Source organism: Citrobacter sp. C348 (assembly GCF_047467975.1).
In the GTDB taxonomy this organism is placed as follows: domain Bacteria; phylum Pseudomonadota; class Gammaproteobacteria; order Enterobacterales; family Enterobacteriaceae; genus Citrobacter; species Citrobacter gillenii.
This window is the reverse complement of the sequence record NZ_JASJUJ010000010.1, coordinates 1-115,343: the sequence shown is the minus strand read 5'-3', so window position 1 is coordinate 115,343 and position 115,343 is coordinate 1. Positions and strand designations below refer to the sequence as shown.

The following is a 115,343-nucleotide window of genomic DNA, read 5'->3' as shown; positions in this document are numbered from 1 at the left end:
GCAGAAAAAAAAGCACAAGCTGGAAGCGAAGGCGGCCAAAGCCAAAGCAAAATTGGGAGAGAATACATCATCGGGTAAACCGCGTGTCTGGGTGCTTGATTTTAAAGGCAGTATGGATGCCCATGAAGTCAGCGCGCTGCGTGAAGAGGTGACGGCGGTACTGGCGGTAGTAAAACCACAAGATCAGGTGGTTATTCGCCTGGAAAGCCCCGGTGGTGTGGTGCATGGCTATGGGCTGGCGGCATCACAATTGCAGCGTCTGCGCGATAAGCAGATCCCATTAACGGTGACGGTCGATAAAGTTGCCGCCAGCGGCGGATACATGATGGCCTGCGTGGCAGATAAAATTGTTTCGGCACCGTTTGCTATTGTGGGCTCAATTGGCGTGGTGGCGCAGATCCCTAACTTTAACCGTTTCCTGAAAGGCAAAGACATTGATATTGAGTTGCACACTGCCGGGCAATACAAACGGACGTTGACGCTGCTTGGTGAGAATACGGAAGAGGGGCGGCAGAAATTCCGCGAGGATCTGAACGAAACGCACCATCTGTTTAAAGATTTTGTGCACCGCATGCGTCCGACTCTGGACATTGAACAGGTTGCCACCGGGGAACACTGGTTTGGTCAACAGGCGCTGGAAAACGGGCTGGTGGATGAGATCAATACCAGCGATGAGGTGATCCTGAGTTTGATGGATGGCCGCGAAGTGCTTAACGTGCGCTATCTGCAGCGTAAAAAATTGATGGACCGCTTCACCGGCAGCGCGGCTGAAAGCGCCGACCGCTTACTGTTGCGCTGGTGGCAGCGTGGGCAAAAACCCCTGATGTAACATTGTCATTGCCGGATGGCGATGCTAAAGCATCTTACCCGGCCTACAGGATCGTAGCATCGTAGGCCGGATAAGGCGGAGCCGCCATCCGGCAAATCATTTCTTGAATTAATCGATCAGGTGATACTTTTCAGAAAGGACATGCGCCAGGTGTTTAAACATATTAAACACCGCGGTGCTTTTGGGCGTAGGAAGCCCTTGCTCATCTAAAAAGTAATCTCCGCTGAAAACCAGCACGCCATTACGCTGTGTGACGCCGGTGGCGACAATCCCCGCCAGCGTGTCCTCATGCTCACGAATGATTTTGTTGGCTTCAATCAGCAGAGTTTCGCGATCGATGGGTTGAGTGTCTTTATGCATTATTTACTCCTTAAACAAGGACATTAGTCTACGCCGAGCCCGCCTTATGGGCAAATATTCCCTGATAAAAGAGCGGGTCTTACGATAGTGTGCCTACTGGCGAGATTTGTTTTTGCATGCTAATAAAGTTGCGTAACGCATTTTATCAGGTACAGTGTGACGCTTTCGTCAATCTGGCAACAGATTTGCTTGACATTCGACCAATATTCCGTCGTGCTTTAGCGAATTCGTGAAAAAAATCCTGTTAACTCAGTTAGATGGGAGTTACATTACGAACCCGTGACCGGTACCAGGGTTGATATCCGCCGACGCAGAGACCATATCGATGTCTCGTCGCCAGTGGAAGGTGAATCAACGCGCGACGCATTCCTGGAAGAATCAAATTAGGTAAAGGTGAATATGGGTAAAGCTCTTGTCATCGTTGAGTCCCCGGCAAAAGCCAAAACGATCAACAAATATCTGGGTAATGACTACGTGGTGAAATCCAGCGTCGGTCATATCCGTGATTTGCCGACCAGTGGCTCAGCAACTAAAAAGAGCGCCGACTCAACCGCCACCAAAACGGCTAAAAAGCCCAAAAAGGATGAACGTGGCGCTCTCGTCAACCGTATGGGGGTTGACCCGTGGCACAACTGGGATGCGCGCTATGAAGTGCTGCCCGGTAAAGAGAAGGTCGTCTCTGAACTGAAACAACTGGCTGAAAAAGCCGACCACATCTATCTCGCAACCGACCTTGACCGCGAAGGGGAAGCCATTGCATGGCACCTGCGGGAAGTGATCGGGGGCGATGACACCCGCTACAGTCGCGTGGTGTTTAATGAAATTACCAAAAATGCCATTCAGCAGGCGTTTGAAAAGCCGGGCGAACTGAACATCGACCGTGTCAATGCGCAACAGGCGCGCCGCTTTATGGACCGCGTTGTGGGCTATATGGTGTCGCCGCTGCTGTGGAAAAAGATTGCTCGTGGCCTGTCTGCCGGTCGCGTACAGTCGGTCGCCGTGCGCCTGGTTGTAGAGCGTGAACGTGAGATCAAGGCATTCGTTCCGGAAGAATTCTGGGAAATAGATGCCAGCACCACGACGCCTTCCGGTGACGCGCTGCCACTGGAAGTCACGCACCACAACGAGAAGCCGTTCCGTCCGGTTAACCGCGAACAGACACTTGCTGCGGTAAGCCTGCTGGAAAAAGCACGTTACAGCGTGCTGGAGCGTGAAGATAAGCCGACCAGCAGCAAACCTGGCGCGCCGTTCATCACCTCTACGTTGCAACAGGCTGCCAGCACCCGTTTGGGCTTTGGCGTGAAGAAAACCATGATGATGGCACAACGCTTGTATGAAGCGGGCTACATCACCTATATGCGTACTGACTCAACCAACCTGAGCCAGGATGCGGTTTCTATGGTCCGCGATTACATCGGCGAAAACTTTGGTAAAAAGTATTTGCCGGAGAGCGCAAACCAGTACGCCAGTAAAGAAAACTCGCAGGAAGCGCACGAAGCCATCCGTCCTTCAGACGTCGCCGTACTGGCTGAATCGCTGAAAGATATGGAAGCGGACGCGCAAAAACTGTATCAGCTGATCTGGCGTCAGTTTGTCGCCTGTCAGATGACGCCAGCTAAATATGACTCCACCACGCTGACCGTTGGCGCAGGTGATTACCGCCTGAAGGCGCGCGGTCGTATTCTGCGGTTTGATGGCTGGACTAAGGTCATGCCAGCCCTGCGTAAAGGCGATGAAGATCGTATCTTACCGGCGGTGGATAAAGGCGATGTGCTGACATTGGTTGAACTGACCCCCGCGCAGCACTTTACCAAACCGCCTGCGCGCTTCAGCGAAGCGTCACTGGTTAAAGAGCTTGAAAAGCGCGGTATCGGTCGTCCATCTACCTATGCGTCGATCATCTCTACGATTCAGGATCGCGGCTATGTCCGTGTTGAGAACCGTCGTTTCTACGCAGAAAAAATGGGTGAAATCGTCACCGACCGCCTGGAAGAAAACTTCCGCGAATTGATGAACTACGATTTCACCGCGCAGATGGAAAACAGTCTCGACCAGGTGGCGAAGCACGAAGCCGAATGGAAGGGCGTGCTCGACAACTTCTTCAGTGATTTTACTCAGCAACTCGATAAAGCTGAGAAAGACCCTGAAGAGGGCGGTATGCGTCCAAACCAGATGGTTCTGACCAGCATCGACTGTCCAACCTGTAGTCGTCAGATGGGTATCCGTACCGCCAGTACCGGTGTCTTCCTCGGTTGTTCCGGTTACGCGCTGCCACCAAAAGAGCGCTGCAAAACCACCATTAACCTGGTGCCGGAAAACGAAGTGCTGAACGTGCTGGAAGGCGATGACGCGGAAACTAACGCGTTACGCGCGAAGCGCCGTTGCCAGAAGTGCGGCACGGCGATGGACAGCTATCTCATCGATCCAAAACGTAAGCTGCATGTGTGTGGTAACAACCCAACCTGCGACGGTTACGAAATCGAAGAAGGTGAGTTCCGCATCAAGGGCTACGACGGTCCGATCGTCGAGTGCGAGAAATGTGGTTCTGAAATGCACCTGAAAATGGGGCGTTTCGGTAAATACATGGCGTGTACTAACGACGAGTGTAAAAACACCCGTAAGATCTTGCGTAATGGCGAAGTTGCGCCACCGAAGGAAGATCCGGTTCCGCTGCCGGAATTGCCGTGTGAAAAATCGGACGCGTATTTCGTGTTACGTGATGGCGCAGCAGGTATCTTCCTGGCGGCGAATACCTTCCCGAAATCGCGTGAGACGCGTGCGCCGTTAGTGGAAGAGCTGTACCGCTTCCGCGATCGTCTGCCGGAAAAACTGCGCTACCTTGCCGATGCGCCGCAGACCGATCCGGATGGCAACAAAGCGATGGTGCGTTTTAGCCGTAAAACCAAGCAGCAGTATGTGTCTGCCGAGAAAGACGGTAAGGCGACCGGCTGGTCTGCATTCTTTGTTGACGGTAAATGGGTAGAAGGCAAGAAGTAACAGCCCGACAGTTTGACATCGCCTTAAAGGGTCGCGTAAGCGGCCCTTTTTTATAGGTGACGGTATCTATACAGCTCTGATTAAAATGATATAGTGGTTATAGTTAACAAACTTTTTATTATTAAATCGTATTAGCAGCGCGATTCAGCCTGCTCATAAACGATGGTCTGATGCCGCTAATCTGGATGGTCTAACATGAAATTACAGCAACTTCGCTATATTGTTGAGGTGGTTAACCACAACCTTAATGTCTCCTCAACGGCCGAAGGGCTCTATACCTCTCAACCGGGTATCAGTAAGCAAGTTCGTATGCTGGAAGACGAACTGGGTATCCAGATTTTTGCCCGTAGCGGTAAACACCTTACGCAGGTTACCCCGGCAGGGCAGGAAGTCATTCGTATTGCGCGCGAAGTTCTGTCTAAGGTAGATGCCATTAAGTCGGTTGCCGGTGAACATACCTGGCCGGACAAAGGCTCGCTGTATATTGCGACCACCCACACCCAGGCGCGCTATGCGCTGCCTAACGTGATTAAAGGCTTTATTGAGCGTTATCCTCGCGTCTCTTTGCATATGCATCAGGGCTCGCCGACCCAAATTGCGGAAGCCGTGTCGAAAGGCAACGCAGATTTTGCCATTGCAACCGAAGCGCTGCACCTGTACGACGATCTGGTGATGCTGCCGTGCTACCACTGGAATCGTTCGATTGTTGTCACGCCGGACCATCCGCTGGCGGGTAAATCCTCCGTGTCGATTGAAGAACTGGCGCAATACCCGCTGGTGACGTACACCTTTGGCTTTACCGGACGTTCAGAACTCGACACCGCGTTTAACCGCGCGGGTCTGGAGCCGCGTATTGTCTTTACTGCGACCGACGCGGATGTTATTAAAACCTATGTGCGACTCGGACTGGGTGTGGGCGTGATTGCCAGCATGGCGGTCGATCCGATTTCCGATCCGGATTTGGTACGGGTTGATGCGCATGATGTCTTTAGTCATAGCACCACCAAAATCGGTTTTCGTCGTAGTACGTTCCTGCGCAGTTACATGTATGATTTTATTCAGCGTTTTGCGCCGCATCTGACGCGCGATGTAGTGGATACGGCGGTCGCGTTACGTTCTAACGATGACATTGAAGCGATGTTTAAAGATATTAAATTGCCGGAAAAATAATAACGGGCCAGCGCTCGTCGGTATCTCAGTATGAAAAACGCTACCGACGGGCAAGTCTGAATTAGTTATATTAACCGCATATTATTTAAGGGGAATGTTCGCCAAAGTAGTTTTAAATTAGAAAATCTGCTCAAAACCCTGTCAAATATTTATATCGGATCAAACAATTGATTTATTCACGGCTGAGGATTCGAAAATTAACTGGCTTTTTCACGCCTTTTTCTTTAGGATTTCTCTTATCTGATGATTAATTGTACCAATTGTTTGGTGCCAGTATGATAAGTGATTTCGATAGTATGAGGTTAGCGATGCCTTCTGGAAACCAGCCAGCACGCCGGGATCCCGCGCTGAAACGTAAAGCATGGTTCACGGTCTTTCTCGGTTCAGTCCTGTTCTGGATTGTTGTTGCGCTCGTGGTTTGGAATGTGTGGAGTTAGTCATGTCCGTGCAACAGCAGCAACCCACGTCTACACCTTCTCAGCAAGACAATGAGCCAGCGCAGGATGCGACTACTGAATGTAGAAAGACTATTCCTGACGCGTGGCAACTTTCCCCGGCACAGCAGGCTTTTATTGATCTATTTGATGAAGACGAAGAACAGAAACAATAATTAACCCGCGTTTTATAGCCGTCATACTTAAAGCAGCATGTGCGTTATTTCCGTTCGTTCACCCCAGTCACATAGTTATCTATGCTCCTGGCGATTCACTCACTTGCCGCCTTCATGCCGCTCTAATTATTTTGGCTATATCTTCATTAGAATTAGTTCACCGTATTGAAGAGTGAATGACGTAATTCCACCTTCACGCCGTAATCCCCTTGTATCGCCATTTATGCTTCTCCGCTTTTATCAATTTGAGTTGTTATCAAAGCGTTACATTTTGTTTGTGTTATCTTTAATACTAACCCTGAGAAAAGTCAGGGGATGCCACCCTGTCATTTAAGGAGGAGCTATGTCGTCGACCCTACGCGAAGCCAGTAAGGACACATTGCAGGTTAAAGATAAAACCTACCGCTACTACAGTTTGCCGCTGGCTGCCAAATCATTGGGTGATATCACCCGTCTACCCAAATCGCTAAAAGTCTTGCTGGAAAACCTGCTGCGCTGGCAGGACGGTGATTCAGTTACTGAAGAAGATATTCATTCTCTGGCTCGATGGCTGGACAATGCCCATGCCGATCGCGAGATTGCCTATCGACCCGCCCGTGTACTGATGCAGGATTTTACCGGCGTTCCGGCGGTGGTCGATCTGGCGGCCATGCGCGAAGCGGTTAAACGCCTCGGCGGTGATACGGCGAAAGTGAACCCGCTTTCACCTGTTGATCTGGTGATTGACCACTCGGTGACGGTAGACCACTTCGGTGATGATGATGCGTTCGAAGAGAACGTTCGCCTGGAAATGGAGCGTAACCACGAGCGCTATGTGTTTCTGAAATGGGGGCAGCAGGCATTCAGCCGCTTCAGCGTTGTACCGCCGGGGACGGGGATCTGCCACCAGGTTAACCTCGAATACCTGGGAAAAGCGGTGTGGAGTGAATTGCAGGATGGCGAGTGGGTGGCTTACCCGGACACGCTGGTTGGTACCGACTCCCACACTACGATGATTAACGGCCTTGGTGTACTGGGGTGGGGCGTGGGCGGAATTGAAGCAGAAGCCGCGATGCTGGGGCAACCGGTCTCGATGCTGATCCCGGATGTCGTGGGCTTCAAGCTGGATGGAAAACTGCGAGAAGGGATCACCGCCACCGATCTGGTCCTGACCGTGACCCAGATGCTGCGTAAGCACGGTGTGGTCGGTAAATTTGTTGAATTCTATGGTGATGGCCTCGACACGCTGCCGCTGGCAGACCGTGCCACCATTGCCAATATGGCGCCGGAATATGGCGCGACCTGCGGTTTCTTCCCTATTGATGGCGTCACACTCGAATATATGCGCCTGAGTGGCCGCAGCGAAGAGCAAGTTGAACTGGTCGAGTCCTACGCCAAAGCGCAGGGGATGTGGCGTAATACGGGCGATGCGCCGGTGTTTACCAGTTCACTGGAACTGGACATGGCTGATGTGGAAGCCAGCCTGGCCGGACCGAAGCGTCCGCAGGATCGCGTCGCGCTGGGGGATGTCCCGAAAGCATTTGCGGCAAGCAATGAGCTTGAGCTGAACAGTTCGCAGAAAGATCGCCAGCCGGTGGACTATATTCTGAACGGTCATCAATACCAGCTACCGGACGGTGCGGTAGTCATCGCGGCTATTACCTCCTGTACCAACACTTCAAACCCGAGCGTGTTGATGGCTGCGGGTTTACTGGCGAAAAAAGCGGTCACCCTTGGCCTGAAACGTCAGCCGTGGGTTAAAGCCTCGCTGGCTCCGGGATCAAAAGTGGTGTCTGACTATCTGGCGCAGGCCAGACTGACACCGTATCTCGATGAGTTGGGGTTCAATCTGGTTGGCTATGGCTGTACCACCTGTATTGGTAACTCCGGCCCGTTACCCGATCCGATTGAAACGGCGATTAAAAAAGGCGACCTGACGGTGGGGGCGGTGCTTTCCGGTAATCGCAACTTTGAAGGACGCATTCATCCGTTAGTGAAAACGAACTGGCTGGCCTCACCGCCGCTGGTGGTCGCTTATGCGCTGGCGGGCAATATGAACATTAACCTGACCAAAGATCCGCTCGGACACGATAAAAAAGGTGACCCCGTATATCTGAAAGATATCTGGCCTTCTGCACGGGAAATTGCCCGCGCCGTCGAGCAGGTATCCACGGAGATGTTCCACAAAGAGTATGCGGAAGTGTTTGAAGGCACGCCGGAATGGAAATCGATCAATGTTGATCGTGTCGACACCTACGGCTGGCAGTCTGACTCGACCTATATTCGCCTGTCACCGTTCTTCGAGGGCATGAAGGCTACGCCGGCTCCGGTAAACGATATTCATGGGGCACGTATATTGGCGATGCTGGGTGACTCGGTGACCACAGATCATATTTCCCCCGCTGGCAGTATTAAGGCGGACAGCCCGGCAGGACGCTATTTGCAGAGCCACGGCGTTGAGCGACGGGATTTTAACTCCTATGGTTCACGACGTGGAAATCATGAAGTGATGATGCGCGGTACTTTTGCCAACATTCGTATCCGCAATGAAATGGTGCCGGGGATTGAAGGCGGGATGACTCGCCATTTACCGGGGACGGAAGTGGTGGCCATTTACGATGCGGCCATGCGTTATCAGCAGGAGAGCGTGCCGCTGGCGGTGATTGCCGGTAAGGAATACGGATCAGGCTCCAGTCGCGACTGGGCAGCGAAAGGCCCACGTTTGCTGGGTATTCGCGTGGTCATCGCAGAATCGTTTGAGCGAATTCACCGTTCCAACCTGATTGGTATGGGGATCCTGCCGCTGGAGTTCCCGCAAGGGGTGACGCGTAAAACGTTGGGACTCACTGGTGATGAAGTGATTGATATTACGGATTTACAAACAATTCAACCGGGCGCCACAATTGCGGTGAATATGGTGCGCGCAGATGGCAGCAAAGAGGTGATTATGTGCCGCTGTCGTATCGATACCGCGACGGAGTTAACCTACTACCAGAACGACGGTATTTTGCACTATGTGATTCGTAATATGCTGAAGTAAAAAGTGAAAAAGCCTGCGTAAGCAGGCTTTTCATGGGGCAGGCGCATGTGCAATTACAGGGCGATTATTCGCTCAATAAATGGCCCATTTTGGCGGCTTTGGTATCCAGATAATGCGCATTTTTCGGGTTCCGGCCCACTATCAGCGGCACGCGTTCGACAATATTGATCCCAGCTTCGGTCAGAATCTCAACTTTCTTCGGATTATTGGTCAGCAGTCGTACAGCATCTACGCCCAGCAGCTTAAACATATCTGCGCACAGGGTGAAGTCGCGCTCATCGGCAGCAAAACCTAACTGGTGGTTGGCTTCAACGGTATCGTAGCCTTGATCTTGCAACGCGTAGGCGCGGATCTTATTCAGCAGGCCGATGTTGCGACCTTCCTGGCGATGGTAAAGCAGGATACCGCGTCCCTCTTCAGCAATGTGCGTGAGCGCTGCTTCCAGTTGGAAACCGCAATCGCAACGCAGGCTGAAAAGCGCATCGCCAGTCAGACATTCGGAATGGACGCGTGCCAGGACCGGTGTTTGACCCGAAATATCGCCAAATACCAGCGCGACATGATCGTGCCCGGTTGCCAGTTCTTCAAATCCCACCATCAGGAAATCACCCCAGGGGGTCGGCAGTTTGGCTTCTGCCACACGTTTAAGCTGCATGTATTTCTCCAGATTACGCTGGCACTCGCCGTGCCGTCGCCTATTGGCTTCTGTATGGCGCTATTTTGCCATAAGGCGACGGCGTTCGCCTAATGGCGACAGCGCATTCGTATTTGCAATGGCACAAAATTGTCAATTTTCCCAGCGCGCAATTTTTTCAGTTATGATTGTGAGACTTATCGACGAAAGGAGAGGCAATGCTTTCCATTGCAAAGCGAACCGCCGTAGGTGCGGCACTGCTGTTGATTATGCCGGTGTCCGTGTGGGTATCTGGCTGGAGCTGGCATCCAGGAAATAATGTCTGGTGGTTAAAATCCTTATACTGGATAACAGAAACGGTGACGCAACCCAGGGGGATCATTACTCATGTGTCCCTGTGTGTGTGGTTTTTGTGGTGTCTGAGATTTCGACTGAAAGCTGCGATGATGCTGTTCGCCATCTTTGCCGCGGCAATTTTGATCGGCCAGGGGGTCAAGTCATGGGTAAAAGAAAGGGTGCAGGAGCCACGACCTTTTGTGGTTTGGCTGGAAAAAACGCACCATGTCCCTGTTGATGAGTTCTACACTTTAAAGCGTAAAGAGCGCGGACACTTAGTCAAAGAGCAATTATCAGGACAGCAGGATATCCCGACCTTTTTACGTAAACACTGGCAAAAAGAGACGGGTTTCGCATTTCCCTCTGGTCATACGATGTTTGCCGCCAGTTGGGCGTTACTGGCCGTGGGGCTACTATGGCCGCGTAGACGTACGCTGACGATTGTTTTCTTGCTGGTCTGGGCGACGGGTGTAATGGGCAGTCGTTTGTTACTGGGCATGCACTGGCCGCGAGATTTAGTCGTGGCGACGTTGATATCATGGCTGCTGGTTACGTTGGCGACATGGCTTGCTCAACGGGTCTGTGGGCCATTAACACCGCCGGTTCAGGAGCAACAAGAAATCGCACAGCGTGAACAAGAAAGCTGACCGTGATTGATTTTTCGCGTTTTGCCCTTAAATCATAAAGACTAAAGCGCTTTTCCATTTCGCACTCGTCGTGAAAATGGTAATTTAAAGGGCTCAACGCGGTAAGTTGTACACGATTTATTCGCTCAAACCACATAACGGGAAGTAATGTGAAATATTTACTCATTTTCTTACTGGTGTTGGCGATTTTTGTTATTTCGGTGACATTAGGTGCGCAAAACGATCAACAGGTAACGTTTAACTACCTGCTGGCCCAAGGTGAATATCGTATTTCTACGCTGCTTGCCGTGTTGTTTGCTGCAGGATTTGCGATTGGTTGGTTAATTTGTGGCCTTTTCTGGCTGAGGGTTCGCGTGTCTCTTGTGCGTGCCGAACGTAAAATCAAACGACTGGAAAACCAGCTTGCGCCTGCGACCGACGTTGCGGTTTCTGCCGATTCGTCGGTTGTGAAGGAATAATTATTTATGCTGGAGTTGTTGTTTCTGCTGTTACCTGTAGCCGCTGCCTATGGGTGGTATATGGGTCGCAGAAGTGCGCAACAAACAAAACAGGACGAAGCTAACCGTCTGTCGCGTGACTATGTCGCCGGGGTTAACTTCCTTCTGAGCAACCAACAAGATAAAGCGGTGGATCTGTTCCTCGATATGTTGAAAGAGGATACCGGCACCGTTGAGGCTCATCTCACCCTCGGAAACCTGTTCCGCTCGCGCGGTGAAGTCGATCGCGCTATCCGCATCCATCAAACTTTGATGGAAAGTGCGTCATTGACCTACGAACAGCGTTTGCTGGCGGTTCAACAACTCGGTCGCGATTACATGGCCGCAGGTCTGTATGACCGCGCTGAAGACATGTTCAATCAGCTTACCGATGAAACCGATTTCCGCGTGGGTGCGTTGCAACAGCTGTTGCAGATCTATCAGGCAACCAGTGAGTGGCAAAAAGCCATTGACGTTGCGGAACGTCTGGTGAAGCTCGGTAAAGATAAGCAGCGAATTGAGATCGCACACTTTTACTGCGAACTGGCCCTTCAGCAACTGGGCAGCGACGACATGGATCGCGCCATGACGTTGTTAAAAAAAGGGGCTGCCGCCGACAAAAACAGTGCGCGGGTTTCCATCATGATGGGGCGCGTGTACATGATGAAAGGGGACTATGCGAAGGCTGTCGAAAGCCTGCAGCGCGTAATTTCCCAGGACAAAGAGCTGGTCAGCGAAACGCTGGACATGCTACAGAGTTGCTACCAGCAACTTGGTAAGAACGATGAATGGGCGGAGTTCTTACGCCGCGCCGTAGAGGAGAATACCGGTGCCGCCGCTGAGCTGATGTTGGCGGATATCCTTGAAGCGCGTGAGGGCAGCGATACCGCGCAGGTTTATATCACCCGTCAGTTGCAGCGTCATCCGACGATGCGCGTCTTCCACAAACTAATGGACTATCACCTCAATGAGGCCGAGGAAGGGCGTGCTAAAGAGAGTCTGATGGTGTTACGGGATATGGTCGGCGAACAGGTTCGCAGTAAGCCCCGCTACCGCTGCCAGAAATGCGGATTTACCGCCTACACGCTGTACTGGCATTGCCCATCGTGTCGTTCATGGTCAACCATTAAGCCAATTCGCGGTCTTGACGGTCTGTAATTAAAAAAATACCAGTTTTAGTTACAACATCCTTATTATTCCATCGCATCTTCCACATTTAACCTCCGCGCCACATCGCCTGGCAGAAATGTAATCGAATCTGTTCATTTTCTATGACCACAGGTAGAATGCACGCCGTTTACCCATTTTGTGCCGCAAGGTGCCCATCTTCAGGAAGGTCTGGTTATGACGTTTACTGCTTCATCTTCTCCCCGTGCTGTTACTGATTCTCCTGTCGTTGTCGCTCTGGACTACAATAATCGCGATAAAGCATTGGCATTTGTCGACAGAATTGATCCCCGTGATTGCCGTTTGAAAGTGGGCAAAGAGATGTTCACGCTTTTTGGGCCTCAATTGGTGCGCGACCTGCAACAGCGTGGATTTGATGTATTTCTGGACCTGAAATTCCACGACATCCCCAATACCACGGCACATGCCGTAGCGGCTGCGGCAGACCTTGGCGTGTGGATGGTTAACGTTCATGCCTCGGGTGGGGCACGGATGATGACGGCGGCTCGTGAAGCCTTGGTACCCTTTGGTAACGATGCGCCGTTGTTAATTGCCGTGACGGTGCTGACCAGCATGGAAGCCAGCGACCTTGCCGATCTTGGCGTGACGTTGTCACCTGCGGAGCATGCAGAAAGGCTGGCGCGATTAACACAAAACTGCGGGCTGGACGGCGTTGTCTGTTCTGCGCAGGAAGCGGTACGATTCAAACAAGAGTTTGGTCAGGCGTTTAAGCTGGTAACGCCTGGTATTCGTCCTGAAGGCAGTGAAGCGGGCGATCAGCGCCGCATTATGACGCCACAGCAGGCGCTGTCAGCGGGTGTGGATTTTATGGTGATTGGTCGTCCGGTTACGCAGTCGGCGGACCCGGCCCAGACGTTGAAGACGATCAACACTTCACTGAAACGAGGAGCGTAAATGAGCGACGCTAACTCTCGTCTGGTCTACTCGACTGAGTCCGGACGAATTGACGAACCTAAAGTGGTGACTGAACGTCCAAAAGGCGATGGTATTGTGCGAATTCAACGCCAGACTAGCGGTCGAAAAGGAAAGGGCGTTTGCCTGATTACCGGTATTGATCTGGACGACTCAGAGCTAACCAAATTAGCAGCCGAGTTGAAGAAAAAATGTGGCTGCGGTGGGGCTGTGAAAGAGGGCGTCATTGAAATACAAGGTGACAAACGCGACTTGATTAAATCCTTGCTGGAAGCTAAAGGCTTGAAAGTTAAACTGGCTGGCGGCTAATAAAAAAAGCCACGAGAACATTCGTGGCTTTATTATAAATAATGTAAATAGTACGGTCGCGAAAAAGTAAACGTATTATTATATCGAGCCGGTCAACCGTAGATTATTTACCCACCTGGTGGCCGATAATACCACCTACTGCAGCACCACCCAGCGTCCCCAGCGTACTGCCGTCCGTCAGGACTGCACCACCAATGGCACCTGCACCCGCACCAATTGCGGTGTTACGGTCTTGTTTAGACCAGTTAGAGCAGGCACTCAAAGACATAGCCAGAGTAATCGCCAAAATGGCAGCGGTCATTTTTTTGCTCGTTACTAACATAATACTTTCTCCTGAATGATTGATTCACGGGATCCAGTCTCTTTAATGATAGCGTTAAATTAAGGTCATTAAAGGTATTTCCGTGAAACCGTTTAGCGCAGGGCATTACCATCAATCATCTGTTGATGAGAGTGTGTTCCTGTTATATCGCTAACATTAATTTTACGACATTACCCTGTTAACAACAGGTAAAAAGTCTTAATTGGACGGTCGGATAAATCTCAGAGAGAAGATGATTTGCCGACAGGCAAATCATCAGGTGACGTATTATGCGTGGGTATCGATAATGTTAACGGTTAATCCTGAATGCTCCAGCTGCATTTGCACGCTGGCGCTGAGTTTTGCATCAGTGACGACGCGATTGAATCGCTCCAGCGGACCTAGCGTGTACGGATGAATGGCGTCAAACTTCGAGCTATCGGTAAGCACAATCACCTCTGCGCCTTTTTCCAGCACCGCATTGACCACGTCTGAACGCATCATGTCACGGCCGGTGAAGCCGGTTTCAGGCTGCCAGCCATCGATTCCAATAAAAGCCTTACTAAAGTGAACCTGCTGGATAAACTGACGCGTTAACGGCCCAACCATACTTTCGCTTTTTTTCTGATAGATCCCGCCGAGGAGGATTACTTCGCAGGGTGTTTCTTTCAGCAGGTGAGCGATATAGCTGCTGACCGTAATGATAGTGACGTCTTTTTGTTCCGCCAGCGTTCTGGCCAGCAGTGCGTTACTGCTACCGTTTTCAATAAATACGGATTCACCGGGATTGACTAGCGAGGCGGCAAATTCAGCCAGTTCACGTTTCAGGGTGAAGTTGGTCATCATGCGCGTTTCAACATCGTCGCTATTCAGTGACACTGCGAAACCGTGTGCACGACGTAAATAGCTCTGTTTTTCCAGCGTGTTCAGATCCTGTCGAATCGTCACTTCTGAGACACCGGTGATTTTGGCAAGCTCAGCTACGCTCATCTGGCCTTTATCGGTCACCATCTGCAAAATAGATTGTTGTCGGGAATTCATAGTATTAATTTTTATAGCGATATCGTATCGGACATTAAACGGAGGTTACGTTATCAACAGTCTGATATCAGCAACCACATAACAAGAACAAAGCCGTCAGATCTCCCACGGGGCTTTGTGCTTTTTTGACAAAGACGCAGTTTCTTCGCTGACCGCGTTTAACAGCTCGGCTTTGAGGATTTCGAGGTTGTGGATGGCTGAGTGAGTGTCGCCTGCAACAAGGATATCCAGTACGGTATCAATGCGTTCGGCCAGTCGTTTGGCGTCGATATCAGACATGGTCATCATCCTGGTGTCAAAAGAGTTTGAATTTCATGATGCAGAAATTCATGACAAAAGAGAAGGGAAAAATAGTATTAACCTTCGTGATAGGAGAATATTATATATTCCGTGATTACAGACAGATACGATAGTCACGGAATGTCTATTTTTCGCTATTTCACGACGGTTATTTCTGCACCTTTAGCGCATTTTTTTATTCAGATGCCGCTTATACCAACGTTCAAACGCGGCAGCTGGCATTGGCTTAGCGAACAAAAATCCCTGGCGCTCGTTGACACCGTTCTTGGTCAGAAAGGCATCCTCTTTCGCACTTTCCACGCCTTCAGCAATCACCTGGAGATTTAGCGCTTGCGCCACCGCAACAATGGCGCGTACCAGTGACTGTGAAATTGATTGTTTGTGGATGTCCCTGACGAAGGTCTGGTCCAGTTTAATCGCATCGAGCGGGAAGCGGGCAAGTTGGGAAAGTGAAGAGTATCCGGTGCCAAAATCATCCAAATGGATCTGGGCACCAAGCTGACTAAACTGCTGAATAACGGACAGTGCCAGTTGTTCATTCTCAATCAAACTGCTTTCCGTTAACTCGACGTCGATAGGGCAATATTCGAAATTCAGATCGTGGAGAACCTGCTTCAGATCGGTGAACAGTGTTTGATCGGCCAGTTGACGCGCTGAGACGTTTACCGCCACGCGTAAATTGATCCCCTTATCACGCCACTTGGCCACCTGGCGTACAACATCGAGAATCACCCAACGTCCGAGTGGAACGATAAGCCCCGACTCCTCGGCGTAAGAGATAAATTCCAGCGGCGGAATTAACCCACGCTCCGGCGACTGCCAGCGGACCAGCGCCTCCACGCTGCGGACTTCACCCCGCCAGGTTATTTTGGGTTGGTAGTGGATCAGTAACTGATCGTTTTCCAGCGCCTTACGCAAGTTGGTATCGAGCCACAGATACTCGAACACCCGCTGATTCATTTCAGGGGAGAACACGCAAAACTGCCCGCGACCGCCTTCTTTGGCGGTATACATGGCGGTATCCGCGTTGCGAATGACGTTTTCACTGTCATTACCATGCTGGGGCGCCAGGGAAATACCGATAGAACAGCCGGTATATATTTCAATCAGGCCGATACGGAATGGCAGCCGCAGACGGGTCAAAATACGCGAGGCCGTGGCCTCCAGCGCCCCCTGGGAGGTTCCCGTCGCGAGGACAATAAACTCATCACCGCCGAAGCGCGCCAGTAACTGGTTATCTTCGAGGCAACTTAGGATAGCCAGCGAGACACTTTGTAATAGCTGGTCGCCAAACATATGCCCGTAGGCATCGTTGACCTTTTTGAAGTTATCGAGGTCGAGATAAATAATGCCAACCTGCGTGTCACCCGCGTTCTCAATCGCCTCGCTAATCAACTCATGAATGGCGTTACGGTTGGGTAACCCGGTGATGGAGTCAGTGTTCGCCAGCACGCGCAGTCGCTCCTGGGCGCGCCGTTCTTCGGTAATATCGGTCCCGGAACAGATCAGAAAGATTTCGTTCTTACCGCTGCCGTTATGCACAAATTTATTACGAAACAAGAACAGGCGCTGACCCTTACAGGTGTTTACCCAGCGTTCGACTTCATACGAATTGCCTTCGCGAAAAAAAATGTCAATATTGCGTCTTGATGCCGCAGCTTCACGACGGCTCATAAACAACGTGAAAACGCTTTGTCCGATCACTTCACGTTCTCTTAGCCCAGTGTACTCTTCGCATAACCGATTGAAACGTTGAATGTTACCCTGTCGGTCAAGGATCACGATAACGGAATTGGCTTCCGATACGACCTGTTCGGCGAAAGATAATCCTTGAGCCAGATCGCGTGCCACGGAAGGGGTGTCGTCCCAGGCGGATGCGCTGCCAGCCCATTCACGTTTATTAATTTTTCGCCCGACGAGGTGCACGGGAATGTCATCCTTATCAATCGGAAGGGTCATCAGCAGGCTTGACGTAATCACCGTCATTTCGCGAATGCGATCGGCTTGTTCCGGTGATAATTCGATGGTTTGTTCTGTTGCGGCCGCTTCGTCAATAGAGAAATGCAGGATGTTACACTCCTCTGACAAACGCCAGTAGGGGCTGTGAGAACCCACGTAGCTATACAACGTAACCAACTCCCGAACGTCTTTCATGATGTGTACTATCCCGTTTAAAGCGCATAGAGCCTCAAAAGTAAGGGTAGCCATGATTCATACAGGGTAATTATGGCTGAACATATTGTTTTATTTATATATTTATGTGTAATCCAGATTCAGAAAAAAGCAAAGATGCAGAACTGAAAATAGTAAAAATAATTTGGACTGGATGAAGGAAGTGTAGTGCGTGGCGGCGTTTCAGGGGGGAAAAGAAAACGGCCTTTCACAAAAAGAGAAAGGCCGTTGAAATTATTTGTGCTACGCGGCTGGACGTGCGATAACGCTGCGGGTTTCCATTCGCACTTCGGCGATGGTCACGTCGATCACGTCAGTGACCTTGTAAACCACGTCACCTTTGATCTGCACTGTACCGTTTTCCTGGCTGCAGACCAGTTCATCACGGACCGCGTGCAGGAAGGGGGCCGGGATAAACGCGACGGCGCCATTGTCGACTAAACGCACGCGCATACCGCCGCGGCTGACATCGATAATTTCAGCCGCAAAACGGGTGTCGGTACCGGCTTTGTCACTCAGGAAGCGGGCGTATAACCAGTCACCGACGTCACGTTCGGCCATCCGGTTCAGGCGACGGCGTTCTGTCATCTGTACCGTGATGTCGTCCTGCGGACGAGCAATGGTTTCGCCTTTAATTACCGCTTTTAACAGGCGATGGTTGATCATGTCACCATACTTACGGATAGGTGAGGTCCAGGTGGCGTATGCCTCCAGACCCAGCCCAAAGTGTGGGCCTGGCTCGACGCTGATTTCAGCGTAGGACTGGAAGCGGCGAATACGGCTATCGAGGAAACCAGATGGTTGGGCATCCAGTTCACGACGCAGTTTGCAGAAGCCTTCCAGCGTCAACACCTCTTCGGCATCCACGTGCATACCATGGGTTTTCAGCAGGGCGGCCAACGCTTCAGCATTCGCCGGATCGAATCCCATGTGTACGTTATAAATTCCGAAGCCTAGTTTGTCGCGAAGAACGCGCGCGGCGCAAATGTTTGCCGCAATCATCGACTCTTCCACGATACGATTAGCAATGCGACGCGGTTCGGCCACGATATCCAGCACTTCACCTTTTTCGCCCAGTACAAAGCGGTAATCCGGGCGATCTTTAAACACCAGGGCGTGGTTATGACGCCACTCGCCACGGCTCATGCAGATACGCTGCAGCAGACGGATCTGCTCGGCAATCTCGCCGTTTTCAGGCTGCCAGCCATTATTCCCTTCCAGCCAGTCAGACACGTTGTCATAGGCCAGTTTCGCTTTGGATTCGATGGTCGCCGTGAAGAAGGTGATGTCGTCTTCAATAGTGCCGTCCGCCGCAATGGTCATGCGGCAAGCGAGCACCGGACGGACTTCGTTAGCCCGCAGCGAGCACAGGTCGTCTGACAGTTCACGCGGTAACATCGGGATATTGAAGCCCGGGAGATAGTTGGTGAACGCGCGAATTTTTGCCGTGTTATCCAGCTTGCTGCCTTCGGCAATCCAGGCGGTAGGATCGGCAATGGCGACGGTTAATTGCAGTTTGCCATCAGCCAGTTCCTCGGCGTACAGCGCATCGTCCATATCTTCGGTGCTGGCACTGTCAATGGTGACGAAGTTCAGTGCGGTAAGATCCTGACGTTCCAGACCTTCATCCAGCATTTCGGTGGCTACGCCGTTCGGTGCTTCTTTTTCAAGATTATGGCGCGCCAGCGTGACCCACCAGGGGACGAAATGATCGTCAGCAAAGGTGATGAACTGGGTTAATTCAGCGTAGAAGGTGCGGTCGCCTTTCAGCGGATGGCGACGCATTTCTGCGACGGCCCAGTCACCTTCCTTAAATTCATGATCCACACCGCGAGCAGCGCGGCAGGGGATAGCGTCTTTCAGTAACGGATGATCTGGCACAATGGACAGACGATCGTTCTTACCCTGAACTTTACCCACGAAACGCGTCAGGAACGGTTCAACCAGTTCTTCCGGCTCGGCAGATTCGCGATCTTTTTCGCTATGGATCACCGCGATAATGCGGTCACCATGCATCACTTTTTTCATCTGCGGCGGTGGAATGAAATAGCTTTTTTGAGCATCGACTTCCAGGAAGCCAAAGCCTTTTTCCGTGGCTTTTACCACCCCTTCAGCACGCGGCGTCTGGGAATGTAGTTGCTGTTTAAGCTGCGCTAGCAGCGGGTTGTCCTGAAGCATAATTGTCTATTTTCGTGGCCAAAAGAGCGGCTGACAGTTTTACGCGAAACTGCCAGTCGCAGCAAGCGCTCTTTCAATGAGCGGAGTGGTTAGTGAGTCTCGCCCAGCGCGATTTTCAAGCGATTCAACCATCCGCACAATCCACTCCAGGCCAGTAAGTTAATAGCCTGTTCCGATGAGGTACCCTGTTCAAATAACGGGGTTAACAGTGCGGCGCTAAAACGGTCGGGCGCCCGGGTTAACCATTGTACCGCTTGCAGGGTAGCGCGCTCAACCGGATGTCGTTGTTCCCAGCGCTGCAATTCGCGTTCATCCAGACGCAGTATCGTGATGAAGTCCACCAGTTGATGAACTGTGCGGGCCTGTTCATTAAAGCATGCCACGCTGCCGTTAATGCGTGATGTCAGCAGTGTGGCGAGAGAAAACGCCCTCGACGGTGTATCTGTACATAGCGTACTGGTCAGCAATGATCTGAGTAAAGCCAGGATCGTCGGTGAATGTGCCAGCAGCGGCGCGAGCGTTTGTAAATCCGGGATGCGCCCGTTTTGGTCAACGCTGCCTGGTGAAGCCTCGCGAGGCGGGATGACGTCTATCGGGAATGCGGCCATATGCCATTGTGCATCGGCGTTGTTAAAAATAGCGGCCTGCGCGTATTGCTGAACATCAAGGCCCGGTATGCGACGCAAGGGATGGCCAAAATAAGCCTGAAGGACCGCCACGACACGGGCCTGAAAACCGACAAAGCCGATGACCTGATTAATCAAGATGATATCGCAGGTTGTTAATCCAACGTCATCAAGATGCTGGCGATCGCGTGCGCCAATCACGGCGGGAGAACTGGCAAGTTGGCGAGCATACTGGGTAATTTGTGCCAGCCGGTGATTACTCTCACGGGAGGAGTCCGGGCCTGGTAGCGGGGTCAAACGCGCTGCATAGTGGTTACACAATCGTTGGATGCCGTAAACCTGAGCGACAGTTAAGGCGGTACTCATTCGTTCATAGGCGCTGAACGTATGTAACGGATTTAGGGCAACATCAGCAGGGAAGAGAAGGTGAGCAAGTTCACGGGCAGGTTCTAACCAGGACTGAAAGGGTAACAGCGCGACTTCCGGTATCGCCAGGTCCAGCAAAAAACTGTCTTCGACGTTTGCTGCTTCTGGCACCAGCGGGAGAACATCTTGCGGATAGGTGCTGGACTGCGTTTCATGATACCAGTGGCTTTTGCCTTCAATTCGGCGTTGTTCCATGGGCGTTCCTTGGTCAAAAAAGTGGCGACCCGGATACGTCGTTATGTTCGTCCACCGGATCGTTTGCGCTGCAATATCCTGGCGTAAGCCGATAAGGGGATGAAAGATTGTTACGTGATAATAAATATCAGAAAAGTATATATGACAGGGAGTAGCTGACGGGAGGGGGAAAAATCATGGGCGACATCGCGCCGCCCACAGAGGAGGTCTGAAAGATTATTTCAGTTCCAGCTCGTTCATTGCCGCGATGCTGAAGCCACCGTCAACGTGAACGACTTCACCAGAGATACCGGCAGACAGGTCAGAGCACAGGAATGCTGCTGAGTTGCCCACATCTTCAATGGTCACGGTACGACGAATCGGGGTCACCGCTTCGCAATGAGCCAGCATTTTACGGAAATCTTTGATACCGGAAGCCGCCAGAGTACGGATTGGACCCGCGGAGATCGCGTTAACACGCACACCTTCCGGACCCATCGCGTTAGCCATATAGCGGACGTTTGCTTCCAGAGACGCTTTCGCCAGACCCATCACGTTGTAGTTCGGGATAGCGCGCTCTGCGCCCAGGTAGGACAGTGTCAGCAGTGCAGAGCCTGGATTCAGCATCGTGCGGCAGGCTTTTGCCATCGCTACAAAGCTGTAGGCGCTGATGTCATGAGCGATTTTAAAGCCTTCGCGGGTTACCGCATTCACATAGTCGCCATCCAGCTGGTCTGCTGGTGCGAAACCGATGGAGTGTACGAAACCGTCGAATTTTTCCCAGGTTTTGCCCAGTTCAGCGAACATGGTGTCGATGCTGGCGTCTTCAGCCACATCGCACTGCAGGACGATGTTGGAACCCAGTTGAGCTGCAAATTCTTCCACGCGGCCTTTCAGTTTGTCGTTCTGGTAGGTGAACGCCAGTTCAGCTCCCTCGCGGTGCATCGCTTGAGCGATACCGTAGGCGATGGACAATTTACTGGCAAGACCGGTCACCAGAATGCGCTTACCGGAAAGAAAACCCATAGCTTTAATCCTTATAGTCATTACTTATTTTTTTAGCAATCAATACGTTATGATTGCAATTTCAAGGTCACTCGAAATTGGTCTGAAATTATATCCCACTCTCTGCCCCTTGTGTCACGATCTTTCTCTGCGAGTCACCATACGGTTAACGACAGTAAAAGGGATTTCGGGAACCGTGGCATCGTTGTCAGTATCAGTGGCCTGTCACTATCGTTGCACGTGAGGAGTATATCACTCCCCCCAGGTTCTGCCTCATCCAACCAGACCGGAGCAAGGGCGAGGGCAGAAAACACGAGGACTCAACGGCGTAAAATGGTATGATTTGCCTTTAGTCTATATCCGCAAACATATCAAGGTAGGAAGATTCTTAAAACAAAAAAGTCGACAATATTCATCTTGTTAATATATATTGTTTTTATCGATCAATAATCAATCATTGATCGATATTATTGATTGATTATAATTAGAAGCGCATTATCAGTATGTTATGATCAATTGGAGTGGTCTTATGCGCTATCATTTCATCGCGGAACCGATGAGAGACACAACGGAAAAGTTGCTGGGTGTTGAGATGATCGCCCGGTTTACCTCAGAGACGGTTCACCCGTTACATTCAGATTTCATCATTGCCGCGTGGAATAGTGCACAAAAACGCCATTTCATGCTTGAACAAATCGCGTTAATCACCCGAAAGCGCGCCTGGTTTGAGAGCAATAACCTTTTTTGTACACTTAATCTGATTGATGAAATGGCGCTTCTCGCGATAGGCGACCCTGCCATAACCTCAGCCTTACACGCTATGCCGTGTATTGCCCTTCAACTCTCAGAACGTTTCCTGTCGAATACCGCTTGCCTGAATAACCTGCTGATTAATTCTCTGCGTGACGGGCCTAATGCCTTGTGGTTGAGCAATCTTGGCTCAGGTAGCGTGGGGGCGAGCCCGCTGGTTAACGGTCATTTTGACGTGGTGAAAATAGATCGCGCCTTCTTTTTGTCGCAGGTCGAAAAGCCGATGTTTCCGGTTCTGATTAAGAACATCAGGGAATATTGTGACCGTGTGGTCGTCGAGGGGCTGGAGAACGCGCGGCTTATTGATGAGCTAAGCCATGCGGGTATCTGGGCCGTTCAGGGGGATATTTTCCCGCCGGTTGCATTTAGCGACATTGAAGCATTGCTACCTGCAGATATTGTTCACTGAGGATATAAAAGGCCCTCCATCAGAGGAGGGCGTCAATGTCAGTTAGCGATCTTTGCGCCAGGCATCGGCGGTCAGCGCCTCACCGAAATGCCCGGAAATCAGGCGGCGGGTCAGTTCATGCAGCGGCGAGGCCAGCACATCCGCCGTACTGCCGCGCTCGACGACCTCGCCCTGGTGCATCACCAACACCTGATCGCTGATGTGTTTCATCATCCCAATATGCTGCGTCACATAGATATATGAAATACCCTGTTTTTCCTGTAGCTCGAGCATCAGGTTAATCAGCTGCGAACGCATCGACATATCCAGCGAGGCCAACGCTTCGTCCGCGATAATCACTTTGGGACGTAAAATCAGGGCGCGGGCCAACCCCAAACGCTGTTTTTGTCCGGGTGCCAGCATATGCGGGTAGTAGCTAACGTGATCGGGCAGCAGGCCGACCATGCGCATGGTCTCGACGATCTGCTTGCGGCGTTGCTCCGGCTCAAGGTCGGTATTCAGACGCAGCGGGAAATCGAGGATCTGCGAAATTCGTTGGCGCGGATTCAACGACGTCGACGGATCCTGGAAAATCATACGAATGCGCTGGCTGCGAAAAGAATAATCACCGTATTTTAGCGGATGATCGTCAATCAGCAGCTCACCGCTGGTCGGCTCAACCATTCCGGCCAGCATTTTCGCCAGCGTCGATTTACCGGAACCGTTCTCGCCAATGACGGCAAGCGTCTGGCGCTCACGCAGCGTAAAGCTCAGTGGTTTGACGGCTTCCACCGTCTGGCGACGAAACAAGCCCGTCCGGTAGCGAAAGGTTTTGCTCAGGTTACGTACTTCGAGCAGGGTTTCTACCATCTCACTCTCTCTCCATGTTCAGCGGGAAATGACAGGCATAGAGATGATTCTTTGCTCCGGTCAGTCGTGGGGTTTCAATGCACTCACGTTGTGCGTAAGGGCAGCGTGGTCCCAGGCGGCAACCCATAGGTAACTGTTCCAACAACGGGATCGCACCAGGCATTGTATTCAGGCGGCTTTTATGCGGCATTGGGCTACCAAAATCAGGAATGGCACGGATCAACGCCTGTGTATAAGGATGGTGCGGAATTGTCACCAGATCTTTACTTGGTGCGGTTTCCACCGTTTGTCCGCAGTACATGACGTTGATTTTATCCGCCCACTGGCTGAGCATTTGCAGATCATGGCTGATCAGCAAAATAGTGGTATTGCTGTTTTGATTGAGTCGGGTCAGCAGACGGAAAATCTGCGCCTGGGTCGTCGGCTCCATCGCATTGGTCGGCTCATCGGCAATCAGCAAACGTGGCTGATTCGCCAGGGCGATGGCAATCATGACTTTCTGGCACTCGCCGTCCGTCAACTCATACGGGAAGCTGCGCATCGCATCTTTATGGTCTTTTATCCCGACGCGGTGCAGCAGTTCAATCGCGCGGCGTTTGCGCCAGCCAATGCGTTGCCACCAGCGCCCTTTATAGGTCCAGGCGGGAATATTTTGCATCAGCTGCCGTCCGACGCGCTCAGACGGATCGAGACAGGACTGCGGTTCCTGAAAGATCATGGACACATTATGCCCGACCAGTTTACGCCGCTCGCGGGCAGACAGTCGTAGCAGATCGATATCATCAAAGCGCATGCGGTCAGCGGTCACGCGCCAGTTGTCTTTTGCCACGCCGCAAATAGCCTTGGCGATTAAACTTTTACCGGAGCCAGATTCACCGACCAGCCCACGGATCTCGCCTTCATTGAGGGTCATACTGACGCGGTCAACGGCCTTTACCCAATCGTCACCGGTCCTGAACTCGATGGTCAGGTTACGAATATCCAGTAATGGCATTATTCCACCCCCGCGATAATTGCGCGGCGTACACCGTCACCTAACAAGTTTACCAGCAGCACGCTAATCATGATCGCCCCACCGGGCAACATCACCGTCCATGGGGCAACGTAAATCAACTCCAGCGCGTCGCCCAGCATGGCACCCCATTCCGGCGACGGAAGCTGCGCGCCGAGGTCGAGAAAGCCCAGTGCGGCAATATCCAGAATCGCCATCGACAACGCGCGGGTGATTTCAGTGATAAGCCCGGCGGTAATATTGGGCAAAATCGCAAACCACAGAATGTTGAGCGTGGAGGCACCATCCAGACGGGCTGCAATGACATACTCTTTTTCAAGTTCGTCATGCACCATGCTATAGACAGAGCGCACCATGCGTGGCAACAGCGCCAGCCAGACGGCAAACATTGCGTGCGTCAGATGGGGGCCAGCAAACGCCACCACAATGATCGCCAGCAGCAGCGACGGGATCGAGAGCAGGGTATCGAGAATATGGTTCAACACTGCCGAGCGTAAACCGTGGGTTGCCCCGGCTACAACCCCCAATACCAGACCGCATATCGTGGCGGCGAGCGTGACAACAAATGCGCCACCGACGGTGGGAGCTGCACCGTTCAGCAGACGGCTTAATACGTCACGTCCCAGATCGTCGGTCCCAAGGAAGAATGACACCTCGCCATAGCGCGACCAGGAAGGCGGGAGCAGCTGGTAGCCCAGAAACTGCTGATCGATACCGTAGGGGGCAAACCAGCCACCAAAAACGCACAGTATAGCCAGTCCTGCGCAGCCATACAGGCCAACCATTGCAGACGCATCGCCATAAAAATTGCGCCACGCGGTACGCAGCGTGCCAGGCGGGCGCTTTTCGCTGTATACGCTATCGTAAGGCATACCATTCCTTATGTTTCAGAGGGTTAGCCATGGCACCCAAAATATCAGAGATCACGTTTACGATAATGACCAGTGAGCCAATCACCATCACGCCGGCTGAAATTGCGGCGTAATCCTGCTGGCGAATGGCGTTGATCAGCCAGCGGCCAAGGCCTGGCCAGCTAAAGACCATTTCGGTGATCATCGCCAGCGTCAGCATGGTGGAAAACTGGAGACCAAGCCGCGGGATCACCGGCGGCAGGGCATTATGCAGTACGTGGCGACGCAAAATGGTCAGCCGTGACAGGCCGCGAGTGGCCGCCGCTTTTACGTAATTTTGATCGAACACCTCGATGGTGCTGATACGCATCAGGCGAATGACTTCGGTCGTTGGCGCAACGGAGAGTGTTAATACCGGCAGCACCATGTGGCGTATTGCGCTGACCAGCATTTCATCACGCCACGGCGAATCGGAAAGCCACGCGTCGACGATGGCAAGACCGGTGACGGGTTTGACTTCATAAAGCAGATCAAAGCGGCCAGACACCGGCAGCCACCCGAGCGTTAACGAGAAAAACAATGTCAGTAATAGTGCCAGCCAAAAAACGGGGATAGAAAAGCCCATCAGGGCAATGGCGCTAATGCAACGATCCGGCCATTTATTGCGCGTAATTCCCGCCAGCATGCCAATCGGGATACCGACCATTAGCGCAAAACCGAAGGCGAGAACGCACAATTCCATTGTGGCAGGGAACACTTCTTTCAACTGTTCCGAGATCAGCTGTCCGTTGATGCTGGATACACCGAAATCCCAGTGGATGAGGCCATTGAACCAGAATACCCACGCATTCCACAGCGACGCACCCTGCAGAGGAGCATGGGGGGTAAAATAACTCAGGCTGAACCCGATAAACGTCAGGAAGAACAGGGTGACCAGGAGCAATAGAAAGCGACGCAGGGTAAAGATAATCATGGTTTTTTTACCTCGTCTTTCTTTTCCCTGGATACGCCGGCAAAGGAGGCATTACCGAACGGGCTGAGTACCAGACCTTTGATGTCATAGCGATAGGCCTGCAAACGCAGTGAAGAGGCCAGCGGCAGGATGGGTAACTCTTGCGCAAGGATCGTTTGCGCTTCGTCATATGCATCAATGCGTGACGAGAGCTGCTGCGACGACAACGCTTTGCGCAGAATGCTGTCAAACTCAGGATTGCACCAATGGGCAAAGTTGGTCTGCGAATTGATGGCGGCACAGCTAAGCAGCGGACGGAAAAAACTGTCAGGATCGTTACTGTCTGTCGCCCAACCGGACAACGTCAGATCATGGTTCATATCCATTAATCTCGCCTCCTGAAAACGACCTTCCACCGGAATAATCTTCACTTTCACGCCAACCTGCGCCATGTCTGCTTGAATCAGCTCGGCGGTTTTCAGCGGGCTGGGGTTCCAGGCCTGGGAGCTGGTCGGTACCCAAAGCTGTAACGTCAAGTTCTCCAGCCCCAGTGCTTTTAACTGTTCGCGGGATTTTGCCGGGTTGTATTCTGTAATTTTAGCTTCGTTGTCATACGCCCACGAGGCGCGCGGCAAAATAGATGCGGCGGTTTCTGCTGTACCGTAATAGATCGACTGCATCAGCCGCTGGTTGTTAATGGCCAGTGCCAGCGCATGTCGAACGGCCGGGTTGTTCAACGGGGGCTTATTGGTATTGAAAGCCAGGTAAGCAATGTTCATCCCTGGTCGCAGTGTCAGGCGCAAACGTGGATCATCACGTAAGATACTGAGCTGACTGGCAGCAGGCCAGGCCAGCACGTCGCATTCACCGGTGAGCAGTTTCGATAAGCGCCCGGTTCCACCAGAACCGAGATCAACGACGACCTGCGGCATTAAGGGTTTCCCGCGCCAGAACGCGTCGTGACGCTGCAGACGAATATATTGCCCGCCACGATTTTCCGAAAGCTGATACGGACCGGTACCGACAGGCTGTCGGTCCAGTAATTCCTTGCGATCCTGTTTTGCCAACTGCCCGGCGTATTCCGCTGACATTACTGACGCATAATGCGTGGCCAGATGCCACAGGAATGACGCATCCGGTTGGGTCAGACGAAATTCGACGGTATGGCTGTCCAGCTTGCGTACGCTTTGCACGTTATCGGCGAACTGGAGGCTATCAAAGTAGGGGAAACTGCTGCCGTTAACATTGTGCCACGGATGCTGACGGTCAAAGATTCGCTCGAAGGTAAACACCACATCGTCTGCATTCAGTTTACGAGTCGGAGTGAACCAGGCGGTGTTTTGAAATGGCACGTCGCGACGCAGGTGGAAGCGGTAAGTTGCGCCGTTATCGAGCACTTCCCAGCTTTCGGCCAGTTCTGGCACCAGGCGATAGGTGTAAGGATCCACATCAAGCAGACGGTCATAGAGCTGGGCGGCAAGCGTGTCGACGATCAGTCCGCTGCTCGCTTTTTGCGGGTTGAAGGTATTGACCTGTCCGCTGACGCAGTAGACAAAGCCGCTGTCACGAATATCAGCGTGCGTGGGCTGCTCAGGCGCGGCAGCAGCCTGACCACTCAGAAGTCCAGCCATCACGATCAGAGATGATAAAACCAGGCGCATAATTTTTAAGGTTTTTAGAGTCGTTGTGCAAAGTGTATCGCACAACGGCCCGTCAGGTAAAAATGTCTGCAGGTAACTGGCGTAAATGTGTGCGATTCAGGCCAGGGAACCGCTATATCTGATGTTTTTTGAGCAATGCGCGCAGCTGGTGGTAGGTCAACCCGAGTAATTCTGCCGCCTTTTTCTGATTAAACTTTGCCTGCTGCAAACTGGTTTGCAGAAATGCCTTTTCTTGTTGCTGCTGGAATTCGCGCAGATCCAGCGGTAATGTCACCGGTGCGGAGTGAGTTTCCTGCACCGATGGTTGTACGGTGTGACGTTTGAAAGGGTCAATCACGACCTCATCCAGTGGAAATTCGCTGGTGCCGTGACGGTAAACAGAGCGCTCGACGACGTTTTTCAGTTCACGAATATTACCCGGCCAGCGGTAATGCAGAAGCGTGTCTCTGGCTTGGGCACTAAAGCCTGGAAACAGCGGTAAGCCAATCTCCCGGCACATCTGAATGGCAAAATGCTCGGCCATTAGCATGATGTCGCTTTGCCTCTCCCGTAGCGGGGGAAGTTGCACCACATCGAAGGCCAGCCTGTCGAGCAGATCCGCGCGAAACGTCCCTTCATTGACCATCCGTGGTAAATCGGCGTTGGTGGCGCAAACCAAACGCACGTTGACTTGCAGCGGTTGGCTGCCGCCGACGCGTTCCAGTTCTCCGTACTCAATCACCCGCAGCAGTTTTTCCTGCACCAGCATTGGTGCGGTGGCCAGTTCATCAAGAAATAATGTTCCGCCATCGGCGCGTTCAAAGCGTCCAGGATGACGTTTTTGCGCGCCGGTAAAGGCGCCTGCTTCGTGACCGAACAGTTCTGAATCGAGTAAGTTTTCATTGAGCGCCGCGCAGTTTAGCGACACAAATGGCCCTTGCCAGCGCGAGGAGAGGTAATGCAGGCGGTTGGCGATCAGCTCTTTACCTGTGCCTCGTTCACCGATCACCAGTACCGGTTTATCCAGCGGTGCCAGCCGCGAAACTTGCTCAAGCACCTCAATGAAACTGTTGGCTTCGCCAAGGAGGTTGTCTTTGTATCCGGTCATGATGAAATTCACCATTTGTTAGTGTTATTCACCAATGTACCCTAATTTCCCCATCAGGTAAAATTAACTATTATTTTCAAAATCAATAGGTTGTAGAGTTGGCACGCAATCTGCATTAATCCAGCAGCAGGGCATTGCCCGATATCAGAACAGTAAGTGAGGATTACATTATGGGTATTTTTTCTCGTTTTGCCGACATCGTGAACGCCAACATTAATGCGTTGCTGGAAAAGGCTGAGGATCCGCAGAAGCTGGTGCGGTTAATGATTCAGGAAATGGAAGACACGCTGGTTGAGGTGCGTTCCAATTCGGCGCGTGCGCTGGCGGAAAAAAAACAGCTATCCCGCCGTATTGAACAGGCCACCGCGCAACAGGTTGAGTGGCAGGAAAAAGCAGAACTGGCGCTGCGTAAAGAGAAAGAAGATTTGGCGCGCTCTGCCTTAATTGAAAAGCAGAAGCTTACCGATCTGATCGCCTCGCTGGAACATGAAGTGACACTGGTTGATGACACGCTGTCACGCATGAAAAAAGAGATAGGCGAGCTGGAAAATAAACTCAGCGAAACCCGTGCGCGTCAACAGGCGTTGACCCTGCGTCATCAGGCCGCCAGTTCTTCACGTGACGTTCGTCGTCAACTGGACAGCGGTAAGCTTGATGAAGCCATGGCGCGTTTTGAGTCTTTTGAGCGTCGTATCGACCATATGGAAGCTGAAGCTGAAAGCCATAACTTTGGTAAACAAAAATCGCTGGATCAGCAATTCGCTGACCTGAAAGCGGATGATGAAATTAGTGAGCAGTTGGCGCAACTGAAGGCCAAAATGCAGCAAGACAAGCAATAATAATATCTGGCGGCGCCCGAACGCGCCGCCGCTCATCACCTGTAAGGAGTACTCATGAGCGCGCTATTTCTGGCCATCCCGTTAACCATCTTTGTGCTGTTTGTTTTACCGATTTGGTTATGGCTGCATTACAGCAACCGTTCCAGTCGCGGCGAATTGTCGCAGAACGAACAGCAGCGTTTAGTGGAGCTGAACGCTGAAGCGCAGCGCATGCGTGAGCGTATTCAGACGCTGGAAGACATTCTGGATGCTGAGCATCCTAACTGGAGGGACCGCTAATGGGAGGCGTTAACCTGAACAAAAAATTATGGCGTATTCCGCAGCAGGGCATGGTGAAGGGGGTCTGCGCAGGCATCGCGCAGTATCTCGACGTGCCGGTGAAGCTGGTGCGAATTCTGGTGGTGCTGTCGATCTTCTTTGGCCTGGCCTTTTTCACCTTGGTGGCCTATATCGTACTGACTTTTGTGCTGGATCCAATGCCGGACAATGTCGCAACCGGTGAACAGCAACCGTCCAGCGGGGAACTGCTGGATGCCGTCGACCGCGAACTGGCGGCCAGTGAAAATCGTTTGCGGGAAATGGAACGTTATGTGACGTCAGATACCTTCACATTGCGTAGCCGCTTTCGTCAACTGTGAGGAATGAGATGAACAATCGCTGGCAACGTGCCGGGCAGAGGGTCAAGCCTGGTGTTAAATTAGCAGGTAAGCTGGTTCTGTTTACGGCACTTCGCTACGGTCCGGCGGGCGTTGCTGGCTGGGCGGTAAAATCCGTCGCCCGTCGCCCGCTGAAAATGTTGCTGGTTTTGATGCTTGAACCTTTATTGAACAAGGTCGCCAAAAAAATATCCCGCCGTTATGGTCAGTGATAGTGCGCTCGCAATATTTTCTTAAGATCAGTTATATAGTGTTAGATGTAATTAGGTCATTTAACAGGACGATACTATGTTGAGAAAAGGGGTATTCGCGCTCGCATTGCTTATGGGTATGCCGGTATTTGCTGCTGAGCACTGGATTGATGTCCGCATTCCTGAGCAATACCAGCAGGAGCATGTTCAGGGTGCCGTCAACATTCCCTTAAAAGATCTCAAAGCGCACATCGCGTCCGAGGTTCCGGATAAGACCGACACCGTGAAACTGTACTGCAACTCCGGGCGGCAATCGGGACAGGCGAAAGATATGCTTACCGAGATGGGATACACACAGGTAACAAATGAAGGGGGGATCAAAAGCATTGATCTTCCGAAAGTAGAAAACAAATAATCGCACAATGTACATCTATTTCGGGCGGCATTATTTTTTGTCGCCTGCTAGACCTCAGGTAGTTGATAAATAAGAATTACCCCCTATCTTTACTTCCAGTTTGTTATATTTTCTACGGTTCCTTCAGCATAACGGGATGGCGATGAAGCGACTCAAAAATGAACTCAATTCGCTGGTGAATCGCGGCGTGGACAGGCATCTGCGTCTGGCTGTCACCGGGCTTAGCCGCAGTGGTAAGACCGCGTTTATCACCGCGATGGTGAACCAATTACTTAATATTCATGCCGGCGCGCGTCTGCCGCTGCTCAGCGCGGTGCGCGAAGAGCGTCTGCTCGGCGTGAAACGGGTTCCACAACGTGATTTTGGCATTCCGCGCTTTACCTATGATGAAGGGCTGGCCCAGCTGTACGGCGCTCCGCCGACATGGCCGACACCGACGCGCGGCGTCAGTGAGATTCGTCTGGCGCTGCGTTATAAGTCCAATGACTCATTGCTGCGCCACTTTAAAGACACCTCCACGTTATATCTGGAGATCGTCGATTACCCGGGCGAATGGCTGCTTGATTTGCCGATGCTGGCGCAGGATTACCTGAGCTGGTCGCGGCAAATGACCGGGTTATTGCAGGGCCAGCGGGCAGAATGGTCGGCAAAATGGCGGCAGTTAAGTCAGGGATTAGATCCCTTAGCGCCCGCCGATGAAAATCGTCTGGCGGAGATTGCCGCCGCCTGGACGGATTATTTGCATCAGTGTAAGCAGCAGGGCCTGCATTTTATTCAGCCGGGGCGCTTTGTTCTGCCGGGCGATATGGCGGGCGCACCCGCGCTGCAGTTTTTCCCGTGGCCGGACGTTGACGCGTATGGCGAATCGAAACTGGCGCAGGCTGATAAACACACCAACGCTGGCATGCTGCGCGATCGGTTCAATTACTACTGCGAGAAAGTGGTGAAAGGGTTTTACAAGAATCACTTCCTGCGCTTTGACCGTCAGATTGTGCTGGTTGACTGCCTGCAACCGCTCAATAGCGGACCACAGGCGTTTAACGATATGCGTCTGGCGCTCACGCAGTTGATGCAAAGCTTCCATTATGGTCAGCGTACATTGTTCCGGCGGTTGTTCTCACCGGTGATCGACAAGTTACTGTTTGCCGCTACCAAAGCCGACCACGTGACGGTCGATCAGCATGCCAACATGGTGTCGCTACTGCAGCAACTGATCCAGGACGCCTGGCAAAATGCCGCCTTTGAAGGCATCAGCATGGATTGTCTGGGGCTGGCGTCGGTACAGGCCACTACCAGCGGATTGATCGATGTGAAAGGCGAGAAGATCCCGGCACTGCGGGGGAACCGCCTGAGCGACGGCGCGCCGCTAACCGTCTATCCGGGAGAGGTGCCAGCACGCTTACCGGGTCAGGCGTTTTGGGACAGTCAGGGCTTTCAGTTTGAAGCGTTTCGTCCGCAGGTCATGGATGTGGATAAGCCCTTACCGCACATTCGTCTTGATGCCGCGCTGGAGTTTTTAATAGGAGATAAATTGCGATGAGCGAGCCGTTAAAACCGCGTATCGATTTCTCAGGACCGCTGGACGTTGATCAACGTCCGGCCTTTAAAGCGCAGCAGATGTTCGACGATACGCAAGCGCAGACTTTTTCTCCGGCTCAACTTGACGAGCCGCTGGCAGATGAAGGACAAGCTGAAGCGGTCATTGATGCTGCTTTACGTCCTAAGCGTAGCCTGTGGCGCAAAATGGTGATGAGCGGACTGGCATTGTTTGGCGTCAGCGTGGTCGCACAGGGTGTGCAGTGGACGATGAATGCCTGGCAAACGCAGGACTGGGTTGCGCTGGGCGGGTGTGTCGCCGGGGCGCTGATCGTTGGCGCCGGTGTCGGTTCGGTGGCAACGGAGTGGCGTCGGCTGTGGCGTTTACGCCAGCGCGCGCACGAGCGTGATGAAGCGCGGGATTTGTTGCATAGCCATGGCGCCGGCAAAGGGCGCGCGTTTTGTGAAAAGCTGGCACAGCAGGCGGGTATCGACCAGTCTCATCCGGCGCTACAGCGCTGGTATGCCTCTATACACGAAACGCAAAACGATCGTGAAGTGGTGAGTCTGTATGCTCATCTGGTGCAGCCTGTGCTGGATGCGCAGGCGCGACGTGAAATCAGCCGCTCAGCGGCAGAATCTACGTTGATGATCGCGGTCAGCCCGCTGGCGCTGGTGGACATGGCATTTATCGCTTGGCGAAATCTGCGATTGATTAACCGTATTGCGACGCTATACGGCATCGAACTGGGCTATTACAGCCGCTTGCGCCTGTTCCGCCTGGTGCTGCTGAATATTGCCTTTGCCGGGGCCAGTGAACTGGTTCGCGAAGTCGGTATGGACTGGATGTCGCAGGATCTGGCTGCACGTTTATCCACGCGTGCTGCCCAGGGCATTGGCGCCGGGTTGTTAACGGCGCGTCTGGGGATTAAAGCGATGGAACTGTGTCGTCCGCTGCCGTGGATTGACGATGATAAACCGCGTCTCGGTGATTTCCGTCGCCAGCTGATCACTCAGGTCAAAGAGACCGTACAAAAGAATAAACCTGCGCGTGAAAGCTGAGTAAAAATGGGCGCCGATCGTATAACTTTACGCCCCGGCGCCTAATTTTCCAGCGTGCTGTCAATATTTGTTGACAGAGTCCTTCCTGCTAACGAAATACTGGCTTATCATCTATCACATGATCCCTTGTTTAGGTGAAGGTTCCCATGCGTCTGGAAGTGTTTTGTGAAGACCGACTTGGTCTGACCCGCGAATTACTCGATTTACTGGTGCTTCGAGGCATTGACTTACGCGGTATCGAGATCGACCCCATCGGGCGAATCTACCTTAATTTTGCGGAATTGGAGTTCACCAACTTCAGCAGCCTGATGGCTGAAATCCGCCGTATTGCCGGTGTTACGGATGTGCGCACCGTGCCCTGGATGCCTTCTGAACGCGAACACCTGGCGCTGAGCGCGCTGCTTGAGGCGCTGCCTGAACCGGTCCTTTCACTGGACATGAAAAGCAAAGTGGAGATGGCGAACCCGGCGAGCTGCCAGCTTTTTGCCCACACTCAGGATCGTATGCGCAACCACACGGCGGCGCAACTCATCAATGGCTTTAACTTCCAGCGCTGGCTGGAGAGCAATCCGCAGGATTCCCACAGCGAGCATGTCGTCATTAATGGACAGAATTTCCTGATGGAAATAACCCCTGTCCATTTGCAGGGCGAAAATCAGGAACAGATGTTAACCGGCGCGGTGGTGATGCTGCGTTCCACCATCCGCATGGGGCGTCAGTTGCAAAACATGACCACCCAGGACCTGAGCGCCTTTAGCCAGATTATTGCTGTCAGCGCCAAAATGAAACACGTGGTAGAACAGGCGCGTAAACTGGCCATGCTGAGTGCGCCGCTGCTGATTACCGGCAATACCGGGACGGGGAAAGATCTGTTTGCCCATGCCTGCCATCTGGCAAGCCCGCGAGCGGCGAAACCTTATCTGGCGCTGAATTGTGCGTCGATCCCTGAAGATGCGGTAGAAAGCGAGCTGTTTGGTCATGCGGGGGAAGGTAAAAAAGGTTTCTTTGAACAGGCTAACGGTGGTTCAGTACTGTTGGATGAAATTGGCGAAATGTCGCCGAGCATGCAGACCAAATTGCTGCGTTTTCTTAATGACGGGACCTTCCGCCGCGTCGGCGAAGATCATGAGGTTCACGTTGATGTCCGTGTGATTTGCGCCACGCAAAAAAATCTGGTGGAGCTGGTACAGAAAGGTTTGTTCCGCGAAGATCTCTATTATCGTCTGAATGTACTGACGCTCAACCTGCCGCCGTTGCGCGATTGTCCGCAAGACATTATGCCGCTCACCGAGCTGTTTGTGGCGCGGTTTGCCGACGAACAGGGCGTGCCGCGCCCGAAACTGTCCGCCGATCTCAGTACGGTGTTAACCCGCTACGGTTGGCCGGGTAACGTGCGCCAGTTGAAAAATGCTATCTACCGGGCATTAACCCAGCTTGAAGGGTACGAACTGCGGCCACAGGATATCTTATTACCGGATTATGATGCGGCGACGGTGGCGGTCGGGGAAGAGGTGATGGAAGGGTCGCTGGATGAAATTACCAGCCGCTTCGAGCGCTCTGTCCTGACGCAGCTGTATATGAATTATCCCAGTACGCGCAAACTGGCCAAACGACTTGGTGTTTCGCATACGGCAATCGCCAATAAGTTACGTGAATACGGTCTGAGTCAGCAGAAAAAAAGCGAAGAGTAATACGTAGATGAAAAAGCCTCCGAATGGAGGCTTTTTGCTTTAGGGCGACTTAGGCTTTCAGTACGTCCAGAGCGGCAGCATAGTCTGGCTCGTTGGTGATTTCATTCACCAGCTGGCTGAAAATGACGTTGTCATTCTCGTCGATAACCACCACGGCACGCGCGGCCAGGCCCTTCAGTGGGCCTTCGGCGATTTCAACGCCGTAGTTTTTCAGGAATTCCGCGTTACGCAGGGTGGACAGAGTGATCACGTTGCTCAGACCTTCCGCGCCACAAAAGCGAGAATGGGCGAATGGCAGGTCGGCTGAAATACACAGTACGACAGTATTGTCGATTTCTGTCGCCAGTTGGTTAAACTTACGTACCGATGCCGCACAGACCCCGGTATCGATGCTTGGGAAAATATTCAGCACTTTGCGCTTGCCGGCAAACTGGCCCAGCGTAACGTCAGACAGGTCTTTAGCCACAAGGGTAAAAGCCTGCGCTTTGCTACCTGCCTGAGGAATGGAGCCGGCAACGGCAACCGGGTTGCCCTGGAAATGAACGGTTTGTGACATGGTTATCTTCCTGTTTACATATAGTTAACGTCGAGGTTAGTTTATGCCATCAACAGTTAACACGGCAAACGCTATTTGCGGATATCCACTTCCGGGACTGCATAAGGAAAACAAATGAGAACAGTGAAGGTATATGAGGAAGCCTGGCCGTTACACACCCCGTTTGTAATTGCCCGTGGCAGCAGGACCGAAGCGCACGTGGTGGTGGTCGAACTGGAAGAAAACGGCGTGAAGGGGATCGGCGAGTGTACGCCTTATCCTCGCTATGGCGAGAGCGATGCTTCGGTACTGGCGCAAATTATGGGTATCGCCCCACAGCTGGAAAACGGACTGACGCGCGAAGATTTACAAAAGCTACTGCCTGCCGGTGCCGCACGTAATGCTGTCGACTGCGCGCTTTGGGATTTAAGTGCCCGGCAACAGCAGCAAACCCTGACCGAGCAGGTCGGTGTCGAACTCGATGCGACAATAACGACAGCCCAGACGGTGGTGATCGGCACGCCGGAACAGATGGCGGCAAGTGCTGCTGCCCTGTGGGAAAACGGGGCGACGTTACTGAAAGTCAAACTGGATGCCCGTTTAATCAGCGAACGAATGGTCGCGATCCGTGCGGCGGTTCCTGATGCCACGCTGATTGTTGACGCCAATGAGTCCTGGCGTGCTGAAGGTCTGGCCGCGCGCTGTCAGCTATTGGCTGACTTAGGTGTTGCCATGCTGGAGCAGCCGCTGCCCGCTCAGGATGATGCCGCGCTGGAGAATTTTGTGCATCCGCTGCCCATCTGTGCGGATGAAAGCTGCCATACCCGCAGTAGCCTGAAAGCGCTATACGGACGCTATGAGATGGTGAACATTAAGCTGGATAAAACCGGTGGTCTGACGGAAGCGCTGGCGCTGGCGACCGAAGCCCGAGAACAGGGTTTTGCATTGATGCTGGGATGTATGCTGTGCACATCGCGCGCTGTCAACGCCGCCTTACCGCTTACGCCGCAGGTCTGCTTTGCCGATCTTGACGGCCCGACCTGGCTTGCGAACGATGTGCAGCCCGCCCTGCATTTTACGACCGGGCAACTCCATCTTTAGGGTGCCAGCGCAGCAAATTGGACATCGCCAGCAGGTATTTTTCGCTGGCCTCATCTGAAGAGATGGGCGGGAACTCTGCGGTAATGCAGTGCAGGTTTAGATCGGCACACCAGCTACCGAAAGACCCCGGTGTTTCATAACCCACGCTGGTGACGAGGGGGAGTTCAAACCCTCGTGCCAGCCACTCGCCCAGTTCGCTGTGCCTCGGATCCTCAATGCATGCCAGCGGGTCGTGAAATGAGACCACCCAGGCGGGATGAATGCGGTGAATCAACTGACACAGCGCCTGGGTTTCCGGTTCGGAACCTGGACGGTCGCCGGTCAACAGCACCACATCGCGTTGTTCTGCACTGCTATTCCAGCGATAGACCGTTTCACCCGCCTTCCAGTTCGCCGCCGGGAAATTGCGGTTGAGATCAACCCCGTTAGCATTGGCACGCAGACCAAGCTGGCAGCCGTCAGGGTTTACTGCCAGTACCACGTGGTGACGGCGCAGGGAAGGGTTAAGTGTACGCAAGGCGCAGGACAGGGTGACAATTGATGAGTTTTCGTCACCGTGGGTACCCGCCAGAATAAGCCCACTTTCACGATCGGCTGCTGGCGCGGGAAACCAAATTAACGGCGCACCTAACAGTGAACGTCCGTAATGTTCGGTTCCTGGTGGAAATGCGCCGCGCTCGGCACGGGGACGGGTAACGGTCATAGTCATCTCTGAAAGCATAAATTGTTATTCGCAGTGTTGTGCAAAATGTAGGGATAATCAAATCGTTTTCACACACTTATCTTTTCAGGTGTAATATCACTTTCTTGTCCGAAGTTAATTGCATTTCCTGCTGGCGATACAAATAATTACACATTCACTTAATGGCCAGATTTGAGGGTATTTTATGCGGCATTCTGTTCCAGTAACCTGTTGTGCGCTGTTGGTTAGCAGCATTTCCTTGTCCTGGGCTGCGGATGTACCCAGCGGTACGGTACTGGCAGAGAAACAAGAACTGGTGCGTCATATCAAAGATGAACCAGCTTCGCTCGATCCGGCCAAGGCCGTCGGGTTGCCCGAGATACAGGTCATTCGTGATTTATTCGAAGGGCTGGTTAACCAAAACGAAAAGGGCGAAATTGTGCCTGGCGTTGCCACCCAGTGGAAGAGTAACGATAACCGCGTCTGGACGTTTACGCTGCGTGATAACGCCAAATGGGCCGACGGTACGCCGGTAACGGCGCAAGATTTTGTTTACAGCTGGCAGCGTCTGGTTGATCCGAAAACACTGTCTCCGTTTGCCTGGTTCGCGGCGCTGGCCGGGATCAACAATGCGCAGTCGATTATCGATGGTAAAGCCACTCCCGATACGCTGGGCGTGAACGCGGTAGATGCCCGAACCTTAAGAATTCAGCTGGATAAACCGCTGCCGTGGTTTGCAAATTTAACGGCTAACTTTGCGTTTTATCCGGTACAGAAAGCCAATGTTGAAAGCGGTAAAGAGTGGACGAGGCCGGGTCATTTAATCGGTAACGGCGCGTATGTATTAAAAGACCGCGTGGTTAACGAAAAATTGGTGGTGGTACCGAATACGCATTATTGGGACAACGCCAAAACCGTGCTGCAAAAAGTCACCTTCCTGCCGATTAACCAGGAATCTGCGGCGACCAAACGCTATCTGGCTGGTGATATTGATATAACAGAATCCTTCCCGAAGAACATGTATCAGAAACTACTGAAGGATATTCCGGGACAGGTTTATACCCCGCCACAGCTCGGTACCTATTATTATGCGTTTAATACTCAGAAAGGTCCGACGGCTGATTCACGTGTGCGTCTGGCGCTCAGCATGACTATCGATCGTCGTCTGATGGCGGAAAAAGTCCTCGGAACCGGCGAAAAACCGGCATGGCATTTTACCCCGGATGTTACGGCGGGATTTACGCCTGAACCTTCACCGTTTGAGCAAATGAGTCAGGAAGAGCTGAATGCGCAGGCGAAGACGCTGCTGCGTGCGGCAGGCTATGGACCACAAAAACCGCTAAATCTGACGCTGTTGTATAATACGTCAGAAAACCATCAGAAGATTGCCATCGCCGTCGCGTCAATGTGGAAAAAAAACCTGGGCGTTGATGTTAAGTTGCAAAACCAGGAGTGGAAAACCTACATCGACAGTCGTAATACCGGTAATTTCGATGTTATCCGTGCTTCCTGGGTGGGGGATTACAATGAGCCGTCTACCTTCCTGTCATTATTAACCTCGACTCACACGGGCAATATTTCGCGGTTTAATAATCCCGCGTACGATAAAGTGTTGACCCAGGCCACGATGGAAAGCACCGAAAAAGCCCGTAATGCGGACTATAATGCGGCAGAAAAAATACTGATGGAGCAGGCGCCAATTGCTCCGATTTATCAGTACACCAATGGTCGTTTAATTAAGCCATGGCTGAAGGGGTATCCGATTACCAACCCTGAAGATGTGGCATACAGCCGCAGCATGTATATTGAGAAGCATTAAATCTGGTATCGGCTGGGGCATTTTCGTGCCAGCCTTTTCCTGTTATTCCGGGGGCTGGTGCTCCCGGCAAATCAGCATTGAATCATCTTCACTCAACACCTCTTTCGTCAGATTACAAAATCCCTGACCCTTTATTTTTTGGTGAAACCGACAGCTATGGCACAGACCAAAGCCTGGCACATTGTGGGTCCGCTGAATTTCTCTTAGTAGTTCGAACAACAGTTCTTTTAGCTGCGTCGCGCGTTCACCCATTGCCGATTCGCCTGCCACTAAAAATGTGGGGGGAAGCAGCGCATCCAGTAAGGTGTTGGCTGACTCAGTTAACTGCAGATGAACGCTGCGTTTATCGCGATCATCCTGCTTGCGCACGATCAACCCTTTGGTTTCCAGAAGCTTAAGCGACTGGGATACCGTACCTTTGGTGAGACCGAGGTAATCCGTCACGCCGAGCGGCGTATTGGAATAGCGGTTGCAGCGCGCCAGATACATTAATGCGCTGAGCTGTACCGGTTGCAGATCCGACAGTAACGGGTGCTGGCGGAACCACATCCGCATCAGGCTGGAAAGCCTGTCCATAACGTCGAAAAGTGACATGTCGTGCATAACAAAATCCTCCTCGGCATATAGTATCGACTAAAAACTATATTGACAAAGTCTAAATCTATCGTAGTATAAATTATAGTATCGAATCGATACTATAATTTACAGGAGAGATATTATGAGCAAAGCCCGGTTTTATCATGCTGGTTGCCCGGTGTGCGTATCCGCAGAACAAACGCTGCTACAACATCTGTCCCCTGATGTGGAGGTTGATGTCATTCACCTGGGAGAACAGCCTGCTCGGGTGGCAGAGGCTGAGTTGGCTGGCGTGAAGTCTGTTCCGGCGTTGGTCATCGATGGCAATGTGCTGCATATCAACTTCGGCGCACCTATCGAAGCCTTGAAATAACACAAGCGTTCGGGGCGTTGCGCGGGCAATTTCCCGAACATCCGATCGAATGGTCAGGGGCCGTTATGTATTCCACAGAAAAGTATCACCCTGTTGATTGCGACCTTCATGATTATCTGGAGATCGCCTGCTTATACCGCTATATGCTGCGTATTGCGCTCACCGACGGCACAGTCTTTGATGCCAGAGCCGTGACGACACGAACAACGGCAGGTAAAGAGGAGTATTTGGTGGTTGAAAGGCAGGAAAGTCCGCAAAACATTCGTCTGGATTACCTGTCAGCCATCACTGCGTTAACGGCAGGGGCGAAATTTAGCACTGTGCTATTTGCCTCTGTGACTTGTTGACGTCACAGAGAGAGCGTTACACGGTATAAATCCGGATGTCGTGCGCCTGAAAAGCGGTGCCATACTGTTTGCTTATGTTTTCCTCTACCACTATCACATCGATTTCGCTGCTCTGAGCGACCACATATCGGGCCACTGCGGGGATCTTATCCGCCGTCAGCGCGACAATGGTTTCATTGCACTGCTTAATCACCGCTTTCTTGAACTCACAGTCGGCATAGTCAAACCCGGTTAAACCGGATTCCGGTGCCATTGCGCAGCCGCCAATAAATCCCTGGTCAAACAAAATGCCCTGCACCTGGGTTATCGCGGTGGTGCCTACACTTCCACCGGATGAGCGCTGTATCGGGCCACCGAGGATTATGACATCGTACAACGGTTTCTTGAGCAGAGCGGTGGCTATTTCCGGAGAATTAGTCACCACGGTCAAAGCAAGCTCGGCGGGTAACGCTTCAGCCATCGCCAGATTGGTGGTTCCGCTATCAATAAAGATACAGCTGCCGGATTTGACCAGTCGGGCACAGCGTTGCGCGAGGCTACTCTTTTTCGCCGTATTTTTCGTTTTCCTCACCGACATATCTTCAGATTCCGGCAAAGAAATGACGGCGCCACCGTACACTTTTTTGCAGACACCTTCTTTACTTAGCTCATGCAAATCCCGACGAATTGTGTGTTCTGACACGCCGAGTCGACCGGCAAGCTCGGAACAGACAACCCTACCGTTTTCCTGCAGGATTTGATAAATCAGCGACTGACGTTGTTCCGGGAATGCAGCATAATCGAGCATAAAAACTCCTGGTAAAATAAACATCGAGCAATAATAATCATGATCGTGCATTATGACTGGTATTGTCAATGTCCCTTAATGGGCGTATTTGAGAGAGGCAGGTGATGAAGATTGCACATATGGCGCTGTGGACACAGGATCTCGAGCGGCAGGCCCGTTTCTGGGTCACCTTTTTTGGCGGTGAGATTAACGAAAAATACGCCAGTAAAACTAATCCCGGGTTTGAATCCTATTTTGTCAAAATTGGCGAGAGTATTGCGATTGAGTTAATGACTAAACCCAGCCTGAGCCAGGTGGTGCCCGACAATAACACCACCGGGTGGGTACATCTGGCGATCTCTGTTGGTGGGGTAGAGAACGTCGACTCAATATCAATGCGCGCCAAACAGCAGGGGATCCTCGTCTCCGGTCCGCGTACCACTGGAGATGGCTATTACGAAGCGGTCATTCACGATCCCGACGGCAATTTAATTGAGATTGTTGCATAACGCGAGTTGGTTTGCGCATATCGCGGTGGAAATCCCGGCTCCAGGCGCCTCGAACGAATGGCTGGAACCCGTGGCCGACGAAGAATACAACCAACTTCCCTGATTGATAGACTAATAAGACGCGGGGTTCCGCGCCTTATGCCTTTTAATGAGCAGAAGCCTGAGGCTGAGGATTGTCCATATACAGCGTCTGGCTGGGGAAAGCAAAGTCAGCGCCGTTTTCCTGGACCAGGGTGATAATTTTCAAATAAACATCTTGCTGTACGGCAAGCCACTCCTGCCACACGGTTGTCTTGGTGAAGCAGTAAACCATAATATTCAGCGAAGAATCGGCAAACTCATTAAAGTAGACCAGTAGGGTCTGCTTCTGGTCAATTCCAGGGTGATTTTGCAGCATTTGTCTGATCGCATCGACAATCGTGCTTATTTTATCGGCATCCTCATACCGCAACCCGATCACCGTTTTTATCCGTCGATTGCTCATCCTGCCCGGGTTTTCTACGCTAATTGATGAGAAAATCGAATTGGGCACATACAGGGGACGATGATCGAAGGTGTTTATTTTGGTCATCCGCCAGCCAATTTCGGTCACCGTACCTTCGATGTTTCTGTCCGGGGAGCGGATCCAGTCACCGATGCTGAACGGTCTGTCAAAATACAGCATGATACCTGAGAAGAAATTGCTCAGAATATCTTTCCCCGCCATACCGACAGCAATACCACCGATACCGCCGAAGGTTAACAGGCCAGACAGGCTCATACCAAAATGCTCGCCATACAGTAAAACGATGGCGACGACGATCGTAATCTTAATAATACGCGACAGGATCCGCGCACTGGTAATGTCCCGGCCTTTGTTGATCTGCGTTTTTTCAAACTGGTTAATCACCAGAAAGAGCTTTGTGGTTAAAATCAATGCAATCAACGAGGTACAAAGAAAATCGACCACGCTGGGCGAGACAAATGTCAGTTTATAGCTGTCGATAACGTTATTGGCGATGCTGCCAAACGTACCGATAATAATGGCATAGACGAAAAACTGCGCCGCGTGGAATATAAATCCTTTGCAGTGTTTTTCACTACGATGAAACCAGACGCTCATCAGCACTAATGCTGCACAGCAACTGAGAATGACCGTCAGATTAAAGGCATTATTCATAAACAATTTAGCGATCATGATTCTCCCTGGCTACTCCGTGTTAGCAAAATATCATCTGACATCCTGATCCTCAGGTATTTTACCTGTAACAGGCTGTCATATCATTCATCATGAGGAGATAGAAATAATACAATTAGCGCTATTTTCAGTTGAATAACGCGGGTGTCAACCCCGTAGGCAGTTTATGTAGCAGACAGTGAGTTGATGTCATGGTATTGTTATTGCAAAGTGACAATATTTTCATCTGCACAAGAAAAGGACGAGACTATGATCATGGCTAAGCTGAAGACAGCTAAGGGAAGAAAATTTCTGTTGTGTCTGCTTGGGGTGTTTATCATCGCCGCATCGGTGGTGACGCGTGCCACTATAGGTGGGGTGATTGAACAGTACAATATCCCGCTGTCTGACTGGACGGCTTCCATGTATGCCATCCAATCGGCAATGATTGGCGTCTACAGTATGGTGTTTACTATTCTGCTGGCAATCCCGCTTGGGATCTATTTCCTTGGCGGCGAGGATAAGCACTAAGCGCTTATGATGCCGGATGACATCGTCATCCGGCAGGTTGCTGCGTGATCAATCGTCTTCGTCGTCCAGTTCAACCGGCGTCTGATACTGATCGGGCTTAATGACCAGCAGATCGCAGCGTAGATGGTCGATGACCTGTTCCGCCGTATTGCCAAGGAATGCGGCAGAAATGCCGGTGCGCCCCACGGTACCCAGTACTACGATACCCGCCTGTAAATGCTCTGCCAAATCAGGAATGACCTCTTCAGGCAATCCTTTTTCAACGTGCGTGACTTTCTCATCGATGCTGAATTTCTGACGCAATGCCTTCATGGCCAGCAGGTGCTGTCCGCGAATCGCGTCGTTATAAACGCTAGGGTCAAACTCAGGCAGTTCAATGGCGATGTTGATTGGGGTAACAGGGTAAGCCCCCACCAAATGTACTTCGGTATGGTTAACCTGATCTGCGAGCATCAGCGTTTCTTTGACCAGCTTTTCGTTAAGCGCGTTGTGATACGCTTCTTCGCTGGCCAGGTTGACGGCAACCAGCGCCTTCCCGCCTTCCGGCCATGGTTGGTCTTTGACCATCCACACCGGACTTGGGCATTTACGTAATAAATGCCAGTCGGTTGGGGTGAAAATCACCGCCTCCAGGCGGTCGTGCTGGTGCGCCATTTTAAGGACCAGGTCATGCTTAGCACTGATGACTTCCTGGATGATGGCTTCGAAGGGACGGTTGTGCCAGACCACTTTAATATCAAGAGGAATACCTGCATCAATATAGTATTTCGCTTGCTCGCGTATCCATGCCGTTCGCTGACTGATAACGCCTTGACGCATTGCCGTCCGCTCATCGGGCGACAAAAGGGTAGTCATCTCATAGGAAAAGTCATAGATCGGCAAAAAGGCTTTAATTTTGCCACCAATCCGTTGATGCAAATAAACAGCTCGCCGTAATGCAGGTTGATCGTCCTGGTTCGGATCGATGACCACCAGCATGTTTTGATACATAGCCATACAGGGTCTCCTTACAACTGTCACCGCAGTTTGTCATTAAAAGAGTAACCCAATAATGTGGATTGAAACAGGGGAGAACCTCCTGCCAGATCAATAAATCGGGAGAATCCCGGTTTTTTGTCCGTATCCCACGAAATGAGAGCAACTGTTCTTAGCCGTTGTAACCCTTTGATGCCAGAACGGGTTGAGATTTCTCGTCAATTTAAAAAAACTCATCGAGCATCAAATGAAACTGCAACTTTTTCAGATCAGGGGTTGCGATGCCATATGTATGAAAAAGTCTATTCTGTAAAGACGATGAAAAATCACCGAGACAGTTCCAGATAATGGCAAGATCCTGGTATCGATCGGCGATACCAACGCGACCAACATCAATACAACCCACCACTTCACCCTGGCTAATAATAAGGTTATCCAGTGAGAAGTCTCCGTGCGTCACCACGGAGTCGGGCGAGAAGGGTAAAAGGGACTGCATCTCATTCCAGACGTGTTCAACAGACCACCCCTTGCGCTCATCATCAAAATCATCAGCATCAACCAGACCGCTATTCATTCGTGTTTGCGCCAATGCGAGCCGAAACAAATGATCGCTGTTAAAAGGACAGTGGCTTACAGGGATCTGGTGTAACCGCTGCAGGAATACAGCAAGTGCATCAACAATACTATTCTGTGCAGCAGGGTATTCTTCTAACATCTGGAACGCAGTCTTGCCGGGTATCGCTGTTGTGAGTAGCAGCGCTTCATCCCCTGTGCGGGTAAAATGCTTGATAGCCGGAAGTGGTAAATAAGCCTTCAGCCAGTTAAGTCGGATCATTTCATCTGTAATATCGTCGGCAACGGTCCCTCTACCTTGCTTCAGGTACAATTCCGGCGCACCAGCTTTACTATACAATCGGTAAATGGCTGCGCCAGATTGACCGACATGATCACGCGCCCATTGATAGCCCTTCAGGTCAGCGTCCAGACTTGTATGTAATTGCAGAGCTGAGCACTGCTTTTCCCTTTGAATATAATTCATAACATTCCTTTGTATTGTGACTGACTCATAGCGGATGCATTTGTTGTAAGCAGAAAACGGATACCAGACGGGCAAAGCGGAAAAGAGTCGATGAATGATGATTAGAGCAGAAGAGAACCTTCTGCCAGATCGTTAAATTGGGAACATTTAGCGATGTGACAGAAGGGTAATAGCGATGCTTGCAGAACGATTACGCTACGTTGCGTGAATGGCCAGCAAGAACAGCCAGCGCGTCGCTATTCTCGATAGTGATATATTTGCCTTTCACCGCCAGCATGCCGCTTTTCTGGAATCGACCCAGCAGACGACTGATGGTTTCTACCGTGAGGCCGAGATAGTTACCAATATCTCCGCGAGTCATGGTCAGGCGGAATTCGCGAGGCGAGAATCCACGTTGGGCAAAACGACGGGACAAATTGTAGATGAAGGCCGCTAAACGTTCTTCTGCGTTCTTCTTCGACAGCAACAGGATCATGTCCTGATCGCCTTTGATCTCGCCGCTCATCAGACGCATCATCTGCTGACGCAGATTCGGCATCTTACCGGACAGATCGTCCAGGGTCTCGAATGGGATTTCACAGACCATTGAGGTTTCCAGCGCCTGTGCAAAGCTCGGATGATGACCGCTACCGATGGCGTCAAAACCGACTAAATCGCCGGCCAGATGGAAACCGGTAATTTGCTCATCGCCTTGTTCGGTAATGGTATAGCTTTTAATCGTTCCGGAGCGGATAGCATAGAGTGATTTAAGTTCATCGCCTGCTTTAAAGAGCGTCTGCCCCTTTTGGATAGGCTTTTTGCGCTCAATGATATTATCGAGCTGGTCAAGCTCGTGCTCGTTAAGTGTGAACGGGATGCAAAGCTGGCTGATGCTGCAATCCTGGCAATGGATAGCACAACCGCCAGACTGAATGCGCCGTATAATTCGCTTTTCCGGGATCATAGGTCTGCTCAAGCCGTAATTGATATTTGTCAATTTTAACATCTTTTTGGTGAGCACGTAAGCCTGACCTACCCCTAAGAGAGAATAATTCAGGCATAAGCGAGTTGAATGTTTGTATCTGTTTGATTAACCGCACTTTATCTGCGGTTGCTTTATGTAGAAGTGTGATGAATAAGGCATTAATTGCCTGGATTCTAGAGTAGCAAATAGCCTTCATGGCGCAATAACCACTCTTTTCGCTGCACACCACCTGCATATCCGGTCATGGTACCGTTGCGTCCAATCACGCGATGGCAGGGAACAACGATGCTGACTGGGTTAGAACCGTTTGCCGCACCCACGGCCCTGGCGGCACCGGGACGCCCCAGTTGTTCGGCCAGTTGCCCATAGTGCATCACCTGACCACAGGGGATCGCGCGTAGTGCTTGCCAGACTTCCCGCTGAAACGGGGTACCTGCGGTGGCCGTTTCCAGTGTGTCAATAATGCCCAGATTCCCCGCGAAATATTCAGACAACTTATCGCTTAACCCCCCGGGGTTTTTTGCGGCAATGCGCTGGTAGCCTTCAGCGCGATAATGAATATCCAGCAGCTGTTCCATACGATCGCTGTGCTGATCCCATTCGACGGCGCGCAGGCGAAATTGTTCATCGCAAATCACCCACAGTGGACCTAGCGGTGTTGCAATGGTGTCTTCAAGTAAATTAAGCATCCGTTTCTCTCAATACCGGCGGGACAATACCCGTGTCATCTGGCGGGCTTACACCTTATCACGCCAAGGATATTCACAGCTATACCCCCTAAGATCCACGACTTAAACCACCGAGTAGAATCGCCTGATTATTGGAAATAGCTGTAAACCGTTGTCGGTATAGTTGTCGGTATAATAGTGCGCAGTTATGATAATGACCGTCGCAAAATGCTGGAGGATGAAACATGAACCCTGATGACGCATCATTGTTTCTGGACGCTATGGGGGATGTTGAACCTCTGAAAGGCTGTACTGATATCCACTGGCAGCCTTCGCGCAATCCTCGTGCGCCAGCGCGTATTGATACGCTGCAGTTGGATAATTTTCTCTCGACGGGTTTTCTGGAGATCGTACCGTTGAACGAACCGCTGGCTTTTCATCGCGAGGGGTTACAGCAGGGCGTTACCGATAAGCTGAGGAGCGGAAAGTATCCCCAGCAGGCGAGTCTCAATCTTTTGCGTCAGCCGGTCGAAACATGTCGTCAGATGTTATTCAGTTTTATCCATCAGGCCCTACAGGAGGGGCTGCGCAACGTCCTCATTATTCATGGCAAGGGACGAGACGATAATTCCCATGCCAATATCGTACGCAGCTACGTGGCGCGTTGGTTGACGGAGTTTGACGACGTGCAGGCGTACTGCAGTGCACTGCCGCACCATGGTGGTAGCGGGGCATGTTATGTTGCACTTCGCAAAACGGCGCAGGCCAAACAGGAAAACTGGGAGCGCCATGCAAAACGCAGTCGTTAACGGCTGCGATCTCAGGCTGCCAGCACCCGGTTTCTGCCTTCGTTCTTGGCTTTGTATAACGCGTCGTCCACGCGTTTGAACAATTCATCAATGCTTTCATTCGCTTCGTGTCGTGCCACGCCGATGCTGACGGTAAAGCGGGGAAGGCCCGGGAGGCTGACACGGGCAACCGTCGCACGTAGGGTTTCTGCCAGATTAAGTGCAACATCGAGAGATGTACGTGGCAGGAGCAGCAAAAATTCTTCACCTCCCCAACGAAAGACCAGATCGTCTTTACGCGCGCAGGCTTCCAGCGTGCGGGCCAGCGCGCAAAGCACCTCATCGCCCTTCAAATGACCGAAGAGATCGTTAATGCTCTTAAAACGATCGGTGTCGATCAGTAACAAGCTATAGTCCTGCGTCAGCGGCATAGCGTGCGTTTGTTCAGCTTCAGTGATGTGATAAAAATGCCTGCGATTGAATAATCCGGTTAAGGCGTCACGCAGTGCAGCCCGTTCCAGTTCCTGCTCAAGGCGTTTTTGCTCGGTAATATCGTGAATAATGCATAGCATCAGTTTATTACCGTAAATCTCGATGGGGCCAGCGTAAGTTTGCACGTGACGAGTGCTGCCATCGGCCAGTTTGTGGACAAAATGTAAGGGCTTATGGCCGCCAGGCAGATGCGCAATTTTATGCATCACCGGTAAGACGTGACGCCCCAGCATGTTAATTTCCCAGGTATGTTTCTGGCACATCACGTCATGGCTGTAACCATAAAAATTCAGCGCACTGAGGTTGGCGTCGACAATCAGCCCATCGCGAGACGGATCGATGAGCAGCATCGGCGCCGAGTTTGTCAGGAAAAAACGCGCGTAAAATCCCTGTTTCTTACGTTGGTAATTGGCGGAACGACTGGCTTTAAGCCCTTGTGCCGCCGGGGTTTCAATACCTTCAAAAAGAATGACGTCACCGCCATTAGCCAGGGTCCTGATGGACAGACGGCAGGCCTGGGCAATTTCCTCTCCGTCCCGGCAAACTGTGAGGATTTCCACAATGTCATGCTGATTTTTCAGGTCGCTGAGATACTGGGTTAAGTCGGCCTGAGCATGGGTCGAAAACACCCCCTTCCTGAGGCGAGAGAAATCCGCAGCTTGCATGATTTCCCGAGCTACGGTATTGGCGAAAACCAGGTCCTCGGTATAGGGCGAAACGAGCCAGACCGGAATGGTTAATAAATCCAGTGAATGCAGTTCGTTTGTGCTCATCGATAATCCCGTTATCTTCATTGGCTATGTTGCCGACCGACTGGCAACTAATATTTCTTTTTCAGTCTCACAACGATATTGATTCCTGGTGAGACAACGTCTGTACGGCCAGTATCGGTTTTACGCTGCTTTCAGTGTGCATCAATTCATGGATCTGATGTGCGGGCAGGGGCTTAGCAAACAGAAAACCTTGTAAAACTCTGCATCCCATCTGGGTGAGGAGTATTTCCTGCTCATGTGTCTCTATACCCTCAGCCACGACGCACATATTCATCGAGTGGGCTATGTCAATAATAGTAGACACGATTTTTGTATTTTTGCTGTTCTCACTAATATCTTTGACAAATATTCTGTCAATTTTTAATTCCCGCGCCGGGAGTGACTTTAACATCAGGATATTTGAATAACCGGTGCCAAAATCATCAATAGAAATGGTGATGCCGAGTGCAGAAAATGCATTCAAAACGTCGACGCTATGCTTTAAATTTTTAAGGGCTGTACTTTCAGTCAGTTCCAGCGTTAATTGTGTCGGTGATAGCTGATATTGCGCGAGAGCATTGCAGACAATATCGACGATATCATGCTGTTCAAACTGGGCGGATGAAAGATTAACGGCGAGCGTCCACTGGCTATGGCCTTGCGACGCCCATTGGTGTAACTGAAAACAGGCTTGATGAATAACCCAGTCACCGACTGGAATGATCAGACCTGTCTCCTCAAGCGCGGGAAGAAATTCAGCAGGCAGCAGCATGCCGCGCTCGGGGTGGTGCCAGCGAAGGAGTGCTTCAAAACCGGCCAGCGTATGATCCCCTGTGGTATATTTAGGCTGATACCATAGCTCGAATTGATTACGCTCAAGCGCCTGCGACAGTTCCTGTAAAAACGTCGGTGGCGTATCTGCGATTGCCTCCATTTCTGGCGTGTATATTGCCCAACCGTTTCTGCCGGCCTGTTTGACATGGTACATCGCCATATCAGCCTTCACCTTTAACTCATGTAACGTTGCGCCATGTTCAGGATAAATACTGCTTCCTGCGCTTAACGAAACGCGAAGAGAATGTCCACATAACGTAAATGGCTCTTTGATAACATTGGCAATACGGGTCAGCAGGTTGGAGATAGCCTCTCTGCCACTATTCGGAACCAGCAGCATAAATTCATCCCCACCCAGTCTTGCGAGGGTCATGGTCTCATCGAGACAGGTATAGATGCGTTGAGTGCTGGCAATCAGCAATTGATCACCCATGTGATGGCCCCAGGTATCGTTAACCACTTTGAACCGATCGAGGTCGATAAAGACTAGCGAAAACGGGTGTTGATGCAGTTTGGAGTCCTGCATGCAGGCCAGTAAGCAGGCATCGATCTGGGTGCGGTTGGCAAGCCCAGTCAGCGGGTCAAAGTGGACCTGATGTTCAAGCTGACAGTTTAATTGATGCAAATTATCTGCCAGTCGTGATGTCCGTAGTTGGGCGTCCACCATCGACATCACCAGCATTATCCCCAGGATCACCATCGTTATGGCGCTGACCCAAATGGAGAGTTCCAGCGTGGAGATCCCCTCATGCGCAGTGTGCGCAACGTGAGTAAAGGTCGCAGCCCCCATCCCGGTGTAATGCATAGACGCAATGGCCAGCGCCATAATGAGCGCGGCAATAAGACGGTTGATTAACGCGCGTCGGGTATTTTGGCGCAAATGAAAAGCCAGCCATAAACCCGCGCCTGATGCCACGACGGCAATGACCACCGAGAGCAGAATAAGTCTGCGATCCCAGATAATTGCCACATGTTCAACAATGGCCGCCATGCCAACGTAGTGCATTGCCACTACGCCAGTGCTTAATAGACTCGTGGCGACAACCAGTCGTTTTGTTGATAGCGTCTGACCCGATATGGCGATATTGATGGCAAACGTTGCACTAACAAGAGCAATGAGGAAAGAGCACGCGGTGAGTACAAAATGATAATTTATCGGCATGCTCATTTTCATGGCCAGCATACCAATAAAATGCATTGACCAGATCCCCAGACCCAGCGTCGCACCGCCGGATAACCGCCAGAAGGTCGATTCCCGTCGACTGGAGATCGCCACTTTTCCCGCACTGTCGAGAGCAATGAAAGAGGCAATAAACGCGACTATAAAGGAAATCCCAATCAATACAGGGTCCCACGACACGTGCAACATCGTACTACCTATAGATAAAAAGTCGTGATGTTAAATCTAGCAGATTTTGTCAAGTTAACCCGATAAAACCAGGAATAGTCTTAATATTTCATCATGAGTATTAGCTTGAACCTCTCAAATTAGGAAATATTCTATTTTCGCTTATGTAAGCATTCACCATATTTATGTTTTTGCGCATTTTGTGTTCGTGGCGTGCTCCTCATCACAATAATCTGAACGTTGGTGCGGTGATCCGCTTTGGCAGAGAAAAATGCGGCATTAATGAAAATTTAAACTGTAATAATACGCCTTAAGTGAAAGTGGGGTAGAGTCCAGTTGAAAATTAAGGTTTCTGCGTAAGCGAATGGTAATCTGTATCGCAACTGCTATAAAAATTATTACCCGTATTTATATTATTTCTTGGTGAGCAGAGCTGAAATGTTGAAGAATATAAGCGTCAGGACGTTTATTATTTCATTTGTGACATTAACAATTTTTATTATCAATGTGATAGAGTTATTATTATCCACAGAGATTGATACTATTATTTATACTGACGTAGTAAGTCTGATCTCGATATTATGTCTGTGGTGGTACATGACAAAATATCTCGTTGAACCGATCAACACCGTTAAGAAAAGCATTGAAGAGGTCACGTCAGGGAATTTGGCAATCAGTATTCCTGAGTTTGGTAATAACTGCGCAGGGCGACTTATTCCAGGTATTAACAGCTTATCGAGTAATATTTCTGCGTTAGTCAGCGAAATCCGCACTTCTTCACGTACAGCGATGACGCTCTCTGAACAGCTTGCGGAGCGCAGTGCAGCGCTGTCGGTTAAAACAGAGCAGCAATCAGGGGTGCTATCGCAAACCTCCGCCAATATGGAAGAGATAGCCATCAGTACACGTAATAATGCTGAGAATACACAACTGGCCAGTGCCCAGGCGAATATCGCTACACACTCCGCCTGTCAGGGTGGCGAATTAATGGTTCAGGTTGCGACTAATATGCGCTCTATCACCGAATGCGCGCAGCAGATGACGGAAATCATTGCCCTGATCGATGGCATTGCTTTTCAGACGAATATTCTGGCATTAAACGCAGCTGTGGAATCAGCACGAGCAGGTGAGCACGGCAAGGGGTTTTCCGTGGTAGCGGGAGAGGTGAGGACGCTGGCCCATCGTAGTGCTGAAGCGGCAAAGAGTATTAAACGGCTGATTGATGAAACACATTACAACGTGCGCGAAGGGGCGGCTATTGTCCGCGAAGCCGAAAAAAACATGCAGGATATCGTGGGCGGCGCCGGGAAATTGGACCAATTGATGGGGGAGATATTAACCACCACGCGGGAACAGGAGAAGGGTATCGTTAAGATTACCCAGGCCCTGGCAGAGTTGGAAAACGTGACTCAAAGTAATGCCACCATGGTCGATGAGTTATCGGATTCATCAGCCATTCTGAAAAATCAGGTAAACGACCTGCAGTCACGAACACATAAATTTCATTTAAGTAACGCTCAGGAAAAAGAATTTTTCCCACAATCTCACGGCACCGTAACACCTTCGGGGCTCAGCCGACGGGATAAATACGGTCATTCATTCTAATCCTGTAGTCACCCGCGCCGACGTCGTCGGCGTTTTCATTTTATTTAACTTTTCTGAATCATTTCAGCACAATGGGATAATGAGATATTGCTTAACATAATCTGCAGGCTAGACTAACGAAAAAGACTGAATGACTGTGGAGGCGCTGTGGAAGCCATTAAGGGAGCGGACGTTAATGTGCCGGATGCCGTGTTTGCCTGGCTACTGGATGGCCAGGGCGGAGTAAAACCGCTGGAAGATAACGATGTGATCGATGCTCAGCATCCCTGCTGGTTGCATCTTAATTATACCCATTCTGATAGCGCGAAGTGGTTGGCGACGACGCCTCTGCTTCCTAATATTGTGCGCGATGCGCTGGCCGGTGAAAGTACGCGCCCACGAGTCAGCCGGATAGGGGAAGGCACGCTGATCACCCTGCGGTGTATTAATGGCAGCACGGATGAGCGTCCGGACCAACTGGTGGCAATGCGTTTATATATGGATGAGCGGCTGATTGTCTCGACGCGTCAGCGTAAAGTGCTGGCGTTAGATGATGTGATCAGCGATTTGCAAGAAGGAACGGGGCCGAATGACTGTGGCAGTTGGTTGGTGGATGTCTGTGACGCGTTAACCGATCATGCCAGTGAGTTTATTGAACAGCTGCACGACAAAATTATCGATCTGGAAGACAATTTACTCGATCAACAAATCCCACCGCGCGGCTTTCTGGCACTGCTGCGTAAGCAACTGATCGTCATGCGGCGCTATATGGCTCCACAGCGAGATGCCTATGCACGTCTGGCGAGCGAAAGACTGCCGTGGATGACCGACGATCAGCGGCGCCGGATGCAGGATATCGCCGACAGGCTGGGAAGAGGGTTGGATGAGATTGACGCCTGTATTGCCCGGACCGGTATCATGGCGGATGAAATTGCGCAGGTGATGCAGGAATCGTTGGCTCGCAGAACCTATACCATGTCGTTGATGGCGATGGTCTTTCTGCCCAGCACATTCTTAACCGGATTGTTTGGCGTTAACCTTGGGGGAATTCCCGGTGGCGGCTGGCAGTTTGGTTTCTCATTGTTTTGTATTCTGTTAGTGCTCCTGATTGGTGGTGTTACTTTATGGTTGCATCGTAGTAAATGGTTGTAACAACAACGTTTTTTACCGCCTCTGATGGGTGAAAACGTTTAATATTTTGAGCGAGGTCAATAAACTCTCTACCTATTCGGGGCAATATCTCTCTCGCAGGTGAATGCAACGTCAAGCGATGGGCGTTGCGCTCCATATTGTCTTACTTCCTTTTTTGAATTACTGCATAGCACAATTGATTCGTACGACGCCGACTTAGATTAGTCGGCTTTTTTTTGCCTGCAGGAAATGAGCGTCTACCCTAAAAGAGTCAACCTGAATGACTGGAGGGAATATGACCCGTCTCACGCTATTGCTACCGTTGCCCACACTCAACACCGACTCTGTACCGACCGATCCGGTACCTATTCCTGACCCGATACCTCGTCCGCAGCCGATGCCTGATCCACCGCCGGATGAAGAACCGATTAAATTGTCGCATCACGGGCGCAGATCTGCGAGGATACGCGCCTGCTAATTGTAAGTTCTTACCGCGAGATTAAATTGTGACCGCTTTTTCTACTCTGAATGTTTTACCTGCCGCTCAACTCGAGAATCTTAACGAGCTGGGTTATCTTGAAATGACGCCTGTTCAGGCCGCTGCGCTACCGGCGATCCTGGCAGGAAAAGATGTTCGCGTGCAGGCAAAAACCGGCAGTGGCAAAACGGCCGCGTTTGGTCTTGGACTGTTACAGCACATTGATGCCGCGCTGTTTCAGACGCAGTCGCTGGTCTTATGCCCCACACGTGAACTGGCTGACCAGGTCGCGGGCGAACTGCGTCGATTAGCGCGTTTCCTGCCGAATACCAAGATATTAACGTTGTGCGGTGGGCAACCTTTTGGCGCACAGCGTGATTCTTTGCAACATGCGCCACATATTATTGTCGCCACGCCGGGCAGATTGCTCGACCACCTGCAAAAAGGTACCGTGTCGCTGGAAGCCCTGAATACACTGGTAATGGATGAAGCCGATCGCATGCTGGATATGGGCTTTAGCGATGCCATTGATGAGGTGATCCGCTTTGCGCCTGCGTCACGCCAAACGCTGCTGTTTTCGGCGACCTGGCCGGAAGCGATTGCCGCAATCAGTGGCCGGGTGCAGCAAAACCCGTTAACGATTGAAATCGATACGGTAGATGCGCTACCGGCGATTGAACAACAGTTTTTTGAAACCTCCACACACGGCAAAATTTCGTTGCTGCAAAAGTTGCTCAGTCAACATCAGCCGGCATCGTGCGTTGTCTTCTGTAACACCAAAAAAGATTGCCAGGCCGTGTGCGACGCGTTGAATGCCGCGGGGCAAAGTGCGCTGTCACTACATGGTGACCTGGAGCAGCGCGATCGCGATCAGACGCTGATTCGTTTCGCTAACGGTAGCGCGCGCGTGCTGGTGGCAACCGATGTTGCAGCACGTGGCCTCGATATTAAATCGCTTGAGCTGGTGGTGAACTACGAACTGGCATGGGATCCGGAGGTGCATGTACACCGTATTGGACGTACTGCGCGTGCGGGTAACAGCGGCCTGGCCATCAGCTTCTGTGCGCCAGAAGAAGCCCAGCGTGCCAATATTCTTTCTGAAATGCTGCAACTTAAGCTGAACTGGCTACCTGCACCTGGCAACGGTTCAATTGTGCCGCTTGAGGCCGAGATGGCGACGCTGTGCATTGATGGCGGCAAAAAGGCAAAAATGCGTCCGGGTGATGTTCTGGGGGCATTGACCGGTGATATGGGGCTGGATGGGGCCGACATTGGTAAAATTGCCGTGCATCCGATGCATGTCTACGTGGCCGTTCGTCAGTCCGTGGCGCATAAAGCGTGGAAGCAGTTACAAAACGGTAAGATTAAAGGCAAAACCTGTCGGGTTCGTCTGTTGAAATAAATGTCCGTTGGAGTGCCTGATGGCGCTCTACTTATCCGGCCTACAGGCGTTTATGCACGTCGTAGGCCGGATAAGACGTTTACGTCGCCATCCGGCATGATAAATTACTTCACTTCAACCACGTTCAGGCGTAACTCATCCAGCTGATTTTCATCTTCTTCCGGCTGCCAGCCAGCAGGTTGCAGCGGGATCTCTTCGCGATCGAACGCTAAGTCACCGCCGTCAACGACCGCTGAGCCGTGCTTAATACCTTTAAAGTCGAACAGATTGATATCGCTAAGATGCGAAGGCACCACGTTCTGCATTGCGCTGAACATGGTTTCAATACGGCCCGGGTAGCGTTTATCCCAGTCACGCAGCATGTCAGCAATCACCTGACGCTGCAGGTTCGGTTGTGAACCGCACAGGTTACACGGAATAATCGGGTAGCCTTTGGCTTCTGCAAAACGCTCAATGTCTTTTTCACGGCAATAGGCCAGCGGACGAATGACAATATGCTTTCCGTCGTCGCTCATCAGCTTCGGTGGCATACCTTTCATTTTCCCGCCGTAAAACATGTTTAAAAACAGCGTTTGTAGGATATCGTCGCGGTGGTGTCCCAGCGCAATTTTCGTGGCACCGAGTTCGGTTGCCGTGCGGTACAGAATGCCGCGGCGCAGGCGAGAGCACAGTGAGCAGGTTGTTTTCCCTTCCGGAATTTTGTCTTTGACGATTCCGTAGGTATTCTCTTCGACAATTTTGTACTCGACGCCCAGTTGTTCCAGATACTCCGGCAGAATGTGTTCCGGGAAACCGGGCTGTTTCTGATCCAGGTTAACCGCAACCAGAGAAAAACTGATCGGCGCGCTTTGCTGCAAATTGCGCAGGATCTCCAGCATGGTGTAGCTGTCTTTCCCACCGGAAAGGCACACCATAATGCGATCGCCATCTTCAATCATGTTGAAGTCGGCAATCGCTTCGCCCACGTTACGACGCAGACGCTTTTGTAATTTGTTCAGGTTATACTGATCTTTCTTGCTAATATCTTGATTTTGCGACATTTAATAGAGGCTCAATTCATAGTGTGGCATCAGAAGAGAATGCATCACGCCGGATTGTCCGGCAAAAGAAGTCTGATATAAAAACTGTGGCGTGTATGGTACGGATAAGCGGGAAAAATGTCAGCACATTTAGGTCAGGAATCGCGGGGTAAAAGAGGTAGAAATGAAAAGCCCGCAGCGATGTGCGGGCCAGAAAGCTTAGCGGACGACCAGAACCGAACACTCCGCATGCCGCACTACAGCTGCGGCGTTGGAGCCAAGCAGATAAGTGGTGATGTCAGGTCGGTGCGAGGCAATAATGACCATATCTGCGGGTAATTTCCTGGCAAGCTCCAGAATTTTATCTTTTGGCGAACCTTCAACGACATGAACGTGAATTCTGTCTGCCGGGATATTGAACTTCTTGATCATCTCTTCCAGTTGAGATTTCGCTTCGGCCTTAAGATCGTCCATGGCCGGCAACTCAGCCGAGTAGGCCAGTCCAAGCGAAGCATAATAGGGCAATGACGGAATAACGGTCAGAAAATGGACCTGTGCATCGTCAATTCTTGCCTCGGCTTCGACATGGGCAATAACACGTTGAGTTAATTCTGAGTCTGAAATATCGATGGGTACAAGAATCGTTCTGTTCATAAAACCTCCTGTTTAAGTATCCTCCTAAAGCTTACCGCGTAATGGCACTTTATGTACAATGACAGAGATCACATTTTGGCATCACTTTATTTTGAGTTCAGGGAACTTGCCTTTTATTACGCCATCGTAAAACCGGCCTTTTGAGACCACTGTCAGGAAATCTCGAAAGATACGCGCCGGGACCGGGTGATATTGCAGGATTTCCGTATGGTGAAAACGAATTTCTAACGTGCGGGATGATTCGTCATAACCGACGGATGCAATACGGGATGATTTAACGGGGTGATGATTCATTGCAGGCATCCTCTGCGGCGAGTGTGAAGGCAATATATCATCTATCAGGGATGTGTTTTAACGCAACAGATATAATGTTTTGATCTACATAAAACGCAATTGCACTGTAGGGGCGGGAGAGTAGCCCGCTGTTTCCAGCGGGCTGACAGATTAGAACTGGTAAACCATACCCAGTGCTACAGTGTCATCGGTAGAGATGTCATTTTGGGTGTAGAAGCTGTCGTCTTCATCCAGCAGGTTGATTTTGTAATCAACGTAGGTGGAGAAGTTTTTATTGAAGTAGTAAGTCGCACCTACGGAAGCATATTTAACCAGATCCTGGTCGCCATCAGAACCGTTTACACCCAGATCCTGACCTTTAGACATCAGGAAAGAAACTTCCGGACGCAGACCGAAGTCGAACTGGTATTGCGCAGTCACTTCAAAGTTCTGCGTTTTGTTGGCAATAGTATTATTGCTACCGTCTGAGCCGCCATAAGGGGTCATATTACGGGTTTCGGAATACATGGTTGCCAGGTAGATGTTGTTCGCGTCGTATTTCAGGCCAGCAGTCCACGCATCAGCTTTGTCGCCGCCAGCGGTAGAGTGATTAACCTGCTCGTTGGTACGGTCAGAAGAGGTGTATGCCGCACCGAAGCTGACGCCCATACCCAGATCGTAGGTAGAAGACAGACCGAAGCCGTCACCGTTGGAGTTCTTCATATTACGATCGTCACCACCGTTATTGGTGCCTTCTTGCTCCGGTGACTGATTTTCGTTCGCGCCCTGGTACTGCAACGCCACGTTCAGACCATCAACCAGGCCGAAGAAATCGGCGTTACGGTAGGTGGCTACGCCGTTGGCACGACCGGTCATGAAGTTATCGGCTTTGGTGTAAGAGTCACCGCCGAATTCTGGCAACATATCGGTCCAGGCTTCTACGTCGTACATCACGCCATAGTTACGACCGTAGTCGAATGTGCCGTAATCGCCAACTTTAATACCCGCGAAAGCCAGACGAGTCCAGGAATCGCCTTTATCACCTTCTGTACCGTTTGCCTGAACCTGATATTCCCACTGGCCATAGCCGGTGATCATATCGTTAACCTGAGTTTCGCCTTTGAAACCCATACGCATATAGGTCTGATCGCCATCACTGCCAGCGTCATCAGAGAAATAGTGCAGACCGTCTACTTTACCGTAGAGATCTAATTTATTGCCGTCTTTATTATAAACTTCAGCAGCGTGTGCAGCGCCTGCAGCTAACAGGGCTGGAATTACGAGAGCCAGTACTTTTCTGTTCATTGAAATAATCCTTTAGTTTTTATATTTACCTGCAACTACCCATATAGGGTGTAAAAGCATGCTAAAGGATAAGTTCCGTAAAGAGATAAATATGAATTGTTACGTCTTAAGTAAAATCTTAAACAAATAATTCCACGGAAATGATGATAATTGCAGTGAATGAGTTAACGATTAAATATATAAAATAAATATTATACAAGTTAATTTTGTTGAGATATTCTGCGCGGGTTATATGCCTTTATTGTCACGTTTTATTTTTCGTTGGAGAGTTGTCATAAGATTGATTAGCCAGCGAATAAATTGACAAGCCCGAACATCTGTTCGGGCTTTTTTTATTCCAGATTAATACTTAACTGAACGTATTAATCGGTACTGCTTTTTTCGGCTTTTCCCGCCAACTGCGCCAGGAAGTCATAGCGTTTTTGCAAATCTGCGGTCGCATCCTTCCACAACTGCTCTGCCACCTCCGGCTGCTGTGCATTCAGGCGGCGGAAGCGCTGTTCGTTCATCAAAGTCTCAGCCAGCGCATCTGACGGTGGGCGAGAGTCCAGTGCCAGCGGCAGTTTACCTTCGTCAGCGCGACGCGGATCAAAGCGATACAGTGGCCAGAATCCGGTGGCCGTGAGCTGGCGCATCTGATCGTGACTCAGGGCGAGATCGTAGCCGTGTTCTTCACATGGGCTGTAGGCAATAATCAGTGACGGACCAGGGTAAGATTCTGCTTCCTGAATCGCTTTCACCGTCTGGTTTAACTGCGCTCCCAGCGAGATCTGTGCGACGTAAACATGACCGTACATCATCATACTGACGCCCAGATCTTTACGTGCTTTACGCTTACCGTGTTCGCCAAATTTGGTGACCGCGCCAAGCGGTGTCGCTTTCGAGGCTTGCCCGCCGGTGTTGGAATAACACTGGGTATCCAGCACCAGGATATTAACGTTCTCGGTCAGGCTCAGGACATGGTCCAACCCGCCAAAGCCAATATCGTAGGCCCAACCGTCACCGCCAATCAGCCAGATTGATTTCTCAACCAGTGCATCGGCATCGGTTAACAGTTGCTGTGCGCCATCAACGCCTTGCAGATGTTGGCGCAGTGCGGCGACCTGCTCGCGACGAACTTCCGGCGTGGCTTCTGCGTGCAAGGCATCATTCAGCTCAGCCGGGATCTTATCGGCAAACTGTTCCAGCAAGCGCATGACGCGAACGCGGTGTTGGTCCACCGTCAGGCGGAAGCCCAGACCAAACTCGGCGTTATCTTCAAACAGTGAGTTCGCCCAGGCCGGCCCGCGGCCATTGGCATCGGTGGTATAGGGTGTGGAGGGCAGGTTGCCGCCATAAATCGATGAACACCCGGTTGCGTTGGCGATCAGCATGCGGTCACCGTACAACTGGGTAAGCAGCTTGATATACGGCGTTTCGCCACAGCCTGAGCAGGCACCGGAATATTCAAACAGCGGGGTGATCAGCTGCGAGGTGCGAATATCAATGCGTTCCAGTTTGCTGCGGTCGATCTCTGGCAGGGTGAGGAAGAAATCATAGTTCACTTTTTCTTCTTCGACATGCTCCAGGCGGGACATCATATTGATGGCCTTGATCTCGGGATTCTGGCGATCTTTCGCCGGGCAGACTTCCACGCACAGATTACAGCCGGTGCAATCTTCAGGCGCGACCTGTAGAACATATTTCTGACCGCGCATATCGCGGGATTTCACATCCAGCGAATGCAAACTAGCCGGGGCGTCTGCCATTGCTTCCGGGGAAACCACTTTGGCACGAATTGCCGAGTGCGGGCAGGCGGCAACGCAGTGGTTGCACTGTGTACACAGTTCTTCTTTCCAGATAGGGATTTGTTCGGCGATATTGCGTTTTTCCCAGCGCGTGGTGCCCATGGGCCAGGTACCGTCTGGCGGCAGTGCGGAGACGGGCAGTGCGTCACCCAGACCCGCGAGCATCGCCGCCGTCACGGTTTTCACAAAATCAGGCGCGGCATCGGAGACCACTGGCGGTCGGTTGGCGCTGTGCGGATCAACCGGCTGAAGAGCCACTTCGGCGACCGACTCACGTGCCAGCGCCAGCGCCTGCCAGTTACGTTCAACCAGATCCTGACCTTTGTTGCTGTAGCTTTTTGCAATTGCGCCCTGCAGTTCCGCCAGTGCGCTATCACCGGGTAAAATTTGTGTCAGATGGAAAAACGCCATTTGCATTACGGTGTTAATACGTGCTGCCAGGCCGCATTCACGGGCGATTTTGGCAGCGTTAATCACGTAAAAACGGGCCTTCTTCTGGTTCAGAACTGCCTGAACTTCTTGCGGCAGACGTGACCACACCTCATCCACGCTGTACGGCGTATTGAGCAGGAAGATACCGCCTGGCTTCAGACGTTCTGCCATTTGATATTTATCGATAAACTGCAGTTGATGGCAGCCAACAAAATCCGCCTGCGACACCAGATACGCCGAACGGATCGGTTTTTCGCTGACGCGCAGATGGGACACCGTCAGGCCGCCGGCTTTTTTCGAGTCATAGACGAAATAACCCTGCGCATACCACGGCGTCGAGTTACCGATAATCTTGATATTGTTTTTGGTCGCTGACACGCTGCCGTCGCTGCCTAATCCGTAAAACAGGGCTTCGAGTTTTGCGGTGGCGGGCAGGGTGTTTTCCGGCAGAGGCAGTGACAGGTTAGTGACATCATCGTAGATGCCGACGGTAAAGCGTGATTTCGGTTTGGCGTGGCTGAGTTCATTAAACACTGCCAGCACACAGTCCGGGCCAAACTCTTTCGAGGAAAGGCCATAGCGCCCGCCAATTACACGCGGTAGCGTTTCACGCTCGCCACAGTTAAAGGCTTCGGCTAGCGCGGTCATGACATCCAGATACAACGGCTCAGCCTGTGCCCCGGGTTCTTTGGTGCGATCCAGAACGGCGATGCTGCGTGCGGTTTCCGGCAAGGCCTGCAGTAAATGTCGGGCTGAGAACGGACGAAACAGACGGACTTTCAGTACGCCGACTTTTTCGCCACGGGTAAGCAACTCATCCACGACTTCTTCGCAGGTGCCGATGGCGGAGCCCATCAGAATGATGACGCGCTCTGCCTGCGGATGACCATAGTATTCAAACGGCTGGTACTGGCGACCCGTTGCGGTGGCGAAATCGTTCATCGCCTGTTCGACATGCTCGTAAACCGCGTTGTACCACGGGTTTGTCGCTTCGCGTGACTGGAAATAGGTATCCGGGTTAGCCGAGGTGCCGCGAATCACCGGATGCTCCGGATTCAGCGCGCGAGAACGATGGGCGTCGATCTCCGCCTGCGGCATCAGTCCAAGAATGGTGTCATCGGCCAGCGGTACGATTTTATTGATTTCATGTGAGGTGCGGAAACCATCAAAGAAATGAATAAACGGGACGCGGCTTTTCAGCGTGGCGATATGCGAAATCAGGGCAAAATCCTGCGCTTCCTGAACGCTGCTGGCGCACAGCATCGCACAGCCGGTCTGGCGAACGGCCATCACGTCGGAATGGTCGCCAAAAATCGACAGCGCATGGGTGGCAATCGTACGTGCCGCAACATGCAATACAAACGGCGTCAGTTGACCGGCCAGTTTGTACAGCGTCGGGATCATCAGCAATAAACCTTGCGATGAGGTAAAAGATGTAGACAGCGCCCCGGTTTGCAATGCGCCGTGAACAGTTGCTATTGCACCGCCTTCCGACTGCATTTCCACGACGCGCGGGGTATCTCCCCAGACATTTTTAAGCCCATTACCGGCCCAGGCATCGGCCTGCTCCGCCATCGTCGAACTCGGCGTAATCGGGTAGATGGCGATAACCTCGCTGGTACGAAATGCAACCGAAGCAACCGCACCATTACCGTCAATTGTTTGCATACTGACACCCTTACATTGCGCAAAAAGAGGGACCCGCAAAACGGCGGCGAGTCCTGTAGTTATCTTTCTATTTTAGCAAAAGCCATCTGGACACATTTTCGCATTTGTGTCCCTGTAATAAACAGAATGAATGGTTTGATCAAAGGAGCCGTCAAAAAATTGCCAGAAAATGTAAACAGGGCGCATAAATGCGCACTTTACCTCTCGACGACAGTGTTTCTGCTGCCTATTATTTAGGGCTGTGTCGTTGGGTTATTTTTGAGAGGGGAGTGAGATGCGCGCAGCGTTTTGGGTAGGGTGTGCCGCGTTATTATTATCGGCTTGCAGCAGTGAACCTGTTCAGCAGGCAACGGCCGCGCACGTCGCGCCGGGCATGAAGGCTGCAATGTCGGGTTCTGGTGAGGCCAACTGCGCTATGATTGGCGGTTCGTTGTCGATTGCACGTCAACTGGATGGTTCCGCCATCGGGATGTGTGCTTTACCTAACGGCAAACGCTGCAGTGAACAGTCGCTTGCCGCCGGGAGTTGCGGGAACTATTAAGTCTCCGCGTTAATTACATTAAATCTGCCAGTTTATACGTCAGTGTTTGCTCTGCCGTCGCCAGTGTTAACTGGTTAGCCGTCAAATCGACCTGTGCGCCTTGCTTAAACACGTCGCTGATAACGCCATCAAGTGTGTTCAGCTGTGGGTCGGCGCACTTCATGCGGGTCATCGCCAGGTCTTTCACCTTCAATTCGCCGTCAGACAGCTTGCCCTGGCCCGTGAATTGATTACACATTTTTCCCGACACCGTCATATTTTCACCAAAACTCAATTCGGGTTGATTTTTCGCAACGGTGACCGGTTTGCCGTTCACGCTCTCCAGAACGAAACGGTGGTGCTGTAACTGTTCGCGATTAACGGAAACTTTTCCATTGCTCACACAGCCAGCCATAAGCATGCTGAGCGCAATCAACGTGACAATTTTCTTCATTGAATTTCTCTACGTTAGTGACGGGAATACAATCAATATAATAATGATACTGTCGGATTTATCATCAGGGGTTATCTGAAAATGCTCCCCTGATGGCAGGGGAGCGGCGTTTTCAGAAGAGGGCATTCGGGCAGGTTTCGCCTTTGGAAATCTGAGCCAGATTCTGCAAGGTCGTTTCCGAAATGCTGGTTAACGCTTCGGCCGTTAAGAATGCCTGGTGCCCAGTGAACAACACGTTATGACAGGCAGACAAGCGACGGAATACGTCATCCTGGATAACATCATTGGACTTATCTTCAAAGAACAGGTCGCGTTCATTTTCATACACGTCCATACCCAAAGAACCAATTTTCTGGTTTTTCAGGGCATCAATGGCAGCCTGTGAGTCGATCAGGGCCCCGCGACTGGTGTTAACGATCATTACGCCGCTTTTCATTTGCGCGAAGGCTTCTTCATTGAGCAGATGATAGTTTTCCGGCGTTAACGGACAGTGCAGGGAAATGACGTCTGACTCCGCAAACAGCGTGCTGAGATCGACATATTCAACGCCTAATTCAAGAGCCGCAGCGCTTGGATAGGGATCAAACGCCAGCAAGCGCATACCAAAGCCTTTCAGGATCCGCAGCGCGGCAATACCAATTTTACCGGTACCGATCACCCCGGCGGTTTTACCGTACATGGTAAAACCAGTCAGGCCTTCCAGAGAAAAGTTGGCGTCACGAGTGCGTTGGTACGCGCGGTGGATACGACGGTTCAGCGTCATCATCATACCAATCGCATGCTCGGCGACCGCTTCCGGCGAATAGGCCGGGACGCGCACAACCTGCAAACCTAGCTCTTTGGCGGCGTCCAGATCGACGTTATTGAATCCGGCGCAGCGCAGGGCGATGTACTTCACCCCGTGCTTTTTCAGTTCTTCCAGAACCGGGCGGCTGCCATCGTCGTTGACGAAGATGCACACGGCTTCGCAGCCATGGGCTGTTTTGGCCGTTTTCTCGGTCAGCAGAAAGTCAAAGAATTCAAGTTCAAAACCAAAAGCCTCGTTAACCTGTTGCAGGTACTTCTTGTCGTACTGTTTTGTACTATAGATGGCGAGTTTCATAAGACTTTCTCCAGTGATTCTGAAATCACATTAATCCAATTCAAATTATTTTACAAAATCCAAAAAACAATTGATAGTCATAGATATAATGAATAATTCTAGAGCATCTGTTGTTAATGTGGGCACCTTGCTGGATTTAAAGCACGAGTCTTAGTCTATGTACTCTTTGGCGCGTCCTGGGGGCATTCATCTATCGAAAATTCTATATGCAACCAGTGGCTACTCAAGGTGGTGGTGTTATGGCACCCGGAAGAAAGCCAGGTGAATTGCCTCCAGGCAGCTACGCTTATACAGGTAACACATATCGGGAGGGGTCATGTTAACTCACTCTGAAGCAAAACGCTGGGCCACCTTAATGCTGAAGGCTGCATTATGTGATGGTATGAAACCTGAAGAAATTTCCCGGCAGGTGCATCTTGTCTGCGATCATCATGGCAAGGCGTGCCTCGAAGAGCTCATAGAGGAAATTCTGATAGAAGCAGGTCGTATCGGACCTAAACATAGCGATGGACAACTGCGCCATCACTGAGTTTGAACGCTTCCGCGTCCCCGTTAATATGATGTCTTAAGAGCAGACAGAACAACGGGGAATCGCGTGATGCACTGCAGATGACTCAACTCAGTTCCCTGATTTTTTATATTTCCGCTGGCACGCGTAACAACGTACCGTTGTTTTGAGGCAATTTTACTCATCCCAGTGTTGGATCAGCGTCGCCCCAATCCCCGCAATCTGCCTGTTTCGCGCCTCCATTGTTGCCTGGCTTTCGGTGATGTAAATCACCACGATACGGGAAGGCTTACCGTCCGGCCCTAACGCCGCGACAATACCGCGAGAACCGCGTGCCCCGGCACCTGTTTTATCGGCTATAAACCAGCCTGCCGGAAGTACCGAGCGCAACAGCGGTCCCGCGACTTTATCCGTCACCATCCAGTGGGTGAGTTGCTGCTGTGATGTTGTCGTCAAGATTTTGCCAGTGAGCAGTTGGCGCAACGTTTTCGCCATGTTTTCAGGTGTCGTCGTATCGCGTTCATCGCCGGGCAGGGCTTCGTTCAGCTCGGGTTCCCAGCGGTCGAGCCGGGTCATTCGATCGCCGGTTGTGCGCAGAAACGCGGTTAATCCTTGCGGACCGCCGATGGTCGTAAGCAGTAGGTTCGCCGCCGTATTATCGCTCATGGTGATGGCTGCATCGCATAATTCGCCAACTGTCATGCCATCGTCAAGGTGCTTTTCCGTTACCGGCGAATACTCGACCAGATCACGCTGGCTGAACGGGATGCGACGATCCAGCCGCTCTTTTCCTGCGTCAACGCGTGCGAGCACCGCGCCGCAGAGTAAAACCTTAAATGTACTCATCATCGGAAAACGCTCTTGCAGGCGATAGCTTTCCAGAATCTCGCCGCTGGTGAGATCCAGCTCGGCATAACCGACTCGTGCGATGAGCTGGCTTTCTGCTTCTTTGACTTTATTCAGCGTTGTCGGGTGGGCAAACGCGGGCAGACAAAATGCGGTAAGCAATGGGATAAGGGCCAGACGAAAGTGGGGCATAGTTATATTCTTCCTTGGTATCTCTCTGATTAAAGATAACTTATTTAAATTATTCACAACCTATAAATATTACATATATTTCAATGGCATCTATTCTTAAGGTGGGCATGTTTAGCTAAACATGCCACAATACACGCCGAAACCGGCTTAAATTTTCGCTAAATCAGGATATTAACTACCCATGAAGGGTAAATATAAAGCCGTATTGGCGCTACTCTTATTATTGACCCTTGTGCCGCTGACGTTATTGATGACGTTGGGCTTGTGGGTTCCTACGCTGGCGGGCATCTGGTTGCCCGTCGGTACGCGCATTGCGCTGGACGAGAGTCCACGGCTTACCCGACATGGGCTGCATATTCCCGAACTCCGCTATTTGGTGGATGATTGTCCACTCGCGCGTATCACCGAGGCGGATTTATCCCACCCCAGCCGCTGGTTGCTGAACGTCGGCAGTATTGAACTGGATTCCGCTTGCCTGGCTAAACTGCCGCAGACGGAGCCATCGCCCGCCGCGCCGAAAACGCTGGCAGAATGGCAATCCATGCTGCCCAACACCTGGATTAACATCGATAAACTCATTCTTTCTCCGTGGCAGGAGTGGCAGGGCAAACTGTCACTTTCGCTGACGCCTGCCATCCAGCAAGTCAGTTATCAGGGCGAAAAGGTTAAATTTCAGGGACGTCTGCACGGACAAAATCTGACGGTCAACGAACTGTCTGTGGCGGCTTTTGAAGAGCAACCACCGGTGAAGCTGGTCGGGGAGTTTACGATGCCGCTGGTGCCCGACGGACTGCCGGTGGGCGGTCACGCGGTTGCCACCCTTAGCCTGCCGCAGGAGCCAACGCTGGTGGATGCAGAGCTGGAATGGCGAGAGAACAGCGGACAGCTGATTGTGATGGCGCGTGATAATGCCGATCCGCTGCTGGATTTGCCGTGGGAAATCACCCGCCAGCGGCTGACGGTGAGCGACGGGCGCTGGAACTGGCCCTATCAGGGCTTCCCGTTAAGTGGTCGTTTAGGCTTAAACGTCGAAAACTGGCAGGCCGGTGTGGAAAACGCGGTAGCTAGCGGGCGTTTGAACATTCTGACGCAGGGTGATGCAGGCAAGGGTAACGCGGTGTTAACCTTTGGTCCCGGCACGCTTGGTATGGACAACAGCAACATGCCGTTGCAACTGACCGGCGAGGCGAAGCAGGGCGATCTGATCTTTTATGCGATGCTACCCGCGAGTCTCAGCGGCAGTCTGAGCGATCCGCAGCTGGCTTTTGAGCCTGGCGCGCTGTTGCGTTCCCGTGGGCGAATTATCGACTCGCTGGATATCGACGAAATTCGCTGGCCGCTGGCCGGCGTCAAGGTGACCCAACGCGGGGTGGACGGGCGGTTACAGGCTATTTTACGCGCCCATGAAAACCAGATGGGTGGTTTTGAGCTGCATCTCGATGGTCTGGCTAATGATTTCTTGCCTGACGCCGGTCGCTGGCAGTGGCGGTACTGGGGCGAGGGCAGTTTTACCCCGATGCACGCCCGCTGGGACGTGGCAGGCAAAGGCGAGTGGCACGACAACACCATCAAACTGTTTGACCTTTCTACCGGGTTTGACCATCTACAATACGGCACCATGCTGGTGGAAAATCCGCGTCTGGTGATGGATGAGCCGATCGTGTGGGGGCGAGACCCAACCCAGCCCACGTTTAGCGGGGCGCTGTCGCTGGACGCCGGGAAAACCACCTTCTCCGGAGGCAGTACTCTGCCGCCTTCAACCCTGAAGTTCAGCGTAGAAGGGAGCGACCCGACGATATTCCAGTTCAAAGGCCAACTGCATGCTGGCGCCATTGGCCCGGTCCAGTTGAACGGTCGCTGGGACGGGATCCGCTTGCGTGGTCAGGCCTGGTGGCCAAAACAGTCACTCACCGTATTTCAGCCGCTGGTGCCACCGGACTGGAAGATGAACCTGCGCGAAGGCGAACTGTATGCTCAGGTTGCCTTCTCCGCCGCCGCAGAACAAGGCTTTGAGGCAGGCGGTCATGGCGTATTAAAAGGCGGTAGCGCCTGGATGCCCGACAACCAGATTAATGGCGTCGATTTTGTGCTGCCGTTTCGTTTTAGCGAAGGAGCATGGCAACTGGGCACACGCGGGCCGATTTCATTGCGTATTGCAGAGGTGGTGAACCAGGTCACGGTGAAAAATATCACCGCCGATCTGCAAGGTGGCTATCCTTGGAGCGAAGATAATCCCTTACTGTTGAGCGATGTTAGCGCCGATTTGCTGGGCGGCAAGGTAGTGATGCAGCAACTGCGTATGCCGCAGCACGATCCGGCATTAGTGCGGGTGCAGAATATCTCGTCCAGCGAGCTGATTAGCGCGGTTAATCCCAAACAGTTTGCCATGTCCGGCCCGGTCAGCGGCGCATTGCCGCTCTGGTTAACCAATGAAAAGTGGATCATCAAAGACGGCTGGCTGACCAACCCGGGACCGATGACGTTGCGCATCGACAAAGACACGGCGGATGCGGTGGTCAAAGACAATATGGCGGCCGGGGCGGCGATTAACTGGCTGCGTTATATGGAAATCACCCGTTCCTGGACGAAAATAAATCTTGATAACCTTGGCGTATTAACCATGCAGGCAGCCGTCACCGGCAATAGTCGGGTAGATGGCAAAGTCGGGACGGTCAATTTGAATTACACCCATGAAGAAAACGTCTTTACGTTATGGCGCAGTTTGCGTTTTGGCGACAATTTACAGGCATGGCTTGAACAACATGCAGCGCTGCCAGAAACCCATTGCCGGGAAGGCAAGGAATGTGAGGAACAACAATGAAAACTATTGCAGCCATGCTGGGACTGCTGGCGTCATCTTTGCTGATCGGGTGCACCCCGCGTATTGAAGTCGCGGCGCCGAAAGAGCCCATCACCATCAATATGAACGTCAAAATCGAGCATGAGATCCATATCAAAGTCGATAAAGACGTCGAGAGCCTGTTGAAATCACGCAGTGATTTATTCTGAGGTGACGATGAAAAAAACGCTTAAAGTGACCCTGTTGCTCCTGAGTTTACTGAGCGCCAATGCGTTTGCGCTGACCCTGAATGAAGCCAGAACCCAGGGGCGGGTGGGTGAAACGCTCAATGGCTACCTTGTGGCATTGCAAACCGATGCTGAAACCCAGACGCTGGTGAGTGAGATAAACAAGGCGCGTAGCGCCAGCTACCAGCAACTGGCTGAGAGTAACAATATTCCTGTTGATGAAGTGGCAAAAATGGCCGGACAAAAACTGGTGGCGCGCGCTAAACCGGGGGAGTACGTCCAGGGCATTAACGGGAAGTGGTTGAAAAAGTAATCAACAAATGTTTTTTAAATCTCATTTTGGAATAATGGCAAGTATCAGGCAGGTAATGGTTAATTAATCCACTATAATTGCATCAACAAATTATCAAGGAGTGATGATGACGCTTTATCAGATAAAGCCTGCCTTCCAGGCGCTTTTACGCCCGCTCATGTTCTGGTTAGATAAAAAAAGCGTCACCGCCAATCACGTCACACTGGCCGCGATGGCGCTTTCTTTTATCACGGGTGCTGTGCTGTTTATCTTCCCCGAACCAAAACTGTTCATTCTTTTACCCCTCATTTTATTTATACGCATGGCGCTCAATGCGCTGGACGGCATGCTGGCGCGTGAATGCAACCAACAATCCCGCTTGGGCGCTATTCTCAATGAAACCGGGGATATTCTCTCCGATCTCGCGTTGTATCTGCCGTTTATGCTGCTTTCCGGCAGCAATGCGCCACTGGTACTGGTTATGCTGTTTTGTGCGCTGATGACGGAATTCTGCGGTGTGCTGGCGCAAACCATCAATGGCGTGCGCAACTATGCCGGACCGTTCGGCAAAAGCGACAGGGCGCTGGTGTTCGGTACATGGGGGCTGGTGCTGGCGCTGTGGCCACAGGTGGCGCAGTGGAATAACGTTATTTGGGGCATTGCCACGCTATTGCTGCTGTGGACTATCGTTAACCGCTGTAAGAGCGCATTACGTGACGAGGGGGCGAAATGATGCTGCTGGAAAAATCGCTGGCGGTGATTTTTGCCCTGCTGGTGATAGCGACACTGGCAAACGGTCTGCTGGTGTGGCGTCGGCCGGGTAAAGACTGGCGTGAGTTGACGCTGCGTATTCGCACCTGGTGGATGATCATTGTACTGTTTTCGCTGGCTATCTTAAGCCCGCCCTGGCTGGCGTTGACCTTCTTCGCGCTGGTGAGCTTTATGGCGTTAAAAGAGTTTTTAACGCTGGCCCCATCGCGCCAGACCGACCGTATGCCACTGTTGTGGATGTTTATTGCGATCCCCATTAACTACTGGCTGATTGGTCTCAACTGGTACGGCATGTTCGTAGTGTTTATTCCGGTGTATGCGTTCTTATTCTTGCCGGTGCGGATGGTGATTGCTGGCGATACGCAGGGATTTTTACGCTACGCCTCCCAGCATCACTGGAGCCTGATGACCACCGTGTTTGCGTTCAGTCACGTGGCGTTTTTGCTGGTGCTGCCTGATGACGGCAAGCAGACCGGGGCACTGCTGGTGCTGTTCCTCGTCGGCTTAACGGAATTCAACGACATTGCCCAGTACCTGTGGGGAAAATCAATGGGCCGTATCAAGGTGATCCCTAAGATAAGCCCCAATAAGACCCTGGCGGGACTGGTTGGTGGCGTGGCAACCACCACGCTTGCGGCGGCGGTGCTGGGTCCGCTGATGACACCGTTAAGCATACCGATGGCGATGCTGGCAGGGCTTATTATCGGCATCAGCGGCTTCTGTGGCGATGTGGTGATGTCGGCCATTAAACGTGATATTGGCGTCAAAGACAGCGGTACGCTGCTGCCAGGCCACGGCGGTATTCTCGACCGGCTGGACTCGCTGATCTTCACTGCTCCGGTGTTTTTCCACTTCATTCGCTATTTTTACTACTAACGTATGATCAACACATTTCTACGAACGCTGTTTACGCTGTGCATCGTCTGGCCGGTAATTTGGCTGTGGCTTGGGCTGCGCATCAGGCACCGGGATCGCTTGCCGCAGCAGGGGCCGGCGATTGTGGTCGCAAATCACAACAGTCATATGGATGTTTTTGCGCTGCTGTCGCTGTTTGCGCTGCGCCGTCAGGGGCGCATCCATCCGGTGGCGGCGGCCGACTATTTTCTGCGTAATAAGGGGATGGCCTGGTTTGCGCTGAATATTCTCAACATTATTCCGATTACGCGTAAGGGCGGCGAAGCTGACCCGCTGGCACAGTGTGAACAGGCCTTACGCGACGGCAAAATCTTGATCCTTTTCCCGGAAGGTACCCGCGGCGAACCGGGAATACTGGCACCACTTAAATCTGGCATCTGGCACCTCAGCCAGCGTATGCCGGAAGTGCCGATTATTCCCGTCTGGCTGCGCGGAACGGAGCACATAATGGCGAAGGGGAATCGTATTCCTCTGCCGCTGTTTATTGACGTCAACATTGGCAGACCGTTGGTCGTACAGAGCGATAAACGTGTTTTTATGGACGATCTCAGACAGCAACTGATGCTGCTACAGCAACAAACCACAGGACCGCACCCTCATGACTAACATTCGAGTGCCCGATGAACGTCCATTTTTGACCAGCGACAACACCGCGCTGTTTTTCCGCCACTGGCCGGCATTAGCAGCAGGTCCTGTGCCCAAAGTGATTGTCCTGTTTCATCGCGGACACGAACATTCCGGGCGTTTGCAACACATTGTCGATGAGCTGGCGATGCCGGACACCGCGTTCTATGCCTGGGATGCGCGCGGTCACGGGCAGTCGCCAGGACAGCGCGGGTATAGCCCGTCGCTGGCGCGTTCGGTGCAGGATGTCGACGAGTTCGTGCGTTTTGCTGCTGCTGACAGCCAGGCCGCAATGGAAGATGTGGTGGTGGTGGCGCAAAGCGTGGGTGCGGTGCTGGCAGCGACCTGGGCTCATGATTATGCGCCTTCCATTCGTGGGCTGGTGCTGGCGTCCCCGGCGTTCAAAGTCAAACTATACGTACCGTTTGCCCGTCCGGGGCTGGCGTTAATGCATCGCCTGCGCGGCCTGTTTTTCGTCAACTCCTACGTCAAGGGCAAATACCTGACGCACGATCCTGAGCGCGTGGCGAGTTTTAACCAGGATAAACAGATCACCCGGGCGATTGCGGTGAACATCCTGCTCGATCTCTATAACACGGCGGAGCGTATTGTCTGCGATGCCAGCGCCATTACTCTGCCTGTGCAGCTGTTGGTTTCCGGGGATGATTTTGTGGTCCATCGCCAGCCGCAAATTGATTTTTACCAACGCCTGAGAAGCCAACTCAAGGAACTGCACGTGTTGCCGGGCTTTTATCACGACACACTGGGTGAAAAAGACCGGCATCTGGCGTTCGACAAAATGCGTGATTTTATCGACACGCTGTACGCGATGCCGCCGCAGCGCTTTGATTACCGTAATGAAGACCGCTGGAGCCCCGGAGCAGATAGCTGGCGGCTGCTTAGCGGCGGACCTGCGCCGTATTCACTTGATGATATTGCTTACCGTGGCCTGCGCTATGGCATGAAATTACTCGGGACGCAATCAACGGGCGTGCGTCTGGGGTTTGAGACCGGTTTTGATTCGGGCAGTACGCTGGATTACGTCTATCGCAACCAGCCTCAGGGCAGCAGCGCGCTGGGTCGGCTGATTGACAAAAACTACCTGAACAGCGTGGGTTGGAAGGGGATCCGCCAGCGCAAGGTTCATTTGCAGATGCTGATCCGCCAGGCGGTGGCGCAATTGGCAGAGCAGGGAACCGCAGTACATGTGGTGGATATCGCTGCCGGACACGGGCGCTACGTGCTTGATGCGCTGGAGGGCGAAGCGGCGGTCAACTCGATTTTGCTGCGCGATTACAGCGAACTGAATGTTAAGAAAGGCAGTGAGATGATCGCCAGCCGCGGCATGGCTGAAATTGCCCGTTTCGAGCAGGGCGATGCCTTTAATCGAGAACAGCTGGCGTCGCTGGAACCGCGTCCCACATTAGGTATTGTTTCTGGGTTATATGAACTCTTCCCCGAAAACACGCTGGTACGTAATTCGCTCGCCGGGCTGGCCGACGCGATTGCGCCTGGGGGCGTGCTGATCTACACCGGACAGCCCTGGCATCCGCAGTTAAAAACCATCGCCTGGTCGTTGACCAGCCACAAAGACGGCAAAGCCTGGGTGATGCGCGTGCGTACGCAAGGGGAAATGGATGCGCTGGTGCGGGAAGCCGGGTTTGATAAATGCACCCAGCTGATTGATGAGTGGGGGATTTTCACTGTCTCAATGGCGGTGCGACGTGGGGCCTGAACGCCGTAAGGTGATGGTGCAGGCGGTAGGCTGGCTAATGCTGCTGGCGCCTTTTTTCTTCCTGACCTACGGCAAGGTCAATCAGTTTACGGCCTGGCAGGACGCGCAGTATGGCAATGTGGGCAGCATCGTGTTTGGCTGGGAGTCTGCCATTCCCTTTCTTCCGTGGACCATTCTGCCGTACTGGAGCCTGGATCTGTTTTACGGATTGTCGCTGTTTGTCTGTGCCACGCGCGTTGAACAGCGACGGCTGGTGCTGCGTCTGTTCCTGGCGTCGGTGATTGCCTGCGTCGGTTTTTTGCTGTTCCCGCTCCAGTTTAGCTTTACGCGCCCGGAGGTCAGCGGCGCGGCAGGCTGGCTGTTTGCCCAGCTTGAACAATTCGACTTGCCGTATAACCAGTCCCCGTCGCTGCATATTATCCTCTGCTGGCTGCTGTGGCGGCATTTCAGTCATCACCTCAGTGGGGGCTGGCGCAGGTTATGTGACGGTTGGTTCTTGCTGATCGCCGTGTCGGTACTCACCACCTGGCAGCATCATTTTATCGATATCATTACCGGGCTGGCGGCAGGCATGCTGATTGACTGGATGGTGCCGGAAAAACGTTGCTGGTGCTGGCGCAAACCGGATGCGGCGCGCTTAAGGCTGATGCGTCGTTATTTGTCGGGTGCCGCGTTATGCACTATTGCCAGCGTATGGCTAACGCCCTGGCTGCTGTGGCCTGCTGTATCGTTGCTGATGGTGAGCTATGGCTACGGCGGATTCGGCGCGGCGACCACGGGCAAAGATGAACAAGGGCGACTGCCGCCTGCCGTGTACGGGCTGACGCTGCCCTGGCGAGTAGGGATGTGGCTGTCGATGCGCGGATTTACCCGCCGTCTGCCACCGCTGAGCAACATTACCGCTGGCGTCTATCTCGGTAGTTTTCCACGCCGCATACCTGAACAAAACGCGGTACTTGACCTGACCTTTGAATTTGCGCGCGGGCATGCTACTTCCATGCGCGCCTACGCTTGCGTCCCGATGCTGGATCTGGTGATCCCGAGCGACGCCGAGTTACAACAGGCGGTAGACCGGCTGGAAACGCTACATAAAGAGCAGGGGACCGTACTGGTACACTGCGCGCTGGGGCTGTCGCGCAGTGCGATGGTGGTTGCGGCGTGGTTGTTGCAATGCGGCCATGTGGCAACCGTTGAGCAGGCGGTGGCGTATATTCGCGAACGTCGGGCGCAGGTGGTGCTGACGGATAAACATCTGGAGAGACTGCAGCAATGGCAACAGAAAGTGACGGTGTAACGAATAATGAAGCGCTGCACCGCGATTTGCTACGACACACGCTGGAAAGCTGGCGTTTCATCCTGCTTTTTAGCGTCCCACCCATGGTGTGGGCGATCGTTGTCGCACAGTCGGGGGGGCTACGTGCGGTTATCGCACTGTTGTGCGCCATTGTCTGGTTTGGCTGCTGGCGCCTGTGGCTTGATGCCCGCTACTTTTCGCTGCTCAATGTGCAAAACAACGTGCAGGCCGGAGAGGCACTCTTTGCCATCTGGCAGCGCGACAAGCTGAAGACGCTGAGCCTGACCGAGCGCCAGGCGGGGGCATTGGCGCAGTTTCGCCGTACGCTTTATTGGGTTGCTGCGCTGTGGGCGGCCTGGCTGATGATGCTGGTGTAGCAGCGCAATAGTTGCCACACCGCACGGTGTTGATGCTGATATATTTCCTCTCCTGTGTCTCCTGGAGTGAAATCATGTGGCTTCTCAAGTGGTATGTCTGGAATCGTTGGCTGTTCAAACTGTTAAGCCGGGATGTTGCGGAGCCTGAACAATTTTTGCGCCATTGCTGGGAAGAGAATCTGGCGAAATGTCGGGAGTATTCGATAATCTGGCGTGATATCAATCGTATTCACGGTAAGCAGATGCGGATGCGGGCAAATAAGTAACGTTGGCACGGGTTAAAAACCCTCCCACCGGGTGGTGAGAGGGTGAATTATCAGGCTGCGACGACGCTGTCGATAGCGGCTTTTGCGTCAGACTGTGCTTTGGTCGCCACTTCCGGCCCGTAAGCGATACCTTCTGCAAACACGAAGTTCACATCGGTGATGCCGATAAAGCCCAGGAAGGTCGACAGGTATGGGGTGACCAGGTCAGTTGGCGTATCTTTATGGATACCGCCACGGCTGGTGACAATAATCGCACGTTTACCGGTCACCAGACCTTCCGGCCCTTTCTCGGTATAACGGAAGGTTACGCCAGCACGCGCAATCAGGTCGAAATAGTTTTTCAACTGCGTCGGGATGTTGAAGTTATACATCGGCGCGGCGATCACAATCACGTCATGGGCTTTCAGCTCAGCAATCAGCTCATCAGACAGCGCCAGTGCTTCCTGTTGACGCGGCGTCAGCGGCGTATCGCTCGGGCGCATTGCACCTACCAGTTCGCCGTCCAGTACCGGCACAGGATTTGCCGCCAGGTCACGGATGGTGATGTCGTCAGCAGAGTGCTTTTCACGCCACTGTTCAACAAAATAATCAGACAACTGACCAGACTGAGAGTACCCTGCCAGAATACTGGATTTAAGAACTAATACCTTGCTCATGGGTGTTTCCTTTTATGTGTTTGAAGGGGATGTGCCCCGTTGCTTGTTGACACTTTATTCACAATCCTGCCGCAGTGATAGCGCAATATATCGAATCCTATGTTCGAAATTATTGAACAACACATGAAAAGCGCCAATGTGGTACTCTATACCTATCATCTTAAAGAGATTTAACCCGGCAGAGCACTGCCCTCTAACGCTATGACAGAACAACAAAAAATAACCTTCAATATGCTACAGCAGCAGCTGGAATCACTGATGCTGCGTGACAAACAGCGTTTCTCCCGCCGCCTGCACGGCGTGAAGAAGGTTAAAAATCCTGATGCACAACAGGCCATTTACCAGGAGATGGCAAAAGAGATTGAACAGGCTGCCGGTAAAGTTGTGCTGCGTGAAGCGGCGCGACCGGACATTACCTACCCGGAAAACTTGCCTGTTAGCCAGAAAAAACAAGACATCCTGGACGCGGTTCGCGACCATCAGGTGGTGATTGTTGCCGGGGAAACCGGCTCCGGTAAAACCACCCAGTTACCGAAAATCTGTATGGAGCTGGGGCGTGGGGTGAAGGGGCTTATCGGCCATACCCAGCCGCGTCGACTGGCGGCGCGTACCGTAGCTAACCGTATCGCCGAAGAGCTGCAAACTGAGCCGGGCGGCTGCATCGGGTATAAAGTGCGTTTCAGCGACCATGTTAGTGATAACACCATGGTTAAGCTGATGACGGACGGTATCCTGCTGGCGGAGATCCAGCAGGATCGCATGCTGATGCAGTACGACACCATCATCATCGATGAAGCCCACGAGCGCAGCCTGAACATCGATTTTCTGCTCGGCTATCTGAAAGAGCTGCTGCCGCGTCGCCCGGATCTGAAAGTCATTATCACCTCGGCGACCATCGACCCTGAGCGTTTTTCAAAGCATTTCAATAACGCACCGATTATCGAAGTCTCCGGTCGAACGTACCCGGTGGAAGTGCGCTATCGTCCGATTGTTGAAGATGCGGACGACACCGAGCGCGATCAGCTGCAGGCGATTTTTGACGCGGTGGATGAACTTGGACGTGAAAGCCAGGGCGATATTCTGATCTTCATGAGCGGCGAGCGTGAGATCCGCGACACCGCCGATGCGCTGAATAAGCTGGATTTACGCCACACCGAAGTGTTGCCGTTGTATGCGCGACTCTCCAACAGCGAGCAGAACCGCGTGTTCCAGTCGCACAGCGGACGCCGTATTGTGCTGGCGACCAACGTGGCGGAAACCTCACTGACCGTGCCGGGGATCAAATACGTCATTGACCCGGGTACCGCGCGTATCAGCCGCTATAGCTTCCGCACCAAAGTTCAGCGCTTGCCCATTGAACCGGTATCGCAGGCCTCCGCCAACCAGCGTAAAGGCCGCTGCGGACGCGTATCGGAAGGGATCTGTATTCGTCTGTATTCCGAAGACGACTTCCTTTCGCGCCCGGAATTTACCGATCCGGAAATTTTGCGTACCAACCTGGCCTCCGTCATTTTGCAAATGACCGCGCTGGGGCTGGGTGATATCGCCGCGTTCCCGTTCGTGGAAGCGCCGGATAAACGCAATATTCAGGACGGTGTGCGCCTGCTGGAAGAGCTGGGCGCAATCACCACTGATGAACAGCAAACCGCATATAAACTCACGCCGTTGGGCCGCCAGCTTAGCCAGTTGCCGGTGGACCCGCGTCTGGCTCGGATGGTGCTGGAAGCGCAGAAACATGGCTGCGTGCGTGAGGCGATGATCATTACCTCGGCGCTGTCCATTCAGGATCCGCGTGAACGTCCGATGGACAAACAGCAGGCGTCCGACGAAAAACACCGTCGATTCCACGACAAAGAGTCCGACTTCCTCGCCTTTGTGAATCTATGGAACTACCTTGGCGAGCAGCAAAAAGCGCTGTCGTCGAATCAGTTCCGCCGTCAGTGCAAGCTCGATTTCCTCAACTACCTGCGCGTGCGTGAATGGCAGGATGTATACACCCAGCTACGTCAGGTGGTGAAAGAGTTAGGGATCCCGGTTAACAGCGAACCCGCTGAGTATCGGGAGATCCACGTCGCGCTGCTGACCGGTTTACTGTCGCACATCGGGATGAAAGATGCCGATAAGCAGGAGTTTACCGGCGCGCGTAACGCCCGTTTCTCGATCTTCCCCGGCTCTGGATTGTTCAAAAAGCCGCCAAAGTGGACAATGGTGGCAGAACTGGTGGAAACCAGCCGGCTGTGGGGACGTATTGCCGCGCGCATCGACCCTGAGTGGGTGGAGCCGGTTGCCCAGCATTTGATCAAACGCGCGTACAGTGAACCGCACTGGGAGCGCGCGCAGGGCGCGGTGATGGCGACAGAAAAAGTCACCGTCTACGGGCTGCCGATTGTCGCTGCGCGTAAGGTCAACTACAGCCTGATAGACCCTGCGCTGTCGCGCGAACTGTTTATCCGTCACGCGCTGGTGGAAGGCGACTGGCAGACCCGCCATGCGTTTTTCCGCGACAACCTGAAGCTGCGGGCGGAAGTGGAAGAGTTAGAACACAAATCACGCCGCCGCGATATCCTGGTCGATGATGAAACGCTGTTTGAATTTTACGACCAGCGCATCAGCCATGATGTGGTTTCTGCCCGCCATTTTGATAGCTGGTGGAAGAAGGTCAGCCGTGAAACGCCGGATCTGCTCAACTTTGAAAAGAGCATGCTCATCAAAGAAGGTGCGGAAAAAATCAGCAAGCTGGATTACCCGAACTTCTGGCATCAGGGCAATCTCAAGTTACGCCTGAGCTATCAGTTTGAACCCGGCGCTGACGCCGACGGTGTCACCGTACATATTCCGCTGCCGCTGTTAAACCAGGTCGAAGAATCTGGGTTTGAATGGCAAATTCCGGGACTGCGTCGCGAACTGGTGATCGCCTTGATTAAATCACTGCCGAAGCCGGTGCGACGCAACTTTGTGCCCGCGCCAAACTACGCGGAAGCGTTTTTAGGTCGTGTAACGCCGCTGGAACTGCCGTTGCTGGACTCGCTGGAGCGCGAACTGCGTCGGATGACGGGCGTTACCGTTGACCGTGACGACTGGCACTGGGATCAGGTGCCCGATCACCTGAAAATCACCTTCCGGGTGGTGGATGATAAAAACAAGAAGCTGCAGGAAGGTCGTTCGCTGCAGGCGTTGAAAGACGCGCTGAAAGGCAAAGTTCAGGAGACGCTGTCAGCGGTGGCGGATGACGGCATCGAACAGAGTGGGCTGCACATCTGGAGCTTCGGTCAGTTGCCGGAAAGCTACGAGCAAAAACGCGGTAACTATAAAGTCAAAGCGTGGCCCGCGCTGGTGGATGAACGCGACAGCGTGGCTATCAAGTTGTTTGATAATCCGCTGGAACAACAGCAGGCTATGTGGAGCGGGTTACGCCGTCTGCTGCTGCTAAATATTCCGTCACCTATCAAGTATCTGCACGAGAAGTTGCCGAACAAAGCAAAGCTGGGTCTGTACTTTAACCCGTATGGCAAAGTGCTGGATTTGATTGACGACTGTATCTCCTGCGGTGTGGATCGGCTGATCGACGCCAACGGCGGGCCGGTATGGACGGAAGAAGGTTTTGCGGCGCTGCACGAAAAAGTGCGCGCCGAACTGAACGATACCGTGGTGGAGATTGCTAAGCAGGTCGAACAGATCCTGACGGCGGTGTTCAATATCAACAAACGGCTGAAAGGCCGCGTGGATATGACCATGGCGCTGGGGCTTTCGGATATCAAAGCGCAAATGAGCGGGCTGGTTTATCGCGGGTTCGTCACCGGCAACGGCTTTAAGCGTCTGGGTGATACCCTGCGTTATTTGCAGGCTATCGAGAAACGCCTGGAGAAACTGGCTATCGATCCGCACCGCGATCGCGCGCAGATGCTGAAAGTGGACAGCGTGCAGCAGGCCTGGCAGCAGTGGTTCAATAAACTGCCGCCCGCGCGTCGCGAAGATGACGATGTCAAAGAAATTCGCTGGATGATAGAAGAACTGCGCGTCAGCTACTTTGCCCAGCAACTTGGTACGCCGTATCCGATTTCGGATAAACGTATCCTGCAGGCAATGGATCAGATCACGGGTTAGCGCGTGGTGGGGCTGTAGGCCGGATCAGGCGACATCGCCATCCGGCATCTGTATCCGGTAAAGAATAAACACCAGGAGTCATGAATATGAGACAGTTTCCGCCGCTTTCCGCCGCCACCCTTGCGGCGATTAACACCGTGGGGCAATGGCTGGCGCAGAGTGATTTTGCTGAAAATATCACGGTTCAGGTCGATTGCGTGATTCTGGCCGGGAACGCGGTGATCCCGACCATCGACGCGGCCTGTCGGATAGCGAAAGAACAACAGGTTCCGTTGCTGATTAGCGGCGGTATCGGTCATTCCACGCCCTTCCTGTATGCCGCTATCGCGCAGCACCCACGCTATAACACCATTCGCACTACCGGGCGTGCGGAATCGGCAATCCTTGCCGATATCGCGCACCAGTTCTGGCACATTCCCGGTGAGACGATTTGGGTGGAGGACCAATCCACCAACTGTGGGGAGAATGCCCGCTTTAGCTGTGCGTTACTGCGTCAGGCAACCCAGTCCATGGGAACCGTAATTGTGGTGCAGGACCCCACCATGCAGCGCCGCACCATGGCGACATTTGAGCGCGTAACGCGTGACGATCCGCAGGCGCCGCGCTGGCTCAGCTTCCCCGGTTTTGTCCCTGAATTAACCGCGCAGGGCGACGGCGTGGATTTCGCGCCAGCCGCTGAAGGTCTGTGGTCGGTGGATCGCTACCTGTCTCTGATTACCGGTGAGCTTCCGCGTCTGCGCGATGATGAAACCGGCTATGGACCCCGCGGTCGCGATTTTATTACGCATGTGGATATTCCGCCGACCGTCGAACAAGCATGGGCATCTCTTCAACGTGATACCGCGCTGATTGACTTCCTGAACAGTCGTTCTCTGTAATCTCTGCTGCCCGTTTGTCGCTTTTTTTATGCAAACGGGCATTCATCCCACCGGTTTTTTCTCGTTATCACGACGTTGCCTGACGCTTTTATGAAGCGGCTCACAGAACCACCATCGCAGTGGCAATGTGTTATGCATGATTGATATTAATTAACAATAGTTTTACTTGTTAAAAACAAATCAATCACAGGAGCAGCGCATGTCAGTACCCGTACAACATCCTATGTATATCGATGGGCAGTTTGTGACCTGGCACGATGACGCCTGGATTGATGTCGTCAATCCGGCGACGGAAGAGGTCATTTCCCGTATTCCTGATGGCCGTGCTGAGGATGCGCGCAAAGCGATTGACGCAGCGCATCGCGCCCAGCCTGAGTGGGAGGCGCTGCCCGCCATTGAACGCGCCAGCTGGCTACGCAAGATTTCCGCAGGGATCCGTGAGCGCGCCGGTGAAATCAGCGCACTGATCGTGGCAGAAGGCGGCAAAATCCAGCAACTGGCGGAGGTCGAAGTCGCGTTTACCGCCGACTATATCGATTACATGGCGGAGTGGGCGCGGCGTTACGAAGGTGAGATCCTGCAAAGCGATCGCCCGGGCGAGAACATCCTGCTGTTTAAACGCGCGCTGGGTGTGACCACGGGGATTCTGCCGTGGAACTTCCCGTTTTTCCTGATCGCCCGTAAGCTGGCACCCGCTTTGCTGACCGGGAATACCATTGTCATTAAGCCGAGTGAGTTTACGCCGAACAACGCCATCGCTTTTGCCAAAATTGTTGATGACATCGGTCTGCCGCGCGGGGTGTTTAACCTGGTGCTCGGACGGGGCGAAACGGTGGGTCAGGAGCTGGCCGGGAACCCGAAAGTGGCGATGGTCAGCATGACCGGCAGCGTAGTGGCCGGTGAGAAAATTATGGCGGCCGCGGCGAAAAATATCACCAAAGTGTGTCTGGAGCTGGGCGGTAAAGCTCCGGCTATCGTGATGGATGATGCGGATCTCGAGCTGGCGGTGAAGGCGATTGTCGACTCCCGCGTGATTAATACCGGGCAGGTATGTAACTGCGCCGAACGTGTGTACGTCCAGAAAGGGATTTACGATCAGTTTGTTAATCGTCTGGGTGAGGCGATGAAAACCGTGCAATTTGGTAATCCGGCGGAACGTAACGATATCGCGATGGGGCCGCTGATTAACGCCGCCGCGCGGGAGCGCGTGGAGCAGAAAGTCGCGCGTGCGGTGCAGGAAGGTGCCCGCGTGGTGCTGGGGGGCAAAGTGGTTGAGGGTAAGGGCTATTACTACCCGCCAACGTTATTGCTGGATGTGCGCCAGGAGATGGCGATTATGCACGAAGAGACATTTGGTCCGGTACTGCCAGTGGTGTCGTTTGACGCGCTGGATGAGGCGATTGCGATGGCTAACGACAGCGACTACGGTCTGACCTCATCGATTTACACGCAAAACCTGAATACGGCGATGAAGGCGATTAAAGGGCTGAAGTTTGGCGAAACCTATATCAATCGTGAAAACTTCGAGGCGATGCAGGGCTTCCACGCGGGCTGGCGCAAGTCCGGTATCGGCGGGGCAGACGGCAAGCACGGTCTGAACGAGTACCTGCAAACGCAGGTGGTTTATCTGCAATCCTGATATTTTTGCCGGGTTGGTTTAGCGATCTACCCGGCATAATCATTACACCTTGCTGGCTATCCAGTTCATCATCATCTCCGGCCAGATGGCCAGCGGCAGTCCTTGCGCATCGCGAATACCAAACCCGTGCTTACCCCGTTCAAACAGATGCATTTCAACCGGTACGCCAAGCTTGCGCAGCGCTGTAAACATGACCAGGCTGTTCTCAACTTTAACTGCCGGATCGTCAATCGCATGCAGCAGGAAGGCGGGCGGCGTGGTGTCATCCGCTCTTTCTTCCAGAGAATAGTGGTGAATGTCATGCTCTGCGGGTGCAGCGCCAACCAGTTCAAGACGAGATCCCGGATGGGCGACACCTTCCCGCAGGCTAATCACCGGATAAACCAGCGCCATGAAAGCAGGGCGAGTGGGCAGTTCATCAATGCTATCCATCGGCGCATACACCGACTCTGCAAAGCGGGTTCCCAGGCTGGCGGCGACGTGCCCCCCGGAGGAAAACCCCAGTACGCCGAGACGGAGCGGATCGATTTTCCACTGCTGCGCGTTGGCGCGAATGTAGCGGATGGCGCGCTGGGCATCGGCCAGCGGTGCGTTTGATGCTTCCTCGTGACCGTCTCCCGGCATGCGATAGGTCATCACAAACAGGGTATAGCCACGCGCGGTAAAGAACGGTGCCAGCGCGCTACCTTCTTTATCCATCACAACGCGACGATAAGAACCGCCAGGGGTGACCAGGATCCCCACGCCGTTCGGTTTGGCGGGAGCGTAGACGGTAATTTCAGGGGCGCGAATGCCGGTTACCGCGCGGTCGTAGTCTGACGTTCCGGTGTGCCGGGGTTCAGGCGTAAATACCGCATCGCTATTTTTTGCTCCGGGGGCTTCGCCCTGCGGCCATATCGGGTAGGTGGTCGCGTGGGCAACGGCTTGCGCCATCATATTCTCTAATGTTTCACGGCTCAGTGCTTCCATTACTTCGCTCCCTCAGTGGCAAAGGGTAGCTATAACATAATTAATACATTGAAAACGGGGAGCGATTCACAACGTCTTGAATTCGCGAGAAATAAAAGGGGTAAGGTGCTGTATTACGTTATTTCATGTCATTCTTGGACACGTGGGCACCCTCCAGCTGTTCCTGTTTGCGAAACGCACTGGGCGACAGACCTACCGCACGATGAAAATCCCGTGAAAAATGCAGCGGATCGTTGTATCCCACCTGAACCGCAATTCGGCTGATACTCTCCTGGGTTTCCACCAGCAAGCGTCGCGCCTGGGACAGACGATAATTCTTCAGCCATTTGAGCGGGCTTTGATTAAACGTCGCCTGGAACAAGCGAAAAAGCTGCGACTTACTCACCTGACAATAATGCATAAACTTTTCGATATCCCACTCATCGTTGTAATGGCTGTGGATTTGGTACAGCAGTTTGCCCAGCCCCCGATGGGTGATCACCTGTGACTGCGCGGCGTCGTGGCTCCGGTTTTCCAGCAGGGTAAAAATCAGCTGGCTGCACAGCATATCGCAGTAAGCGTCGGTTACCAGGGTATAGCTGTTCATACGCGCAAAAATATGGTGATAAATCTCAACAACTTTTTCGGGATGCGAAAACTGGAATACGGGGCGCTGAGGGACATCCATTATCTGCATGATATTATTCAATTTTGATCCCTCTATTCGCAGCCAGAGGATCTCCCAGGGGGCGTCTTTATCGGGGAAATGCTCGTGCGGCCAGCGTACTGGCAGCCAGGCCAGATGCCCCTGACTTACTGGATATAACCGATCCTCAATACGAATAAAACCTGCACCGCGCAGGCAAAAGATCAGCTCATGGCCGACGACCGACTGGCGATGAACGCGGAAATCTGCGGCCGTATCTATATGGCCGGCGCGTAAAATTCGATAGTTAATCAAAGGTGAAAACTCATCGGAACCACGATACCAGTTGGCAATTACGCGGGTCCGTTGTTTTTGCGTGGACATGGTTGGCCCTTGGTATGGTGTTTTTGATGCGTTCACTGTACTCACCATGGTGGCATTTTTTCCCGGCCAGCACGCCCTTCACATGAACAATTTTTGAACTCACTCACATTTCCATTGACATGAAAATTTCATCCATGTTTCAGGGAATCCTGCCCATCACGCTTACGGTCAGTCCCGGCTAAAGTAACGTCATCTTCACTGTGTTCTTACAAATATTTTACTTACCACACAGGAGCTGTCCATGATTGATTTTAACGACCCGCGTCAGGTAGCAAAGGCGATTCAGTACACCAACGTCAACCCGGATTTGACGCGTGCAGGGGTGATTCAACATCTGGAAACCTGCATGCAGTATCAGTTTGATGCCGCCATGATTGCACCTTGCTGGGTGGCCCTTGCAAAAGAGATGCTGAAAGGAAGCGGCGTGCGCGTGGCGACGACCGTTAATTTCCCGATGGCTAACGATACGACGGCAATGAAAGTGGCGGTGGTGCGCGAACTGGCGAAGCAGGGTGCGAATGAGTTCGACTTCCCGCCGAACCCAGGCTATTTGTTGGGCGGCCAGGACGATCTCTATTTTGAAGAGTTGAAAACCGTGACCCATGTGGCCCATGACCTCGGTATGAAAGTGAAAGCCATGCTGGAGTTTGGATTTATTACCGAAGAGGCATTGAAAATCAAAGCAACACGCTATGCTTTCGAAGCCGGTATTGACTGGGTGAAGCAGTCCAGCGGTTGGGGTAAGGGGGGGGGTGAAGCGACGGTAGAAGATGTCCAGCTTCTCAAAGCCCATATTCAGTTACCGTGTCGGGTAAAAGTATCCGGTAAGGTCAATACCCTGGAAAAAATGAAAACGATGTTTGAAGCTGGTGCTGAACTGGTCGGCACCAGTTCCGGACCTGAACTGGTAAAAGGTCTGACAGGGGATATTAACGCTTATTAACGTATGGCCGTCGCAGCCTGGCCGCGACGGCGCATTGTTATGCCATTGTCAGGTGAAAAGGAGAATGACTGATGAGTATTTTTATCCTTGGTAGCTATGCCAAAGCGCTGGTCATGACGGCTGAACGTATTCCGCTGGCGGGCGAGACATTAATCGGCACCGACTTCCGCCAGACCTGGGGTGGGAAGGGGTCGGATATGGCTGTACAGGCGGCCCGACTCGGAGCCCACGTGGCCTATGCAGGCGTGGTCGGCGACGATACGTTTGGCCATGAATTCGTCGCGTTAATGCGTGAAGAAGGCGTCAATATTGAGGCGCTGACCTTAACGCCCGAGCTGCCCACCGGCGCTGGATTGATCATTAAAGATAATCAGGCCCGTAACGTGATCGTCGTGGATATGGGGGCCAATAAGCTGTTCACTCCGGCGCGGGTGGACGAAGCGCAAGCGCAAATGGCGCAGAGCAATGTTGTGCTGGCGCAGCTGGAGATCCCGCTAGAAACCGCACTCTATGGCCTGACGCTCGCCAAACAGCTTGGAAAGATTACCATTCTGAATCCGGCGCCCGCCTGTGACCTGCGCGGCGTGAATCTTTGCCATATCGATTACCTGACGCCGAATGAAACCGAAGCGCGCGTCGCACTAGGACTGGCGCCGGACGATGGGCGCAATAACCGTGAAATTGCCGATCTGCTGTTGGAAACCGGCTGCCACTATGTGGTGATGACGCTGGGGGATGCCGGTAGCGCGGTGTTTAGCCGTACCGACACACTGGAAATTCCGTCCTGCAAGGTCGACGTGGTGGACAGTAACGGCGCGGGTGACAGCTTCAACGCCGGGCTGGCAGTCGCATTAAGCGAAGGTCAATCTGTTGAGAAAGCCGCGCATTTCGCCAATGCCACCGCCGCACTGTGCTGCTGTGACTGGGAAACGGTCCCCTCCTACAAAACACGCAAAGATGTTGAAGATTTTCTCGGTTGCTAATTATAAAAATTCCATTCGGAGAGATAACAATGAGACCTGAACGTATCTTACATCCTCAACTGGCTGCAGCGCTGTCTACCCTGGGCCATACCGACATTATTCTGGTGACCGATGCCGGTTTCCCGATCCCGGCGAACGCGAACCGTATTGATCTTGGTTTTTGGCCAGGTATCCCGGACGTGACGGATATTCTGCGCGTCCTGCGCCAGGAGGTTTTTGTCGAAGATATTCAGTTCGCGCGCGAAGTGCGCGACTGTAACCCGGATCTGTACCATCAGGTACAGGATATTTATACCGGTTCCGGCGCGGACTTTAGCGAAGCCAGCCATGAAAGGCTGTGCAACGAGATTGCCCACCAGGCCAAAGTGATTATCCGTTCGGGATCGTTTAACCCGTGGGCAAATTTCGCGTTGGTGGCCAGTACCGATCCCTTCGCCTGGTTTTCCGAGGGTTCAAACGTGCAGCCGCTACCCGCCTATGTGACACGTCGTCAGCGGATTAAAGAAAATTACGTACCACAACTCAAATAATGTGGCGGCTGTTGCGTTTCGCAACAGCCTGGTCATTCGCGGATTATTGCAGACACACGACAAGGCGATATGGGTAATGTTCGCTCCTCATTAAGCCCGTATGCTGGTAAGGATTGTGACGATGAAATATCCATTTTATTTGTACTTTAGCTGCTGTACGGCTATTTTCGGCGGGATCATGTTTGGCTTTGATATCGCGATTATTGCCGGTGCTATTCCTTTTATTCAGACTTACTTTAACTGGAGTGAACTCCAGCTTGGCTGGGGCGTCAGCTCATTATTAGTTGGCTGTATTATTGGTTCGTTCAGCTCGGGGTATGTCACCAATAAATTTGGCCGCAAACGTGTTTTAATTATTTCTGCCATTATTTTTGGTCTTTCCTGTGTAGGCACCGGCATCGCCACCAATGAAACCACATTTATCCTGAACCGCTTGCTGGGTGGGATTAGCGTGGGGGCGATTTCGGTTTTGTCGCCGATGTATGTCGCGGAAATGGCTCCGGCCTCCATGCGTGGGCGGATGACTGCGATATATCAACTGTGCATCATGCTGGGTATTTTACTTTCCTATCTGACGAACTATTTTCTTAAGGATCTGGAAAATAACTGGCGGTTGATGTTTATTTCAGGCGTTGTCCCGGCGGTCGTATTCTTTGTGGGGCTGCTGTTTATCCCCGAGAGCCCACGCTGGCTTACCCTGAAAGGCCAAAAGCAAAAAGCGCTGGTCATATTGCAACGTTTTTATTCTGCTGCTGAAGCGCAAAAAATGACCGCAGATGTGGAGACAAACCTCGCGGCCCATCATGCTGCTCAGTCCAGCGCGCTGTTTGATAGCGACGCACGCAGTAGCATTATGCTGGGCCTGATTCTGGCTGTGCTGGTGCAGTTGATCGGCTGTAATGCGGCCCTCGATTATGCGCCGAAAATTATGATGGCTGCCGGGTTCTCAATAAGCTCCGCGCTCTATTTCAATATCTTTATGGGCATCATTAACCTGACCGCCACCGTGATTGGCGTGGTGTTAATTGATCGAGTAGGGCGTCGTCCGCTTTATCTCTATGGCTCGTTGATTATGGGCGTGTCGCTGTTTTTCCTCGGTTTCTCGTTCCATCATGCTTTGCCTGCGGGGGTGACGCTGTTCTTTTTGTTCTCGTATATCGCCTGTTTCTCTGCCTGTATCGGCCCGGTTTTCTGGACGCTGGTTTCGGAGATGTTTCCTAACGCGATCCGCAGCAAAGCGGTGGCGCTGGTCTCCTTTACCCAGTGGATCTTTAATTTCCTGGTGGTCTGGCTGTTCCCTTTTACGCTCGCCACCTTTGGCGGTAACAACACGTTCTATTTCTTCGCCGTGATGTGCTTGATCCAACTCATTATCACCAAACGGATGCTGCCGGAAACCAAAGGCAAATCGCTGGAAGAAATTGAACAATTCTGGTTGCAAAAACAGCGGGGTGCTGCACCACAGAGAGAGCGTTCGGTGGTGAAAGGCCGTGCGCTGCACTAAACAACATCGGCGAGGTTGATCCTCGCCGCCAACGCATCTCATCATCAACGGGGGCATCATGGATTCGTTAGAACGCATATTAGAACAGGCGACGCGTCCGACGTTACCACAGAGAAAAGATTATAGAATCGGTATTATCGGGGCCGGCTTTATCGTTGAGCACTGCCATCTGGTGGCGTATCAGAAAGCCGGTTTTACGACCTACGGTATCACTTCGTTGGATACCACCCACAGCCAGCGCCTGTCCGACATGTTTGCCATCCCGAAAGTGTATGCCTCCTGGCAGGAGATGGTGTGCGATCCACAGATTGAGATTATTGATATCGCTGTACCGCCGCATATTCAGTTAGAGATCGTGCGCTTTGTCTGCGCTAAAGATTCCCCGGCGAAAAACGTGAAAGCCATTCTTTGTCAGAAACCGCTGGCGATGTCGCTGGAGGCCGGGCGTGAAATCGTGCGCCTGAGTCAACAGAGCGGTATTCCCATCGCAGTGAACTCCAATATGCGCTATGACCCGTCAATGCGGGCGCTGAAGTACATTCTCGATAACCAACTCATCGGCACGCCGGTGATTGCCAGTATTGATATGCGCGCTATCCCCGACTGGCAGCACTTCCTGCAGCAATACAAAAAGCTCGAGCTGTATGCGATGGCGATCCATCATATCGATGCCTTCCGCTTTTTATTTGGTCATCCGTTAAAAGTGACCGCTGTATGCCGCACTGACCCGCGTACGACTTTTGAACATACCGATGGTATTACGCAATACACTTTCCAGTATGCCAATGGCCTAATCGCGACCAGCCTGGATGATGTCTGGGCCTGGCCGGGGGAACCCTGTGCCAAAAACAACTACATCAACTGGCGTGTGGAAGGCACCGATGGGCTGGCAGAAGGCGATTTCGGCTGGCACCGCCGACCGCCGGAGTATTGCGGCAGTACGTTGAAACTTGCATCGCGCGACTACCCGGATCGTTGGGTGATGCCACAATGGGAACGCCAGTGGTTCCCGGATGCGTTTATCGGCACCATGGCGAACCTGATGTGCGCCCTGGAAAACGGCGTCGAACCGGACATCAGCGCGAAAGATAACCTGGGCACGCTGGCCTGTATTGAAGCCTGTTATCTCTCAATACAGGAAGAACGAACGGTTTATCTCAATGAAATCCTTCAGGAGAAGACAAAATGATTAACGTCGGCATCTTTACCGGTTATTACCCTTACACGCTGGAAGAGACCATCGCGAAGATTAAGCAGGCGGGCATGGGCTGCGTACAGCTCGATCTTGAATTCACGGATATTGATCTCAGCCGTGGGAGGATCACCAAACAGAAAGCGCATCAAGTGCGCGACGCGTTTCGTCAGGCAAATCTGCCCATTGTTGCCATTTCGGCTTATACCAATCTGCTGCACCCTGATCCGGTAAAACGCGCGGAGAACATCGCGGCGGTAAAAGAGATCCTCGCGCACGCGCGGGATTTTGGTACGCCGTATGTGATCAGCGAAACCGGCACCTATAACGTCGACAGCGACTGGCTATACGATCCCCAAAACAGCACCGAAGAGGCGTATCAGGAATTTAAAACCATCGCCCGGGAGCTGGCGACCTTTGCATGGGAACATGGGGCGGTTTTCCTGGTGGAAAACTACGTCAACAACATCATCGGTTCGGTAAGCCAGGTTGCGCGGTTGATGCGCGATGTTGAACATCCAGGGCTTGGGCTGGCGCTGGACCCCACCAACTATTTCGACGACAAAAACATCGATGCTATCGATGAAACACTGCACAGCATCTTCAACGTGCTTGACGGTAAAATTAAAATTGCCCACGCCAAGGACTGCAAAAAAACAGAGGTGGTTATTGAGAAATTTGGCGATGGCGCAGCGGAGCATAACAGCTTCCGTGGGGCAGGTTCAGTGGAACTGCCGGCTGCCGGCCTCGGGTCACTCAACTATCTGCTGTATGTGGAACTGCTCGCTAAAAACCATCCGAATATTCCGCTGATTATTGAACATGTGGATGAGTTGGATATTCCGCGCGCCAAGAATTTTGTTGATGACGCACTGATGGTGACCGGGACGTAATGCTTCATCTGCAACCGGTATTCCGCTGTACTGGCGGGGTACCGGCACTCGTTGTTTTTTACGGTTAAACGTAACTGACTGAGAATGAGTGAACAAAGTTAATGAATTTTTAACAAAAGCTGGTTATGTTGGCGCATTATTGTTTTTACTCAGGAAGCGTTATGGGGAATAAGTATTCAGGCCTGCAAATTGGCATCCACTGGCTGGTCTTTTTGTTGGTGATTGTGGCCTACAGTGCCATGGAATTTCGCGGATTTTTCCCGCGCAGCTATCGTCCTGGATTCAACATGGTGCACGTTTCCTGCGGTATCTCGATTTTAGTGCTGATGGTGACGCGTCTGCTGGTCAGGCTGAAATATCCAACCCCGCCGATTGTGCCAAAACCGAAGCCGATGATGACCGGCATGGCGCATCTGGGGCACCTGGTTATCTATCTGTTGTTCATCGTTCTGCCGATGATTGGTCTGGTGATGATGTATAACCGGGGAAATCCGTGGATTGCCTTTGGTATCGTTATGCCGCATGCGGCAGAAGCCAATTTTGAGGTTGTGGATATGCTGAAGTCCTGGCATGTGACGCTGGCAAATCTGGGCTATTTTGTTATTGGCCTGCATGCCGCAGCCGCCCTGATGCATCACTATTTCTGGAAAGATAATACGCTGCTACGCATGATGCCGCGCAAGCGTTCGTAACGTCGATAGCCAACGCCCCGCATTATGCGGGGCGTTTGTTTTGGGCCACTTATTTTTGGATGCTCTGCACTTGGGGGCGACGCGTAAGCTGATTTCCGTAGTGGTGTGGTTGTTCGCCCTTTCAGCAGCCTATCCCTTCCTTCCAGGCGCCGATTCACTGGCGTTCAAAGGGATTAGCGTGTTCTTTGGTTTGATGCTGACACTCGGGTCGGCAGGGGTAATGAATCATGCCATGAGCGGGTTGGTGCTGATCTACTCCCGCGCCCTACGTAAAGGTGACATTATTCGCGTTGCGGATAACGAAGGACTGGTGAGCGAGATAGGCATGCTCGCTACCAAAATCATTACCCGTGAAAATTACGTCGTCACGGTGCCGAACGCGGTGGTGGTCAGCGGCAAAATTACCAATCTCAGCGCACAAAACTCGGGGGGCGGTATCAATCTGACTGTCGGTGTCACCATCGGTTATGACACCCCCTGGCGGCAGGTGCATGCCATGCTGGAACTGGCTGCCAAGCGGGCAAAAGGAATCGATCTATCCCAGCCGCCGCTTGTGCGCCAGTTGGCATTAATGGACTGGTATGTCTCTTATGAATTGCAGGTCAGGTTACTACCGGGGCAGTCATTGGCTGAGGCGCGCAACGCGTTGTACAGCCATATTCAGGATGTGTTCAACGAATTTAGCGTACAGATCATGTCGCCGAATTTTGTGTTGCAACCCGATGATGCGGTGAGGGTGCCGAAAGAAAACTGGTATGCCGCGCCTGCCATTCCGCCGGAAGGAACCGCGCCATGAAAAAAACCTCCCTTTTGCTGCTGATTTTCTGCGGACAAGCGCACGCCGTTGGCCCGATCGTTCCTGAAGATGGGATGCTGGATATGAGCCGCTATCTGCAAGAAAACCGGTACGGCTTTTTACCCATCCCTGTGGTTTGCCAGCGTGAATCATAGCGATCAGTTTTACATAAAATTGGCACGTCCTGGGGCTGACGGTTATTTTCCCCAGGGTGGTGTGGGTTGGCTGAAAAAAACGTCAACATTTGGGCCTCCCGAAATAATTTACAAAACCGATATTTTTAACAGCAACCCATACTTACACGTGAGGTGGTTAAGCAATAAACAGCGCTCGTCTTCCCATCACTTGATTGCATGCCTCATTACAACTACTGTATATAAAAACAGTATGTGAGGGATGCGTCATGATGTTGTACAGACCTTCAGAACCGCGCGAGGCGATCGCGCTACCCCTTTTCAGTGATGTTGTCGCGTGCGGGTTCCCCAGCCCGGCACAGGACTATGTGGAGCAGCGTATTGATCTGAATGCCTTGTTGATCAAGCACCCCAGCGCGACCTACTTTGTGAAAGCGGCGGGCGATTCAATGGTTGATGCCGGGATCAATGAGGGCGATCTGTTGATTGTTGACAGCGCCAGAACCGCCGCTCACGGGGATATTGTGATTGCCGCGGTGGACGGTGAGTTTACAGTAAAGTGTCTCCAGCTCAGACCTACCGTGCAGCTTAATCCGATGAACCGCGCCTGGTCACCGATTCGGATCAGCAGTGAAGATACGCTCGATATCTTTGGTGTTGTGACGTTTATCGTCAAATCGACGGGGTGAGTATGTTTGCGCTCTGTGATGTAAATGCATTCTATGCCAGCTGTGAGACCGTGTTTCGCCCGGATTTGAAAGGCCGCCCGGTGGTGGTGCTATCGAATAACGACGGCTGCGTCATTGCCCGCAGCGCCGAAGCCAAAGGGCTGGTAACAATGGGTGCACCTTATTTCAAACAGAAAGAAATTTTCCGCCGGCATGGGATTGTTACCTTCAGTAGCAACTATGAACTGTACGCCGATATGAGCCAGCGGGTGATGACCACCCTGGAAGAGATCGCGCCACGGGTGGAGATCTACTCAATTGATGAGGCGTTTTGTGATCTCTCTGGGGTCATGAATTGCTGCAATTTGGCGGCGTTTGGACGTGAAATTCGACACACGCTACACAAGCGCACACATCTGCTCGTCGGCGTAGGTATTGCGCCCACCAAAACCCTCGCGAAGCTGGCGAACCATGCGGCCAAAAAGTGGCAACAGCAGACGGGCGGAGTGGTGGACCTCTCGAACAGGGAACGCCAGCGTAAGCTGATGGCGGCGCTTCCGGTCGATGATGTTTGGGGCGTTGGTCGCCGTACCAGCAAGAAACTCGACGCGATGGGTATCAAGAGTGCGCTGGATCTGGCGGATACCCACACTGACGTTATCCGCAAGCATTTCAGCGTGGTACTGGAGCGTACCGTACGTGAACTACGCGGTGAACCCTGCCTGGGGTTTGAAGAGTTTGCAGCGGTGAAGCAGGAAATCATCTGCTCAAGATCGTTTGGTGAGAGGCTCACGGATTACAATGCCATGCGGGAGGCGATTTGCGCCTATGCCGCGCGTGCAGCAGAAAAATTGCGCGGGGAACACCAGTATTGTCAGTTTATCTCTGCGTTTATTAAAACCAGTCCATTTGCCCTGAATGAACCTTATTATGCTAATAGCGCGTCGACCAAATTGCTGATCCCCACCCAGGATAGTCGGGATATTATCAATGCGGCAACACGCTGCCTGGACGTTATCTGGCGAGACGGGCTGCGCTATCAAAAAGCGGGCGTGATGCTGGGGGATTTTTTCAGTTCAGGCGTGGCGCAGTTGAATCTGTTTGAGGACAATGGCCCTCGACGCAACAGCGCGGAGTTGATGACCGTGGTGGACAGGCTCAATAAAGAAGGGCGCGGAACGCTCTGGTTTGCCGGGCAGGGAATAGAACAGCAGTGGCAAATGAAACGAGAAATGCTATCCCCACGATATACCACGCGTTTTTCGGATCTGCTACTGGTATTTTAATTGATTGATTAGTAAATGGAATTAATGCTATTTAAGTGATAGGCGAGTTGCCCCGGGTACTCTACGAAACTACGATGAACAGTTGTCTGCCGGTTCTCTCGTTGAAATTAGCCGCTTTTATCTCCTAAACTTAAAGTCAGACTCATCGGGGCGCTAGTTTATAGAAAGTCTACTACGAGAAAATATCCAAGGTGTTTTGGATGCGGTCGAAGTGTTGAACTCGTTAGAGTATTATAAAAATACGAAATTAGTGTTAATTATTACTCTGCTAACCGACCTATAATCTATAATAGAAAGTGAAAAAACAAATTAGCCTACTCGACTTATGGTGTGGATATTTATTGATTTGTTGTAAAGCAGATTATCAGTAATACCATCAAAAATGCTAATTAATTATTTATATTGACATTTATTTTTATGTTAATAGGCCGCCGTCTCGCGTTTTTTAACAAATGGAAAAGATACTTTAAGTTAATGGTGTGATATTTCATTACGGTGATAATCATAAACGCCATGAAATTTTGCCAAAAAATGATGTCGCAACAGAATATAAATTCTAAATATCGAGGTTATTATGGCAAGTAAAAAAAACTACAGTGAAGAACGCTGCGATCAACATAACGTCACATTTTCAGCATGAGTATAGTGGGCTTGTATGCAAAGCGCTTATTAGTGGGGTTTTGCTGTTCAGTCCATTACTTTCATTTGCGGCCAACGGACACGCTACTGTGAACGTTGCATCATTAGTGGCGTGGAAACAATTACGTACTGCACAACCTTTCCAGACGCAAGTAGTGGGACTGTCACAGGAGTCAGGAGACAAGCCCAGAACGCTAATAATTTCCGAGCCGGCACCTCAGATGAGCCTGGCCCGACTTAAGGTTATTCTTGGCGCACATGGTGCTGGTTGTAAGACACTAGAGTGGACTGTGATGTCTGGTGGCACAGTAAGCGACTTGGTGTGCACTGTAGTCAAAACAAACCAGCCTGGTTGGGCTGATAGGTTGGCAAGGATCCAGATTGAAGCTTTTGGGTCAACTGAAGGTGCTCCTGTTATCCGTCTGCCAGTTCCTACACGCAAGATGCAGGGCCATAGCCTGGATGTGAGGTTCACCGCAGAGGATCTGTACAACTGGGTCGTCAATGGTAAGCATACGTTTTCTAGTAGTCCTATTGCGCCGTCGGTGGTACTGAACGACCTCTTGACCGGTGGTGTGCACGGCGTGTTCATGAGTGATGATAGCTCTCTAATCGTCTGGGTCGTTAACCGCGGTGTAGCACTGGATGAACGGGATCGTGGGGATATACATCGCTTTGCAGCTGGTGGTGATCTAATTCTGGGTGCTATAGCGAACAAGCAGTCAGTGGTGATCGTGGCCCGCGCCCGTCTGGAACCCCTTGCGCACCTGTCTCCGCTCAGAAGCGAAACCATCCTGCTCCTTGCTGGAAGTGGCGAGCGCCAACTTGAGCAGTCCTACGAACGAAGAGACCTTATTGCTGGTAAGGGGCTCGATGGGATCGATCGCGCGCCCATATTGTTGAGTCCACAGTTGGTAGATACAGAGTTCGGCAATTTACTCAATATTGCTGACCAGTTGCTGAAGGGCTGGTCCATGGCTGGGCAGGTCCAGTATGTCAAGTTCAATTATCCGAAGCCTCGCTCATACCCTTTTGGCACTACGCCAGCGAATAAGGTCGAACAGGGCCGCGACAAGTTTCTGTTCAACTGGAATACGGACGGTGTCGCCTACCGACAGACCATCGATGGACTAGATGTCATCGCGCCACAGCGCACGGGATCCCTCTCGGTGATCTATGGTGACGTAAAGAACAGGCCGCGGGGCATGGAAGAAACGGCGTATGAATACTTTGCACAGTCGGGGGACTCTACTTTAGCCAAGGTAGTACAGTATACGCTCTTGTATCAGATCTTCAGACAGTTCAACGTTACTGCCCCACAACCGCCGGTGTCTACGCGATACAAGGAGTTCAACGCCTGGCTGGACCAGGTGACTCGAAGCCAACTGAAGTACTTGTTAAGCGACGTGTCCGAATCGCAATTGCGGACCCAGTTGTCAACCTATTGGACAAATGCTACTGGGAGCAACAACCATGTCGAGTTGGCGTCACTGATCATGCAACATAATGAATTAACCGCTAAAAATGTTGACAACGTGATGAAACTTGCACAATCACTCCGTGACGCAAATAAAGCAAGTGGCGGCGCGGTGGTAAACGCTCTTGCGGATATGGCTGCAATTTTCAGGCTAAGATCGCAGCTTACCGCTATTGATGAAGCTAGGGCAAATGCTGCCTGGAGCACGTTGTCTGACGCTTTGGGACCTGAATTTGCGCAGGAGTTGCTACAGGAACAAGGCTATGCACTGAATCGTAGTGGTCTGATTCAGATCGCAATGAGCCAGCCTGAGGGTTGGAATTCACTGGTGCCTGAGGTGACGACAACGAGTAATCATACGGCCTATATCGTCGAATCCCATGGACGGGGAATGATCATCGGTGGACATAATATTGAGGCACCGATGGTTCGTTTCCGCGTTGAAGGAACGCTGGCTAAAGGTCACATCCAGGTGCGTCAGGTCGACGATGGAAGCTGGCTCGTTGATCATAGCCCTGCTGACAGTAACCGACTTCCGGTGATCGCTCGTGAAGTTGGTACGCATAAGGACCTGAGTAAGGTACAGATTGAAGCTGATGTTACTAAAGTCCTTAAAACTGCTCGTCCCGAAGCTCCTGTGGTTTTGAGCTCGATCCGCCGTATGGTTGGGCGCACCGAGGATTTCAAGCCCACGAAAGTAGCCGAAGTGACGCATCAGGTCCGTGCACTTAAACCATCTGAAGAGAAGGCGCTGGCCGCATTAGCTGCAAACGACCAGGACGCCATCATTATGGAGCACTTCGGCAATGGTTTGTTTACGTTGAGTAGAACAGGGGCCTCTCGTGCTTTGGATGTCAACTCCGTGACCGCAGCTACTGATGCGCTTGCAAATGGAATTATTGCCAATGCAAAAGGCCACGGTGGAGTTTCTATTCTGGTCAAAGGTATTGCAGAAGAGAAAACGGAAGCAATGCTTAGCTTTGTGAGAGCCACGTTGCTACGCCGTGACAAACACTCAGTTGACAAAGTACTGGCCTCTGATTCCGACTTTCTGGTTTCTGTCGAGCGAGTGAAAATGTTGAACGAAAAAATCGTACATAACGGCCTGCGCATCAACCGCAGCGACATTAAGGTGACACCAATTAAGGGCGGCGAGTGGGATGGTTATATACGCGTCGAAGTGCCGATTACCGTACGAAACAAAACGCCGTGGTATGCGTGGATCATCTTCATGGTGAAGGATATGTCGGTTGCCAGAGTCCAGGCGATTGTGAACAAGATCTCAGATACACTCATTATGCAGAAAGGGCCTGTATCACCAGATGTCCTCCACTCGGCTATACGCCGTAGCCTGCAGAAAGATTTTCATGATCTCAATATTAATGTTCTGCTTAAGGTAAAGGGCAACGATCGTACCCACAAGATTCACAGCGTGACAATTGCTCAGGATATTAAACATGCGGAAGATCATACCAACACCTGACGTTACAATCCTTTGTTGCATCCCGCTTGATGAGGTGCGCTGGATAGAGGCTTCCATGATGCGGCCGCACGGAGACTTTGTCCGCTTCATCATGGAACGGCTGAAAGCTTCAGTGTCCGATGCCTGGTCTTTGTTTTCCCAGGAGGCCAGTTTTGTCTCGCGTAAGCTTGAGGACATCGAGGCGCGAGGCATACAGGTTGTTCGAGAAGCTACAGCAACTGATATTGCGCTCGCGACTACCCAACATCATAACATTGTCTTGATCGCGCACTGGAAGAGTGAGGAACTACAGTCTGATTTTGGGTTGTCGTGCTTAAGACTGGAAACACACGACGCGATGCTTACTGCGGAGGAGTTCACTGACCTCTTCCCTGACGACTTTGCCGGAACTGTCTATATGATCGTCTGCAATTCTACCATTCCAGCTGAAACCTTCAGTCGCCAACATCCACAGGTAATTTGCGTATGCAGCAGCGAGCCTGTGTTAGCCGGTTTGTCTCTGGCAAAATTGGATGCGGCGCTGAGTTTGATGCAGATTGAAAACATACCGCTTTGGAAGGCCCTCTTACGAGCAGGAGATCTAATCGATTCTATTAGCAGATAGGAACCGTGGAGGAGGATTAGTATGAAGCTTATCGAATTCCTGCAAAAGCACACAGCGACAAAACCGTTAGGTGGCAAAGTCGATACCGGTACAGATCAATCGATACGTGACGATTTGCGCTTGGTGCAGGCCACTAACAGTAAATTATTCAACGTCTACTTTGGCGTTTTGATTGCAATCGTAGTTTTGACAACCATCACTGCTCTTGTGTTGCACCATGAGATTGGCGGAATGACAGTCGTTCTCGGAACTGGTGGTGTCATTCAGGGGGGGCTGGTCTTAAAGCTCGCTAACGTTTGGATGGATAAGGCTAGAATTGATATTATCGCTACGCTCGCCAGCAAATTGTCGTCAGATAAATTGCAGTTTGTGTTGATGGAATTGGCGCAGCAGTTACGAAACTAAGCTTTACCGTTATCAGGGAGCCAAGAGGCTCGTCACGTTTGGGTAGGCGGATCGGCTAGCCGAAGAAAACGAGTTCTGTAACCCAGGTACAGGTAACCCGGGCGTAGGTAAGCCAGATGCAGGTACATCGTCGTCTCCGGAGCGTCGTATAACCAAATCGGCCGACGCGATACTGGGTATGGCGACAGCACCGGCATACGTTTTCAACAGCGAGCTGGATAATCTGCGTTTCCGTCATGGCGATGTGATGCAGAATACCTGTGCACCAGGCGGAGTATGGGGCCGTTATACAGGGTCAGACAACCGCATCAGCGGTGGGGCCAGCTCGGGCTATACCCTGACCCAGAACGGTTTCGAAACCGGCGCCGATAAGGTCTTTGACCTGGGTGAGAGCAGTTTAGCTGTAGGTGCCTTCTTCTCTTACAGCGACAACAGCATTAAGCATGCGCGTGGAGGAAAGAGTAAGGTCGACAGCACCGGCGGTGGTTTGTATGCCACCTGGTTTGATAATGACGGCTACTACGTGGACGGTGTGCTGAAATACAACCGCTTTGATAATGAGCTGCGTACCTGGATGAGTGATGGTACGGCGGTGAAAGGGGATTACAGCCAGAACGGTTTCGGTGGCAGTCTCGAAGCGGGCAGAACCTTCAGTCTGAATGAGAATGCATGGGCGCAGCCATACGTGCGGACGACGGCATTCCGGGCGGATGAGAAGGATATCCGCCTGAATAACGGTATGAAAGCCAATATTGGTGCGACCAAATCCCTGCAGGCTGAGGCTGGCGTGAAGCTGGGGATGACCCTTGACGTTGGAGGAAAAGAAGTCAAGCCGTACCTGTCGGCGGCGGTGAGTCATGAATTTTCGGACAACAACAAAGTCCGGATTAATGACACCTACGACTTCAGGAACGACATCTCCGGAACGACCGGGAAATACGGACTGGGTGTCAGTGCACAACTGACGCCAAATGCAGGAGTCTGGGCTGAAGCTCGTTATGAAAACGGTAAGCAGACAGAGTCACCTGTCACGGCCAGTGTCGGGTTCCGTTTTAATTTCTGAGCCATACCCTGAACACCGCAGGGATTAAACCATGTGCTGCGGGCCGAAGTTGAAAGGCTTCCCCCGTGTTTATTTATACCGGTTCAATCATCCTTTCAACGACAGAACGTTGTAAATTACCAACGATTCCGTAATTTTTGGCATCTTTCCGGCGTGGCTAAATTAGTGCTCATTTAATACTTCGGTAGGATACAAGGTAGATATTCTAAAAAGTTGGATTGTTGTGAACTCAGGAGTAGGATTATTTCTATCCGATAGAATCAGTTATCGAATTGACTTATACGAGTTGCTTGTTTTTCACTTACGAAAAGGTGGTGCTGGTAATGAGTATATTCATCATTCGCTTATTATTTTTTTCTCTCTTATGCGGTTCTTTCTCGATAGGTGCTGAAGAACAGAACGGTATGAAGCTTGAGCGGGTCGTGATAGTGAGCCGTCATGGAGTAAGGGCACCTACGAAGTTCACTCCGATAATGAAAAATGTCACACCCTATCAATGGCCACAATGGGATGTCCCGTTAGGATGGTTAACGCCTCGTGGTGGGGAACTTGTTTCTGAATTAGGTCAGTATCAACGTTTATGGTTCGCTAGCAAAGGTCTGCTAAATAATCAAACTTGCCCACCTACGGGGCAGGTTGCTGTTATTGCAGACACGGATCAACGTACCCGTAAAACGGGTGAGGCGTTTCTGGCTGGGTTAGCACCAAAGTGTCAAATTCAAGTGCATTATCAGAAGGATGACGAAAAAACTGATCCTCTTTTTAATCCGGTAAAAATGGGAAAGTGTTCGTTTGATACATTGAAGGTTAAAAAAGCTATTCTGGAACGGGCAGGCGGAAATATTGAACTGTATACCCTGCGTTATCAACCTTCGTTTCGGACCTTAGAAACTGTTTTAAATTTCTCACAATCGGAGATATGTAAGACTACTGAGACGTCTGAGAAATGCACATTGCCAGGGGCTTTACCGTCTGAGCTTAAGGTAACTCCTGACAGTGTATCATTACCAGGTGCCTGGGGCCTTTCTTCCACGCTGACTGAAATATTTCTGTTGCAGGAGGCCCAGGGAATACCACAAGTAGCCTGGGGGCGTATTACGGGAGATAAAGAATGGAAAGAATTATTAAGTCTGCATAACGCTCAGTTTGACCTTTTGCAGAGAACGCCAGCAGTTGCCCGTACCAGGGCAACTCCATTACTGGATTTGATTAATACTGCATTAGTGAAAAATGACCAAACAGACCTTAATTACGGTATTAAATTACCTGTTTCTCTCTTATTTATTGCTGGTCATGATACCAATCTTGCAAATATTAGTGGGGCATTAGGTCTTACCTGGTCGCTACCTGGTCAACCGGATAATACCCCTCCAGGAGGTGAATTGGTTTTCGAAAGATGGAATAGAGCCAGTGACAATACTGACTGGGTTAAGGTTTCGTTTGTTTATCAGACGCTTAAGAGTATGCGGGATAGGCAGCATTTTTCTCTGAAAAATCCTCCAGGGAAAGTCGATGTTGAGATTGCTGCATGTGATGAGAAAAATATGCAGGGAATGTGTTCGATAAAAAGTTTTTCCAGGCTAATTGAAGACATTCGTGTACCAGAGTGTGCAGTTGCGGAATAAGTAACCTCTTACTAGAAAAGAATATCGCGTATTCAAAAAGTGGAAATCCCCGGTTGGTCGCCGGGGTATTCGTATCGAATAGTGAATGTGTCTGCGTTGCCGTTTATGTAACTTACTAAAAAATGATAATTTATTAATTTTACGAATCGTTAAAAAATCTGATACCATACCCCCCTACAGTATCTGGAGGGCGTATGCCGCATTCACCTGAAGATAAAAAACGCATTCTCACTCGTGTACGACGTATTCGTGGGCAGGTTGATGCGCTCGAGCGCGCGCTGGAGTCCGGCGAACCCTGTCTGGCGATCCTGCAACAAATTGCCGCCGTACGCGGCGCATCCAACGGCCTGATGGGCGAAATGGTTGAGATCCACCTGAAGGATGAACTGGTCAGCGGGGAGACTACCCCGGACCAGCGTGCCGTGCGTATGGCTGAAATCGGCCATCTTCTGCGCGCTTATCTAAAATAACACCATCACCTCGCAATAATGGGAAGAGACACATGAAATCACGTGCTGCAGTTGCATTTGGCCCTGGCCAACCGTTAAGAATTGTCGAAATCGACGTCGCGCCGCCAAAAAAAGGGGAAGTGCTGGTTAAAATCACCCACACCGGTGTGTGCCATACCGACGCATTTACGCTCTCGGGCGACGATCCGGAAGGTGTATTCCCGGCAGTACTGGGCCATGAAGGCGGCGGCATTGTGGTTGAAGTGGGTGAAGGCGTCACCAGCCTGCAACCGGGCGACCATGTGATTCCGCTGTACACCGCCGAATGTGGCGAGTGTAAGTTCTGTAAATCGGGCAAAACCAACCTCTGTCAGGCCGTGCGCGCGACCCAGGGTAAAGGTCTGATGCCAGACGGCACAACGCGTTTTTCTTACAACGGCGAGCCGATTTATCATTACATGGGCACCAGCACCTTCAGTGAATATACCGTGTGCGCAGAGATCTCGCTGGCGAAGGTCAATCCACAGGCACCGCTGGACAAAGTCTGTCTGCTGGGTTGTGGCGTTACCACCGGGATAGGCGCCGTCCATAACACGGCAAAAGTAAAAGAAGGCGACACCGTGGCGGTGTTTGGTCTGGGCGGTATCGGTCTGGCGGTGATCCAGGGCGCGGTACAGGCGAAAGCCGGGCGCATTTTAGCGGTCGATACCAACCCGGAGAAATTCAAGCTGGCCGGTGAAATGGGTGCGACCGATTTCATCAATCCGAACGATTACGATAAGCCGGTGCAGGATGTGATTGTTGAGCTTACCGACGGCGGTGTGGACTTCAGCTTTGAATGCATCGGTAATGTGAACGTGATGCGTGCTGCGCTGGAGTGCTGCCACAAAGGGTGGGGCGAGAGCATCATCATTGGCGTGGCGGGCGCTGGGCAGGAGATCAAAACACGTCCGTTCCAGCTGGTGACCGGACGCGTCTGGCGCGGCTCCGCATTTGGTGGTGTAAAAGGGCGTACGCAGTTGCCGGGCATGGTCGAAGACGCAATGAGCGGGAAAATTCAGTTAGATCCGTTTATTACGCATCGCCTGCCGCTGGAGCAGATCAACGAGGCGTTCGATTTAATGCATCAGGGTAAGTCTATTCGTACTGTTATCCACTTTGGCGATAACTGATCCATCCGCCAGCGGAACTCTCCGCTGGCACTTTCCTGAATTTTTTAGAATGATGTTGTGAAAGTGTGACGAAACCGGCGCTTTTCGCGGTAAGCAATCCTGGCGGATTGCCGATGACTATCTATCGGGCGTGTTTTCACGCATAAACCCTACAAGAGAGTCGACGGTCATGGACAACACAACATCGATGCAGGCCCAGCATAAACTGGGCTTCCTGCATCAAATCCGACTGGTTCCGCTGTTTTCCTCCATTCTCGGTGGCATCCTTCTGCTGTTCGCCTTAAGTTCCGGGCTGGCGAGCTATTTTCTTATGCAGGCCGACCGCGATCAGCGCGATGTGACTGATGAAATTCAGGTCAGGATGGGGTTATCGAACAGCTCTAACCACTTGCGCACCTCGCGTATCAATATGATCCATGCTGGTGCGGCGAGTCGTATTGCCGAAATGGACGATATGAAGGCCAATATTGCGGAGGCGGAAAAGCGGATTAAGCAGTCGCAGGAGGGCTTTAATGCCTATCTGTCTCGGGCGGTGAAAACGCCGGCAGATGAAGCGCTGGACGCTGAACTGAGCGCCAGTTTTAAAGCCTATATTGACGGTTTGCAGCCGATGCTCAAGTACGCCAAAAACGGCATGTTTGAAGCGATCATTAACCATGAAAATGAACAGGCCAGACCGCTGGATACCGCCTACAACAAAGCGCTGCTGAAGGCCATTGAGATCCGCACCGCAAGGGCAAACCAGCTCAGTGAGCAGGCCCATCATCGCACCCAGCTTGGCATGGTCTTTATGCTGGGCGCATTCGGTCTGGCACTGGCCTTAACGCTGATGACGTTTATGGTGCTGCGTCGTACCGTGATCCATCCGCTGCTGCGTGCAGCCAAACGTATTGAGCAAATCTCTGCGGGCGATCTGACCATGCAGGATGAACCTACCGGACGTAGCGAGATTGGTCGTTTGAGCCGTCATTTGCAGACCATGCAGCAGTCTCTGGTTAAAACCGTGGGGACCGTGCGTCAGGGGGCAGAAGAAATCTATCGCGGGACCAGTGAAATCTCTATGGGGAATACGGACCTGTCATCGCGCACGGAAGAACAGGCTGCGGCGATTGAACAGACGGCGGCCAGTATGGAAGAGCTGACGGCTACGGTGAAACAGAACGCTGATAACGCGCATCATGCCAGCAAACTGGCGGAAGATGCTTCCGGCAAAGCCAGTCGGGGTGGTCAGATGGTTTCTGGCGTGGTTCATACCATGGGCAACATTTCGACCAGCTCGAAGAAAATCTCTGAAATTACCGCAGTCATCAACAGCATTGCTTTCCAGACCAACATCCTGGCGCTGAATGCAGCGGTGGAAGCGGCGCGAGCAGGCGAGCAGGGGCGCGGCTTTGCGGTGGTGGCCAGCGAAGTGCGTACACTGGCAAGCCGTAGTGCCCAGGCAGCAAAAGAGATTGAAGGATTGATCAGCGAATCTGTACGGTTGATTGATCAGGGTTCCGGGGAAGTGGTGGCTGCAGGCAATACCATGACGGATATCGTCGATGCGGTAAAACGCGTGACCGATATTATGCTGGAGATCGCTGCCGCCTCCGATGAGCAAAGTCGGGGCATCGTGCAGGTGAGCCAGGCGATTTCAGAGATGGACAAAGTCACGCAGCAAAACGCCTCGCTGGTCGAAGAAGCGTCTGCCGCAGCGGCCTCGCTGGAAGAGCAGGCGGCACGCTTAACCCAGGCGGTTGGCACCTTTCGCTTGCAGGGCACAAGTGCGATAAAACGCGTTGCAGCCGTTGTTAATCCAGCATCTTCAACTCCACGGTCAAGTGCGATAAACACGGATAATTGGGAAACTTTCTAATAGGTCAGCAATCCGGTAATTCGGTTCTCTGAATTACCGGGTGACTCGCCTACTTATAGGTTGCGCTGATGACCCCTGAGGCCGTGAACGCACCGGGGGTATAATGATCACAGGTACTGTTATTGCTGGCTGAAGTGCAGGTGAGCAATGCTGCCATGGGAATATCTTTCGATGAAACGATACTGCCAAAATTAATAGTAACCGAAGAATTGCTGTCATTCGCCGAGAGGTATTTTCTCGATGAGTCTTCCCAGGAAATCGCAACGCCTCGACCACCCGCAGCGGATGTTCCGGTGGTGGTATTGGCGAGAATTGATAAGTTAGAGTTGTCGTATATTGCCTTCGTAGACGTTAGCTTTAGGGTAACACTCGAAGCATTAATGCAGTTGCTGTTTTTTAAAGTGAAGTTTACTCGCGGTTTTTCATTACCAACATCGCCAAAATCGATAGTAGTAGGAGAGACGGACAAATTGCAGGTTGGAGTAGCAAATCTAACGGTGAAAGATGAGTTATTTAATAAAACGGGAATCTGTTGATCCGTATTACTTGCCGAGCCAGCACGGAACCGACCAAGTTCACCACTGATAGCTGGATGGGCGTCACCTACGGCAGAAACTGTCCCTCGCTGCCAAATTTCTATAGTTAAATATGCATTGTAGTGCATGGGATCCCAAGCATAGTCAAGCAGGCGAGTAACTGCGGTTGAGGAAGGTAGATAAACATTTTTATAATCGGATGCTTTTATATATACAGCGTAATATATTCCAGGTATTGTTGTTGGCCAAAAGCCTCTATTATAGGTATAGGCGTTAGTAGTATAACTGTCGGATTGAACACCTTGCGTATTTAAGGCCCATCCATACCAATCAGAGCCATCATTACCATTGTCGCAATTAACGTCAGCGACCTTGCCACCAGAAACAGTTCCTAATAATGTAGGGGTTGTGTTCGATGGACTAAAACTGCTTACGGTTAAAGTTCCTGCGTTTATAATGGCGGTATTAACATTTGTAAAATAACACTCTCTGGCTTGAACCTGGCGTGAAAATATGCCCATCAATAGAGAGGCGGTTACAAATAATAAATGCGCAATCAAAATAAATTTACTTTTCAGTTTTCGGGATGTTTTCATTTATAACTCACGCTAATTTGTACCTGGCTTAATACACCGCCTGGTGTGACTGGTTTTGCGGCATTCACCCTTTGATACCGAGCTTTAAAGGTATAATCGGTATCGGTAGCAGAACCAATATAATTGGTGAAGTTGACGGCTGAAGTGTTGTCACTCTTGAGGACATTAACATTTGCGCTGCTAAAAACCACTACCCCGACATTGCCTGCCGCCGTTGATGCCGTTACCTGTCCCGTAGGGCCGGTATATTCATTCGGGAATATCTGGTTGCCGTTGAGTTGTGCTTTTTGCGGCTTAAAGCTTAACACCAGCGTTTTGGCGACGGAACCGGAGTCACAGCGCGCGCTGACCTTCAACGACTGTGTCGGCACATTACCCACTGAGGTTGCCGATAAGTTGGCCCATGCGCCACCGGCAGCAAACTCACTCGCCTCCATATCGCCTAAATTAACGTCGGAGGCGGCAATATAACAACTGCCGGTGACGACTTCTGCCTTTACCGTTAAGACATTGGTGTTGGTACTGGTCTCGGCCCATAACAGCGTGGATATGAGTAATAAGACTGCGGGTATAAATTTCACGCTGGCTCCTACTGATAGGTCGTGGTGAATGTTAATGTCGCACTGTATATCCCTGAAGTCTGAGGCGTGCCTGGATAAGATGTTGGGCGTAGTAATAGGGACAATGGCAACTTACCGTTGCTGCGCTCTGTGCTGCTCCAGGTTATTTTTTCAGTATTGTTTACGCCGAGTGGCAACGGCGTATTGAGATTGCTGGTTCGATACAGCACGCCTGCCACGCCCACCTTGCCACCTTTCATTTCTGTAGGATATCCGTTCCATGAAGAACTGGCCTTTGGTAAGGTTTGCATCCAGTTCAGCGTCTGCGCGGTTTTCGTTCCGGACTTCGTGATATAGCAATCACTGTATTCCAGAGAAAAATCTTTCCGGGTATTGCTACCCTGAGCTTCTATTTCAGCCCATGTTAATACGCCAAAATCGATAGTTTGGTTCACCGCTTTGCTTGAACCGACAACAATATTGATGGAGCAGGTTGTGGCGAGCAAATTGGCCTTAAAGTTGACCGTGACATCCGCCGCAAAGAGTGACGGGCTACATATTAGGAAAGATACAAGCATTACCTGGCGCATAAACTATTTCCCGGCTCCTGGCATCTGACACGCTAACGTATCCAGACGGATTGATTTTCCTATCATCGCGGGTGCATCAGGGATTTGATAGGTCACATCGCAATAACTTGCCGCGTCGCTTCCCCAAATAACCTTCAAACTGCCACGTTGATCGATACCGCGTAAAAAGGCGCGGCCCGCCTGGCCCATTGCGCCAACGGATTCACCTTGTTCATTGAGAATATTCGCGCCCAATGGAATGAAACTGTCATCACTACGTCTGAGCGTGACAAATACCGATTGACCTTGCTGGGTGGCGAAGGTGACTTTCACCACGGCACCATCGCGCGGAACCACGGCAGCCGAGGTGTTTTTCACTTCAACGTCCGCCTTGATGGTGCTGAGATCCAATCCGACGGTATTCTCGGCATAAGGCGAAAGACTGGTAGCGACGGCATATCCTGCGCTGTCAATCTCGCCATAACCATTGCTGGTGGTGGCACCATCTGCACCTTTCGCTTCAATAAGGGCGATGGCGCTTTGTGTATTGACATTGCCCGGTAAGAGCGTCAATCCACCGCTGTGTAACAGCACACCGCCGTTATTGTTTAAGGAATACTGCTGGTTATGTTTTTTATCGACCGTAGCGGAAACACTGGTTGCCCCATGCGCGCCGTTATAGGTGGAATACCCGCTTACGGAATAGGTGTTCTCTTCCTGGCTGTCCTGGTTAGCGGTGGTACTGAGGCTGTAGTTCCATCTATTGTTGCTACTGTTGCCGCTGGCTGTACTGGTGAAACCGTTGTTGCCGCCAAAGTTGCTATTGGCACTGAGATTCAGACTGGAGAAGGTCGGTTGATCGTTCTGAGCATTACTACCAAAAGGAATGCTCAACCCAACGTACAGGCTGTCATCTTCATCTCCCCATTCGTTATAACTGCGCTGTAGCGAGATACTCCACGAGATGGAGCGGAAAGTATTGTTGTAGCCCAGCGAATATTGAGACGTTTTGTCTGAGTTACCCCAATAACTCGTCCAGGTGCCGCTGAGATAAAATGCGCCGTAATCTTCGCCGTTAAGGGTAATGGGTTGATTGATGTTAGCCTGTAGCTCATTTTTAGAATGGCTGTAGTTGTTGCGATACGCATCGTTAGGGTTAGTATCGTGATCGTCGCTATAGCTATCGATACTATTTTGCAAAGAGATGGCGTCATTAAGCGAGAGATAGTCTCTGGTACTGTAACGATAGGCGCTAAAGCTGAAGTTAGTCTGTGTTGCCTCTAGGACATTACTGTAGCTTAAACGGTAACTCTGTCCTTGCAGGACACCAATATCATCAAATGACGCGCGAGAGTGGATAACATCGACTGCAATAGCGCCAAGGCGGGTATTCATAGCAAGACCCAGCATCCCAGCCAGGTAGTCTTCTTCCATTGACTGTATGCCGCCATATAGCGTGAAAATATCGCTCAATCCATAATTACCGTTGGTGGTGAGCACCCACGGGGAATCATCGTCGCCGTCATCATCTAATGTCCCGGCGGCAAAATCCCAGTCAACTTCGCCTTTAGTCATTAATTGCGCGACCGAAGCATAAGGCACGGTAAACATGCGCTTTGAGCCATCAGCCTCTTCTACGGTAACGTCGAGGTCAGCACCGTTGATTGCCAAATAATAATCTTTCAGGGCAAAAGGACCTGGGGGAACGGTGGTTTCATAGATGATGCGCGACTGCTGTCGTACGGTAATTTTAGCATTACTGTTCGCTACGCCGTTGATGACCGGGACGTATCGCCCATCATGGGGATCCATTCGTTTGTCGTTATAAAGGTGTACGCCTTTAATGCCGATGCTATCCAGCACTTCGCTACGAGAGGTCACCTGGCCCAGTTCCATTTGCGCACGGATGGACGGTAAATCGCGTGCCAGATAGAGGTCGTAGTTGTCCCAGGTTGCGCTCTCGTCTTTTGTCCAGTTCAGCGCGCCGCTGGAGCGTAACCGCCATGCTCCCAGATTGAGACCGTAGCCAAGCCCCAGATAACCACTGTCAGAGGTGCTGCCCTCATTTTCACTGTGATAGCCGCTGAAGCTCCAGTTCAGTATTGCTGCAGGTATCCCGGCATCCCAGCGTGCAGGGTTAACATAACCCGCCGGGTGGCTGACGAGAAACAGCTGTGGAATGGTGAGCATCAGGATCTGCGAGTTGGGATCGTAACTCACGCTGGATGAGGGGTAATAGTCTGCCAGCATGTAGCATTGTGATTCACCTTCGTCTGCATTTTCCGTGGGGAGTTTGCTTACATCGACATTCGCTTCATCGAGCACTTCGCGAGTCAGACAGGGAGACGCGTTCGGGGTGTGATTATCAATAAACCGGATCTTTGCCGTCTGCTGTTGCTCACCGTTAATCCATATAGATACGGTATAAATACCCGGTTTCACCGGGTTGCCGTGCGCATATTGCGATACGTCGATTGTCGATTTTTTACCTGCGTTGCTAAAGATAAAGTCATCGTTGAATTCGATGTAGTTATCGTCAGCAAATCCTGTCTGACAAATAACCAACAATATCCATACAGAGGTAGCCAGGCGGCGTTTTGACATCGACATTAGGGCAATCCTTGCGCGAATTTTACTATTTTCCTGTTGCGTCAACGTTACCGCCGTAATCATTGACAGCAGTCCATGACACGGATTCAAAACGCGGGGTAGTGAGTGATTTCACCTCATAGCTTGCGCTGGAAAAGGGGGCGACCATATCGGGTTCAATACTGTATTTTTTACCCCCAGAGATAATGTTTGCACCTACCAGCGAGACAAAGTAAGGGGAGTCATTTTTTGCCGTCGCCCAGATTTGTTTGTCCTTGTTTGCCAGACTCCATTTCAGGTGTTGAATGGCCTCGTCAGCCGAACCAGGAAGGGTGACCGGTCGGTAAAACACTTTGATACGCGTTTTAAGCGCAATTTGCAGTTGATTTGATTTGGCTGCATCTTTGTTTTTACCGGGGATTTCAAGCGCGTTAAACCAGTAAACACTTTCACGGTCGGAGGGCAAAGGCTGACCATCCCAGTTTAAGCGTACGGTGAGTCCTTGTTTGGGGTCGACGCGGCTGACTGGTGGAGACGCGATAAAAGGGACATCTAAGGTTTGTGGATCAACATCTTCATGGCCGTTATCTAACCATGACTGTATTAACAAAGGTTGCTGGCCCTGATTAACCATTTTGACCAATGCTTCTTTGGCGCTAGAAAGATAAATAACACGAGTTGCATTAATTACCAGGCTGGCGGTAGCCGAATAGCTGAACGAAATGGCGGATGAAAACATAATTAGCATGAATGCTTTCTTTGAAATCATATTGTTTTTTCTGATGTTAATTACTGCAACCAAAAATTGATTAGGTTGCAGTATGGTTGTTAAGTTTTTAAAATTTTACTTACCCTATTAAGGATAGGTCGTTATAAAGGTGGTGTTTGCCTTAACTTGTCCAACTTGTGGGGTGCCGGAACCTGAATAGATATAGCCAACGGTATAGTCAAATACTGCCCCGTTATCGGCATCATAATCGGCTTCAGACTGCGGTGTTGCAGATTTGAAATCGATAATAGTATTCGTTTTGGTTTCTTCTACCTGGAAGCCTGCATCTTTATCACCCGCTGCAACAGTGTTTAACAATGCTTTGGTTGTGCTATTAAAATTTCCCGTTGTTGAAAATTGCCCCTTTACTTTACCGCCAGCGGGTGCCGTTGCGCAGTTTTTAACAGTAATCTGGAAGTTGGTTTTCATCACTGGATTAGTGACGGCAGCTTGCATGACTGGGACCGTGACATCAAGAAGCTGAACTTCTTTTGATGCAGAAACACCATCAATGCTGACATCACAGGTTGATGCTGTAATGTTCCCCACAAAATCGATGTTTGCTGAGTCAGAACCCGCTGCCTGTACCTGAAAAGTTGTACCTGCAACCAGAACCGCTGCCACACTTAAAAAAGTAAAAGATTTCATGTTATTTTCCTTAATAACAAATTAAATGACGTAAAGATTATATGGCTCCAGGATATAGTTGAACAGTAGGTGAGAGCGGGGGGGCTATTTTTTAAGAATTTATTTAGGAGGGGGTTATTAACGGGTTAATGTATTATGTCATACAATATATAGTTTGATTTTTTCTATTTCCTTATGAATTTTAAAGGAAAATTTTAGATATGCGAGTTATATTGGGGAATGTCATCAGGTATTTCTCGATAAAAATATCAAGTAAAGTAAGTGTTACTTAATTTACTTGTAAGAAAAAGTGCGGTTTATTGGGTATATTCCGCAAATATTTTATTGCGCTTTTACGTATGCAGACCTAGACCTGTCGTTACCGACAAGTCTGCCTACATAATCAGAACGGTATGGTTTTGCGTATTGCGCCAATGAGGATCTGTGCGGCGGTAGAGAGTTGAACGTCGCTACGGGTCAAAATGCCAATGGGCTCGCCGGACCCTTGCGTCGGTACCGGTAATGATACCAGCGTGGCCTGGCGTAAATCTTCCCGCACCGCGCCTGACGGTACAAACCATACGTAGTCGTAATCCACCGTCAATTGGCGCGACAGCGATGCCGACAGCGTTTCAATACACCCTCGCGGCAGTTCGCACCTCTGGCTTTGCAGCAGGGCTTCCGCATGCTGTCTCGGCGCGGTACCTTTTGGCGATACCACGACCGGCCACTCCATCACCCGGCTTAGCGTGATGGTTTCCTGCAACAGCGGGTGGTTAGGACGCACCACCAGTTTGAGCGACTCGAGAAATAATAATTCGTAGTTCAGCCCGACCATAAGTTCCGCATCGGCCATCCGGCCAATGCCGAGGTCTATTTCCCCGGATTTTAATCCGGCGAGGATCATCGGGTTACTCATGGTGGCAACCTGCAGCGTGGTCTCCATTTGCTGCTTGTGGAACGGACCAATGACGGCGGGAAGAATACCCAGTGCAGCCGTCGGCAGTGCCCCGATACGCACGACATCATTATGTGTTTCTTCGCGACGATTTAATGCCTGACCGGCGGTATTGAGCGCGTCCAGAACTCTTACCGCATGGGTAAGAAACTGTTCGCCGGGGAGCGTTAACTGCGCACCAAGGCGACCGCGCTCGAAGAGGCGTGTCCCGGTCAGTTGCTCCAGTTCGTTGAGTGTTTTGGAGAGGGCCGGTTGACTCAGATTTAGGGTTTCAGCCGCGCGCCCCAGCGTCCCCTGTTGGGCAACGGCGACAAAAGTGTGAAGATGGCGCAAGCGAATACGCTGATTGAACAGAACATTTTTTTCCATAAGCGATGTTAAAAACAGAGCCGTATCGGTAGCAAGTAAAGTTGTTGGTTTTTGATAACCTGATAGCAAAATATTATTAACATTTATCGTGTTTTACTTACAACTGATTTGTTTTGCTTATGTTTTGTACAGCCTGACTGCGTAGCGGGATCATGGAAGGGAATGTACCCGGTCGTTATACTTTGGCTATTGTTCTCTTCACATTACAGGCACTGATTAATGATACATGTCATAGGGCACCTTAATCCTGATAGCGATGCCATCTGCACCGCCGCGATGACTGCGCGCTGGCTAACCTTACGCGGGCAGCAAGCGACGGCATGGCGCGCGGGTGAACCTAACCGTGAAACACAATTTATTTTTCAGCACGCGGGACTCTCGATGCCCGAACTGCTGACGTTTCCGTTGACCGACAGCGATGTCTGGCTGGTGGATTTTACCGAACCCGCTCAGGGTCCAGACTCTCTGGCTGAGAGTAATGTCGTTGGTATTATCGATCATCACCGCCTCGGTGGGTTGGTGACACGTTTACCACCTGAAGTGTGGGTGAAACCGGTTGGCAGTAGCGCGACGCTGTTATGGCAACTAATGTCGGAAGAGGAGCGTCGCCAGATCTCTTCCTCCGAGGCCGTGTTGCTGCTGGGGGCCATTTTGAGTGACACTGTCACGCTACGCTCACCTACCACTACGGCAGACGACTGCCAGGCGGTGGACGCGTTGGTCGAAAAAACGGGAGTTGATCGGGAGGCATTCTGCCGCGACCTGCTATCAGCTAAAACCAGCGTGGAGGGGATGAGCGCCCGGCAACTTCTCAATAAAGATTGCAAAACGTTCACGATTCATGGGCACCAGGTCTGCGTGGCGCAGCTCGAGCTTTACGCACTGGATCAGGTGGCGCCGGTGCTGGACGATTTGCGTGCGGAAATGGTGCGCTATGCTGAGGAACGCCATGCTGCGCTGGTCGTGCTGATGCTGACGGATATCAACAAAGGCGACACCAGCCTGTGGTTTGCCGGAAAAGAACTGACAGATATCGCGCAGCCCTGCAAGGTTGAAGGGATGCTGAGTCGTAAAAAACAGATGCTGCCGTGGCTGGAAAACCATTTGAAACCACGCCAGTAAGCACCGTTCATCGTCTACGCGGGTGGGGGGAATTCATGCGGGATCACAGTTTGATATTCGGTATGAATATTAAAAACAACCAGTTGCGAGCTTGTGCAGGTAGTTATTGTATGAAACTGTTGTGATAGCAGCAAGCAAGAACATACACAGGAGTACGTAGTATTCATAGCGCTGGACAAATTTGTCTAGCGGGAATACTCCTCACTTTCTCGGGGAAATCCCCGAGAAAGAATAGTTTTCTCTGGACAATTTTGTCCATTGAAATTAAGCCATTTTAAGCGGTTTTGTGAGTAGATAAGGTGATTGCCTGCCTTGCATCATTTAAACGCTCTGTAGGCTGTCTGGTTAGTCGTCC

The 115,343-nt window shown here is 51.7% G+C and carries 108 protein-coding genes and 3 pseudogenes (1 of these 111 running past the window's edge); 67 read left to right on the top strand and 44 right to left on the bottom strand.

The window, feature by feature from the left end; all coding sequences use genetic code 11:
- Positions 1–829, top strand: partial view of a protease SohB gene (gene sohB / locus QNN86_RS18250; protein WP_414212062.1) — the 3' portion only. Its footprint begins 218 nt before the window's first position; only the last 829 of its 1,047 coding nucleotides appear in the window; its start codon lies beyond the left edge, outside the window; it ends in the stop codon at positions 827–829.
- Positions 830–937: 108 nt separating this feature from the next.
- Here the strand turns inward: sohB and QNN86_RS18245 are convergent, their stop codons facing one another.
- On the bottom strand, positions 938–1,189 hold the full coding sequence (locus tag QNN86_RS18245; protein ID WP_003020616.1) for a YciN family protein: 252 nt from the start codon (positions 1,187–1,189) through the stop codon (positions 938–940).
- A 399-nt stretch (positions 1,190–1,588) separates the two neighbouring features.
- Between QNN86_RS18245 and topA the strand changes: the two genes are divergently transcribed.
- The 5 genes from topA (at position 1,589) to acnA (ending at position 8,985) form a co-directional block, all read left to right on the top strand.
- Positions 1,589–4,186: a type I DNA topoisomerase gene (gene topA / locus QNN86_RS18240; protein WP_117342889.1), complete on the top strand. Its 2,598-nt coding sequence runs from the start codon at positions 1,589–1,591 to the stop codon at positions 4,184–4,186.
- Between the two features lie 195 nt (positions 4,187–4,381).
- A complete protein-coding gene (cysB, locus tag QNN86_RS18235; RefSeq protein ID WP_115258322.1) occupies positions 4,382–5,356 on the top strand; it encodes an HTH-type transcriptional regulator CysB in 975 nt (324 codons plus the stop codon).
- Between the two features lie 296 nt (positions 5,357–5,652).
- Positions 5,653–5,793 carry a YmiA family putative membrane protein gene (locus QNN86_RS18230; protein WP_213083822.1) on the top strand — a complete coding sequence of 47 codons (141 nt, stop codon included), beginning with the start codon at positions 5,653–5,655 and terminating at the stop codon, positions 5,791–5,793.
- Between the two features lie 2 nt (positions 5,794–5,795).
- Positions 5,796–5,966, top strand: a complete 171-nt coding sequence (locus QNN86_RS18225; protein WP_249418924.1) for a hypothetical protein — start codon at positions 5,796–5,798, stop codon at positions 5,964–5,966.
- A 343-nt stretch (positions 5,967–6,309) separates the two neighbouring features.
- On the top strand, positions 6,310–8,985 hold the full coding sequence (acnA, locus tag QNN86_RS18220; protein ID WP_414212058.1) for an aconitate hydratase AcnA: 2,676 nt from the start codon (positions 6,310–6,312) through the stop codon (positions 8,983–8,985).
- 64 nt (positions 8,986–9,049) lie between these two features.
- Here the strand turns inward: acnA and ribA are convergent, their stop codons facing one another.
- The gene (gene ribA / locus QNN86_RS18215; RefSeq protein ID WP_096756827.1) at positions 9,050–9,640 is read right to left on the bottom strand and encodes a GTP cyclohydrolase II; all 591 of its coding nucleotides are present in this window, start codon (positions 9,638–9,640) and stop codon (positions 9,050–9,052) included.
- Between the two features lie 197 nt (positions 9,641–9,837).
- Between ribA and pgpB the strand changes: the two genes are divergently transcribed.
- From pgpB to yciH, 5 genes are all read left to right on the top strand, one after another.
- The gene (pgpB, locus tag QNN86_RS18210; protein WP_414212056.1) at positions 9,838–10,602 is read left to right on the top strand and encodes a phosphatidylglycerophosphatase B; all 765 of its coding nucleotides are present in this window, start codon (positions 9,838–9,840) and stop codon (positions 10,600–10,602) included.
- 149 nt (positions 10,603–10,751) lie between these two features.
- Positions 10,752–11,060 (top strand): LapA family protein, encoded by a 309-nt coding sequence (locus QNN86_RS18205; protein WP_096756830.1) that lies wholly within the window; start codon positions 10,752–10,754, stop codon positions 11,058–11,060.
- Between the two features lie 6 nt (positions 11,061–11,066).
- Positions 11,067–12,236, top strand: a complete 1,170-nt coding sequence (lapB, locus tag QNN86_RS18200) for a lipopolysaccharide assembly protein LapB (protein ID WP_096756831.1) — start codon at positions 11,067–11,069, stop codon at positions 12,234–12,236.
- 186 nt (positions 12,237–12,422) lie between these two features.
- Entirely contained in the window at positions 12,423–13,160 is a 738-nt protein-coding gene (gene pyrF, locus QNN86_RS18195) for an orotidine-5'-phosphate decarboxylase (protein WP_279278028.1), read from the top strand.
- Entirely contained in the window at positions 13,161–13,487 is a 327-nt protein-coding gene (yciH, locus tag QNN86_RS18190) for a stress response translation initiation inhibitor YciH (protein WP_096756833.1), read from the top strand. It abuts the gene before it with no gap.
- 103 nt (positions 13,488–13,590) lie between these two features.
- Here the strand turns inward: yciH and osmB are convergent, their stop codons facing one another.
- From osmB to fabI, 7 genes are all read right to left on the bottom strand, one after another.
- A complete protein-coding gene (gene osmB, locus QNN86_RS18185; protein ID WP_096756834.1) occupies positions 13,591–13,809 on the bottom strand; it encodes an osmotically-inducible lipoprotein OsmB in 219 nt (72 codons plus the stop codon).
- Positions 13,810–14,076: 267 nt separating this feature from the next.
- Complete coding sequence (locus QNN86_RS18180; RefSeq protein ID WP_181617055.1) at positions 14,077–14,829, bottom strand: DNA-binding transcriptional regulator YciT; 753 nt, start codon at positions 14,827–14,829, stop codon at positions 14,077–14,079.
- A 96-nt stretch (positions 14,830–14,925) separates the two neighbouring features.
- Complete coding sequence (locus QNN86_RS18175; protein ID WP_096756836.1) at positions 14,926–15,108, bottom strand: hypothetical protein; 183 nt, start codon at positions 15,106–15,108, stop codon at positions 14,926–14,928.
- A gap of 183 nt (positions 15,109–15,291) precedes the next feature.
- Positions 15,292–17,283, bottom strand: a complete 1,992-nt coding sequence (pdeR, locus tag QNN86_RS18170) for a cyclic di-GMP phosphodiesterase (RefSeq protein WP_181617054.1) — start codon at positions 17,281–17,283, stop codon at positions 15,292–15,294.
- A gap of 261 nt (positions 17,284–17,544) precedes the next feature.
- Complete coding sequence (locus tag QNN86_RS18165) at positions 17,545–19,479, bottom strand: exoribonuclease II (protein WP_414212052.1); 1,935 nt, start codon at positions 19,477–19,479, stop codon at positions 17,545–17,547.
- A gap of 89 nt (positions 19,480–19,568) precedes the next feature.
- The gene (locus tag QNN86_RS18160; protein WP_414212050.1) at positions 19,569–20,726 is read right to left on the bottom strand and encodes a CMD domain-containing protein; all 1,158 of its coding nucleotides are present in this window, start codon (positions 20,724–20,726) and stop codon (positions 19,569–19,571) included.
- Between the two features lie 216 nt (positions 20,727–20,942).
- Complete coding sequence (gene fabI, locus QNN86_RS18155; RefSeq protein WP_137361798.1) at positions 20,943–21,731, bottom strand: enoyl-ACP reductase FabI; 789 nt, start codon at positions 21,729–21,731, stop codon at positions 20,943–20,945.
- Positions 21,732–22,239: 508 nt separating this feature from the next.
- On the opposite strand from fabI, the gene QNN86_RS18150 reads away from it, so the two are divergent.
- Complete coding sequence (locus QNN86_RS18150) at positions 22,240–22,929, top strand: EAL domain-containing protein (RefSeq protein ID WP_181617051.1); 690 nt, start codon at positions 22,240–22,242, stop codon at positions 22,927–22,929.
- A gap of 42 nt (positions 22,930–22,971) precedes the next feature.
- Here QNN86_RS18150 and sapF read toward each other — a convergent pair whose 3' ends face one another.
- The 6 genes from sapF to pspF form a co-directional block, all read right to left on the bottom strand.
- The gene (gene sapF / locus QNN86_RS18145; RefSeq protein WP_096756842.1) at positions 22,972–23,778 is read right to left on the bottom strand and encodes a peptide ABC transporter ATP-binding protein SapF; all 807 of its coding nucleotides are present in this window, start codon (positions 23,776–23,778) and stop codon (positions 22,972–22,974) included.
- 1 nt (position 23,779) lies between these two features.
- Positions 23,780–24,772, bottom strand: coding sequence for a peptide ABC transporter ATP-binding protein SapD (sapD, locus tag QNN86_RS18140; protein WP_096756843.1), 993 nt, complete (start codon positions 24,770–24,772; stop codon positions 23,780–23,782).
- Positions 24,772–25,662, bottom strand: a complete 891-nt coding sequence (gene sapC / locus QNN86_RS18135) for a peptide ABC transporter permease SapC (RefSeq protein ID WP_414212046.1) — start codon at positions 25,660–25,662, stop codon at positions 24,772–24,774. Before sapC ends, sapD begins: the two co-directional genes overlap by 1 nt.
- A complete protein-coding gene (sapB, locus tag QNN86_RS18130) occupies positions 25,649–26,614 on the bottom strand; it encodes a peptide ABC transporter permease SapB (protein ID WP_182269740.1) in 966 nt (321 codons plus the stop codon). Before sapB ends, sapC begins: the two co-directional genes overlap by 14 nt.
- On the bottom strand, positions 26,611–28,254 hold the full coding sequence (gene sapA, locus QNN86_RS18125; RefSeq protein WP_182269741.1) for an ABC transporter substrate-binding protein SapA: 1,644 nt from the start codon (positions 28,252–28,254) through the stop codon (positions 26,611–26,613). The genes sapB and sapA overlap by 4 nt, the downstream gene beginning before the upstream one ends.
- Positions 28,255–28,366: 112 nt before the next feature.
- On the bottom strand, positions 28,367–29,356 hold the full coding sequence (gene pspF, locus QNN86_RS18120) for a phage shock protein operon transcriptional activator (protein WP_182269742.1): 990 nt from the start codon (positions 29,354–29,356) through the stop codon (positions 28,367–28,369).
- Between the two features lie 155 nt (positions 29,357–29,511).
- On the opposite strand from pspF, the gene pspA reads away from it, so the two are divergent.
- The 8 genes from pspA (at position 29,512) to tyrR (ending at position 35,731) form a co-directional block, all read left to right on the top strand.
- Positions 29,512–30,180: a phage shock protein PspA gene (pspA, locus tag QNN86_RS18115; protein ID WP_096756889.1), complete on the top strand. Its 669-nt coding sequence runs from the start codon at positions 29,512–29,514 to the stop codon at positions 30,178–30,180.
- Between the two features lie 54 nt (positions 30,181–30,234).
- A complete protein-coding gene (gene pspB / locus QNN86_RS18110) occupies positions 30,235–30,459 on the top strand; it encodes an envelope stress response membrane protein PspB (RefSeq protein WP_115258337.1) in 225 nt (74 codons plus the stop codon).
- Positions 30,459–30,818 carry an envelope stress response membrane protein PspC gene (pspC, locus tag QNN86_RS18105; protein ID WP_135321971.1) on the top strand — a complete coding sequence of 120 codons (360 nt, stop codon included), beginning with the start codon at positions 30,459–30,461 and terminating at the stop codon, positions 30,816–30,818. The genes pspB and pspC overlap by 1 nt, the downstream gene beginning before the upstream one ends.
- Before the next feature lie 8 nt (positions 30,819–30,826).
- Positions 30,827–31,048: a phage shock protein PspD gene (gene pspD / locus QNN86_RS18100; protein WP_096756892.1), complete on the top strand. Its 222-nt coding sequence runs from the start codon at positions 30,827–30,829 to the stop codon at positions 31,046–31,048.
- Between the two features lie 76 nt (positions 31,049–31,124).
- Positions 31,125–31,442, top strand: coding sequence for a thiosulfate sulfurtransferase PspE (gene pspE, locus QNN86_RS18095; RefSeq protein WP_181617049.1), 318 nt, complete (start codon positions 31,125–31,127; stop codon positions 31,440–31,442).
- A 142-nt stretch (positions 31,443–31,584) separates the two neighbouring features.
- Positions 31,585–32,982 (top strand): YcjX family protein, encoded by a 1,398-nt coding sequence (locus tag QNN86_RS18090; protein WP_135911928.1) that lies wholly within the window; start codon positions 31,585–31,587, stop codon positions 32,980–32,982.
- A complete protein-coding gene (locus QNN86_RS18085) occupies positions 32,979–34,040 on the top strand; it encodes a YcjF family protein (protein WP_096756894.1) in 1,062 nt (353 codons plus the stop codon). The genes QNN86_RS18090 and QNN86_RS18085 overlap by 4 nt, the downstream gene beginning before the upstream one ends.
- A gap of 146 nt (positions 34,041–34,186) precedes the next feature.
- On the top strand, positions 34,187–35,731 hold the full coding sequence (gene tyrR / locus QNN86_RS18080) for a transcriptional regulator TyrR (protein WP_115258340.1): 1,545 nt from the start codon (positions 34,187–34,189) through the stop codon (positions 35,729–35,731).
- A 49-nt stretch (positions 35,732–35,780) separates the two neighbouring features.
- Here the strand turns inward: tyrR and tpx are convergent, their stop codons facing one another.
- A complete protein-coding gene (gene tpx, locus QNN86_RS18075) occupies positions 35,781–36,287 on the bottom strand; it encodes a thiol peroxidase (RefSeq protein WP_096756896.1) in 507 nt (168 codons plus the stop codon).
- Between the two features lie 114 nt (positions 36,288–36,401).
- Between tpx and ycjG the strand changes: the two genes are divergently transcribed.
- Positions 36,402–37,367, top strand: coding sequence for an L-Ala-D/L-Glu epimerase (gene ycjG / locus QNN86_RS18070; protein WP_181617047.1), 966 nt, complete (start codon positions 36,402–36,404; stop codon positions 37,365–37,367).
- Here ycjG and mpaA read toward each other — a convergent pair.
- Entirely contained in the window at positions 37,342–38,070 is a 729-nt protein-coding gene (gene mpaA, locus QNN86_RS18065; RefSeq protein ID WP_181617046.1) for a murein tripeptide amidase MpaA, read from the bottom strand. The genes ycjG and mpaA overlap by 26 nt on opposite strands.
- 184 nt (positions 38,071–38,254) lie before the next feature.
- Here mpaA and mppA point away from each other — a divergent pair, with 184 nt between their 5' ends.
- Entirely contained in the window at positions 38,255–39,868 is a 1,614-nt protein-coding gene (gene mppA / locus QNN86_RS18060) for a murein tripeptide ABC transporter substrate-binding protein MppA (RefSeq protein WP_181617045.1), read from the top strand.
- Between the two features lie 42 nt (positions 39,869–39,910).
- Here the strand turns inward: mppA and QNN86_RS18055 are convergent, their stop codons facing one another.
- The gene (locus QNN86_RS18055; protein WP_181506944.1) at positions 39,911–40,471 is read right to left on the bottom strand and encodes a MarR family winged helix-turn-helix transcriptional regulator; all 561 of its coding nucleotides are present in this window, start codon (positions 40,469–40,471) and stop codon (positions 39,911–39,913) included.
- Between the two features lie 115 nt (positions 40,472–40,586).
- Here QNN86_RS18055 and QNN86_RS18050 point away from each other — a divergent pair, with 115 nt between their 5' ends.
- The gene (locus tag QNN86_RS18050) at positions 40,587–40,817 is read left to right on the top strand and encodes a glutaredoxin family protein (RefSeq protein WP_096756901.1); all 231 of its coding nucleotides are present in this window, start codon (positions 40,587–40,589) and stop codon (positions 40,815–40,817) included.
- A gap of 65 nt (positions 40,818–40,882) precedes the next feature.
- Positions 40,883–41,164 (top strand): Rho-binding antiterminator, encoded by a 282-nt coding sequence (locus tag QNN86_RS18045; protein ID WP_181617044.1) that lies wholly within the window; start codon positions 40,883–40,885, stop codon positions 41,162–41,164.
- Between the two features lie 16 nt (positions 41,165–41,180).
- Here QNN86_RS18045 and QNN86_RS18040 read toward each other — a convergent pair whose 3' ends face one another.
- Positions 41,181–41,951 (bottom strand): DeoR/GlpR family DNA-binding transcription regulator, encoded by a 771-nt coding sequence (locus QNN86_RS18040; protein ID WP_115258346.1) that lies wholly within the window; start codon positions 41,949–41,951, stop codon positions 41,181–41,183.
- 104 nt (positions 41,952–42,055) lie between these two features.
- Between QNN86_RS18040 and QNN86_RS18035 the strand changes: the two genes are divergently transcribed.
- Together QNN86_RS18035 and QNN86_RS18030 are read left to right on the top strand one after the other, a co-directional pair.
- Positions 42,056–42,439, top strand: coding sequence for a VOC family protein (locus QNN86_RS18035; protein ID WP_115258347.1), 384 nt, complete (start codon positions 42,056–42,058; stop codon positions 42,437–42,439).
- 4 nt (positions 42,440–42,443) lie between these two features.
- Positions 42,444–42,542: pseudogene (locus tag QNN86_RS18030) on the top strand (cupin domain-containing protein); the annotation flags it as partial.
- Positions 42,543–42,584: 42 nt separating this feature from the next.
- Here the strand turns inward: QNN86_RS18030 and QNN86_RS18025 are convergent.
- Positions 42,585–43,616 (bottom strand): mechanosensitive ion channel family protein, encoded by a 1,032-nt coding sequence (locus QNN86_RS18025; RefSeq protein WP_115258348.1) that lies wholly within the window; start codon positions 43,614–43,616, stop codon positions 42,585–42,587.
- A gap of 249 nt (positions 43,617–43,865) precedes the next feature.
- Between QNN86_RS18025 and QNN86_RS18020 the strand changes: the two genes are divergently transcribed.
- Positions 43,866–44,126: a DUF2534 family protein gene (locus QNN86_RS18020; RefSeq protein WP_096756906.1), complete on the top strand. Its 261-nt coding sequence runs from the start codon at positions 43,866–43,868 to the stop codon at positions 44,124–44,126.
- A gap of 48 nt (positions 44,127–44,174) precedes the next feature.
- Here the strand turns inward: QNN86_RS18020 and uspE are convergent, their stop codons facing one another.
- From uspE to ogt, 4 genes are all read right to left on the bottom strand, one after another.
- Positions 44,175–45,122, bottom strand: a complete 948-nt coding sequence (gene uspE / locus QNN86_RS18015; protein ID WP_096756907.1) for a universal stress protein UspE — start codon at positions 45,120–45,122, stop codon at positions 44,175–44,177.
- A 202-nt stretch (positions 45,123–45,324) separates the two neighbouring features.
- On the bottom strand, positions 45,325–46,140 hold the full coding sequence (locus QNN86_RS18010) for an APH(3')-I family aminoglycoside O-phosphotransferase (RefSeq protein ID WP_181617043.1): 816 nt from the start codon (positions 46,138–46,140) through the stop codon (positions 45,325–45,327).
- Between the two features lie 190 nt (positions 46,141–46,330).
- Positions 46,331–47,083 (bottom strand): fumarate/nitrate reduction transcriptional regulator Fnr, encoded by a 753-nt coding sequence (gene fnr / locus QNN86_RS18005; protein WP_135911931.1) that lies wholly within the window; start codon positions 47,081–47,083, stop codon positions 46,331–46,333.
- 194 nt (positions 47,084–47,277) lie between these two features.
- Entirely contained in the window at positions 47,278–47,793 is a 516-nt protein-coding gene (gene ogt, locus QNN86_RS18000; protein WP_135911932.1) for a methylated-DNA--[protein]-cysteine S-methyltransferase, read from the bottom strand.
- A gap of 224 nt (positions 47,794–48,017) precedes the next feature.
- Between ogt and smrA the strand changes: the two genes are divergently transcribed.
- On the top strand, positions 48,018–48,581 hold the full coding sequence (gene smrA, locus QNN86_RS17995) for a DNA endonuclease SmrA (RefSeq protein WP_096756911.1): 564 nt from the start codon (positions 48,018–48,020) through the stop codon (positions 48,579–48,581).
- Between the two features lie 11 nt (positions 48,582–48,592).
- Here smrA and QNN86_RS17990 read toward each other — a convergent pair whose 3' ends face one another.
- Both QNN86_RS17990 and QNN86_RS17985 read right to left on the bottom strand, forming a co-directional pair.
- On the bottom strand, positions 48,593–49,825 hold the full coding sequence (locus tag QNN86_RS17990; protein ID WP_181617042.1) for a sensor domain-containing diguanylate cyclase: 1,233 nt from the start codon (positions 49,823–49,825) through the stop codon (positions 48,593–48,595).
- 67 nt (positions 49,826–49,892) lie between these two features.
- Positions 49,893–52,007: a putative bifunctional diguanylate cyclase/phosphodiesterase gene (locus QNN86_RS17985; protein WP_181617041.1), complete on the bottom strand. Its 2,115-nt coding sequence runs from the start codon at positions 52,005–52,007 to the stop codon at positions 49,893–49,895.
- A 417-nt stretch (positions 52,008–52,424) separates the two neighbouring features.
- Here QNN86_RS17985 and QNN86_RS17980 point away from each other — a divergent pair, with 417 nt between their 5' ends.
- The 4 genes from QNN86_RS17980 to dbpA all read left to right on the top strand — a co-directional run bounded on the left by QNN86_RS17980 (position 52,425) and on the right by dbpA (position 56,581).
- The gene (locus QNN86_RS17980; RefSeq protein WP_414212034.1) at positions 52,425–53,591 is read left to right on the top strand and encodes a methyl-accepting chemotaxis protein; all 1,167 of its coding nucleotides are present in this window, start codon (positions 52,425–52,427) and stop codon (positions 53,589–53,591) included.
- A 147-nt stretch (positions 53,592–53,738) separates the two neighbouring features.
- The gene (zntB, locus tag QNN86_RS17975; RefSeq protein ID WP_096756915.1) at positions 53,739–54,722 is read left to right on the top strand and encodes a zinc transporter ZntB; all 984 of its coding nucleotides are present in this window, start codon (positions 53,739–53,741) and stop codon (positions 54,720–54,722) included.
- Positions 54,723–54,996: 274 nt separating this feature from the next.
- Positions 54,997–55,179, top strand: a complete 183-nt coding sequence (locus tag QNN86_RS17970; protein WP_096756916.1) for a hypothetical protein — start codon at positions 54,997–54,999, stop codon at positions 55,177–55,179.
- Between the two features lie 28 nt (positions 55,180–55,207).
- The gene (dbpA, locus tag QNN86_RS17965; protein WP_096756917.1) at positions 55,208–56,581 is read left to right on the top strand and encodes an ATP-dependent RNA helicase DbpA; all 1,374 of its coding nucleotides are present in this window, start codon (positions 55,208–55,210) and stop codon (positions 56,579–56,581) included.
- Positions 56,582–56,685: 104 nt separating this feature from the next.
- Here the strand turns inward: dbpA and ttcA are convergent, their stop codons facing one another.
- The 5 genes from ttcA to nifJ all read right to left on the bottom strand — a co-directional run bounded on the left by ttcA (position 56,686) and on the right by nifJ (position 63,719).
- The gene (ttcA, locus tag QNN86_RS17960) at positions 56,686–57,621 is read right to left on the bottom strand and encodes a tRNA 2-thiocytidine(32) synthetase TtcA (RefSeq protein WP_096756918.1); all 936 of its coding nucleotides are present in this window, start codon (positions 57,619–57,621) and stop codon (positions 56,686–56,688) included.
- A 198-nt stretch (positions 57,622–57,819) separates the two neighbouring features.
- On the bottom strand, positions 57,820–58,254 hold the full coding sequence (gene uspF / locus QNN86_RS17955) for a universal stress protein UspF (RefSeq protein WP_115258358.1): 435 nt from the start codon (positions 58,252–58,254) through the stop codon (positions 57,820–57,822).
- 81 nt (positions 58,255–58,335) lie between these two features.
- Positions 58,336–58,548, bottom strand: a complete 213-nt coding sequence (locus tag QNN86_RS17950; protein ID WP_181632189.1) for a KTSC domain-containing protein — start codon at positions 58,546–58,548, stop codon at positions 58,336–58,338.
- A 150-nt stretch (positions 58,549–58,698) separates the two neighbouring features.
- Positions 58,699–59,832 carry a porin OmpC gene (gene ompC, locus QNN86_RS17945; RefSeq protein WP_182269754.1) on the bottom strand — a complete coding sequence of 378 codons (1,134 nt, stop codon included), beginning with the start codon at positions 59,830–59,832 and terminating at the stop codon, positions 58,699–58,701.
- Between the two features lie 362 nt (positions 59,833–60,194).
- The gene (nifJ, locus tag QNN86_RS17940; RefSeq protein WP_414212030.1) at positions 60,195–63,719 is read right to left on the bottom strand and encodes a pyruvate:ferredoxin (flavodoxin) oxidoreductase; all 3,525 of its coding nucleotides are present in this window, start codon (positions 63,717–63,719) and stop codon (positions 60,195–60,197) included.
- 274 nt (positions 63,720–63,993) lie between these two features.
- On the opposite strand from nifJ, the gene QNN86_RS17935 reads away from it, so the two are divergent.
- Complete coding sequence (locus tag QNN86_RS17935) at positions 63,994–64,260, top strand: DUF333 domain-containing protein (protein ID WP_096756923.1); 267 nt, start codon at positions 63,994–63,996, stop codon at positions 64,258–64,260.
- Positions 64,261–64,273: 13 nt separating this feature from the next.
- Here the strand turns inward: QNN86_RS17935 and hslJ are convergent, their stop codons facing one another.
- Positions 64,274–64,693 (bottom strand): heat shock protein HslJ, encoded by a 420-nt coding sequence (gene hslJ, locus QNN86_RS17930; RefSeq protein WP_414212028.1) that lies wholly within the window; start codon positions 64,691–64,693, stop codon positions 64,274–64,276.
- A 112-nt stretch (positions 64,694–64,805) separates the two neighbouring features.
- Complete coding sequence (gene ldhA / locus QNN86_RS17925; RefSeq protein WP_137362286.1) at positions 64,806–65,795, bottom strand: D-lactate dehydrogenase; 990 nt, start codon at positions 65,793–65,795, stop codon at positions 64,806–64,808.
- 316 nt (positions 65,796–66,111) lie between these two features.
- Between ldhA and QNN86_RS17920 the strand changes: the two genes are divergently transcribed.
- A complete protein-coding gene (locus QNN86_RS17920; RefSeq protein ID WP_096756927.1) occupies positions 66,112–66,324 on the top strand; it encodes a hypothetical protein in 213 nt (70 codons plus the stop codon).
- A gap of 156 nt (positions 66,325–66,480) precedes the next feature.
- Here QNN86_RS17920 and blaGIL read toward each other — a convergent pair whose 3' ends face one another.
- Entirely contained in the window at positions 66,481–67,341 is an 861-nt protein-coding gene (gene blaGIL / locus QNN86_RS17915) for a GIL family class A beta-lactamase (protein WP_220470440.1), read from the bottom strand.
- Positions 67,342–67,522: 181 nt separating this feature from the next.
- Here blaGIL and QNN86_RS17910 point away from each other — a divergent pair, with 181 nt between their 5' ends.
- The 10 genes from QNN86_RS17910 to QNN86_RS17865 all read left to right on the top strand — a co-directional run bounded on the left by QNN86_RS17910 (position 67,523) and on the right by QNN86_RS17865 (position 76,642).
- Positions 67,523–70,162, top strand: a complete 2,640-nt coding sequence (locus QNN86_RS17910; protein WP_414212025.1) for a YdbH family protein — start codon at positions 67,523–67,525, stop codon at positions 70,160–70,162.
- On the top strand, positions 70,159–70,350 hold the full coding sequence (locus QNN86_RS17905; protein WP_016156612.1) for a YnbE family lipoprotein: 192 nt from the start codon (positions 70,159–70,161) through the stop codon (positions 70,348–70,350). The genes QNN86_RS17910 and QNN86_RS17905 overlap by 4 nt, the downstream gene beginning before the upstream one ends.
- Before the next feature lie 7 nt (positions 70,351–70,357).
- The gene (locus QNN86_RS17900) at positions 70,358–70,681 is read left to right on the top strand and encodes a YdbL family protein (RefSeq protein ID WP_096756930.1); all 324 of its coding nucleotides are present in this window, start codon (positions 70,358–70,360) and stop codon (positions 70,679–70,681) included.
- Between the two features lie 106 nt (positions 70,682–70,787).
- Positions 70,788–71,393: a CDP-alcohol phosphatidyltransferase family protein gene (locus QNN86_RS17895; RefSeq protein WP_182270843.1), complete on the top strand. Its 606-nt coding sequence runs from the start codon at positions 70,788–70,790 to the stop codon at positions 71,391–71,393.
- The gene (locus QNN86_RS17890; protein ID WP_182269757.1) at positions 71,390–72,307 is read left to right on the top strand and encodes a phosphatidate cytidylyltransferase; all 918 of its coding nucleotides are present in this window, start codon (positions 71,390–71,392) and stop codon (positions 72,305–72,307) included. Before QNN86_RS17895 ends, QNN86_RS17890 begins: the two co-directional genes overlap by 4 nt.
- A 6-nt stretch (positions 72,308–72,313) precedes the next feature.
- Complete coding sequence (locus QNN86_RS17885; RefSeq protein WP_414212139.1) at positions 72,314–72,952, top strand: lysophospholipid acyltransferase family protein; 639 nt, start codon at positions 72,314–72,316, stop codon at positions 72,950–72,952.
- Positions 72,945–74,705, top strand: a complete 1,761-nt coding sequence (locus tag QNN86_RS17880; RefSeq protein ID WP_414212022.1) for a bifunctional alpha/beta hydrolase/class I SAM-dependent methyltransferase — start codon at positions 72,945–72,947, stop codon at positions 74,703–74,705. The genes QNN86_RS17885 and QNN86_RS17880 overlap by 8 nt, the downstream gene beginning before the upstream one ends.
- Positions 74,656–75,999 carry a phosphatase PAP2/dual specificity phosphatase family protein gene (locus tag QNN86_RS17875; protein WP_414212020.1) on the top strand — a complete coding sequence of 448 codons (1,344 nt, stop codon included), beginning with the start codon at positions 74,656–74,658 and terminating at the stop codon, positions 75,997–75,999. Before QNN86_RS17880 ends, QNN86_RS17875 begins: the two co-directional genes overlap by 50 nt.
- Complete coding sequence (locus tag QNN86_RS17870) at positions 75,975–76,376, top strand: hypothetical protein (protein ID WP_279278042.1); 402 nt, start codon at positions 75,975–75,977, stop codon at positions 76,374–76,376. Before QNN86_RS17875 ends, QNN86_RS17870 begins: the two co-directional genes overlap by 25 nt.
- 74 nt (positions 76,377–76,450) lie before the next feature.
- On the top strand, positions 76,451–76,642 hold the full coding sequence (locus tag QNN86_RS17865; protein WP_181617028.1) for a hypothetical protein: 192 nt from the start codon (positions 76,451–76,453) through the stop codon (positions 76,640–76,642).
- A gap of 50 nt (positions 76,643–76,692) precedes the next feature.
- Here QNN86_RS17865 and azoR read toward each other — a convergent pair whose 3' ends face one another.
- On the bottom strand, positions 76,693–77,298 hold the full coding sequence (gene azoR / locus QNN86_RS17860) for an FMN-dependent NADH-azoreductase (protein ID WP_181617027.1): 606 nt from the start codon (positions 77,296–77,298) through the stop codon (positions 76,693–76,695).
- A gap of 201 nt (positions 77,299–77,499) precedes the next feature.
- Between azoR and hrpA the strand changes: the two genes are divergently transcribed.
- The 3 genes from hrpA to aldA all read left to right on the top strand — a co-directional run bounded on the left by hrpA (position 77,500) and on the right by aldA (position 83,919).
- Entirely contained in the window at positions 77,500–81,402 is a 3,903-nt protein-coding gene (gene hrpA / locus QNN86_RS17855; protein WP_181617026.1) for an ATP-dependent RNA helicase HrpA, read from the top strand.
- 86 nt (positions 81,403–81,488) lie between these two features.
- Complete coding sequence (locus QNN86_RS17850) at positions 81,489–82,280, top strand: YdcF family protein (RefSeq protein ID WP_414212017.1); 792 nt, start codon at positions 81,489–81,491, stop codon at positions 82,278–82,280.
- 199 nt (positions 82,281–82,479) lie between these two features.
- Positions 82,480–83,919 (top strand): aldehyde dehydrogenase, encoded by a 1,440-nt coding sequence (gene aldA, locus QNN86_RS17845; protein WP_414212015.1) that lies wholly within the window; start codon positions 82,480–82,482, stop codon positions 83,917–83,919.
- A 42-nt stretch (positions 83,920–83,961) separates the two neighbouring features.
- On the opposite strand, the gene QNN86_RS17840 is transcribed toward aldA, so the two are convergent.
- Together QNN86_RS17840 and QNN86_RS17835 are read right to left on the bottom strand one after the other, a co-directional pair.
- Positions 83,962–84,888 carry an alpha/beta hydrolase gene (locus QNN86_RS17840; RefSeq protein ID WP_414212013.1) on the bottom strand — a complete coding sequence of 309 codons (927 nt, stop codon included), beginning with the start codon at positions 84,886–84,888 and terminating at the stop codon, positions 83,962–83,964.
- Between the two features lie 118 nt (positions 84,889–85,006).
- Positions 85,007–85,897: an AraC family transcriptional regulator gene (locus QNN86_RS17835; RefSeq protein ID WP_414212011.1), complete on the bottom strand. Its 891-nt coding sequence runs from the start codon at positions 85,895–85,897 to the stop codon at positions 85,007–85,009.
- A 241-nt stretch (positions 85,898–86,138) separates the two neighbouring features.
- On the opposite strand from QNN86_RS17835, the gene deoC reads away from it, so the two are divergent.
- The 19 genes and pseudogenes from deoC to QNN86_RS17740 all read left to right on the top strand — a co-directional run bounded on the left by deoC (position 86,139) and on the right by QNN86_RS17740 (position 106,293).
- Positions 86,139–86,840 (top strand): deoxyribose-phosphate aldolase, encoded by a 702-nt coding sequence (deoC, locus tag QNN86_RS17830; RefSeq protein ID WP_414212009.1) that lies wholly within the window; start codon positions 86,139–86,141, stop codon positions 86,838–86,840.
- 71 nt (positions 86,841–86,911) lie between these two features.
- Positions 86,912–87,823 (top strand): ribokinase, encoded by a 912-nt coding sequence (locus tag QNN86_RS17825; RefSeq protein ID WP_181617021.1) that lies wholly within the window; start codon positions 86,912–86,914, stop codon positions 87,821–87,823.
- 29 nt (positions 87,824–87,852) lie between these two features.
- Entirely contained in the window at positions 87,853–88,353 is a 501-nt protein-coding gene (gene rbsD, locus QNN86_RS17820; protein WP_181617020.1) for a D-ribose pyranase, read from the top strand.
- Between the two features lie 121 nt (positions 88,354–88,474).
- The gene (locus QNN86_RS17815; RefSeq protein ID WP_279278047.1) at positions 88,475–89,857 is read left to right on the top strand and encodes a sugar porter family MFS transporter; all 1,383 of its coding nucleotides are present in this window, start codon (positions 88,475–88,477) and stop codon (positions 89,855–89,857) included.
- A gap of 58 nt (positions 89,858–89,915) precedes the next feature.
- On the top strand, positions 89,916–91,046 hold the full coding sequence (locus tag QNN86_RS17810; RefSeq protein WP_414212006.1) for a Gfo/Idh/MocA family protein: 1,131 nt from the start codon (positions 89,916–89,918) through the stop codon (positions 91,044–91,046).
- Positions 91,043–91,942 carry a sugar phosphate isomerase/epimerase family protein gene (locus QNN86_RS17805; RefSeq protein WP_182269766.1) on the top strand — a complete coding sequence of 300 codons (900 nt, stop codon included), beginning with the start codon at positions 91,043–91,045 and terminating at the stop codon, positions 91,940–91,942. Before QNN86_RS17810 ends, QNN86_RS17805 begins: the two co-directional genes overlap by 4 nt.
- A gap of 161 nt (positions 91,943–92,103) precedes the next feature.
- Positions 92,104–92,634: a cytochrome b561 gene (gene cybB, locus QNN86_RS17800; protein ID WP_181617016.1), complete on the top strand. Its 531-nt coding sequence runs from the start codon at positions 92,104–92,106 to the stop codon at positions 92,632–92,634.
- A gap of 70 nt (positions 92,635–92,704) precedes the next feature.
- Positions 92,705–93,430, top strand: a pseudogene (locus QNN86_RS17795) (mechanosensitive ion channel family protein); the annotation flags it as partial.
- Positions 93,427–93,585 (top strand): hypothetical protein, encoded by a 159-nt coding sequence (locus QNN86_RS17790; protein ID WP_414212004.1) that lies wholly within the window; start codon positions 93,427–93,429, stop codon positions 93,583–93,585. The pseudogene QNN86_RS17795 and the gene QNN86_RS17790, both read left to right, overlap by 4 nt.
- 248 nt (positions 93,586–93,833) lie before the next feature.
- Entirely contained in the window at positions 93,834–94,253 is a 420-nt protein-coding gene (locus tag QNN86_RS17785) for a translesion error-prone DNA polymerase V autoproteolytic subunit (protein WP_117342847.1), read from the top strand.
- Positions 94,254–94,255: 2 nt separating this feature from the next.
- Positions 94,256–95,518, top strand: coding sequence for a Y-family DNA polymerase (locus QNN86_RS17780; protein ID WP_181617015.1), 1,263 nt, complete (start codon positions 94,256–94,258; stop codon positions 95,516–95,518).
- A gap of 932 nt (positions 95,519–96,450) precedes the next feature.
- Positions 96,451–99,117, top strand: coding sequence for a hypothetical protein (locus QNN86_RS17775; RefSeq protein WP_414212001.1), 2,667 nt, complete (start codon positions 96,451–96,453; stop codon positions 99,115–99,117).
- Positions 99,092–99,721 carry a hypothetical protein gene (locus QNN86_RS17770; protein WP_414211999.1) on the top strand — a complete coding sequence of 210 codons (630 nt, stop codon included), beginning with the start codon at positions 99,092–99,094 and terminating at the stop codon, positions 99,719–99,721. The genes QNN86_RS17775 and QNN86_RS17770 overlap by 26 nt, the downstream gene beginning before the upstream one ends.
- Positions 99,722–99,742: 21 nt before the next feature.
- Positions 99,743–100,126 carry a hypothetical protein gene (locus QNN86_RS17765; protein ID WP_181617012.1) on the top strand — a complete coding sequence of 128 codons (384 nt, stop codon included), beginning with the start codon at positions 99,743–99,745 and terminating at the stop codon, positions 100,124–100,126.
- Positions 100,127–100,205: 79 nt separating this feature from the next.
- Positions 100,206–101,189: pseudogene (gene tibA / locus QNN86_RS17760) on the top strand (autotransporter adhesin/invasin glycoprotein TibA); the annotation flags it as partial.
- A 323-nt stretch (positions 101,190–101,512) separates the two neighbouring features.
- Positions 101,513–102,814: an AppA family phytase/histidine-type acid phosphatase gene (locus QNN86_RS17755; RefSeq protein WP_181617011.1), complete on the top strand. Its 1,302-nt coding sequence runs from the start codon at positions 101,513–101,515 to the stop codon at positions 102,812–102,814.
- Between the two features lie 194 nt (positions 102,815–103,008).
- Positions 103,009–103,284, top strand: coding sequence for a metal/formaldehyde-sensitive transcriptional repressor (locus tag QNN86_RS17750; protein ID WP_003833178.1), 276 nt, complete (start codon positions 103,009–103,011; stop codon positions 103,282–103,284).
- 32 nt (positions 103,285–103,316) lie between these two features.
- A complete protein-coding gene (locus tag QNN86_RS17745) occupies positions 103,317–104,435 on the top strand; it encodes an S-(hydroxymethyl)glutathione dehydrogenase/class III alcohol dehydrogenase (RefSeq protein WP_279278050.1) in 1,119 nt (372 codons plus the stop codon).
- 169 nt (positions 104,436–104,604) lie between these two features.
- Positions 104,605–106,293: a methyl-accepting chemotaxis protein gene (locus tag QNN86_RS17740; RefSeq protein WP_181617010.1), complete on the top strand. Its 1,689-nt coding sequence runs from the start codon at positions 104,605–104,607 to the stop codon at positions 106,291–106,293.
- Positions 106,294–106,342: 49 nt separating this feature from the next.
- On the opposite strand, the gene QNN86_RS17735 is transcribed toward QNN86_RS17740, so the two are convergent.
- The 7 genes from QNN86_RS17735 to QNN86_RS17705 all read right to left on the bottom strand — a co-directional run bounded on the left by QNN86_RS17735 (position 106,343) and on the right by QNN86_RS17705 (position 113,866).
- The gene (locus tag QNN86_RS17735; RefSeq protein WP_414211995.1) at positions 106,343–107,425 is read right to left on the bottom strand and encodes a pilus assembly protein FimA; all 1,083 of its coding nucleotides are present in this window, start codon (positions 107,423–107,425) and stop codon (positions 106,343–106,345) included.
- Complete coding sequence (locus tag QNN86_RS17730) at positions 107,422–108,006, bottom strand: fimbrial protein StaF (protein ID WP_181617008.1); 585 nt, start codon at positions 108,004–108,006, stop codon at positions 107,422–107,424. Before QNN86_RS17730 ends, QNN86_RS17735 begins: the two co-directional genes overlap by 4 nt.
- A gap of 8 nt (positions 108,007–108,014) precedes the next feature.
- Positions 108,015–108,575: a fimbrial protein gene (locus QNN86_RS17725; RefSeq protein WP_181617007.1), complete on the bottom strand. Its 561-nt coding sequence runs from the start codon at positions 108,573–108,575 to the stop codon at positions 108,015–108,017.
- Positions 108,576–108,578: 3 nt separating this feature from the next.
- Positions 108,579–111,164 carry an outer membrane usher protein gene (locus tag QNN86_RS17720; protein ID WP_414211993.1) on the bottom strand — a complete coding sequence of 862 codons (2,586 nt, stop codon included), beginning with the start codon at positions 111,162–111,164 and terminating at the stop codon, positions 108,579–108,581.
- Between the two features lie 25 nt (positions 111,165–111,189).
- Positions 111,190–111,912, bottom strand: coding sequence for a fimbria/pilus periplasmic chaperone (locus tag QNN86_RS17715; protein WP_279278052.1), 723 nt, complete (start codon positions 111,910–111,912; stop codon positions 111,190–111,192).
- A gap of 87 nt (positions 111,913–111,999) precedes the next feature.
- Positions 112,000–112,560, bottom strand: coding sequence for a fimbrial protein (locus QNN86_RS17710; protein WP_181617005.1), 561 nt, complete (start codon positions 112,558–112,560; stop codon positions 112,000–112,002).
- 382 nt (positions 112,561–112,942) lie between these two features.
- On the bottom strand, positions 112,943–113,866 hold the full coding sequence (locus tag QNN86_RS17705; protein WP_220132979.1) for a LysR substrate-binding domain-containing protein: 924 nt from the start codon (positions 113,864–113,866) through the stop codon (positions 112,943–112,945).
- A gap of 219 nt (positions 113,867–114,085) precedes the next feature.
- On the opposite strand from QNN86_RS17705, the gene QNN86_RS17700 reads away from it, so the two are divergent.
- Positions 114,086–114,988: a manganese-dependent inorganic pyrophosphatase gene (locus tag QNN86_RS17700; protein WP_181617004.1), complete on the top strand. Its 903-nt coding sequence runs from the start codon at positions 114,086–114,088 to the stop codon at positions 114,986–114,988.
- Positions 114,989–115,343: the final 355 nt, after the last annotated feature.

What these genes read in the sequence shown, in the direction of transcription:
- QNN86_RS17910 (WP_414212025.1), top strand. Translation starts at nt 67,523, where the DNA reads ATGAAGGGTAAATATAAAGCCGTATTGGCGCTACTCTTATTATTGACC.
- QNN86_RS17750 (WP_003833178.1), top strand. Translation starts at nt 103,009, where the DNA reads ATGCCGCATTCACCTGAAGATAAAAAACGCATTCTCACTCGTGTACGA.
- QNN86_RS17775 (WP_414212001.1), top strand. Translation starts at nt 96,451, where the DNA reads ATGTCTGGTGGCACAGTAAGCGACTTGGTGTGCACTGTAGTCAAAACA.
- QNN86_RS17765 (WP_181617012.1), top strand. Translation starts at nt 99,743, where the DNA reads ATGAAGCTTATCGAATTCCTGCAAAAGCACACAGCGACAAAACCGTTA.
- QNN86_RS17935 (WP_096756923.1), top strand. Translation starts at nt 63,994, where the DNA reads ATGCGCGCAGCGTTTTGGGTAGGGTGTGCCGCGTTATTATTATCGGCT.
- QNN86_RS18175 (WP_096756836.1), bottom strand. Translation starts at nt 15,108, where the DNA reads ATGTCTGATATCGACGCCAAACGACTGGCCGAACGCATTGATACCGTA.
- QNN86_RS17790 (WP_414212004.1), top strand. Translation starts at nt 93,427, where the DNA reads ATGAAAAAAACCTCCCTTTTGCTGCTGATTTTCTGCGGACAAGCGCAC.
- QNN86_RS18010 (WP_181617043.1), bottom strand. Translation starts at nt 46,140, where the DNA reads ATGAATTATATTCAAAGGGAAAAGCAGTGCTCAGCTCTGCAATTACAT.
- QNN86_RS17710 (WP_181617005.1), bottom strand. Translation starts at nt 112,560, where the DNA reads ATGAAATCTTTTACTTTTTTAAGTGTGGCAGCGGTTCTGGTTGCAGGT.
- QNN86_RS18090 (WP_135911928.1), top strand. Translation starts at nt 31,585, where the DNA reads ATGAAGCGACTCAAAAATGAACTCAATTCGCTGGTGAATCGCGGCGTG.
- QNN86_RS17895 (WP_182270843.1), top strand. Translation starts at nt 70,788, where the DNA reads ATGACGCTTTATCAGATAAAGCCTGCCTTCCAGGCGCTTTTACGCCCG.
- QNN86_RS17865 (WP_181617028.1), top strand. Translation starts at nt 76,451, where the DNA reads ATGTGGCTTCTCAAGTGGTATGTCTGGAATCGTTGGCTGTTCAAACTG.
- lapB (WP_096756831.1), top strand. Translation starts at nt 11,067, where the DNA reads ATGCTGGAGTTGTTGTTTCTGCTGTTACCTGTAGCCGCTGCCTATGGG.
- QNN86_RS17720 (WP_414211993.1), bottom strand. Translation starts at nt 111,164, where the DNA reads ATGTCGATGTCAAAACGCCGCCTGGCTACCTCTGTATGGATATTGTTG.
- QNN86_RS17990 (WP_181617042.1), bottom strand. Translation starts at nt 49,825, where the DNA reads ATGAGCACAAACGAACTGCATTCACTGGATTTATTAACCATTCCGGTC.
- QNN86_RS17840 (WP_414212013.1), bottom strand. Translation starts at nt 84,888, where the DNA reads ATGGAAGCACTGAGCCGTGAAACATTAGAGAATATGATGGCGCAAGCC.
- pdeR (WP_181617054.1), bottom strand. Translation starts at nt 17,283, where the DNA reads ATGAAAGACGTTCGGGAGTTGGTTACGTTGTATAGCTACGTGGGTTCT.
- mpaA (WP_181617046.1), bottom strand. Translation starts at nt 38,070, where the DNA reads ATGACCGTTACCCGTCCCCGTGCCGAGCGCGGCGCATTTCCACCAGGA.
- QNN86_RS18050 (WP_096756901.1), top strand. Translation starts at nt 40,587, where the DNA reads ATGAGCAAAGCCCGGTTTTATCATGCTGGTTGCCCGGTGTGCGTATCC.
- QNN86_RS18045 (WP_181617044.1), top strand. Translation starts at nt 40,883, where the DNA reads ATGTATTCCACAGAAAAGTATCACCCTGTTGATTGCGACCTTCATGAT.
- QNN86_RS17715 (WP_279278052.1), bottom strand. Translation starts at nt 111,912, where the DNA reads ATGATTTCAAAGAAAGCATTCATGCTAATTATGTTTTCATCCGCCATT.
- sapA (WP_182269741.1), bottom strand. Translation starts at nt 28,254, where the DNA reads ATGCGCCTGGTTTTATCATCTCTGATCGTGATGGCTGGACTTCTGAGT.
- cysB (WP_115258322.1), top strand. Translation starts at nt 4,382, where the DNA reads ATGAAATTACAGCAACTTCGCTATATTGTTGAGGTGGTTAACCACAAC.
- QNN86_RS17745 (WP_279278050.1), top strand. Translation starts at nt 103,317, where the DNA reads ATGAAATCACGTGCTGCAGTTGCATTTGGCCCTGGCCAACCGTTAAGA.
- QNN86_RS17880 (WP_414212022.1), top strand. Translation starts at nt 72,945, where the DNA reads ATGACTAACATTCGAGTGCCCGATGAACGTCCATTTTTGACCAGCGAC.
- QNN86_RS17890 (WP_182269757.1), top strand. Translation starts at nt 71,390, where the DNA reads ATGATGCTGCTGGAAAAATCGCTGGCGGTGATTTTTGCCCTGCTGGTG.
- QNN86_RS18160 (WP_414212050.1), bottom strand. Translation starts at nt 20,726, where the DNA reads ATGGAACAACGCCGAATTGAAGGCAAAAGCCACTGGTATCATGAAACG.
- ogt (WP_135911932.1), bottom strand. Translation starts at nt 47,793, where the DNA reads ATGCTTAATTTACTTGAAGACACCATTGCAACACCGCTAGGTCCACTG.
- QNN86_RS17950 (WP_181632189.1), bottom strand. Translation starts at nt 58,548, where the DNA reads ATGAATCATCACCCCGTTAAATCATCCCGTATTGCATCCGTCGGTTAT.
- QNN86_RS17815 (WP_279278047.1), top strand. Translation starts at nt 88,475, where the DNA reads ATGAAATATCCATTTTATTTGTACTTTAGCTGCTGTACGGCTATTTTC.
- QNN86_RS18055 (WP_181506944.1), bottom strand. Translation starts at nt 40,471, where the DNA reads ATGCACGACATGTCACTTTTCGACGTTATGGACAGGCTTTCCAGCCTG.
- mppA (WP_181617045.1), top strand. Translation starts at nt 38,255, where the DNA reads ATGCGGCATTCTGTTCCAGTAACCTGTTGTGCGCTGTTGGTTAGCAGC.
- QNN86_RS17905 (WP_016156612.1), top strand. Translation starts at nt 70,159, where the DNA reads ATGAAAACTATTGCAGCCATGCTGGGACTGCTGGCGTCATCTTTGCTG.
- topA (WP_117342889.1), top strand. Translation starts at nt 1,589, where the DNA reads ATGGGTAAAGCTCTTGTCATCGTTGAGTCCCCGGCAAAAGCCAAAACG.
- cybB (WP_181617016.1), top strand. Translation starts at nt 92,104, where the DNA reads ATGGGGAATAAGTATTCAGGCCTGCAAATTGGCATCCACTGGCTGGTC.
- rbsD (WP_181617020.1), top strand. Translation starts at nt 87,853, where the DNA reads ATGAGACCTGAACGTATCTTACATCCTCAACTGGCTGCAGCGCTGTCT.
- QNN86_RS17870 (WP_279278042.1), top strand. Translation starts at nt 75,975, where the DNA reads ATGGCAACAGAAAGTGACGGTGTAACGAATAATGAAGCGCTGCACCGC.
- tyrR (WP_115258340.1), top strand. Translation starts at nt 34,187, where the DNA reads ATGCGTCTGGAAGTGTTTTGTGAAGACCGACTTGGTCTGACCCGCGAA.
- QNN86_RS17875 (WP_414212020.1), top strand. Translation starts at nt 74,656, where the DNA reads ATGAGTGGGGGATTTTCACTGTCTCAATGGCGGTGCGACGTGGGGCCT.
- QNN86_RS17970 (WP_096756916.1), top strand. Translation starts at nt 54,997, where the DNA reads ATGACCCGTCTCACGCTATTGCTACCGTTGCCCACACTCAACACCGAC.
- QNN86_RS18225 (WP_249418924.1), top strand. Translation starts at nt 5,796, where the DNA reads ATGTCCGTGCAACAGCAGCAACCCACGTCTACACCTTCTCAGCAAGAC.
- ompC (WP_182269754.1), bottom strand. Translation starts at nt 59,832, where the DNA reads ATGAACAGAAAAGTACTGGCTCTCGTAATTCCAGCCCTGTTAGCTGCA.
- QNN86_RS18165 (WP_414212052.1), bottom strand. Translation starts at nt 19,479, where the DNA reads ATGCTTCAGGACAACCCGCTGCTAGCGCAGCTTAAACAGCAACTACAT.
- QNN86_RS17770 (WP_414211999.1), top strand. Translation starts at nt 99,092, where the DNA reads ATGCGGAAGATCATACCAACACCTGACGTTACAATCCTTTGTTGCATC.
- hrpA (WP_181617026.1), top strand. Translation starts at nt 77,500, where the DNA reads ATGACAGAACAACAAAAAATAACCTTCAATATGCTACAGCAGCAGCTG.
- QNN86_RS17780 (WP_181617015.1), top strand. Translation starts at nt 94,256, where the DNA reads ATGTTTGCGCTCTGTGATGTAAATGCATTCTATGCCAGCTGTGAGACC.
- aldA (WP_414212015.1), top strand. Translation starts at nt 82,480, where the DNA reads ATGTCAGTACCCGTACAACATCCTATGTATATCGATGGGCAGTTTGTG.
- ttcA (WP_096756918.1), bottom strand. Translation starts at nt 57,621, where the DNA reads ATGTCGCAAAATCAAGATATTAGCAAGAAAGATCAGTATAACCTGAAC.
- pspE (WP_181617049.1), top strand. Translation starts at nt 31,125, where the DNA reads ATGTTGAGAAAAGGGGTATTCGCGCTCGCATTGCTTATGGGTATGCCG.
- pspD (WP_096756892.1), top strand. Translation starts at nt 30,827, where the DNA reads ATGAACAATCGCTGGCAACGTGCCGGGCAGAGGGTCAAGCCTGGTGTT.
- acnA (WP_414212058.1), top strand. Translation starts at nt 6,310, where the DNA reads ATGTCGTCGACCCTACGCGAAGCCAGTAAGGACACATTGCAGGTTAAA.
- QNN86_RS17755 (WP_181617011.1), top strand. Translation starts at nt 101,513, where the DNA reads ATGAGTATATTCATCATTCGCTTATTATTTTTTTCTCTCTTATGCGGT.
- tpx (WP_096756896.1), bottom strand. Translation starts at nt 36,287, where the DNA reads ATGTCACAAACCGTTCATTTCCAGGGCAACCCGGTTGCCGTTGCCGGC.
- pspF (WP_182269742.1), bottom strand. Translation starts at nt 29,356, where the DNA reads ATGGTGAATTTCATCATGACCGGATACAAAGACAACCTCCTTGGCGAA.
- pspC (WP_135321971.1), top strand. Translation starts at nt 30,459, where the DNA reads ATGGGAGGCGTTAACCTGAACAAAAAATTATGGCGTATTCCGCAGCAG.
- uspF (WP_115258358.1), bottom strand. Translation starts at nt 58,254, where the DNA reads ATGAACAGAACGATTCTTGTACCCATCGATATTTCAGACTCAGAATTA.
- QNN86_RS17785 (WP_117342847.1), top strand. Translation starts at nt 93,834, where the DNA reads ATGATGTTGTACAGACCTTCAGAACCGCGCGAGGCGATCGCGCTACCC.
- QNN86_RS18180 (WP_181617055.1), bottom strand. Translation starts at nt 14,829, where the DNA reads ATGAATTCCCGACAACAATCTATTTTGCAGATGGTGACCGATAAAGGC.
- QNN86_RS18040 (WP_115258346.1), bottom strand. Translation starts at nt 41,951, where the DNA reads ATGCTCGATTATGCTGCATTCCCGGAACAACGTCAGTCGCTGATTTAT.
- QNN86_RS17985 (WP_181617041.1), bottom strand. Translation starts at nt 52,007, where the DNA reads ATGTTGCACGTGTCGTGGGACCCTGTATTGATTGGGATTTCCTTTATA.
- QNN86_RS18020 (WP_096756906.1), top strand. Translation starts at nt 43,866, where the DNA reads ATGATCATGGCTAAGCTGAAGACAGCTAAGGGAAGAAAATTTCTGTTG.
- QNN86_RS17735 (WP_414211995.1), bottom strand. Translation starts at nt 107,425, where the DNA reads ATGAAAACATCCCGAAAACTGAAAAGTAAATTTATTTTGATTGCGCAT.
- sapC (WP_414212046.1), bottom strand. Translation starts at nt 25,662, where the DNA reads ATGCCTTACGATAGCGTATACAGCGAAAAGCGCCCGCCTGGCACGCTG.
- QNN86_RS17810 (WP_414212006.1), top strand. Translation starts at nt 89,916, where the DNA reads ATGGATTCGTTAGAACGCATATTAGAACAGGCGACGCGTCCGACGTTA.
- ribA (WP_096756827.1), bottom strand. Translation starts at nt 9,640, where the DNA reads ATGCAGCTTAAACGTGTGGCAGAAGCCAAACTGCCGACCCCCTGGGGT.
- QNN86_RS17900 (WP_096756930.1), top strand. Translation starts at nt 70,358, where the DNA reads ATGAAAAAAACGCTTAAAGTGACCCTGTTGCTCCTGAGTTTACTGAGC.
- pyrF (WP_279278028.1), top strand. Translation starts at nt 12,423, where the DNA reads ATGACGTTTACTGCTTCATCTTCTCCCCGTGCTGTTACTGATTCTCCT.
- uspE (WP_096756907.1), bottom strand. Translation starts at nt 45,122, where the DNA reads ATGGCTATGTATCAAAACATGCTGGTGGTCATCGATCCGAACCAGGAC.
- QNN86_RS17740 (WP_181617010.1), top strand. Translation starts at nt 104,605, where the DNA reads ATGGACAACACAACATCGATGCAGGCCCAGCATAAACTGGGCTTCCTG.
- fabI (WP_137361798.1), bottom strand. Translation starts at nt 21,731, where the DNA reads ATGGGTTTTCTTTCCGGTAAGCGCATTCTGGTGACCGGTCTTGCCAGT.
- QNN86_RS17980 (WP_414212034.1), top strand. Translation starts at nt 52,425, where the DNA reads ATGTTGAAGAATATAAGCGTCAGGACGTTTATTATTTCATTTGTGACA.
- sapF (WP_096756842.1), bottom strand. Translation starts at nt 23,778, where the DNA reads ATGGTAGAAACCCTGCTCGAAGTACGTAACCTGAGCAAAACCTTTCGC.
- QNN86_RS18025 (WP_115258348.1), bottom strand. Translation starts at nt 43,616, where the DNA reads ATGATCGCTAAATTGTTTATGAATAATGCCTTTAATCTGACGGTCATT.
- QNN86_RS18245 (WP_003020616.1), bottom strand. Translation starts at nt 1,189, where the DNA reads ATGCATAAAGACACTCAACCCATCGATCGCGAAACTCTGCTGATTGAA.
- pgpB (WP_414212056.1), top strand. Translation starts at nt 9,838, where the DNA reads ATGCTTTCCATTGCAAAGCGAACCGCCGTAGGTGCGGCACTGCTGTTG.
- hslJ (WP_414212028.1), bottom strand. Translation starts at nt 64,693, where the DNA reads ATGAAGAAAATTGTCACGTTGATTGCGCTCAGCATGCTTATGGCTGGC.
- ycjG (WP_181617047.1), top strand. Translation starts at nt 36,402, where the DNA reads ATGAGAACAGTGAAGGTATATGAGGAAGCCTGGCCGTTACACACCCCG.
- sapB (WP_182269740.1), bottom strand. Translation starts at nt 26,614, where the DNA reads ATGATTATCTTTACCCTGCGTCGCTTTCTATTGCTCCTGGTCACCCTG.
- smrA (WP_096756911.1), top strand. Translation starts at nt 48,018, where the DNA reads ATGAACCCTGATGACGCATCATTGTTTCTGGACGCTATGGGGGATGTT.
- nifJ (WP_414212030.1), bottom strand. Translation starts at nt 63,719, where the DNA reads ATGCAAACAATTGACGGTAATGGTGCGGTTGCTTCGGTTGCATTTCGT.
- QNN86_RS18085 (WP_096756894.1), top strand. Translation starts at nt 32,979, where the DNA reads ATGAGCGAGCCGTTAAAACCGCGTATCGATTTCTCAGGACCGCTGGAC.
- QNN86_RS17920 (WP_096756927.1), top strand. Translation starts at nt 66,112, where the DNA reads ATGTTAACTCACTCTGAAGCAAAACGCTGGGCCACCTTAATGCTGAAG.
- QNN86_RS17835 (WP_414212011.1), bottom strand. Translation starts at nt 85,897, where the DNA reads ATGTCCACGCAAAAACAACGGACCCGCGTAATTGCCAACTGGTATCGT.
- QNN86_RS17850 (WP_414212017.1), top strand. Translation starts at nt 81,489, where the DNA reads ATGAGACAGTTTCCGCCGCTTTCCGCCGCCACCCTTGCGGCGATTAAC.
- QNN86_RS18230 (WP_213083822.1), top strand. Translation starts at nt 5,653, where the DNA reads ATGAGGTTAGCGATGCCTTCTGGAAACCAGCCAGCACGCCGGGATCCC.
- QNN86_RS18150 (WP_181617051.1), top strand. Translation starts at nt 22,240, where the DNA reads ATGCGCTATCATTTCATCGCGGAACCGATGAGAGACACAACGGAAAAG.
- pspB (WP_115258337.1), top strand. Translation starts at nt 30,235, where the DNA reads ATGAGCGCGCTATTTCTGGCCATCCCGTTAACCATCTTTGTGCTGTTT.
- QNN86_RS17700 (WP_181617004.1), top strand. Translation starts at nt 114,086, where the DNA reads ATGATACATGTCATAGGGCACCTTAATCCTGATAGCGATGCCATCTGC.
- QNN86_RS17825 (WP_181617021.1), top strand. Translation starts at nt 86,912, where the DNA reads ATGAGTATTTTTATCCTTGGTAGCTATGCCAAAGCGCTGGTCATGACG.
- sapD (WP_096756843.1), bottom strand. Translation starts at nt 24,772, where the DNA reads ATGCCATTACTGGATATTCGTAACCTGACCATCGAGTTCAGGACCGGT.
- fnr (WP_135911931.1), bottom strand. Translation starts at nt 47,083, where the DNA reads ATGATCCCGGAAAAGCGAATTATACGGCGCATTCAGTCTGGCGGTTGT.
- QNN86_RS17805 (WP_182269766.1), top strand. Translation starts at nt 91,043, where the DNA reads ATGATTAACGTCGGCATCTTTACCGGTTATTACCCTTACACGCTGGAA.
- blaGIL (WP_220470440.1), bottom strand. Translation starts at nt 67,341, where the DNA reads ATGCCCCACTTTCGTCTGGCCCTTATCCCATTGCTTACCGCATTTTGT.
- QNN86_RS17705 (WP_220132979.1), bottom strand. Translation starts at nt 113,866, where the DNA reads ATGGAAAAAAATGTTCTGTTCAATCAGCGTATTCGCTTGCGCCATCTT.
- QNN86_RS18035 (WP_115258347.1), top strand. Translation starts at nt 42,056, where the DNA reads ATGAAGATTGCACATATGGCGCTGTGGACACAGGATCTCGAGCGGCAG.
- yciH (WP_096756833.1), top strand. Translation starts at nt 13,161, where the DNA reads ATGAGCGACGCTAACTCTCGTCTGGTCTACTCGACTGAGTCCGGACGA.
- deoC (WP_414212009.1), top strand. Translation starts at nt 86,139, where the DNA reads ATGATTGATTTTAACGACCCGCGTCAGGTAGCAAAGGCGATTCAGTAC.
- ldhA (WP_137362286.1), bottom strand. Translation starts at nt 65,795, where the DNA reads ATGAAACTCGCCATCTATAGTACAAAACAGTACGACAAGAAGTACCTG.
- QNN86_RS17725 (WP_181617007.1), bottom strand. Translation starts at nt 108,575, where the DNA reads ATGCGCCAGGTAATGCTTGTATCTTTCCTAATATGTAGCCCGTCACTC.
- osmB (WP_096756834.1), bottom strand. Translation starts at nt 13,809, where the DNA reads ATGTTAGTAACGAGCAAAAAAATGACCGCTGCCATTTTGGCGATTACT.
- azoR (WP_181617027.1), bottom strand. Translation starts at nt 77,298, where the DNA reads ATGAGCAAGGTATTAGTTCTTAAATCCAGTATTCTGGCAGGGTACTCT.
- pspA (WP_096756889.1), top strand. Translation starts at nt 29,512, where the DNA reads ATGGGTATTTTTTCTCGTTTTGCCGACATCGTGAACGCCAACATTAAT.